At 68.2% G+C, this 88,235-nt stretch carries 96 protein-coding genes, 2 tRNA genes, 1 other RNA gene and 2 pseudogenes (1 of these 101 only partly in view); 44 read left to right on the top strand and 57 right to left on the bottom strand.

Going from position 1 to position 88,235, the window contains the following annotated elements; all coding sequences use genetic code 11:
• Together KBZ12_RS08040 and ispG are read right to left on the bottom strand one after the other, a co-directional pair.
• Nucleotides 1–551, bottom strand: the start of a protein-coding gene (locus KBZ12_RS08040; protein WP_254957401.1) for a S41 family peptidase. It extends 781 nt beyond the left edge of the window; 551 of the gene's 1,332 nt are visible here — the first part of the coding sequence; the start codon lies at nt 549–551; its stop codon lies off the left edge, out of view.
• A 70-nt stretch (nt 552–621) separates the two neighbouring features.
• A complete protein-coding gene (gene ispG, locus KBZ12_RS08045; RefSeq protein ID WP_254957402.1) occupies nt 622–1,887 on the bottom strand; it encodes a (E)-4-hydroxy-3-methylbut-2-enyl-diphosphate synthase in 1,266 nt (421 codons plus the stop codon).
• A gap of 196 nt (nt 1,888–2,083) precedes the next feature.
• Between ispG and KBZ12_RS08050 the strand changes: the two genes are divergently transcribed.
• Nucleotides 2,084–2,677, top strand: a complete 594-nt coding sequence (locus tag KBZ12_RS08050; protein ID WP_254957403.1) for a Uma2 family endonuclease — start codon at nt 2,084–2,086, stop codon at nt 2,675–2,677.
• 47 nt (nt 2,678–2,724) lie between these two features.
• Here KBZ12_RS08050 and KBZ12_RS08055 read toward each other — a convergent pair whose 3' ends face one another.
• Nucleotides 2,725–3,102, bottom strand: coding sequence for a type II toxin-antitoxin system VapC family toxin (locus KBZ12_RS08055; protein WP_254957404.1), 378 nt, complete (start codon nt 3,100–3,102; stop codon nt 2,725–2,727).
• Between the two features lie 11 nt (nt 3,103–3,113).
• Nucleotides 3,114–3,371, bottom strand: coding sequence for a type II toxin-antitoxin system Phd/YefM family antitoxin (locus KBZ12_RS08060; protein ID WP_254957405.1), 258 nt, complete (start codon nt 3,369–3,371; stop codon nt 3,114–3,116).
• A gap of 91 nt (nt 3,372–3,462) precedes the next feature.
• On the opposite strand from KBZ12_RS08060, the gene KBZ12_RS08065 reads away from it, so the two are divergent.
• The 3 genes and pseudogenes from KBZ12_RS08065 to KBZ12_RS08075 all read left to right on the top strand — a co-directional run bounded on the left by KBZ12_RS08065 (nt 3,463) and on the right by KBZ12_RS08075 (nt 5,182).
• Nucleotides 3,463–3,816 (top strand): nucleotidyltransferase domain-containing protein, encoded by a 354-nt coding sequence (locus KBZ12_RS08065; protein WP_254957406.1) that lies wholly within the window; start codon nt 3,463–3,465, stop codon nt 3,814–3,816.
• Nucleotides 3,817–3,846: 30 nt separating this feature from the next.
• Nucleotides 3,847–4,215 (top strand): annotated as a pseudogene (locus KBZ12_RS08070) (HEPN domain-containing protein); the annotation flags it as partial.
• Nucleotides 4,216–4,540: 325 nt separating this feature from the next.
• Nucleotides 4,541–5,182, top strand: coding sequence for a hypothetical protein (locus tag KBZ12_RS08075; RefSeq protein WP_254957407.1), 642 nt, complete (start codon nt 4,541–4,543; stop codon nt 5,180–5,182).
• A 223-nt stretch (nt 5,183–5,405) separates the two neighbouring features.
• Here KBZ12_RS08075 and KBZ12_RS08080 read toward each other — a convergent pair whose 3' ends face one another.
• Nucleotides 5,406–5,750 (bottom strand): hypothetical protein, encoded by a 345-nt coding sequence (locus KBZ12_RS08080; RefSeq protein ID WP_254957408.1) that lies wholly within the window; start codon nt 5,748–5,750, stop codon nt 5,406–5,408.
• 77 nt (nt 5,751–5,827) lie between these two features.
• Between KBZ12_RS08080 and KBZ12_RS08085 the strand changes: the two genes are divergently transcribed.
• From KBZ12_RS08085 to KBZ12_RS08095, 3 genes are all read left to right on the top strand, one after another.
• Nucleotides 5,828–6,145, top strand: a complete 318-nt coding sequence (locus KBZ12_RS08085) for a hypothetical protein (RefSeq protein ID WP_254957409.1) — start codon at nt 5,828–5,830, stop codon at nt 6,143–6,145.
• Nucleotides 6,146–6,384: 239 nt separating this feature from the next.
• On the top strand, nt 6,385–6,678 hold the full coding sequence (locus tag KBZ12_RS08090) for a type II toxin-antitoxin system Phd/YefM family antitoxin (RefSeq protein WP_254957410.1): 294 nt from the start codon (nt 6,385–6,387) through the stop codon (nt 6,676–6,678).
• A 26-nt stretch (nt 6,679–6,704) separates the two neighbouring features.
• A complete protein-coding gene (locus KBZ12_RS08095) occupies nt 6,705–6,968 on the top strand; it encodes a Txe/YoeB family addiction module toxin (protein ID WP_254957411.1) in 264 nt (87 codons plus the stop codon).
• A 140-nt stretch (nt 6,969–7,108) separates the two neighbouring features.
• On the opposite strand, the gene KBZ12_RS08100 is transcribed toward KBZ12_RS08095, so the two are convergent.
• Nucleotides 7,109–7,939 (bottom strand): uracil-DNA glycosylase, encoded by an 831-nt coding sequence (locus tag KBZ12_RS08100; RefSeq protein WP_254957412.1) that lies wholly within the window; start codon nt 7,937–7,939, stop codon nt 7,109–7,111.
• Nucleotides 7,940–8,171: 232 nt separating this feature from the next.
• On the opposite strand from KBZ12_RS08100, the gene KBZ12_RS08105 reads away from it, so the two are divergent.
• The 3 genes from KBZ12_RS08105 (at nt 8,172) to KBZ12_RS08115 (ending at nt 11,265) form a co-directional block, all read left to right on the top strand.
• On the top strand, nt 8,172–9,404 hold the full coding sequence (locus tag KBZ12_RS08105; protein WP_254957413.1) for a pyridoxal phosphate-dependent aminotransferase: 1,233 nt from the start codon (nt 8,172–8,174) through the stop codon (nt 9,402–9,404).
• Between the two features lie 28 nt (nt 9,405–9,432).
• A complete protein-coding gene (locus tag KBZ12_RS08110; protein WP_254957414.1) occupies nt 9,433–10,119 on the top strand; it encodes a GDSL-type esterase/lipase family protein in 687 nt (228 codons plus the stop codon).
• Nucleotides 10,120–10,272: 153 nt separating this feature from the next.
• Nucleotides 10,273–11,265, top strand: a complete 993-nt coding sequence (locus tag KBZ12_RS08115) for a sigma-70 family RNA polymerase sigma factor (RefSeq protein WP_254957415.1) — start codon at nt 10,273–10,275, stop codon at nt 11,263–11,265.
• Here KBZ12_RS08115 and KBZ12_RS08120 read toward each other — a convergent pair.
• Nucleotides 11,189–11,950: a TIGR00297 family protein gene (locus tag KBZ12_RS08120; protein ID WP_254957416.1), complete on the bottom strand. Its 762-nt coding sequence runs from the start codon at nt 11,948–11,950 to the stop codon at nt 11,189–11,191. The two genes, KBZ12_RS08115 and KBZ12_RS08120, sit on opposite strands and share 77 nt — an antisense overlap.
• Before the next feature lie 92 nt (nt 11,951–12,042).
• Between KBZ12_RS08120 and KBZ12_RS08125 the strand changes: the two genes are divergently transcribed.
• On the top strand, nt 12,043–12,423 hold the full coding sequence (locus KBZ12_RS08125; RefSeq protein ID WP_254957417.1) for a hypothetical protein: 381 nt from the start codon (nt 12,043–12,045) through the stop codon (nt 12,421–12,423).
• Here KBZ12_RS08125 and KBZ12_RS08130 read toward each other — a convergent pair.
• The gene (locus tag KBZ12_RS08130) at nt 12,389–13,192 is read right to left on the bottom strand and encodes a 16S rRNA (uracil(1498)-N(3))-methyltransferase (protein WP_254957418.1); all 804 of its coding nucleotides are present in this window, start codon (nt 13,190–13,192) and stop codon (nt 12,389–12,391) included. The two genes, KBZ12_RS08125 and KBZ12_RS08130, sit on opposite strands and share 35 nt — an antisense overlap.
• The gene (locus KBZ12_RS08135) at nt 13,192–13,638 is read right to left on the bottom strand and encodes a DUF3531 family protein (protein WP_254957419.1); all 447 of its coding nucleotides are present in this window, start codon (nt 13,636–13,638) and stop codon (nt 13,192–13,194) included. The genes KBZ12_RS08130 and KBZ12_RS08135 overlap by 1 nt, the downstream gene beginning before the upstream one ends.
• 80 nt (nt 13,639–13,718) lie before the next feature.
• Here KBZ12_RS08135 and KBZ12_RS08140 point away from each other — a divergent pair, with 80 nt between their 5' ends.
• Together KBZ12_RS08140 and hslO are read left to right on the top strand one after the other, a co-directional pair.
• Nucleotides 13,719–14,372 (top strand): ABC transporter ATP-binding protein, encoded by a 654-nt coding sequence (locus KBZ12_RS08140; RefSeq protein WP_254957420.1) that lies wholly within the window; start codon nt 13,719–13,721, stop codon nt 14,370–14,372.
• 25 nt (nt 14,373–14,397) lie between these two features.
• Complete coding sequence (hslO, locus tag KBZ12_RS08145) at nt 14,398–15,315, top strand: Hsp33 family molecular chaperone HslO (protein ID WP_254957421.1); 918 nt, start codon at nt 14,398–14,400, stop codon at nt 15,313–15,315.
• Between the two features lie 25 nt (nt 15,316–15,340).
• Here hslO and KBZ12_RS08150 read toward each other — a convergent pair whose 3' ends face one another.
• The 4 genes from KBZ12_RS08150 to KBZ12_RS08165 form a co-directional block, all read right to left on the bottom strand.
• The gene (locus KBZ12_RS08150) at nt 15,341–16,027 is read right to left on the bottom strand and encodes a CPP1-like family protein (RefSeq protein ID WP_254957422.1); all 687 of its coding nucleotides are present in this window, start codon (nt 16,025–16,027) and stop codon (nt 15,341–15,343) included.
• Nucleotides 16,028–16,051: 24 nt separating this feature from the next.
• Nucleotides 16,052–16,291: a hypothetical protein gene (locus tag KBZ12_RS08155; protein WP_254957423.1), complete on the bottom strand. Its 240-nt coding sequence runs from the start codon at nt 16,289–16,291 to the stop codon at nt 16,052–16,054.
• A 110-nt stretch (nt 16,292–16,401) separates the two neighbouring features.
• The gene (locus tag KBZ12_RS08160; protein ID WP_254957424.1) at nt 16,402–18,054 is read right to left on the bottom strand and encodes a peptide chain release factor 3; all 1,653 of its coding nucleotides are present in this window, start codon (nt 18,052–18,054) and stop codon (nt 16,402–16,404) included.
• The gene (locus KBZ12_RS08165; protein ID WP_254957425.1) at nt 18,054–18,746 is read right to left on the bottom strand and encodes a trans-aconitate 2-methyltransferase; all 693 of its coding nucleotides are present in this window, start codon (nt 18,744–18,746) and stop codon (nt 18,054–18,056) included. The genes KBZ12_RS08160 and KBZ12_RS08165 overlap by 1 nt, the downstream gene beginning before the upstream one ends.
• Before the next feature lie 144 nt (nt 18,747–18,890).
• On the opposite strand from KBZ12_RS08165, the gene nrdJ reads away from it, so the two are divergent.
• On the top strand, nt 18,891–21,248 hold the full coding sequence (nrdJ, locus tag KBZ12_RS08170; protein ID WP_254957426.1) for a ribonucleoside-triphosphate reductase, adenosylcobalamin-dependent: 2,358 nt from the start codon (nt 18,891–18,893) through the stop codon (nt 21,246–21,248).
• Between the two features lie 76 nt (nt 21,249–21,324).
• Here nrdJ and siaD read toward each other — a convergent pair whose 3' ends face one another.
• The 4 genes from siaD to KBZ12_RS08190 form a co-directional block, all read right to left on the bottom strand.
• Entirely contained in the window at nt 21,325–22,182 is an 858-nt protein-coding gene (gene siaD / locus KBZ12_RS08175) for a biofilm regulation diguanylate cyclase SiaD (protein WP_254957428.1), read from the bottom strand.
• Between the two features lies 1 nt (nt 22,183).
• Nucleotides 22,184–22,579, bottom strand: coding sequence for a biofilm regulation phosphoprotein SiaC (gene siaC, locus KBZ12_RS08180; protein ID WP_254957429.1), 396 nt, complete (start codon nt 22,577–22,579; stop codon nt 22,184–22,186).
• Nucleotides 22,580–22,583: 4 nt separating this feature from the next.
• Nucleotides 22,584–23,132: a biofilm regulation protein kinase SiaB gene (siaB, locus tag KBZ12_RS08185; RefSeq protein WP_254957430.1), complete on the bottom strand. Its 549-nt coding sequence runs from the start codon at nt 23,130–23,132 to the stop codon at nt 22,584–22,586.
• A gap of 90 nt (nt 23,133–23,222) precedes the next feature.
• A complete protein-coding gene (locus KBZ12_RS08190; RefSeq protein ID WP_254957432.1) occupies nt 23,223–24,506 on the bottom strand; it encodes a SpoIIE family protein phosphatase in 1,284 nt (427 codons plus the stop codon).
• A gap of 177 nt (nt 24,507–24,683) precedes the next feature.
• Here KBZ12_RS08190 and cax point away from each other — a divergent pair, with 177 nt between their 5' ends.
• The 3 genes from cax (at nt 24,684) to KBZ12_RS08205 (ending at nt 27,077) form a co-directional block, all read left to right on the top strand.
• A complete protein-coding gene (cax, locus tag KBZ12_RS08195; RefSeq protein WP_254957433.1) occupies nt 24,684–25,796 on the top strand; it encodes a calcium/proton exchanger in 1,113 nt (370 codons plus the stop codon).
• The gene (locus KBZ12_RS08200; protein WP_254957434.1) at nt 25,793–26,974 is read left to right on the top strand and encodes a pentapeptide repeat-containing protein; all 1,182 of its coding nucleotides are present in this window, start codon (nt 25,793–25,795) and stop codon (nt 26,972–26,974) included. The genes cax and KBZ12_RS08200 overlap by 4 nt, the downstream gene beginning before the upstream one ends.
• 18 nt (nt 26,975–26,992) lie before the next feature.
• Nucleotides 26,993–27,077, top strand: a tRNA-Ser gene (locus KBZ12_RS08205).
• 35 nt (nt 27,078–27,112) lie between these two features.
• Here the strand turns inward: KBZ12_RS08205 and KBZ12_RS08210 are convergent.
• Complete coding sequence (locus KBZ12_RS08210) at nt 27,113–29,623, bottom strand: ligase-associated DNA damage response DEXH box helicase (protein WP_254957435.1); 2,511 nt, start codon at nt 29,621–29,623, stop codon at nt 27,113–27,115.
• A 12-nt stretch (nt 29,624–29,635) separates the two neighbouring features.
• Nucleotides 29,636–29,845, bottom strand: a complete 210-nt coding sequence (locus tag KBZ12_RS08215; protein ID WP_216908808.1) for a DUF350 domain-containing protein — start codon at nt 29,843–29,845, stop codon at nt 29,636–29,638.
• A 54-nt stretch (nt 29,846–29,899) separates the two neighbouring features.
• Between KBZ12_RS08215 and KBZ12_RS08220 the strand changes: the two genes are divergently transcribed.
• The 4 genes from KBZ12_RS08220 (at nt 29,900) to KBZ12_RS08235 (ending at nt 33,387) form a co-directional block, all read left to right on the top strand.
• On the top strand, nt 29,900–30,934 hold the full coding sequence (locus tag KBZ12_RS08220; protein WP_254957437.1) for a hypothetical protein: 1,035 nt from the start codon (nt 29,900–29,902) through the stop codon (nt 30,932–30,934).
• Between the two features lies 1 nt (nt 30,935).
• Complete coding sequence (locus tag KBZ12_RS08225) at nt 30,936–31,169, top strand: hypothetical protein (protein ID WP_254957439.1); 234 nt, start codon at nt 30,936–30,938, stop codon at nt 31,167–31,169.
• On the top strand, nt 31,166–32,713 hold the full coding sequence (locus KBZ12_RS08230; protein WP_254957440.1) for a polyamine aminopropyltransferase: 1,548 nt from the start codon (nt 31,166–31,168) through the stop codon (nt 32,711–32,713). The genes KBZ12_RS08225 and KBZ12_RS08230 overlap by 4 nt, the downstream gene beginning before the upstream one ends.
• A gap of 80 nt (nt 32,714–32,793) precedes the next feature.
• Nucleotides 32,794–33,387, top strand: coding sequence for a DUF4178 domain-containing protein (locus KBZ12_RS08235; RefSeq protein ID WP_254957441.1), 594 nt, complete (start codon nt 32,794–32,796; stop codon nt 33,385–33,387).
• Between the two features lie 23 nt (nt 33,388–33,410).
• On the opposite strand, the gene KBZ12_RS08240 is transcribed toward KBZ12_RS08235, so the two are convergent.
• From KBZ12_RS08240 to KBZ12_RS08250, 4 genes are all read right to left on the bottom strand, one after another.
• A complete protein-coding gene (locus KBZ12_RS08240; RefSeq protein WP_254957442.1) occupies nt 33,411–35,075 on the bottom strand; it encodes an ATP-dependent DNA ligase in 1,665 nt (554 codons plus the stop codon).
• Between the two features lie 4 nt (nt 35,076–35,079).
• Nucleotides 35,080–35,496: a Coq4 family protein gene (locus tag KBZ12_RS08245; protein WP_315859288.1), complete on the bottom strand. Its 417-nt coding sequence runs from the start codon at nt 35,494–35,496 to the stop codon at nt 35,080–35,082.
• Nucleotides 35,460–35,687, bottom strand: coding sequence for a hypothetical protein (locus tag KBZ12_RS18495; protein WP_315859289.1), 228 nt, complete (start codon nt 35,685–35,687; stop codon nt 35,460–35,462). The genes KBZ12_RS08245 and KBZ12_RS18495 overlap by 37 nt, the downstream gene beginning before the upstream one ends.
• 66 nt (nt 35,688–35,753) lie before the next feature.
• On the bottom strand, nt 35,754–36,782 hold the full coding sequence (locus KBZ12_RS08250) for a ligase-associated DNA damage response exonuclease (protein WP_254957443.1): 1,029 nt from the start codon (nt 36,780–36,782) through the stop codon (nt 35,754–35,756).
• A gap of 118 nt (nt 36,783–36,900) precedes the next feature.
• Here KBZ12_RS08250 and KBZ12_RS08255 point away from each other — a divergent pair, with 118 nt between their 5' ends.
• Nucleotides 36,901–37,986 carry a class I fructose-bisphosphate aldolase gene (locus tag KBZ12_RS08255; protein WP_254957444.1) on the top strand — a complete coding sequence of 362 codons (1,086 nt, stop codon included), beginning with the start codon at nt 36,901–36,903 and terminating at the stop codon, nt 37,984–37,986.
• A 33-nt stretch (nt 37,987–38,019) separates the two neighbouring features.
• Here KBZ12_RS08255 and nadA read toward each other — a convergent pair whose 3' ends face one another.
• Nucleotides 38,020–38,934, bottom strand: a complete 915-nt coding sequence (gene nadA, locus KBZ12_RS08260) for a quinolinate synthase NadA (protein WP_254957505.1) — start codon at nt 38,932–38,934, stop codon at nt 38,020–38,022.
• A gap of 161 nt (nt 38,935–39,095) precedes the next feature.
• On the opposite strand from nadA, the gene KBZ12_RS08265 reads away from it, so the two are divergent.
• From KBZ12_RS08265 to KBZ12_RS08275, 3 genes are all read left to right on the top strand, one after another.
• Complete coding sequence (locus KBZ12_RS08265; protein ID WP_254957445.1) at nt 39,096–39,971, top strand: TIGR04168 family protein; 876 nt, start codon at nt 39,096–39,098, stop codon at nt 39,969–39,971.
• Nucleotides 39,965–41,065 (top strand): hypothetical protein, encoded by a 1,101-nt coding sequence (locus KBZ12_RS08270; RefSeq protein ID WP_254957446.1) that lies wholly within the window; start codon nt 39,965–39,967, stop codon nt 41,063–41,065. Before KBZ12_RS08265 ends, KBZ12_RS08270 begins: the two co-directional genes overlap by 7 nt.
• A 300-nt stretch (nt 41,066–41,365) precedes the next feature.
• A complete protein-coding gene (locus KBZ12_RS08275) occupies nt 41,366–42,121 on the top strand; it encodes a glycoside hydrolase family 104 protein (RefSeq protein WP_254957447.1) in 756 nt (251 codons plus the stop codon).
• 3 nt (nt 42,122–42,124) lie between these two features.
• Here the strand turns inward: KBZ12_RS08275 and KBZ12_RS08280 are convergent, their stop codons facing one another.
• A complete protein-coding gene (locus KBZ12_RS08280) occupies nt 42,125–42,946 on the bottom strand; it encodes a TPM domain-containing protein (protein WP_396100875.1) in 822 nt (273 codons plus the stop codon).
• Between the two features lie 119 nt (nt 42,947–43,065).
• On the opposite strand from KBZ12_RS08280, the gene KBZ12_RS08285 reads away from it, so the two are divergent.
• Nucleotides 43,066–44,256 (top strand): SAM-dependent methyltransferase, encoded by a 1,191-nt coding sequence (locus KBZ12_RS08285; protein WP_254957448.1) that lies wholly within the window; start codon nt 43,066–43,068, stop codon nt 44,254–44,256.
• 56 nt (nt 44,257–44,312) lie between these two features.
• On the opposite strand, the gene KBZ12_RS08290 is transcribed toward KBZ12_RS08285, so the two are convergent.
• The 3 genes from KBZ12_RS08290 to recQ form a co-directional block, all read right to left on the bottom strand.
• Complete coding sequence (locus tag KBZ12_RS08290) at nt 44,313–45,404, bottom strand: DUF4912 domain-containing protein (RefSeq protein WP_254957449.1); 1,092 nt, start codon at nt 45,402–45,404, stop codon at nt 44,313–44,315.
• Nucleotides 45,405–45,468: 64 nt separating this feature from the next.
• Complete coding sequence (gene aroB, locus KBZ12_RS08295; protein ID WP_254957450.1) at nt 45,469–46,611, bottom strand: 3-dehydroquinate synthase; 1,143 nt, start codon at nt 46,609–46,611, stop codon at nt 45,469–45,471.
• A 27-nt stretch (nt 46,612–46,638) separates the two neighbouring features.
• The gene (recQ, locus tag KBZ12_RS08300; protein WP_254957451.1) at nt 46,639–48,468 is read right to left on the bottom strand and encodes a DNA helicase RecQ; all 1,830 of its coding nucleotides are present in this window, start codon (nt 48,466–48,468) and stop codon (nt 46,639–46,641) included.
• Between the two features lie 82 nt (nt 48,469–48,550).
• Here recQ and KBZ12_RS08305 point away from each other — a divergent pair, with 82 nt between their 5' ends.
• The 4 genes from KBZ12_RS08305 to KBZ12_RS08320 all read left to right on the top strand — a co-directional run bounded on the left by KBZ12_RS08305 (nt 48,551) and on the right by KBZ12_RS08320 (nt 51,490).
• Complete coding sequence (locus tag KBZ12_RS08305; RefSeq protein WP_254957452.1) at nt 48,551–49,447, top strand: carbohydrate ABC transporter permease; 897 nt, start codon at nt 48,551–48,553, stop codon at nt 49,445–49,447.
• Between the two features lie 63 nt (nt 49,448–49,510).
• Entirely contained in the window at nt 49,511–50,791 is a 1,281-nt protein-coding gene (locus tag KBZ12_RS08310) for a 5-(carboxyamino)imidazole ribonucleotide synthase (RefSeq protein WP_315859286.1), read from the top strand.
• A gap of 6 nt (nt 50,792–50,797) precedes the next feature.
• Nucleotides 50,798–50,980, top strand: a non-coding RNA gene (gene ssrS, locus KBZ12_RS08315) — 6S RNA.
• Nucleotides 50,981–51,019: 39 nt separating this feature from the next.
• Nucleotides 51,020–51,490: a hypothetical protein gene (locus tag KBZ12_RS08320; protein ID WP_254957453.1), complete on the top strand. Its 471-nt coding sequence runs from the start codon at nt 51,020–51,022 to the stop codon at nt 51,488–51,490.
• Here KBZ12_RS08320 and KBZ12_RS08325 read toward each other — a convergent pair.
• The gene (locus KBZ12_RS08325) at nt 51,435–51,710 is read right to left on the bottom strand and encodes a DUF2103 domain-containing protein (RefSeq protein ID WP_254957454.1); all 276 of its coding nucleotides are present in this window, start codon (nt 51,708–51,710) and stop codon (nt 51,435–51,437) included. The genes KBZ12_RS08320 and KBZ12_RS08325 overlap by 56 nt on opposite strands.
• Before the next feature lie 9 nt (nt 51,711–51,719).
• A complete protein-coding gene (gene clpS, locus KBZ12_RS08330; RefSeq protein WP_254957455.1) occupies nt 51,720–52,013 on the bottom strand; it encodes an ATP-dependent Clp protease adapter ClpS in 294 nt (97 codons plus the stop codon).
• A 64-nt stretch (nt 52,014–52,077) separates the two neighbouring features.
• On the opposite strand from clpS, the gene petN reads away from it, so the two are divergent.
• From petN to KBZ12_RS08345, 3 genes are all read left to right on the top strand, one after another.
• Nucleotides 52,078–52,179, top strand: a complete 102-nt coding sequence (gene petN, locus KBZ12_RS08335) for a cytochrome b6-f complex subunit PetN (protein ID WP_015108283.1) — start codon at nt 52,078–52,080, stop codon at nt 52,177–52,179.
• Nucleotides 52,157–52,324 carry a hypothetical protein gene (locus KBZ12_RS08340; protein ID WP_254957456.1) on the top strand — a complete coding sequence of 56 codons (168 nt, stop codon included), beginning with the start codon at nt 52,157–52,159 and terminating at the stop codon, nt 52,322–52,324. The genes petN and KBZ12_RS08340 overlap by 23 nt, the downstream gene beginning before the upstream one ends.
• Before the next feature lie 96 nt (nt 52,325–52,420).
• Nucleotides 52,421–53,800: a hypothetical protein gene (locus KBZ12_RS08345; RefSeq protein WP_254957457.1), complete on the top strand. Its 1,380-nt coding sequence runs from the start codon at nt 52,421–52,423 to the stop codon at nt 53,798–53,800.
• Here KBZ12_RS08345 and psb29 read toward each other — a convergent pair.
• Entirely contained in the window at nt 53,763–54,458 is a 696-nt protein-coding gene (gene psb29, locus KBZ12_RS08350; RefSeq protein ID WP_254957458.1) for a photosystem II biogenesis protein Psp29, read from the bottom strand. The genes KBZ12_RS08345 and psb29 overlap by 38 nt on opposite strands.
• A gap of 95 nt (nt 54,459–54,553) precedes the next feature.
• Here psb29 and clpP point away from each other — a divergent pair, with 95 nt between their 5' ends.
• Nucleotides 54,554–55,144, top strand: coding sequence for an ATP-dependent Clp endopeptidase proteolytic subunit ClpP (clpP, locus tag KBZ12_RS08355; RefSeq protein WP_254957459.1), 591 nt, complete (start codon nt 54,554–54,556; stop codon nt 55,142–55,144).
• Between the two features lie 69 nt (nt 55,145–55,213).
• Here clpP and ftsH read toward each other — a convergent pair whose 3' ends face one another.
• The 4 genes from ftsH to pyk form a co-directional block, all read right to left on the bottom strand.
• Nucleotides 55,214–57,190 (bottom strand): ATP-dependent zinc metalloprotease FtsH, encoded by a 1,977-nt coding sequence (ftsH, locus tag KBZ12_RS08360; protein ID WP_254957460.1) that lies wholly within the window; start codon nt 57,188–57,190, stop codon nt 55,214–55,216.
• 99 nt (nt 57,191–57,289) lie between these two features.
• Complete coding sequence (locus KBZ12_RS08365; protein ID WP_254957461.1) at nt 57,290–57,613, bottom strand: DUF1830 domain-containing protein; 324 nt, start codon at nt 57,611–57,613, stop codon at nt 57,290–57,292.
• Between the two features lie 162 nt (nt 57,614–57,775).
• The gene (locus KBZ12_RS08370) at nt 57,776–59,005 is read right to left on the bottom strand and encodes an ABC transporter permease (protein ID WP_254957462.1); all 1,230 of its coding nucleotides are present in this window, start codon (nt 59,003–59,005) and stop codon (nt 57,776–57,778) included.
• A gap of 27 nt (nt 59,006–59,032) precedes the next feature.
• The gene (gene pyk, locus KBZ12_RS08375; RefSeq protein WP_254957464.1) at nt 59,033–60,817 is read right to left on the bottom strand and encodes a pyruvate kinase; all 1,785 of its coding nucleotides are present in this window, start codon (nt 60,815–60,817) and stop codon (nt 59,033–59,035) included.
• A 59-nt stretch (nt 60,818–60,876) separates the two neighbouring features.
• On the opposite strand from pyk, the gene KBZ12_RS08380 reads away from it, so the two are divergent.
• Together KBZ12_RS08380 and KBZ12_RS08385 are read left to right on the top strand one after the other, a co-directional pair.
• Nucleotides 60,877–61,206, top strand: a complete 330-nt coding sequence (locus tag KBZ12_RS08380; RefSeq protein ID WP_254957465.1) for a nucleoside triphosphate pyrophosphohydrolase family protein — start codon at nt 60,877–60,879, stop codon at nt 61,204–61,206.
• 65 nt (nt 61,207–61,271) lie between these two features.
• Nucleotides 61,272–61,721, top strand: a complete 450-nt coding sequence (locus KBZ12_RS08385) for a hypothetical protein (protein WP_254957508.1) — start codon at nt 61,272–61,274, stop codon at nt 61,719–61,721.
• Here KBZ12_RS08385 and KBZ12_RS08390 read toward each other — a convergent pair.
• The 3 genes from KBZ12_RS08390 to ilvA are packed head-to-tail and all read right to left on the bottom strand — an operon-like array spanning nt 61,715 to nt 64,217.
• On the bottom strand, nt 61,715–62,005 hold the full coding sequence (locus KBZ12_RS08390) for a YggT family protein (protein ID WP_254957466.1): 291 nt from the start codon (nt 62,003–62,005) through the stop codon (nt 61,715–61,717). The genes KBZ12_RS08385 and KBZ12_RS08390 overlap by 7 nt on opposite strands.
• A 39-nt stretch (nt 62,006–62,044) precedes the next feature.
• A complete protein-coding gene (scpB, locus tag KBZ12_RS08395; protein WP_254957467.1) occupies nt 62,045–62,611 on the bottom strand; it encodes an SMC-Scp complex subunit ScpB in 567 nt (188 codons plus the stop codon).
• Nucleotides 62,604–64,217 carry a threonine ammonia-lyase, biosynthetic gene (gene ilvA, locus KBZ12_RS08400; protein ID WP_254957468.1) on the bottom strand — a complete coding sequence of 538 codons (1,614 nt, stop codon included), beginning with the start codon at nt 64,215–64,217 and terminating at the stop codon, nt 62,604–62,606. Before ilvA ends, scpB begins: the two co-directional genes overlap by 8 nt.
• A 96-nt stretch (nt 64,218–64,313) precedes the next feature.
• Here ilvA and dxs point away from each other — a divergent pair, with 96 nt between their 5' ends.
• The gene (gene dxs, locus KBZ12_RS08405) at nt 64,314–66,233 is read left to right on the top strand and encodes a 1-deoxy-D-xylulose-5-phosphate synthase (protein ID WP_254957470.1); all 1,920 of its coding nucleotides are present in this window, start codon (nt 64,314–64,316) and stop codon (nt 66,231–66,233) included.
• Nucleotides 66,223–67,464 (top strand): NAD(P)/FAD-dependent oxidoreductase, encoded by a 1,242-nt coding sequence (locus KBZ12_RS08410; protein WP_254957472.1) that lies wholly within the window; start codon nt 66,223–66,225, stop codon nt 67,462–67,464. Before dxs ends, KBZ12_RS08410 begins: the two co-directional genes overlap by 11 nt.
• Nucleotides 67,465–67,485: 21 nt before the next feature.
• Here the strand turns inward: KBZ12_RS08410 and psaK are convergent, their stop codons facing one another.
• From psaK to KBZ12_RS08425, 3 genes are read right to left on the bottom strand one after another with little or no spacing between them, the layout of a single operon-like run.
• Nucleotides 67,486–67,743, bottom strand: a complete 258-nt coding sequence (gene psaK / locus KBZ12_RS08415) for a photosystem I reaction center subunit PsaK (RefSeq protein WP_216908757.1) — start codon at nt 67,741–67,743, stop codon at nt 67,486–67,488.
• Between the two features lie 55 nt (nt 67,744–67,798).
• Nucleotides 67,799–68,158, bottom strand: coding sequence for a DUF3593 domain-containing protein (locus KBZ12_RS08420; protein WP_254957477.1), 360 nt, complete (start codon nt 68,156–68,158; stop codon nt 67,799–67,801).
• Nucleotides 68,155–68,472 (bottom strand): DUF2499 domain-containing protein, encoded by a 318-nt coding sequence (locus KBZ12_RS08425; RefSeq protein WP_254957479.1) that lies wholly within the window; start codon nt 68,470–68,472, stop codon nt 68,155–68,157. The genes KBZ12_RS08420 and KBZ12_RS08425 overlap by 4 nt, the downstream gene beginning before the upstream one ends.
• Before the next feature lie 55 nt (nt 68,473–68,527).
• Between KBZ12_RS08425 and csaB the strand changes: the two genes are divergently transcribed.
• Entirely contained in the window at nt 68,528–69,586 is a 1,059-nt protein-coding gene (csaB, locus tag KBZ12_RS08430; RefSeq protein WP_254957481.1) for a polysaccharide pyruvyl transferase CsaB, read from the top strand.
• 12 nt (nt 69,587–69,598) lie between these two features.
• Here the strand turns inward: csaB and KBZ12_RS08435 are convergent, their stop codons facing one another.
• From KBZ12_RS08435 to KBZ12_RS08490, 12 genes are all read right to left on the bottom strand, one after another.
• Complete coding sequence (locus tag KBZ12_RS08435) at nt 69,599–70,468, bottom strand: metallophosphoesterase (protein ID WP_254957482.1); 870 nt, start codon at nt 70,466–70,468, stop codon at nt 69,599–69,601.
• A 35-nt stretch (nt 70,469–70,503) separates the two neighbouring features.
• Nucleotides 70,504–71,085 (bottom strand): peroxiredoxin, encoded by a 582-nt coding sequence (locus tag KBZ12_RS08440; RefSeq protein WP_254957484.1) that lies wholly within the window; start codon nt 71,083–71,085, stop codon nt 70,504–70,506.
• 72 nt (nt 71,086–71,157) lie between these two features.
• A complete protein-coding gene (gene rpmB, locus KBZ12_RS08445; protein WP_216903196.1) occupies nt 71,158–71,394 on the bottom strand; it encodes a 50S ribosomal protein L28 in 237 nt (78 codons plus the stop codon).
• Nucleotides 71,395–71,477: 83 nt separating this feature from the next.
• Nucleotides 71,478–72,476: an ABC transporter ATP-binding protein gene (locus KBZ12_RS08450; RefSeq protein WP_254957485.1), complete on the bottom strand. Its 999-nt coding sequence runs from the start codon at nt 72,474–72,476 to the stop codon at nt 71,478–71,480.
• The gene (locus KBZ12_RS08455) at nt 72,473–73,267 is read right to left on the bottom strand and encodes an ABC transporter permease subunit (protein ID WP_254957486.1); all 795 of its coding nucleotides are present in this window, start codon (nt 73,265–73,267) and stop codon (nt 72,473–72,475) included. The genes KBZ12_RS08450 and KBZ12_RS08455 overlap by 4 nt, the downstream gene beginning before the upstream one ends.
• Nucleotides 73,264–74,151, bottom strand: coding sequence for a carbohydrate ABC transporter permease (locus KBZ12_RS08460; protein WP_254957488.1), 888 nt, complete (start codon nt 74,149–74,151; stop codon nt 73,264–73,266). Before KBZ12_RS08460 ends, KBZ12_RS08455 begins: the two co-directional genes overlap by 4 nt.
• Complete coding sequence (locus tag KBZ12_RS08465; RefSeq protein ID WP_254957489.1) at nt 74,148–75,473, bottom strand: extracellular solute-binding protein; 1,326 nt, start codon at nt 75,471–75,473, stop codon at nt 74,148–74,150. Before KBZ12_RS08465 ends, KBZ12_RS08460 begins: the two co-directional genes overlap by 4 nt.
• Nucleotides 75,474–75,531: 58 nt before the next feature.
• Nucleotides 75,532–77,454, bottom strand: a complete 1,923-nt coding sequence (gene htpG / locus KBZ12_RS08470) for a molecular chaperone HtpG (protein WP_254957490.1) — start codon at nt 77,452–77,454, stop codon at nt 75,532–75,534.
• 88 nt (nt 77,455–77,542) lie between these two features.
• Nucleotides 77,543–77,770, bottom strand: a complete 228-nt coding sequence (locus KBZ12_RS08475; RefSeq protein ID WP_254957491.1) for a ferredoxin family protein — start codon at nt 77,768–77,770, stop codon at nt 77,543–77,545.
• 26 nt (nt 77,771–77,796) lie between these two features.
• Nucleotides 77,797–78,993, bottom strand: a complete 1,197-nt coding sequence (locus KBZ12_RS08480) for an ATP phosphoribosyltransferase regulatory subunit (RefSeq protein WP_254957492.1) — start codon at nt 78,991–78,993, stop codon at nt 77,797–77,799.
• A 41-nt stretch (nt 78,994–79,034) separates the two neighbouring features.
• Nucleotides 79,035–79,937 carry an inositol monophosphatase family protein gene (locus KBZ12_RS08485; protein ID WP_254957494.1) on the bottom strand — a complete coding sequence of 301 codons (903 nt, stop codon included), beginning with the start codon at nt 79,935–79,937 and terminating at the stop codon, nt 79,035–79,037.
• Nucleotides 79,934–80,302 (bottom strand): 2Fe-2S iron-sulfur cluster-binding protein, encoded by a 369-nt coding sequence (locus KBZ12_RS08490; protein ID WP_254957495.1) that lies wholly within the window; start codon nt 80,300–80,302, stop codon nt 79,934–79,936. Before KBZ12_RS08490 ends, KBZ12_RS08485 begins: the two co-directional genes overlap by 4 nt.
• A gap of 88 nt (nt 80,303–80,390) precedes the next feature.
• Here KBZ12_RS08490 and KBZ12_RS08495 point away from each other — a divergent pair.
• Nucleotides 80,391–80,477, top strand: a tRNA-Ser gene (locus tag KBZ12_RS08495).
• 123 nt (nt 80,478–80,600) lie between these two features.
• Here the strand turns inward: KBZ12_RS08495 and pstB are convergent.
• Genes pstB through pstC form a run of 3 tightly spaced genes read right to left on the bottom strand, consistent with a single transcriptional unit; the run spans nt 80,601 to nt 83,371 of the window.
• Nucleotides 80,601–81,410, bottom strand: coding sequence for a phosphate ABC transporter ATP-binding protein PstB (gene pstB / locus KBZ12_RS08500; RefSeq protein WP_254957496.1), 810 nt, complete (start codon nt 81,408–81,410; stop codon nt 80,601–80,603).
• A 49-nt stretch (nt 81,411–81,459) separates the two neighbouring features.
• A complete protein-coding gene (gene pstA, locus KBZ12_RS08505; protein ID WP_254957497.1) occupies nt 81,460–82,368 on the bottom strand; it encodes a phosphate ABC transporter permease PstA in 909 nt (302 codons plus the stop codon).
• A gap of 49 nt (nt 82,369–82,417) precedes the next feature.
• Nucleotides 82,418–83,371, bottom strand: coding sequence for a phosphate ABC transporter permease subunit PstC (pstC, locus tag KBZ12_RS08510; protein ID WP_254957498.1), 954 nt, complete (start codon nt 83,369–83,371; stop codon nt 82,418–82,420).
• Nucleotides 83,372–83,495: 124 nt separating this feature from the next.
• Here pstC and dnaK point away from each other — a divergent pair, with 124 nt between their 5' ends.
• From dnaK to murQ, 4 genes are read left to right on the top strand one after another with little or no spacing between them, the layout of a single operon-like run.
• A complete protein-coding gene (gene dnaK / locus KBZ12_RS08515) occupies nt 83,496–85,643 on the top strand; it encodes a molecular chaperone DnaK (RefSeq protein WP_254957499.1) in 2,148 nt (715 codons plus the stop codon).
• A 5-nt stretch (nt 85,644–85,648) separates the two neighbouring features.
• A complete protein-coding gene (locus tag KBZ12_RS08520) occupies nt 85,649–86,593 on the top strand; it encodes a DnaJ domain-containing protein (protein ID WP_254957500.1) in 945 nt (314 codons plus the stop codon).
• A gap of 56 nt (nt 86,594–86,649) precedes the next feature.
• Nucleotides 86,650–87,108: a DUF3110 domain-containing protein gene (locus KBZ12_RS08525; protein ID WP_254957501.1), complete on the top strand. Its 459-nt coding sequence runs from the start codon at nt 86,650–86,652 to the stop codon at nt 87,106–87,108.
• Complete coding sequence (murQ, locus tag KBZ12_RS08530) at nt 87,108–88,049, top strand: N-acetylmuramic acid 6-phosphate etherase (RefSeq protein ID WP_396100892.1); 942 nt, start codon at nt 87,108–87,110, stop codon at nt 88,047–88,049. Before KBZ12_RS08525 ends, murQ begins: the two co-directional genes overlap by 1 nt.
• On the opposite strand, the pseudogene KBZ12_RS08535 reads toward murQ, so the two are convergent.
• A pseudogene (locus KBZ12_RS08535) lies at nt 88,018–88,235 on the bottom strand (S-methyl-5'-thioadenosine phosphorylase); the annotation flags it as partial. The gene murQ and the pseudogene KBZ12_RS08535 overlap by 32 nt on opposite strands.

Genomic DNA, 88,235 nt, shown 5'->3' on the forward strand with positions numbered 1-88,235 from the left:
CCGGCCTTGCCCCGGATCAGCTTCACCGCGTCCTCGGTGCTCATCCCCTTGGTGCTCTTGCCGTCGATCGAGACGATCACGTCCTTGGGCTGCACGCCGGCCCTGGAGGCCGGCGAGCCCTCGATCGGCGAGATCACCACCAGTTCCTTGGTCTCCTTGTCGACGCTCAGCTGGATCCCCACCCCGGAGAGCTCCCCGGAGGTGTCGATCTGCATTTCCTTGAATTCCCGCGGATCCAGGAAGTGGGTGTAGGGATCGTCGAGGGTGCCGAGCATGCCGCGGATGCCCTCGTAGGCATCCTTGGGGGTGCTGTAGCTCTTGGACAGCACGCTGCGGCGCAGCTTGCGCCACTGTTCCGGTGTGTATTTCCCGGTGGTGTCCAGGTAGTCGCGGAAGACGATCTGCCAGGCCTGATCCATCACCTCCTTGGGGCTGTCGCTGATCGACACGGTTCCGGTGGGGGTCAGCACCATATCCCTGGCCATCACCGCCGTGGCGGCACAGGCACCGAGACCAACCAGCACCACGACAGTGGCGCGAGCTCTTCCCATGGTGGCGATCCTCAAGGGAGTCTGAAACGTGATTCCAAGGTAGCGCCGCTGCCAGGGGTGGGCTCCCCGGTCAGGGGTCGACCCAGCGACCGTCCTCCTTGATCAGGGCGATCAGCGCCTCCACCCCCTCGGCTTCCGGCACCCGGCGGATCTCCTCCCGCCCGCGGTAAAGGGAGATGGTGCCGGGCGTCTTGCCCACGTAGCCGTAGTCGGCATCCGCCATCTCGCCGGGTCCGTTGACGATGCAACCCATCACGGCGATGTCGAGCCCTGTCAGGTGGGCGGTGGCTTCGCGCACCTGATGCAGCACCTCCTCGAGGTTGAACAGGGTGCGGCCGCAGCTGGGGCAAGCCACGTACTCCACCATGGTTTTGCGGAGCCCCAGGGCCTGCAGAATCGAGTAGCAGACAGGGATCTCCTTCTCCGGCGCCTCGGTGAGGGAAACGCGAATGGTGTCGCCCAGGCCTTCGGAGAGCAGGGTGGCGATGCCGGCGGTGCTCTTGATGCGGCCGTAGTCGCCGTCGCCGGCTTCGGTGACGCCCAGATGCAGCGGGTACGGGAAGCCCTCGGCATCCATGCGGTCGGCCATCATCCGGTAGGCGGCCAGCATCACCGGCGCGCGCGACGCTTTCATCGAGACAACGATGTTGTGGAAGTCGAGCCGGTCGCAGATGCGGATGAACTCCAGGGCCGACTGCACCATGCCCAGGGGCGTGTCGCCAAAGGTAAACAGCATGCGCTCCGCCAGCGAACCGTGGTTGACCCCGATGCGCAGGGCCTTGTCCTGCTCCTTGAGCAGGCTCACCAAAGGCTCGAAGGTGGCGGCGATGCGCTCGCCGATGGCGGCGAACTCCTCCGGCGTGAACTCGCTGCGGCCCGGGTCAGGTTTATCGAAGACGAACAGGCCCGGATTGATGCGCACCTTGTCGACATGCTGGGCCACCTCCAGGGCGATCTTCATGCCGTTGTGGTGCACGTCCGCCACCAGCGGCACCGGGCCGTAGCTGTCCTGCAGGCGCTGGCGGATCTCCTTGACGGCTTTGGCGTGGGCCAGCGAGGGCACGGTGAGCCGCACGATCTCGCAGCCGGCCTCATGCAGGCGACGGATGCCGGCAGTGGCCCCTTCGATGTCGAGGGTGTCCTCGTTGATCATCGACTGCACCACCACCGGGTGCTCGCTGCCGATCCAGATGTCGCCGACGCGCACGCTGCGGGTTTTGCGGCGGCGGATGGTGGTTTCGTAGCGGGGGTCGCTCGCCCATGCCGGCAGATCTGCAGCGGCGGCCGAGGCTGAGTCGGCCGGGGCCGTGTCGGGGCGGGACGGGGCGACGGTCATCGCGGGGGGCGGGGCGCGTGGCCAAAGCCTGTCACAACGGCCGGGAAACTGGCGAGGGCAGGCGGGGCAGGGTCAGGCAACAGGAGCCAGGTCAGTTCGGGATCAACTCCGCACCGCTTTGGCCGATGGAAGCCAACCTGAGCCAGAAACAACAAACCTATGATTCATAGGTCTGGACGTTCAGGCTTCTTCCGCCATGGGCCCGATCGCCGCCATCCCTCCGGCCCAGCCAGCCAGGCGCGACGGAGGACGCCGCCATGCCCGTTTCAGCGTGGCTGAGTTCCATCGCCTATGCGAGCAGGTGCCGGAGCGAAGGCTGGAACTGATCGATGGTGAGGTGCTGGAGGTGATCGCCAAGGGGAGCCGCCACACGGCGGTGGTCCATCGGCTGGCGCGGGCCCTGACCCCGCTGCTGGAGAGCCACCAGGATGGGGAGCGTCCGTTGTCCGGCCATGAACTTCGCATCGAGGCTCCCCTGGATCTGGGGGAACATCAGGAGCCGGAGCCCGACCTGGCCGTGGTGACGGCTCGCTCCGATGCCTGGCTGGAGGCCCACCCCACCGCCGCCGACACGCTGCTGGTGATCGAGGTGGCCGATGCCAGCCTGGCCTACGACCTCGATACGAAACTGAGGCTGTATCAGCAGGCAGGGATCGCCAACTACTGGGTGGTGGATGTTCGTCAACCCACGGCCTTCTTCCTGCTTCAGGGCAAAAGCAACTCCTCCCTACTGGCGGTGTTGCGCGAGCAGGTCGAGCTCCTGGTGGCTGAGCTGCGAGCCCTGGGATAGCCGGATGCCAATGGCGCCAAGGCCGTGGCCAGCACCCATCCCGATTCTCACCCCACCCAGCGCACCCCTTCGTCGTAGCCCAGCAGGGTGCGATCGGCCGTGAGCAGGCTCAGCCGTTCCTGGGCGGCCTGGGCCACCAGAAGCCGGTCAAAGGGATCACGGTGGATTCTGGGAAGGTGCTGCACCGCCAGCACATGATTGACCTGGATCGGTAGTTCCCGGAATCCCTGCTCCAGCAGCCCCAGGCGCAGGGCCGGTGGATTCAGCTGGAAATCTTCTCGACCCAGGGAGGCCTTGATCGCCATCTCCCAGATGCTGACAACGCTGAAGCAGATCACGCATCGCCGATCCACCAGTTCGGCCGCCAGGGAACTGCCAAGCCGTTGCGGCGCGTAACCGACCCAGACCAGAAGCTGGGTGTCCAACAACAGGCCGTTCATCCCGGCTCGATGGCTGGTTCAGGCCCCAGGTCGAACATGGCGTTGATCTCGTCTTCAAAATCGCGCTTGAGATCGGCATCAATCCGGGCTGTCCCCGCCAGAAACCCCAGACGGCGGGGAGGCTGCTGATCCATCACAGGGATCAGCCGCACCAGCGGCTTGCCGGCGCGGGCGATCACCACCTCCTCGCCGGCCAGGGCCTGGTCGACGTAGCGGGAGAGGTGGGTCTTGGCGTCGTGGAGGTTGACCTGCATGAACGCACGCCATCAATGGACTTAGTTCAGGTTAGCGGCTAAGTCCGGCTGTCTGCCGCCTGCAGCCGTTGTCGGCACCTAACTTGAGTGCATGGGAAGCGACGAACTGAGCCCCCTTGAACGGTTGCGCCGCCGGCGACACGAACGTTGGCTGGAGGCGCTGCAGCAGCAGCTGGCCGAGACCCTGGCTGAGGTGCCATGCCGCGTCTGGCTGTTCGGCTCCCGGGGCCGGGGAGATTGGGATGGCTACTCGGACACCGATCTGCTGGTGGAAGCCGAGTCCGCCGAACTGGCGGAGCGGGCCGCCGATCAGTTGCGCAGCGCCCTGGTGGGCGATGACGTGCTGGCCCTGGATCGGTGCCGGTGGCAGGCCATGGCAGCTTCGCCCTCTCCCCACTGGCGCGCCGTGCATGCGCAGGCCCGTTGTGTGCACCCGCGGCCATGAGTCAGGCCCGGCACCGGTGCTTGGTGGCGCCAGGCCCACAACGATCTGGAGCTCGCAGAACTGGCACGCCGCAACGGCTTTCATGCCCAGGCCTGCTTCTTTGCCACGCAGGCGGCCGAGAAAGCGCTCAAGGGCGCGATCCTGGAACTCGGCGGCGAACCGCCCCACACCCATGTGCTGGGCCCGTTGGTCAAGCTGCTTGCGGCCGAGGGGCTTGATGTGACGGCCCTGGCTCCGCTGCCGCTGCCGGCCCTGAGCCGCATGAGCGTGACCAGCCGCTACCCCCTCGACGACACCCCACCGAGCGAGTTGTTCGATCCCCGCGACTCCGATCAGGCCCTGACCACGGCGAAGGCTCTGCTGGTCTGGGTGGAGCAGCTCGATCAGCCGCACGGCTGAAACCTCGAGTCAGGGTCGATCACCAACCTGATTCTTGATGCCCTGATCGCCGAGGCCGCGATCCGCAGCCGCTGCACCGTTCTGCTCTCCGAACACTTCGGCCACGGGCGCAACTGACCAACGGATCTGAGCGAACCCAAGGGTGTGAGCCAGCAGCCGCTGGAGACACCCTTCCTCCCGCGACGGCGCACCGACCGCTGTTGACAAGCCGGTACAAACCCAGGGGACCATCGACCCGTAGCTAGTGGGCCATTTGTTCAACTGGCACGGCATCACAAGCGCTTTCGGGGGGGGCAGCAGATTTGCTGCAAACGTGTTACTTCCAGTGGCCCCTGTTCAATCTTCGATCAAGGAGCTGCAGACCTCCGTGGTTCCCAAATCAAGCCAGTTAGCAGAAATACATTCACGGCCACACCACCTCAAGAAGTTCGTCGGCCATGCCGCCTTCGGTGCTGCCCTGCTGGTGACCGGCCTCCAAGCCGGAGCCGCCTCAGCGCTTAGCTTCAATTTTAGCTTCACTGGGACAGGTAATCCAACCTCCCCGGCAACGGTTACGGGCATCGTCGATGGCCTAGTTGACAATCAGGCCAACCAAAAAACCGGGCTTACTTTTACCATTACTTCGGCAACAAACACTCCCACTCTTGGTTGGTCTGTATTTAGCACTTATGATGGCGAAACAGGTATTGATGTGTCCGGAGGCCAGGTGACTGGCGCAGACGTGATTTACGTTAACACTTCTGATGGCACCCAAACTTTATATTTAGGGGCGTTTGGCTTCCTTGCAGAGATTAATACTTTTAGTTCCAATGATAAAAAATATTTTTCCATTTCAGATTCTTCTTCATCGCTTGTCTTCACTCCCGCCTCTCCTGCTTCGGTCCCAGGCCCTTTGCCCCTCTTCGGCGCCGGTGCTGCTTTCGGTTGGAGTCGTCGGCTGAGGCGCAGGATCAAGTCTCCGGCTTGAATCGAGGCTCGTTGAAACACCCAGCCCTTCTCTCCCGGAGAGGGGCTTTTTTTATCAGCGTTGTTGTCAGCTGAACTCTTCTGTGATGTCTCACCTGTCCTGATCCTGCCCGATGCCTGCCAGCTCAGAATCATCGCGATCGCTGCCCTCCCTCATTGCCCGCGGCGTTGGCCTGGCGGGGGTGGTGTTGATCGTGTTGTTTCTCACGATCCTCTCCACCTCGCTACTGCCGCTGCGCCTGCTTGATGCCGCCTGGCAGCTGCGGGTGGGCGGCGCCTTGATCAATGCCTCCCCCTTTCCCTTGATCGGCTTGGTGCTGCTCCATGTCGCCGCCAACCTTGATCCCCAGGATCCGCTGCTGCTGCAACGTCGTCGCCTCGCCGCCCAGCTGGCGGCGGCCGTGGCGATCGGTTATTTGCTCCTGGCCCCGCTGCTGGCCGCCGCCAACCTGCAACGCCAGCAGGGCCTGGCCCTGGCCACGAGCGGCGGGCTGCGTCGTGACTCGGAGCGGCTGCAGCAGATGCGCCAGGTGGTGAGCAGCACCAGCAGCATCCCGGAGCTGGAGCAACGCCTGGCAGCCGTGCAGGGACCCCGCCTCGATGCGGCTGATCGCAGTCTGCCCTGCCGGTGCTGCGCAGTCGGATCATGTCCGTTCTTGATCAGGCCGCCGCCCGGCTCGAGCGCGCCCGCAGCAGCGTCCCGCCCGCCAGTCCCTTCTCCCAGCTCGGCGACATCGTCCGCACCAGTGTGGCCTGCCTCGCCCTGGCCGCCGGCTTCGCCGGCCTGGCACGGCGCCCGGGAAGCAACCTTTCGTTGCTGGCGGAGTTGCAGCTGGGCTGGCAGCGTCTGTGTTATAGCAAGGCGAGCCTGCGCCGGGGTTCTGGCCCGGGTGGTGCCGATCCTGATTACTTTCGGCGTCTCAGTGAACAGGCGGAAGCGGAGGAGGCCGAGCAGCGCCGGTAGAGCCCTTGGGGTGGCTTGGCGGATGGCGAGGACAATTGAAGGGGGGTGCGGAGTCTGAGAGGGGTTGGCAGCAGAGCTGATGTTTCAGGGGTTGTTGGAGGGGATCGGTGGGGGACTGAGCAGCAAGGCTTCAGTCGCCGTTCCAACCGGCGTGCCCGGCTGGATTCGCGGCCCTTCCACAGCCCCCACCGGAGTCAGCCAACCCCGATAAGCTGTTGTACATGTAGCTGGACACCTCGATGCAGGTGGTGAGCTTTACGGAGGCACGGGAGGGCTTTCGAGCGCTGCTCGACCGGGTCGAGGCGGATGCGGACGTGACGGTGATCTCGCGGCGCAATGCCCGCAGCGCGGTGGTGATGTCGCTCGACACCTACAACAGCCTGATGGAGACGATCCATCTGCTGCACTCTCCCGCCAATGCCGCCCGTCTGCAGCTCTCCCTGGCGCAGGCTGAACGCGGCGATCTTGTGAGCCAGGAGCTGATCACCGCGGAGTCGGAACAAGAGCGTTCGGTATGTAAGGGAGAAGCGTGATCAAGAGCGAAGCGTGAACAAGACCGATGCCTGAGCGCTTGGCCTGGACTGCCACGGCCTGGGAGGACTACCTCGATTGGCAAGGGCAGGACCGCCGGCAATTGCGACGCATCAACCAGCTGGTTCAAGCCTGCCTGCGGGATCCATTCATCGGCATCGGCAAGCCGGAACCCCTACGCGCCAACCTGGCGGGCTGCTGGTCACGCCGGATCGATGACAGTCATCGTCTCGTCTATCGATTGGAGGGTGAGCTGCTGGTGATCATCGCCTGCCGTTATCACGACAGTTGAGCTCCTCGCTGAGCCATGCGAGAAGCCGGATCCTCCTCAACAGAGCGCGTCTCGGTCGGGCCCCATCAACGCCCCCATGATCACTTCTTTCATGGACAAGACTGTTAAGGACAAGATCGTCATGGGCAGGATCACCAAAGTCACCCCTGCCCAGCCGCCAGTTCATCCAGCCGGCGGCGCAGCAGCCTGAGATCCTGCAGGGTGTGCCATTTCGGGCTTCCTTCCAGGCCAGAAGGATTGCGCAGCAGATAGGAAGGATGGAGCAGGGGCATCAGGGCGATGGGCTTCAGGTTGCTGGGCTGAATAGCGATCGTCTGCCGGTTGATCGCCTCAGGATTGTTCGCTGGCTGGTTCGGCAGATGGTTCGGCAGATCCCCGATCTGATGGGGGGACCGGGGCTGGTCTTGTTGTCGTGGGACCTCGGCGAAATTGTGAGTCTCCGTCGTGGACAGGAACGAACCCTCCAGCGGCTCCAGCCACTGGCCCCGCAGCTTGGTGATGCCGCCCTTGAGGCCCAACAGCGCCTCGAGTGCCGTGGCGCCCAGGAGGCCGATCAGCTGGGGCCGCTGCAGGGCGATCTGGCGCTGCAACCAGGGCAGGCAGGCGGCGATCTCGGCGCGGCTCGGCTTGCGATTGCCCGGCGGCCGGCACTTGATCACGTTGGCGATGGACAGATCCCGTTCGCTGTCGAGGCCGGCTTCAGCCAGCAGCTGCTCCAGCAGCTTTCCCGCCCGGCCGACGAAGGGCATGCCGCTGGCGTCCTCCTCGGCGCCAGGGGCCTCGCCGATCAGCAGCAGCCGGGCATGGGGGTTGCCGCGGCCCACCACCACCTGCTGTCTGGAATCGGCCAGCCCGCAGCGGTGGCACTGGCCGCAGGCCGCCGCCAGCTGTGGCAGCGGCGCAGGGATGCCCTCGGGCAGCTGCGGAGGGGCCCCAGGGCCATCAGCGCCGGTAGTGGGATCTGGGGACATGGCAGACAGAGAAGGCAAGGCGCGTAGGCAGGGAGACGGGGCGATCGCCTTGGACAGCCTGGAGGATCTGGATCGGCAGTCGCCGAGGCCATGGGGGCGCCTGGATGGGGCCGGCTGGATGGCCGCAACCAATCAAGGCCGGCACCCTGACCGATTTGTTGCGCCTTTGAACCAATGGCGGTTGCACCGTGCGTCAGGATGAAAATGTGATCCACGCGACGAGTCCGCCACGATGCCGGCCCCGCTGACACCGGTGACGACGGCAGCTCCGTCCTCCCCCAGCACCCCAACCGAACCCCTCAGCCTGGCCGCCAGGGCTCAGCAGTTGCAGCCATCTCTCACCCTGGCGATCACCGCCAAGGCGCGGCAGCTGCGCTCCGAGGGTCGCAACGTCTGCAGCCTCAGTGCCGGCGAGCCGGATTTCGACACCCCCGCCTTCATCCGCGCCGCAGCAGCGCAGGCCCTGGAGGCCGGCCACACCCGCTACGGCCCGGTGGCCGGTGAGCCGGCCCTGCGCGAGGCCATCGCCGCCAAGCTCTGCGGCGAAAACGGCATTCCCACCCGAGCCGATGCGGTGCTGATCACCAATGGCGGCAAGCAGGCGCTCTACAACCTATTCCAGGTGTTGCTCAACCCCGGCGATGAGCTGCTGCTGCCTTCGCCCTACTGGCTGAGCTACCCGGAGATGGCGGGCCTGGCCGGCGCCACGGTGCGCCTGTTGCCCAGTGATGCCGCCACCGGCTTCCGATTGCGGGCCGAGCAGCTCGAGGCGGCGATCAGCCCGGCCAGCCGCCTTCTGGTGCTCAACACCCCCTCCAATCCCACCGGCATGGTGCTCAGCCGCGCTGAGCTGGAGGCGATTGCTGCCGTGCTGCGCCGCCATCCCCAGGTGGCGGTGGTCTGCGATGAGATTTACGAATACCTGCTGGCCCCGGGCCACAGTCATCACAGCCTGGCGGCGGTCGCCCCCGATCTGGCCGATCGGGTGTTCATCGTCAACGGCTTCGCCAAGGGCTGGGCGATGACCGGCTGGCGCATCGGCTGGCTGGCCGGCCCCCGTCACGTGATTGCCGCCGCCAGCGCCCTGCAGAGCCAGAGCACCAGCAACGTCTGCAGCTTCGCCCAGTTCGGCGCCCTGGCGGCGATCACCGGCTCCCGCGACTGCGTGCGGGAGATGGCCCAGCACTTCAACCAGCGCCGTGCCCTGCTCAGCGAAGGCCTGATGGCGATGGAGGGCATCCGCCTGCTGGCGCCCGAGGGGGCCTTCTATGCCTTCCCGGATGTGGGCGCCTGGGGGCTGGACTCGATGACCCTCTGCAACCGCTTGCTCGATGAGGTGGGCCTGGCGGTGGTGCCGGGGGTGGCCTTCGGCGACGACCGCTGCATCCGCCTGTCCTGTGCGGCCTCCCCCGCCACGATCGATGATGGTCTGGAGCGGCTGCGGCGCTTCGGCGAGAGCCTCTGAGCGGACGGCTGGTGCTGGAGGCTCGCCCATGACGGGCTCACCGATGCAGATCCCCAGGAAACTGGTGGTCCTGGGGGACAGCGGTGTCTATGGCTGGGGTGATCCGGAGCAGGGCGGTTGGTGCGAGCGCCTTCGCCGCCATTGGATGGACTTGCCCCAGGGGCCGGTGCTTTATGGACTCGGGGTGCGCGGCGACGGCCTGGAGCGGTTGGCGGCCCGCGCCGAGGTGGAAGTGAGCCACCGGGGCGAGCTGCGCCGCCAGCGCCCCCAGGGGATCCTGCTCTCGATCGGCCTCAACGACACGGCCCGGGTGGGGCGACCCGACGGCCGCTTCCAGCTGGCGCCGGAGGCCTTCCTGTTCGGCCTGCAGCAGTTGCTGCCCCGGCTGCAGGCCATTGCGCCGGTGTTCGTGCTGGGCCTCACGCCGGTGGATGAGGCCGTGATGCCCTTCGCCGAGATGCTTTGGTACGGGCTGGCCAGCGTGCGGCTCTACGAAGGCCTGCTGGAGGAAGCCTGCATGGAGGCTGATGTGCCGTTCCTGCCGCTGCTTGATGCCTTGCTGGCCGACCCCCTCTGGCTGCAATGGCTGTGCAGCGACGGCCTCCACCTCAACGGCGACGGCCATGGCCAGCTCTACCGCCGCCTGCGTGCCTGGAGCGCCCTGTTGCAGTGGGCCGAGCTGGACCCGCACAGCAGCGTGACGGCGGCGCACTGATCCCTGCGTCCGGCTCCCTGCACCCTGAGTGCTGCAGCCAGCCGGCCACGATGGCATCACCCGATCGGAGGAAGGGAACTCCCCCCATCCGGTGAACCTCCGCCGTCTGCCTGCGGCGACTCTGAAGAAACGGACCCCGCTGGATTCACCGCCATGGATCGCCCTCCGCCACTCCCTCCACCGGCACCTGCGCTGCTGGCGACCCGCCGGGCGCCGCAGCCGGATCTCTGCCAGGGCTGCCGCGACATCCCCGAGGCGATCGTGGATCGCCAAAGCCGCAACCGCCGCCGGCTCAAGGCCTTCGCCGCCGCCACCGACCCACTCAGCCGCCTCCGCTGGCGCAACCTGCTGGTGGAGGACAACCTGCCGCTGGTGTTTTCCATCGCCGGTCGCCAGGGTGCCGATGCCGGCCTGGCGTTCGAGGATCTGGCCCAGGTGGGCAGCCTCGGCCTGATCCGGGCGGTCGAGGCCTTCGATCCCGATCGCAATGTCAGCCTCAGCAGCTTTGCCGTCCCGTACATCCAGGGGGCGATCCGAAGGGAGCGGCGGGATCGCCAGCCCATGGTGCGCCCACCCCGGCCCCTGTGGGATCTGCACCAACAGGTGCTCAGCCTCCAGGAGGCCCGGCGTCGCAAGGGGCTGGAGCCCTTGCCCCCTGCCGCCCTCGCCGATCGCCTGGCCTGCGATCCGGCCCGGCTCGAGGAGGCCCTGCAGCTGCGAAGCGCCGGCAGGGTGCGCAGCCTGGATGCCCCCCTCGGCCAGGGCGGCGGTGATACCGACGCGGCCGGTTGCCTGCTGGATCTGCTGGCGTCTCCCACCGGCTTCGGTGGGGACGAGGAGCTGGTAGTCGCGGGCGAGGCCCGCAGGGCTGAGCGCCAGTGGTTGCGCCAGCAACTGGCGGAGCTCGATCCCCGGGAGCGGGAGCTGCTGGTGGGCCGGATCGATGTGGGCTGCACCTGGGTCGAGCTGGGCCGGCAGCTCGGCATGCCGGCCCGCCAGGCCCAGCGCCGCTGCGATGCCGTTCTCGATCGTCTGCGGCGCGCCGCCCTCGCCTGGCGCCAGCAGGCCCTCAGCCCTGCCCAGGCGACAGCCACGGCACCAGCGCCATCGCCAGGAGGGCCGCCAGTAGCGTCTGGAGCCCGTTGACCAGCTCATTGTTGAGCCAGCCCCACCGCTGCTGAAGGCTGGCACCCACCACGCTTTCGGCCAGGGTGGCCACCAGCCCGACGCCGCCGACAAGCAGCGCCATGGGCCCGCCACGGATGAGCCCGAGAGCGAGCATCACCAGGGTCATCAGGCCACTGCCCACCAGGCTGGCGGCGGTGCCCTCCAGGCTGATGGCCCCCTCGGTTCCAGGTGGCACCGGCCGCAGGCTGGTGATCAGCACCGTGTGGCGGCCCCAGCGTTTGCCGATTTCGCTGCCGAAGGTGTCCGCGAGCTTGGCGGCGAAGCTGGCGGCGAAGCCAGCCAGCAGCACGGGTATGGCGGCCGCCGGTGCCCGGCAGGCCAGCAGGGCCAGCACGGTGCCCACCAGGGCGGAGCCCCAGACGTTCTCCGGCCCCCGCCGGCCCTCCCGGCCCTCCGCCAGCCCCAGCTCCCGCTTGCGGCGAAAGCCCAGCTTGGTCACCAGGCTGCCCAGGGCCAGATAGGCCACCACCGCCAGCCAGCCGCGCCAGCCCAGGCTTCCCCACAGCAGGGTGCCGAGCACCCCGGCGTGCACCCAGCCGGCCCGCGTCAGAAGGGGCAGGCGCTGGGCGAGGGCGATCAGCAGGCCGTTGATCGCCAGGGCCGTCAGCCACGGTGAGGGGTCCTGGGGCGGCAGCAACACCATGACGACGGCCCGACTGTGTTGCACAGATCTAAGCGAGACCCTCCCGGGTGCCGGTCTCGGCGGATAATCCCTGCATCCGGTGCTGCCCTCCGATGGTCTTCAAACGACCCAAGTTCTTCCTCGATCTGGGTGGAGGCGAAGGCAACGACGCCCCGGCGCTGGTGGCCCCCCCCAAGGCCGAGCCCAAGGCCGAGCCCAAGCCAGAACCGAAGCTGGCCCCCCAGTCGGTTGGTGATCAGATCAGCGGGTCAGCGATGACGGAAGCGACACCTCAGCCTGTCTCGGGTCTCACCACCGCCGCGGCCATCGCCGCCGAACTGGCCGCCGCCGAGGCGCTCCGCCCCGCCCCGTCCCTGGCCACCTTCGCCCCTGATTGCGTCACAGCGGGTGGCGCCACGCCGATGAAGCGCCGCACCCCCGGAGCCAATCTGGGCGCGTTCAAGGAGATGGCGGCCGGCATGATGCGTTCCTGAACGCCCGCCAGTCGGCCAGCAGGGCCACCCCGCCCACCGCGGCGGTAGCCGTGCGCAGGATCGATGCCCCCAGGCTGACGGGGTGCCAGCCGGCCGCTTCGGCCCGCTCCTCTTCGTCCGGGCTCCAGCCCCCCTCCGGCCCGATCGCCAGCCGGATCCCGGCGGCGAGAACGCTGTCGCTGGTCCCCTCGGCCAGGTGCTGCAGCCGCTGGCTGCAGAACGGCAGGGCGTCCCGCCGGGTGGTGGCGAGCAGGGCGATGCCATGGGCCGGCCGCCCCAGCCAGGAGGCGGCCCCGCAGGGAGATTCCAACGGGGGTTGCCACAGCCGTTCGCACTGCTCGGTGGCCTCCCGCACGATCCCCCGCCAGCGTTCCAGCGGGCAGCGCTCACCGGGGGCGCCCCGTTCGGCCAGCAGCGGCTGGAGCCGGTCGGCGCCCAGTTCGGTGGCCATGCGCCAGACCAGATCCGCGTCCCGCTTGGGTATGGCCATGGCCAGCTCCAGGGGTGCCGTGGTAGGTGCCTCCCGCCGCAGGGGGCTCTCCGGGGCCTGCTCCAGCCGCAGGCGCCGTCCCGGTTCGAGCACCGCCGTCCAGAGCTGGCCGACGCCGTCCACCAACGCCAGCCGATCGCCGGTCCGATAGCGCAGCACCCGTTCCAGGTAGTGACCTTCCTGGGGCTCCAGCGCCAGCCAGGGCAGCTCCTGGCCCCCGCCCGCCAGGGCGGCGATCCGCTCCGGGGCGATCAGCAACCGGCGCAGTTCCCGCCCCATCAGTCCCCGAAGAACGGGCTTTCGGGCTCTTCCTCGATCGGCCAGTTCTCGTTGAGGCCGCCGATCACCAGCTCGGTGATTTCCAGCACGTCGTTGTCGAGCTGGCGCAGGGCGTTGATCAGCACATCGAGGGCCAGGGCATCGCTCGTGCCCAGGTCCACCCAGCAGCGCGCCCAGTCGTCCTGGTATTCCATCGGCCCCATGTTGTGCATCAGGGCCGGCAGGCAGTGCTCCGCCGCCTCGCTGTCGTAGGCGAGCCAGCCGAGATCCACTCCCCCTTCATGGGTCTGCAGATTCTCGGCGTTGAAGGCGCCCAGCTTGCCGAGGAAGAACCAGCTGTCGAGGGCCGTTTCCACGTAGCCCTGCTCGGCAGCACCCGGCTGGTCGGCGAAGTGCAGCCAGATCCAGCAGTTGAACGGATCCACCTCGCGAAATCGGACATCCATGGAGAACGGGGGCGAACGGTGCGCATCTCCCCCCATCCAACACGCTCCACCGCCGCTGCTCCGGACGGCATGCTGGGGCCATGCTCGATGTCCTCGGACTGCGGTACCACCCCGCCACGGCGCCGGCGCCGGTGCTGGCCGACGTCTCTCTGCAGTTGACGGCGGGATCCCCGGCCCTGGTGGCCGGCCGCAGCGGCAGTGGCAAGACCACCCTGCTGGAGGTGATCTGCGGTCTGGCCGAAGCCGATGCCGGTCGCTTCCTCTGGCAGGGCGAAGCTCTCAGCAGCCGTCAGCGCCGCTGGCTGTGCGGCCTGGTGTTCCAGTTCCCGGAACGCCATTTCCTCGGCCTGACGGTGGGTCAGGAGCTGAAGCTGGGCCAGCGCCGCCTCACCGCAGAGAAGGCCGAGGCCATCCTGGAGCAGGTGGGCCTCGGCAGCCTCTCCCTGCAGCAGGCGCCGGAGCGGCTCAGCGGCGGCCAGCAGCGCCGCCTGGCCCTGGCGGTCCAGCTGGTGCGCGACGCCCGGGTGCTGCTGCTGGATGAGCCCACCGCCGGCCTCGACTGGACCGTGCGGGAGGAGGTGCTCCAGCTGATTGCAGACCTCGCCAAGGATCGGGCTCTGTTGGTGGTCACCCACGAACCGGAACTGTTTCGGGGGGTGGTCGAGCGGGGCTGGCGGCTGGAGCAGGGAACCCTCAGGCCCCTGGAGGCGCTGCAATCCGGCTCCTTACGATGACCACCGGTTCGCAGGGGACGGCTTGATGGGGGATCGCATGCTGAGGGCCACCGGAGCTGGCGGCGGCATCCGGATGGTGGCGGTCACCACCACCTCTGCCATCCGCCAGGCCCGCGACCGCCACGGCCTCTCCTTCCTCACCACCGCCCTGCTGGGCCGGGCCATGACCGCGGGCCTGCTGCTGGCCAGCTCGATGAAGGTGGCCCATGGCCGGGTCAACCTCCGCATTCAGTCCGATGGACCCCTGCGGGGCCTGACGGTGGATGCGGGGCGGGATGGCACCGTGCGCGGCTACGTGGGTCGGCCGCAGCTCGAGTTGGATCTGCTGACCGATACGGCCGGCGGCCACCAGTTCGACTTTCGCCGCGCCACCGGCACCGGCTACCTGCATGTGGTGCGGGACCGGGGCCAGGGGGAACCCTTCAGCAGCACCGTCGAGCTGGTGAGTGGCGGCATCGGTGAGGACGTGGCCTCCTACCTGCTCCATTCCGAACAGACCCCCTCGGCCCTGTTCGTGGGCGAGACGATCGATAGCAGCGGCGTGCGCTGTGCCGGTGGGGTTCTGGTGCAGGTGCTGCCGAAGGCGGCGCGGGAACCGGCCCTGGTGGCGCTGCTGGAGGAGCGCTGCCGGGAAATCACCGGCTTCAGCGAGCGGCTCGCCGCCAATGCCCACCAGCTCCACGCCCTGTTCGAGGACATCTTTCCGGACCTCGATCCCCAGCCCCTCGAGGCGGGCTCGATCGAGCAGTCCGTGCAGTTCCACTGCCCCTGCAGCCGCCACCGCAGCGTCAGCGCTCTCAAGCTGCTGGGCCGCGATGAACTCACCGCCATGCTCCATGAGGATGGCCAGGCGGAGTTGACCTGCCATTTCTGCAATGAGGTGTACCGGGTGGAGGCCCCCGAGCTGCAGGAGCTGATTGACGAGTTGGCCCCCGTGGCCTGAGCCAGGGAGAGGCGAGCTGGGCCGATCAGGCGATCAGCAGGCCGCCGAGCAGCAGCAGCAGAATGGCTGGGAGGCTCTGCAGCTGCAGGGTGGTCACCGGCAGGGACTGGCTGAGGACGGGGCCCAGACCGCCCGCCAGCAGCCCGCCCAGCACCAGCCCCAGGCAGAGAAGCGCGAACGACCAGCCCACCGCCGCCAGGAACCGCCCATGGCGCCGCTGCAGGTTGAGCAGGGTGACCCCGGTGGCCAGGGCCGTCAGCAGCTCGGGGGCGGCTCCGGGCATCAGCACGAGCAGCAGCAGCAGCACGCCATCGGCCGTCAGGGGGAACCAGAGATCCCGGCCCGTGGCCAGCTGCAGCTGGGGCAGGGAGAAGCTGGGACGGGGAAGGCGGGAGGGGGGCAACTGGGGCAGGCTGGGCAGGGCGGAGAGGGCCGGCCGGCTCGGCGGTGGTGAGGCCTGTTCCCGCTGGGAGGCGGAGCGTGCAGCGCTGCTGACCCGGCCCTGCTGGCGTTCCTTCAGGCGATCCATCAGCACCGCGTCGTAGGCGGCTTCGATGCGGGATCTGACCAAGGGGTCGTCGCCGGCCTCGTCCAGCCGCGCCAGCTTCGCCTCCTGGACGGTGTCGAAGGAGGCATCGGCAGCGACGCCGAGTCGCTCGTAGGGATCGGAGGCGTCAGGGGCCTGCTGCGGCTGGTCGGATCCTTGGTTCATACAACCGAGCGTATCGAGACGAGGCTAAAAAAGCGGTTCGCTGCGGTGATATCCCGCTTCCTGTTGCAGTCGGCGTCGGCAGGCCTCCGCTTCCTCGATCGCCAGCGACCGGCGCCGTTTGAGCAGGGGCATCTGTGGGGGGAGGTGGCTGCCTTCTCGCATCTCCACGACCCCTTGCGAGGGCTGGAAACTGACGTAATCACTGCCCCCGTCGCTGCGGGGACGCACCAGCCAGAGCGGGAGTGGCGTCACGGATCGAGGCATCGCTGTGACCGTCCGTTGCGGCGTGACGAATTGTTGCTTCATTCTGCCCCCTCTGATCGTTCGGCGCGAGGGAGGGTTCCCTCCCATGGCCGGCGGCGGTGGCCCCCCGCTCAGAGGGCGATCGGCTCCACGCCGCTCACCACCGGTGCCACCCCATGCAGCTCCAGCTCGGGATGGTCCTCCTGCAGTTGATGCAGGTTCCAGTCGTTGCGGAACAGCAGCACCGGCCGGTCCCAGGCGTCGCGGACCGTCTTGCAGTTGAACAGGCGGCCGACGCTCTCCAGGGCCGGCCAGCCGCCGCTCACCCAGCGGGCGACGCTGAACTCGAGTGGTTCCAGCCGGCTGGTCACGCCGTATTCGTTCTCCAGCCGGTACTGCACCACTTCGAGCTGCAACTGGCCCACCGCTGCCAGGATCGGATCCCGCTTGCTGGGGTCCGTGTCGTAGAGCACCTGAACGGCTCCCTCTTCACGCAGCTCATTCACCCCCTTGCGGAAACTCTTGAACGCCGAGGGATTGGGGTTGCGCAGCCAGGCGAAGATTTCCGGGCTGAAGCAGGGAATGCCCTCGTATTCCACCCGGGTACCGGTGTAGAGGGTGTCGCCAATGGCGAACATGCCGGGATTGTTGAGGCCGATCACATCGCCGGGGTAGGCGTCTTCCACCACCTCCCGGTCCTGGCCGAACAGCTTCTGGGGGCGTGACAGGCGGAGGGTGCGCCCGCTGCGGGCATGGCGCACGTTCATATCCTTCTCGAAGCGGCCGCTGCAGACCCTCACGAAGGCCACCCGGTCCCGGTGGCGAGGGTCCATGTTGGCCTGCAGTTTGAAGACGAAGCCGCTGAACTCCGGCCGCAGTGGATCCACCGGTCCCTGGTCGCTCTCCCGGGCCACCGGGGGCTGGGCCAGCTCCAGAAAGGCATCGAGGAAGGGGCGGACACCGAAATTGGTCATCGCCGAACCGAAGAACACCGGGCTCAGCTCCCCGGCGTGCACCCGCTCCAGATCCAGTTCCGCTCCGGCACCCTCCACCAGCTCCAGTTCCTCCACGGCCAGCTCCAGCAACTCCGCCTCCACCAGCTTCTGACGGTCCGGATCGCCTGGGGCCAGGCGCCGCTCCAGGCTCTGACGGCCCCGTTCAGCCCGCTCAAACAGCAGCAGATCCTGCGAGCGCCGGTCGATCACGCCGCGGAACCGGTCGCCGCTGCCGATCGGCCAGTTCACCGGCCAGCAGGCCAACCCCAGCTCCTGTTCGATCTCATCGATCAGTTCCAGGGGCTCACGCCCCGGCCGGTCCATCTTGTTGATGAAGGTGAAGATCGGGATCCGCCGCATCCGGCAGACCTCGAACAGCTTGCGGGTCTGGGGCTCAAGGCCCTTGGCCGCGTCCACCAGCATCACGGCGTTGTCGGCGGCGGCCAGGGTCCGGTAAGTGTCCTCCGAGAAGTCCTGGTGGCCGGGGGTGTCGAGCAGGTTGATCGTGCTGCCGGCGTAGTCGAACTGGAGCACGGTGGAGGTGATTGAGATGCCGCGCTGCTTCTCCAGCTCCATCCAGTCGGAGGTCACCTTGCGCTGCTCCCCCTTGGCCTTCACCGCCCCGGCCTGCTGGATGGCGCCCCCGTAGAGCAGCAGTTTCTCGGTGAGGGTTGTCTTGCCGGCGTCGGGGTGGGAAATGATCGCAAAGTTGCGGCGCCGGCTCACCGCCGCCGCCAGTGCCGCGGCGTCGAAATCAGGAGCAGGGGCAGGGGAGGAGCTGGTGACCATCAGGCCAGCCTGCCAGGCTGGCTGGGGCCCTGGATCTCCAGGTACCGGTCGTCCACCTCCAGCACCTGCAGCCCGTCGAAACCGGCGGCCTCGAGTTGGGTCAGCACCTCGGAGCGGGTGAAGGCCGCCCGCAACGAATGGGCATAGTCCCTCCGCAGCACTTCCGGCGCCGAGTCGGTATGGCGGCGCACCAGGTCCTGCAGTTCCCCTTGGCTGGCCGGCCGCCTCAGATCCCTCACATAAACGTGGGTGGCCGGTCCTGAGAGCTGCCGCACGCTCCGCCAGAACACCCTCGGATCATGCAGATGGTGCAGCAGGCTGTTGCTGATCACGGCACTGCAGGGACCCTCCAGCTGCGGGCTCGGCAGCCGCCGCTGCAGGAAACGAAGGTGCCGGCTGGCGGCGGGATCGGCGCGCCGTCGCCGCTCGGCGATCCTCAGCATCGCGTCGGAGCCATCAAGGCCCAGCACGCTGGCTTCGGGCCATCGCCTGGCCAGCAGAAAGGTGATGTTGCCGGGCCCGCAGCCCAGATCCACAAAGCTGAGGCCCCCGCCATCCCCCTGCCCCCGGTCGCCCAGGAGGGCCTCGACCCTGCCAAGCACCGCCCGGTCGCTGCTGGAGAAATCCGCCGCGGCGTAGGCCTCGGTCTGCAGGACGTCCTGCATCAGCTCCGGTTCGCAGATCCGCTCCACCGGCCCGGCCTCCCTGTCCGACTTGGCGCTGTTCTACCCAGCCGAGGCCCCTCAACGGCCCAGGCACCGTGGCTGGTGGCGAGGCACCGTTGCAGACCCTACAGGTGGCGTTATGGTTTCCAGCACGCACCGGCTGTACCCACCGTGACCCTGTCTGCCGCCCGTCCAGTCACACCCGCCGAGGCGGCGACGTCATCCGCAAGCGACGACACCCTCACACCGGCGGCTGATTTCCCGGTGACCGCCCCAGCGGCCTATCCGGTCTTCTATCGCACTTACAGCCGCAAGACCCCAGCCGGCGGTCGGGAGAGCTGGCATGAGGTCGCCGAGCGCAACCTGGAAGGCCTGCGGGTCCTCGGCTCCCTCGAGGCGGACGAAGTGGAGCTGATCCGGCGCATGCAGCGCCACCAGATGGCACTCCCCTCCGGCCGCTGGCTGTGGATCGGTGGTACGGGCTGGATCGAACAACCCGAGAACTTCTCCGGGGCCTACAACTGCACCTCCACCAACCTGGTGGACTGGGAAGCCTTCGCCCTGATGATGGACCTGGCGATGATGGGCTGCGGCACTGGCGCCATCATTGAGCCCCATCTGATCAACCGACTGCCGAAGGTGCGAAACACCCTCGTCATTGATGGGGTCTCCGATATCGGTGTCACGCCGATCGGCTCTCGCCAGCAGCAGACCACCCACCGGATCGACGGCCAGCAGGTCAATGTGCGGGTGGGTGACACCCGAGCCGGCTGGGTGGAGAGCTACCGGCTGCTGCTCAACCTCTGCAGCGATGAGCGTTTCGACGGTCCGGTCCACGTGTCTGTCGACCTGTCCGATGTGCGGCCCGTGGGCGAAACCCTCAAGGGCTTCGGCGGCATGGCCAACCCCGTGAAGTTGAGAGATCTCTACGGCCGTGTCGCCCAGCTCCTCAACAGGGCCCAGGGCCGCCAGCTCACCTCGGTGGAGTGCTGCCTGCTGATCGATGAGGCAGCGGTAACGATTGTGGCCGGCAACATCCGCCGCAGCGCTGGCATGCGCCAGTTCTGCGCCGACGATGATTCCGCCCTCGGTGCCAAGGAGAACCTCTGGCAGCAGGACGCCCAAGGCAACTGGCGCATTGATCCCGAGCGTGATGCCCTGCGCATGGCCAACCACACCCGTGTGTTTCACGTTCGCCCCAGCCACGAGGTGGTGCTGGAAGCGGTCAACAAGCAGTTCCAGTCAGGCGAGGGCGCCATCCAGTTCGCTCCTGAAGCGATCGCCCGCTCCAATGCCGACCTCCTCACCACCCCCGAGCTGCGCACCGAGTTCATCGGCATCTACTGCGACCAGGGACGGGAGGAGGCCGGCCGCTGGCTGCAGCTGCACCACCCGCAGATCAGCGACGCCGAACTTGAGCACCGGCTTGGCCGCTACGGACTCAACCCCTGTGGTGAGATTCTTGGCGCCGATTTCCACTGCAACCTGGCCGAGATCCACCTCAACCGGATCGACCCGGCCGATCACCAGGCCCAGGCCGACGCCTTCAAGGCCGGTGGCCTGGCGGTGGCCTGCCTGCTGAATCATCGCTTTGAGGTTGAGCGTTACCGCCAGAGCCGGGCCTGGGATCCGATCGTGGGTGTCAGTTTCACCGGCCTGTTTGATTTCTTCGTGCATGCCTTCGGCACCCCCTGGTTGCAGTGGTGGGAGGCCGGTCGCCCGGACTCCGAAGAGGGTCGGGCGTTCCGGGCCGAAGAGGCGGCCTACCTGTCGCGCTGGAAGCAATGCGTCCATGACGCAGTGTGGGACTACTGCGATCGGCACGGCATGCGCCGTCCTAACCGTTGCACCACCGTCCAGCCGGCGGGCACCAAGAGCCTGCTCACCGGCGCCAGCCCCGGCTGGCATCCCCCCAAGGCCCAGCGCTTCATTCGACGCATCACCTTCCGCAAGAACGATCCGGTGGCGCTGGCCTGCATGGACTATGGCTATGCGATCGTTCCCTCCCAGTCGGACAAGGACGAACAGGGACGCCTGCTGAATGATCCCTTCGATCCACGCTGCACCGAGTGGCTGGTGGAGATCCCCACCGAGGTGAGCTGGGCCAATCTGCCTGGCGCCGATCAGGTGGAGATCAACAACTTCTCCGCCCTGGCCCAGTTCGACTTTTATATGCAGGTGCAACGTCACTTCACCACCCACAACACCTCGGCCACGGTGGAGTTCCGCGAGCATGAGATCGAGCCTTTGGCCGCCGCCATCCATCAGGCGATTGAGACTAGCGAAGGTTATATCTCTGCGGCCCTGCTGGCTCGCTTCGATGCCAATGCCACCTTCCCCAGATTGCCCTTCGAACCCATCGATCAAGCCACCTATCACCGAATGGTTGTTGAGGTGGAGCAACGCCGCCAGTGCGGGGATTTCTTTCTGGCTTTGCAGAAGTACGACCGAGGTGAATCGATCGAAGCCGGCCCAGCCGGCTGTGACTCCGACAAGTGCCTGCTGCCGCTGGCCATACCCGAAAACTGAGCGTCAGGAGAGGCGGAGGTGGCCGAGCCTTGCCTCGGTCGCCTGAATCTGGCCTCGGGGACTCTCGGCGCTTGGCCTATTCGACGCTCGAAACGAGCGTTCTGATCTCGCGATGACTGAGAGGATCGGTAGGATCAATAATCACCAGACGGTCGCGACCGCCACTCTTGGCCATGAGCAGGGCCTTGTCGGCACGGCGGAATGTAGCGTCATAATTCTCATCTGACCTGTGCTCAGTGAGGCCCATGCTGGCCGTCAGATTTAGTTCCCTGTCATCAATGGAAACCCGCATGTCACGGATGTTGGCCAACATTCGTTTGGCAACGATTTCAGCCGTGGAAAGATCGGCATCGATCAGAAGGGCCATGAATTCTTCCCCTCCCCAGCGGCCAATGATGTCGTAGTGACGTAAGCTGCTTAACAGGGCCTTGACGAAATCCACCAGCATCAGATCGCCGGTGGCGTGGCCATACTCGTCGTTGATCAACTTGAAGTGATCCACATCAAGGATGATCATTGAATAGGTGGAGCCATGTCGTGCGGCTCGTTGGTCTTCCTCTAGGCAGCGTTCGGCCATGAAGCGACGGTTAGAAATTCCCGTCAGCGAATCATGGGTTGAGGCCTCAAAAAGCGAAAGATTTAGTTCTTTGAGTGAGGCCTGGTAGAGGTCGGAAATCCGTACCACCCGCTTAATTTGGCGCAGTTGCTTTTCGTAGCGATTCGTCAGACTTCGATTGTTTTCTAGAACGTGCGACTGGTAGAGATCTGAGATGTCAGCCACCCTCTCCAGTCGGTCAACCTGCTCTTCAATCCGATTCCACAGGCGAGCCAATAGGTCACGCACAGGATCGTTGTCGTAGCGTTTATCGGCAAGAATTGCCATCACCTCCAGCTCCAACTGAACGTCAGCCTTTTGGATGGAGCGGTCGAACATGTTAGGCGTTAATAGAGAGAATCAAGAAGGGAAAGGTATAATCTTCTTTGAATTCAGAACCCAGCTCAGCGGAGCGTGGATTTCTATCGTCAAACATCCACTGCACCAATACTTCTTTCCCATTCTCGAAGGCTGTCTGTAGTAAATCAAAAATATCGATCATGAAACGAATGCTGCTGGTGTTGAGATAATTCAAGTGCAACTCCAGGGTCAGCGAGTGCTGGGCACTTGAAAGATAGGAGTCAATCCATTGAATCAGTTGGTCGTACAGTTCAAACGAATTCTCCGGATAGGATTCGCCGCTCATGACCACGACTCCAGCGTTCCAGTCCGCCCTGATCGAAGGGCTGGACTGCGAACCAGGCACGGAGAGATTGAGTTCTTCGGTACTGCTCATGGGATCAGATGATGGCCCGAAGGCTGAAGAAGGCACGGCCGGGCTCAAGGGGATCAAGGGAGGCCTCCATGGGTTGGCTTGAACGCCTGGCAATCTCGATCAGACCCAGACCGGCTCCCTGCCCGGGGGTCTGGCTGTGGGGTTGGCGTAACTGCTGTTTGTAGAGCCGCTTCAGTTGGGCCTTGTCGCAGTCTGCGAGTTCGTGGATCCGCTGGATCAAGGCCTGTCCGTCCTCAATCTGTACGAGGTTACCTGCGCATACGGCATAATGGCCAGCTTCCGCAGCGGCGATCACAACCGTCGCGGAGGATTCGGCGTCGCTGAAGCCGCAACAAGTTGCATAATTCCTGATATTCTGGCTCATCTCGATATAAACGCTGAACACATCCATGACCTCCAGTTCGGAGGCGTGATTGGATTCTATATGTTCTTTTAGGGCGGATCCGATCTCCCCGATCAAGGTGGTGGAGATGGGACCGTTGAAGCAGATGAGGATCTGCTGATTGCTGAAGAACTCTCGTAGCGAGATTAAGTTGGTCGTGCTGATTGTCATCGCATTGCCTCCGCTTCGGACAGCGAAATGGTTCCCGTCAGTGGAGAAAGGGGCATGATGGTAATGGAATGGAGCATCAGGCAGCTCTCCCTAGGAGAAACGGAAGGAAAGGATGGTGATGTCATCCCGCTGGGGATGACGGCCCCGAAACTGGTCAAGGGCATCGGCGAGTGCCTGGCGCTGGCGATCCAGAGGTTGACGGGCTAACTGGATCAGCCATTCCTTGAACTGCTGGGTGCCCAGGGAAAAACCGTCCTCGCCACCCGATTGGTCGAGCAGGCCGTCGGTGGTCAGGTAGTAGGTGCAGTCTGGCAATAGTGGGATGTCGTGGTCGGTATAGGCACCGATGCGCTGACTGCAGATGGCGCGAGGATCTCCTCCGAGCATGTGCATGGTTTGCCCATCACTCCAATAGAGATTGATCTTCGCTCCCGAAAATCTAAGTGTCCTGGCTTCAAAGTCAAGGCGGACCAGGCCAATATCCATGCTGGTCGCGATGGACTTGCTCATTTTAGCCCCGAGCAAAAGGGTGCGCATTGCCCTATCGGTGCAGCTTAGAATTGCGGCAGGGGAAGTGATCCCAACTTCCATGATTGAGCGATCAATCCCTGCCCGGGCCAGCATCGTCATCATGGCGCCAGAGACCCCATGGCCGGCACAGTCGGCCACCCCGGCAAGGCAGTGGCCGCCTTCGGAGTGGAAGATGTAGTAGTCACCTCCAACCGTGTCCCGAGGCAGCCAGAGGATGAAATGGTCTTCGCCGAAAGTGTCCTGGAGTTGCCGATCCGGCAGGATCGAGCGCTGCAGCAGTCCGGCGTAGTTGATAGAGGACTCGATTTGTTGATTGGCTTCCATTAACTGCTGATTGCTGGTCTCTCCCGCCACCAGAGCATCACGCATCTTGACGAGCACCATGTTGAAGGCCTGGGCCAGCTTGGCGATTTCGTCGTTTCTCCGGATTTTCAGCAGGCTGGTCATGTCATTGCCTTCGATTTCACTGGCTTCTCGCACCAATCGTGCGATCGGCAGAATGATTCGCCGAGTGATGATCTGATAGGAGATGATCGCCAGTATGGCCAGCAACAACGTGAGAATCAACGAGACATAGCTCTCCGCAGAACGGGCTCCCGGAACCATCAGCAACTGGATGGCGGCAATCACCAAATACAACAGAACCAGCCCATTGACAATGGCAATGAGTGTGAACACCTGTTGAATCGAGGCCACTTTTCTTGGCGATGGCAACGGGTGAGCTTGTCGCGAGCTCCTGTTGTCGCTGCTGGCCTCGCCCCCCCCGTCTTCCGGAGGACGGACCGGGATCTTCATCGCCTGAGGATTCTTTAGGCCCGTGGTGGCCTTCAGGGTGTCGGGCAATCAGGAGAATGCTGCTGAATCCATTCTGCGCTGAAAGTCCCTGGTGCGCCGTCAACACCGCGACCCTGAAGGTCGTCGTAGGCCCACGATCCTGCAGCGTCCACGTTGATGGAGTGCCTGGCGATGGCCCCGTTGGTCAACAATCGGTCACAATGGGTCACCGAATCGGCCCCCTCCATGCCCGCTCGCCTGCGCATCGCCATCGGCCTGCTGGTGATGCTGCCGGTGGCAGCGGCCGCCGACCGGCTCCACTGGGGCGATGGGATCGTCTTCGTCACCTCGATCCTTTCGATCATCCCCCTGGCGATCCTGCTCAGCACCGCCACAGAGGAGCTGTCCATCACCCTTGGCCCCTCGATCGGGGCCCTGCTCAATGCCCTGTTCGGCAACGCAACCGAACTGATCATTGCCCTGGCAGCCCTGAAGGCCGGTCTGGTGGACATCGTCAAGGCCAGCATCACCGGGACGGTGATGGCCAACCTGCTGCTGGCCCTGGGCCTGTCGATGCTGGTGGGGGGCATCGGCCGCACTGAGCAACGCTTCCAGCCGGTGGTGGCCCGGGTCAACGGTTCGGCCATGACCCTGGCCGTTCTGGCGATCCTGATCCCGAGCCTGCGGGGGATGGTGGCTGGCGATGGGGGGCTGGATGCCGGCGCCGCCGAATCCTTTTCGCTGTTCGTGGCCTGGGTGCTGCTGGCCGTCTATGCCCTCACGCTGCTGTTCTCCTTGAAAACCCACCGCACTCTTTATGCGGTGGCGGAGGCCGACCTGCTCGAGGACGGAGCGGATCCAGACCACCCCGGCGCCAGTAGTCACCGCCCCCCCCTGCTGCCCTGGGTCGCCGTGCTGTTGGCGGCCACCGTTGGCCTGGCCTATGCCTCCGAGCTGTTTGTGGGCGTCGTCGAGACCGTCACCGAATCCCTCGGACTCTCGGCCCTGTTCACCGGTGTGATTCTGCTCCCCCTGCTGGGTGGTGCCGCCGAGTACCTCACCGCCGTGAGCATGGCGCGTAAGGACAAGATGGACCTGGCGGTGTCGGTGGCCCTGGGCTCCACCCTGCTGGTGGGGCTGCTGGTGGTGCCGGTGCTGCTGCTGGTGGCCCCCCTGCTCGGGCATCCGCTCGACCTCAGCTTCAACGTCTATGAGGTGGTGGCGGTGGCCACGGCCGTTCTGGTGAGCAACCTGGTCAGCCTCGACGGTCGCTCCGACTGGCTCGAGGGTGTGCTGCTGCTGGCCGCCTATGCCATCCTCGCCGCCGGGTTCTTCTTCCAGAGCAGCCCCCTGACATGAGCACAAAACCGGACGATTGCTCCCTGGCCGCCGCCGCTGGTCCGCCCCTGGCCCTGCGCGCCGGCGGCCCCTGGACGCGCCTGCTTCATGGGGCGGGGATGCAGTTGCTTCTGACCCTTCTGGTCCTGCTGGCGGCCCTGCTGCTGGGCCTGGCCTGGCTGGCCCTGGCGGCGGCCCTGCTGACGCTGGCCCTGGCCCTGCGCCAGCTTCTGCCGCCGCTCTGGCAGCTTCTGGTCCGCCACCTTGAAGACCCCCCCACGGTCCGGCTGGTGGCGACCCTCGCCCTGGTCCTGGCCCTGCTCTCGATTCCGCTGGCCCTCGGCTGGCTCGACCCGCTGCTGGCGATCTACCGCAACGGTGACTGGGAGGCGATCGGTGCCTTCGGCGAGGGGGTGATCGGGGCCGTCGGCTCGATCCTGGTGGCCTTGGTGGCCCTGATGATCGCCTGGCGCCAGGTGATGGTGGATCAGCGGCTTACCACCCAGCAGAACCGCATCACCCAGGCCCAGACGATTGACAGCTTCATCCATGGCATCTCGGAGCTGATCAGCGACGAGGAGGGGCTGCTGGAGGACTGGCCCCTGGAGCGCATGCTGGCGGAGGGACGTCTGGCGGCGGTTCTGAGCAGCATCGATGGCGACGGCAAGGCAAGGATCCTTCGCTTCCTCTCCCACGCCAGGCTTCTCACCCCCCTGCGCCGCGACCAGCGGCTGGGACGCGCCATCCTCGACGGCGAGGGCAGCTACGAAGAAGACCGGCCGAAGGGGGTTCCCGTCATCCGCTTGCAGAGCATGCTGCGGGGAGCTGATCTCGCCGGCACCGACCTGCGGGCCATCGACTTCAACGGTGCCGATCTCTCCGGCGCCGACCTCTCCGGCGCTGACCTGGCCGAGGCCAACCTGGCGGCCGTCAACCTCGTCGGGGCCAATCTCCAGGGCTCCTGCCTGCAGGCCACCCGGTTCTTTTACGGGGATGCCCTGGTGGCCACCCCGCACCAGGCCCAGATCGAGCCGGATCACACCGAGGGCATTGGCACCGGTGCCCGGGTGGAGAACGTCAATCTCAGTGGGGTTCGGCAGCTGGATCCGGGCAACCGCGCCTACCTGGCGGCCTGGTGCGGGGTTCGCTCCCGCCAGACTCTGCCTGGTGGCGTCAAGGGTCTCCCCAACCGGCTGTAAGGTCGGGCGATCCATCCTGGAGGGGTGGTCGAGTGGTTGATGGCTCCGGTCTTGAAAACCGGCGAGGTGAAAGCCTCCGCGGGTTCGAATCCCGCCCCCTCCGTCTTTCTCCCCAGGCCCGTCCCTGCGTCCGGCGGCTCAGGTCCCCTCGGCCCGTTCCGCCTGCTGCCGCAGCTTCTGGAGCCGCTCCAGCAGCGATTCGTTGCTCATCCGGTTGTTGAGCCGCTCCGCCAGCAGGGGGAAGGCCATTGGGCCGGGACGGAGCAGGCGCCGCTGCAGCCATTCACTCCCGCGCAGGCGCTGCAGGGTGCTGAGCAGGCGTTCGAGGTCGAGCTGTTCCTCCAGCACTTCACCGCGGGCCTGGGCCAGCAGCAGGTTGCCGGGTTCGTGGCGCTCGAACACATCAAAGAGCAGGGCGGCACTGATCTGCAACTGGCCGCCGGAGCGGGCCTGGCCGGGGTAGCCGTTGACCACCAGTCCACTCACCTGGGCGATGGAACGGAACCGACGGCGGCACAACTCCGAGAGGTTCACGGCCCCCTCCAGATCCTGAAGCAGACCTTCCGGATCCAGCAGGGTCTGGCCATGCCGCTCGAGCAGCTCCTCGAAGGGGTAGTCCCGGGCCGCGAGCAGCTCGAAGCCGTAGTCGTTCACCGACACCGTGAAGGTGCCGGGTTGATGGCGGGCCAGCCGCCATGACCAGAGGAAGCCCAGGCCCTCATGCACGAAGCGTCCTTCGAAGGGGTAGGCGTAGAGATGGCTGCCCTCCCGGGTGTGACACACCTCCACCAGAAACTGCTGGCTCCGGGGCAGGGCGGAGAGCTGCACCTGGCGCTCCAGCAGCGGCCGCAGGGCCTGCAGTTCGGGTGTGTCCAGCATGAATCCCTTCTCCCCATCGAGGGCGCGGGCGCAGCGGTCGACCTCTGCGCGCAGATGGGCGCTGAGCAGATCGGAGAGGGCCATCTGGCCCCCGCCCCAGGCCGGCACCGTGGCGCTGCGGCGCGTCGTGGCCTTGACCATCGCCGTCATCTCCCGCAACCTGACGAACTCCAGCTGGCGCCCGGCGAAGAAGAAGACATCCCCGGGTTTGAGCCGGCCGATGAACACTTCCTCCACATGCCCCAGCACGGCCCCGCGCACGAAGCGCACGGTCACGGCCCGATCGGCGCTGATCGTGCCGATGTTGAGCCGGTGCAGGCGGGCCACGGCCGTCTCCCGCACCACGAAGCGCTGGGGGACGCCCGCGCCTGCCTCCGGCGGCTCCCGCTCCAGCTTGCGGTAGCGCGGATAGGCCCCCAGGCAGTCCCCCCCGTGCTCGAGAAAGCGCAGGCACCACTCCCAGCGGCTCCGCTCCAGCTGGCGGTAGCTCCAGGTGCGGCGCACGGCCTCAAACGTCGCCTCGGGCTCGAAGCCCGGACCGCAGGCCAGGGTCACCAGATGCTGCAGCAGCACATCGAGCGGCTCCTCTGGCGGGCGGCGGTGTTCCACCAGCCCCACCCCCAGCCCCCGGCGCATCGCGGAGACCTCCAGCAGTTCCAGGGCGTTGGTGGGCATGAACAGCACCTGGGCCGTGCCGCCCGGGGCATGGGCAGAACGTCCAGCCCGCTGCAGCAGGCGGGCCAGGTTCTTGGCACTGCCGATCTGCACCACCCGCTCCACCGGCTGGAAGTCGACCCCCAGATCGAGGGAGCTGGTGCAGACCACCCAGCGGATCGTGGCGGCCTTTACCCCCGCCTCGATGGCCTCGCGCTCGGACCGGTCGATGGCGCTGTGGTGCAGGGCCAGGGACCCTTCCATCTCGGGGCAGGCGAAGCGCAGGCACTGGTGCCAGCGCTCGGCCTGGTTGCGGGTGTTGGTGAACAGCAGCGTGGAGACCGTGGGCTCCATGGCCGCCACCAGCTCCTCATACATGCGCAGGCCCAGATGGCCGGCCCAGGGGAAGCCGTCGATCGTGTCGGGCAGCAGGCTGCGGATTTCGGTGTCCCGCCGGATCCGCGCCGTGATGATCAGCGGCTCGACGCCGGCACCCACCGCGGCCCGGGCCGCCTCCTCCAGGTTGCCGATGGTGGCGCTGATCGCCCAGGTGCGCAGGGCCGGCCGCCGGCTCCGCAGCCAGCTCAGGCACAGCTCGCTCTGGGAGCCCCGCTTGCTGCCCATCAGCTCGTGCCATTCGTCGATCACCACCGCCTCGAGGTCGGCGAACAGGGCCTCGGCCCGGGGGCTGGCCAGCAGCAGCGACAGGGACTCCGGGGTGGTGATCAGGATCTGCGGCGGCGTCTTCAGCTGCTTGCCGCGTTCGTGGCTGCTGGTGTCACCGTTGCGCAGTCCCACCCGCAGCGGCCAGCCCATGGTGTCGATCGGTTCCCGGATCGCCAGCAGCAGGTCGCGGCTCAGGGCCCGCAGGGGTGTCAGCACCACCAGGCGCAGACCACCCGCAGGCCCGGCGCCATCGTTCTCCGCCAGCATGGCCGCAATCGGCCCCATCACGGCGGCGTAGGTCTTGCCGGAGCCGGTGGGCACCTGGATCAGGCCGCTGGCCCCCTCCAGGTAGGCCCGCCAGCTCTGCCGCTGGAAGGGCATCGGCCGCCAGCCGCGGCGGTCGAACCAGGCCTCGATCGGCCGCAGCGCCGCCGCGGTGGAAGGGGTCAAGGGGGCGGCGGATCAGGTGGAAAGCACCGCCACCACCACGGCGGCGATGGCCAGGATCACGGCCCCCAGCACCACCCCGGCGGCGATGTTGCCCCGGCGGATCTCGGCGCGGTAGTCGATCGGCGAGAGGCGATCGAAGAGCAGCAGCCCGAGGTAGATGAGGATGATGCCCAGAAAGGTCCAGCCGACCATCAGCAGCATCTGGAGCAGTGGTTTGACCATCCCCTCGTTTCAACGCCGTCACCACCGTAGGGATGGACAGGGGGTCAGCTCCTGATGGCGCCGGCTTCCCTGGGCGGGCGTCGCGATCCGGCCCTGCTGCTCTGGCCCCTGGCCAGCCTGGTGCTGCCGCTGCTTCCCCTGCTGGTGCTGCTGCTGTCAGCCCTGGAAGGGCAACGCCGGCTGCTGATGGTGGTGCCGGAGGGTCAGCGGGTGCTCAGTGTCCCCTTCGTGTTGGAGGACGGTTGGTTGGGCAGCCCCCGGCTGGAACTGACGGCCGAGATCCCGCCCAACAGCTTGATCGCGCTGGAGGTGGCCCTCCTCGACGCCAGCGGCCGCACCGTGCTGGACCTCACCAAGGATGGCTGGCGTGCCAGTGGTACCTGGGCGGAGGAGGGGGAGACCGGCACCTGGCAGGAAGACGACGCGGGCCTGGCGCTGGCGCTGCGTCCCGGCCGCAGCGGCCGCTTCCAGTTGGCGGTGCAGGTGCAGGATCTGCTCGATGAGGCGGGCCAGCCGCTGCCCAGCCCGGTTGTCGTGCGCGGCAGCGTGCGCAACCACAGCGTTGAGGCCCCGCTGCTGTTGTTCACCGCCGTGCTGTCGCTGGCGGTGGTGCAGGTGCTGCTGCTGGCCTGCTACGGCATCAGCCGGGGCCGCTGGGTCCAGCGCAGCCAGGAGGCAAGCGCCGCGATCCGCTGCGAGGCCGGTGGCCCGGGGCTGGTGCGACTGGGCGTGGTGGCACGCTGGGAGCTGCCCCATGACGATCCGCCGCTGGGGGCGCCCCCGGACCCAGCGCCCCTGGAGCTACGGGTGAGCGATGCCCAGGGGCGCCCCCTCCTGCAGCATTGGGAGAGGGTCGCCGTCGCCCACCGCTCCAATGATGGCGACCACTGGTTGTCCGTGCGCCTCACCCTGCACCTGCGGCTTCCGGAACACGCCAGCTACCGCTTTCGGGTGGCGCTGCCGGAGGCGTTCCGTGTTGCTGGCGACGCCTGGGAGATCGAATGGCTGCAGCTCACGGTCGAGGACGGTCGGATGACCGCCTGGCCGGTGTCCGTTCTGCCCCTGGGAGGGGCGGTGGAGGGCCGCTGAGATGGCCGACGAACGGGGACTGCTGCTGCTGCTGGCCGTTGCGGCGGTTGCCATCGGCACCGTCACGGCCGTGACCCGCCCCGGCCTCTGGCGCCTCGGCCAGGACGGCACCCCCACCGCCGGCAGCGGTGTGCGCTACGGCGGCAGCTACCGGGCCGGGCGATGGGTGGCGGCCCCGTCCCGTCGCCAGGACTGGTCCGGCTTCCAGGGGCGCGGTCCCGGCGCGGCCAAGTGACGTCGCGGCGCTTTGCGGCCCTCACACCCCTGCAGGTGCGGGTGCTGCTGGCGGCGGCGGCCCTGTCCTCCAGCGTCAGCCTCGTGCTGGAGCTGATGCTGGCCACCCAGGCCAGTTACCTGCTGGGCAACCATGCCCTGGCCACCGGCGTGGTGATTGGCACGTTCCTCGCCGCCATGGGCCTGGGGGCCTGGCTGAGCCAGTTCCTGGCCGTTGGCCCCGAGCCCGGCTTCGCCTTGCTGCAGTGGTTTCTGGCCGTGGAACTGGCCCTGGCTCCCCTGTGCCTGCTGGCGCCCCTGGCCCTGTTCGCCCTCTTCCGGGTGGGCGGGCCGGTGTGGCTGGGCCTGGTGGTCTGCACCGTGCTGGTGGGGGTGCTCGGTGGGATGGAGGTGCCGCTGCTGACCCGGTTGCTGGAGTGCGGTCAGCAGCTCCGGGTGGCCCTGGCCCGGGTGCTGGCCCTCGATTACCTGGGGGCTCTGGTGGGGGCCCTGCTGTTCCCCCTGGTGTTGCTGCCCTGGCTGGGCCTCCTGCCCACCGCCGGCCTGCTGGCTTTGGTGCCGTTGGCCAGTTGCGTGGCCATCGCTGTTGTTTTCCCGGTGGGGGGCCGCTGGCGCCGCGCGATCGCCGTGGCTTTCCCTGTGATCGCCCTGGCCGGCTGGGGACTCGTTCCCCTCGGCGACCGGATCGAGGATGGCCTCTACGACGATCCGGTGGTGAGCCGTCTCCAGAGCCGCCACCAGCGCATCGTGCTCACCCGCCGCCGCGACGACCTGCGGCTGTTCCTTGACGGCCAGCTGCAGTTCTCGAGCCTCGACGAGTACCGCTACCACGAGGCCCTGGTGCATCCGGCGATGGCGCTGCAGGGCCGGCCGCAGCGGGTGTTGCTGCTGGGGGCCGGCGATGGCCTGGCCCTGCGGGAGGTGCTGCGCTGGCCCGCGGTGCGGCAGGTGGATGTGGTGGAGCTCGACCCGGAGATGGTGCGCCTGGCGAAGGAGCAGCCGTTTCTGCGGCGCCTCAACGGCGCCAGCCTGGAGGACGGGCGGGTGCAGCTCGTCATCGGCGATGCCTTCGAGAGGGTGCGGCAGCTGCGGGGCCGCTACGACGTGATCATTGCCGACTTCCCCGACCCGGCCACGCCGCCGCTGGCCCGCCTGTACAGCGTCACCTTCTATGGGCGCCTGCTGCGGCGTCTGGCCCCCGACGGGATGCTGGTCACCCAGGCCTCGACGCCGTTCTTCAGCCCCAAGGTGCTGGCCTCGATCCAGGCCACCCTGGGCGAGTTGAACCTGACCACCCGGCCCTACGGCGTGGACGTGCCCAGCTTCGGCCCGTGGGGATTCGTGCTGGCCCACCGGGACCGGAAGCCACCGGCACAGGCTGAGCTGCCCTTCCAGGGCCGCTGGATCGACCAGGGACAGCTGGACCGGCTCTTTCCCCTGAGCCGGGATCTGGCCCTGCCGCCGGGGGAGCGGGTGTTGCCTAACCGCCTTCACCGGCCGGTGCTGGCCGACTACCAGCGCCAGGGCCGCTGGCGGGAGAATTGATCAGCGCCTTTCGCCGAGTCGGTCCACCAGCCTCCATAAGCTGAGCCAGCCGGCCGTGATGGTCCGGCCCCTGCGCACCGATGGCTGTCTGGCTTCTTCTGCCCCTGCTGCTGCTGGCAGCCGTTGCCCTGCTGCTGCTGCGGCGCTCACGGCTGCGGCGTCAGGCACCCAAACTGCTGGGCCGCACCCTGTTCACCCTGACCACCGGCGACATCGTCCAGTACGACGGCCGTGACTGGGTGGTGGAGGACCGGCTCCTCTACGACGACGGCGGCTTCCAGTGGCTGGAATACCTGCTGCGCGACGGCGGCGATGGCCGCTGGCTCAGCGTCTGCGAGGACGATTGGCTGGAGGTGAGCTGGCTGGAGGACGCCCCGGCCTCGGAGCTGGAGGGTCTGACCGCCGACTTCCCCGATCACCTGCGCTGTCGCGGCCAGCTCTATCACCTGAAGGAAACGGGCCGGGCCTCGGTAAGCGCCGCCGCCCGGGTGATGAACCGACGCATGCAGGGCTGTCGCTTCGGGGATTACGAGGGGGAGGAGGGCCGCGTGCTCTCCCTGGAGCGCTGGGAGCAGGGAGACGATCCCGGCCCACCGGAGCTCAGCCTCGGCCGGCGCATTGACCCGGCCACCCCGGTGCTGCTGCCCGGTGATGGCCGCACGGTTTATCGCTGATCAGCCGATCGCTGAGAAGCCGATCACTGAGAAGCCAATCGCGGAGCAGCGGCTGGATCCTCCAGCAGGGCCTGGGCGCTGCTGAGACTGTCGGCCGATTCGGGGGTGCGATCACGACGCCAGCGCAGGATGCGGGGGAAGCGCACGGCCAGGCCACTGCGGTGACGGCTGGAGCGTTGCAGGCCCTCGAAGCCCAGGGTGAAGACCTGCAAGGGCTCGACGGCCCGTACCGGACCGAAGCGCTCGGTGGTGTGGCGGCGGATCCAGCGGTCCAGCTCCGTGATCTCGCTGTCGTCAAGCCCCGAATAGGCCTTGGCGAAGGTCACCAGACGGCCCTCGCCATCCCAGAGGCCGAAGGTGTAATCGGTGTACAGGTTGGCGCGGCGGCCGCTGCCGGCCTGGGCGTAGAGCAGCACCGCATCGAGCTCCATCGGCTCCAGCTTGTGCTTCCACCACAGCCCGCGGCGCCGGCCGACGCCATAGGACGAATCGAGCGCCTTCAGCATCAGCCCTTCGGCGCCCACAAAGCGGGCCTGCTGCCGCAGGGTTTCGAGCTCCTCCCAGCTCCCCAGCGGCAGCACCGGGGAGAGGCGCAGGAGCCCGGCGGCGGGGGTGGGAACCGCCTCAGGCAGCCCCCGCAGCAGATCCTCCAGGGCGGCGCGGCGCTGGAACAGGGGGGCGGGGCGCAGGTCCTGGCCTCCCCTTTCCAGCAGGTCGTAGGCGACGAAGGCCGCCGGGCACTCCCGCAGCAGGGCGGCGCCGGGCTTCTGCCGACCCAGCCGCCGCTGCAGGGGTCCGAAGCCGGCGGGCTGGCTCGCTTCTGCCGGCCAGACGGTGAGCTCCCCATCCAGCACCGTGCCCTGGGGCAGCCCCTCGGCCATCCCATCCAGATCGGGGAAGCTGGCATTGATCAGTTCCTCGCCGCGGCTCCAGAGAAAGGTCTGGCCGTTGCGCCGGATCAGCTGGGCCCGGATTCCGTCCCATTTCCACTCCACCTGCCAGCCGGCGGGGTCGGTGGCCTCCAGGCGTTCCGTCTCCAGGGGGGAGGCCAGGCAGAAGGGGTAGGGACGGCTGATCGGGGCGGCCACCCCGGCCGCCAGGGGCGCCAGCAGGGCTTCCATCGCCTCTGGGGAGGGCTCGAAACCGCCCATCAGCCGGTGGGCCAGCTCCGCCTCCTCCAGGCCGGACACCTGGGCCAGCGCCCGGATGACCAGGCCCGCGGCCACCCCCACCCGGAAGCCGCCGGTGAGCAGTTTGTTGAACAGGAAGCACTGGCCGTCGGGCAGGGCGGCCCAGATCGTCAGCACCGCCTGCGCCTGCGCCTCCCCCTCCAGAGCGGCCAGGGCCGGCAGCCGCGAATCCATCCATTCGGCCAGGGGCAGCTCCAGGGGCGTTGCCGGCGGCAGGGCCAGCTGGGGGAGCAACAGGGCGATGGTCTCCGCCGAATCCCCCACCTGGGCGTGGCAGGAATCGAACAACCACTCGGGTAGCCCCGAACGTTCCAGGCAGATCTGCCGCAGCCTTCGGCCGGTGATCAACCGCCGCCGCCGCTTGCCCAGCAGCAGGGCCAGGGCCCAGGCAGCATCGGCCGGCTCCACCGCCCCAAGATGGTCCGCCAGCGCGGCCACCCGCCCCCGGGTGCCGGCGGCGCGCTCCAGCTGCTGAATCAGGTCGGCAAAGGCCTGCATAGGCTCAGACCAGCGGCGCCTCCGGCAGTCCCAGCTCCCGTCGCCAGTCGGCCACGGGGCGCTCCCAGCCTTCCTCGAGCTTGACGCTGATCAGGCAGCGGGCCGCCAGCCCCATCTCGAAGCCGCGGGCCAGGGCGCGCAGCAGCGGTTCGAGGGGTTCGTCGTCCTGAAGGGTGCTGAGCAGGCCGCCGAAGATCAGCAGCACCGCCAGGGGGGAACGCACCTGGGCCAGGTTGAAGGCCTGCAGCCCCAGCTCCCCGGGGCCGTCGATGCCGAAGCCGGTGAGCACGTGGACGATGTCGTGGGTTTCCCGCAGCCGGTGGGTGATGGACTCCGCCGGCGTGGTGATCGGACTGGGATCGATCAGGCTCTCAGGTGTCAGATTCAGACGCTGCAGTTGTTCGGCGTAGCTGTGGCCCAGCCCTCCGCCACCAGGGCGGCCATGGCTGGGATCTCCAGCAGATGCCGCTGCATCTGGTTCGCCAGGGGGCTGCCCTGGAGGCTGCGCGCCAGACCGAAGACACTGTCGAGTTCCGTGGGGTTCTTCAGGAAGGCGGCGAGGCTGGCGACCATCCGCAGCGACTGCAGGCGTTCTTTGACGTTGAACAGCATCGAGGCAGTCCCAGCTGAACGGCCAGTCTCGGTCCTTGGCCTGCACCTGGACACAGGTCGACCGCCTCAGGACGCAGCCTCCCCCTCGTCGCTGCGTTGCCCCTCGAAGGCCCGCCCCAGGGGTTCCGCCGCCAGGCCCTGCTCCTCCCGCAGGAAGCGGGCCAGGCCGTCGCTGTTGCCGTGGGTCACGTACACCTGCCGGGCGCCAGAGTCCACCACGGTGCGCAGCAGGCCATCCCAATCGGCGTGGTCGCTGAGGGCGAAGCCGCGCTCGAAGCCCCGCCGCCGCCTCGCCCCGCGCACCGCCATCCAGCCGCTGACGAAGGCCGTCTGGGGAGTGACGAACCGCTTCATCCAGGGGGAGCGGTGGGCCGAGGGCGGTGCGATCACCAGGCGCCCCGCCAGCGATTCGCTGCGGGGGAGCTCACTCAGCGGCCGCGTCGGAGGCAGCACCACCCCTACGCTCGTGTAAGGAGCCATCAGGGCCTGCACCGCCCCGTGCAACAGCACCTCCTCCTCCACCCCCAGCGCGGCCAGTTCCGCCAGCAGCCGCTGGGCCTTGCCGAAGGCATAGGCGAACAGCAGTGAGGGGCGTTGGGGGGCCTGCCGCCACCAGGCCAGGATCTCGGCGGCCACCTGCCGGCCGGGGCGCCAGCGGTAGATCGGCAGCCCGAAGGTGGCCTCGGTGATCAGCACGTCGGCGGCCACCGCTTCGAAGGGGGCGCAGCTGGGGTCGGCATCCCGCTTGTAGTCGCCACTGATCAGCCAGGTTTCGTCGCCGGCGGTGATCCGGATCTGGGCCGAGCCCAGCACGTGTCCGGCGGAATGGAACGACACCCGCGCCCCGCCGAGGCTCCGCTCCTCCCCGTAGCCCACCGCTGTCAGGGCAATGCTGGCTCCAAGCCGCTGCCGCAGCACGCCCTCGCCCGTGGCCACCGCCCAGTATTCGCCACATCCCGGCCGGGCATGGTCGGCGTGGCCATGGGTGATCAGGGCCCGGCTCACCGGCCGCCAGGGATCGATCCAGGCATCCGCGGCTGGACAGTACAGCCCCTCAGGGGTGAGCTGGATCAGGCCGTCGCCCGGCAGGACCATGGTGTGCGCAGGCCCAGACGGCGCCGACGGCGAAAGCTGCCGGCATCCTGGCGAACCTGCCCCGTTGACGGCGAGGGCGCTTCCCCCTAGCCATGGGGCAGTGATGGTCTGCGGCTCCATGGCACTCGACACCTATCGCGAGGAACTGGAGGCCACCGCGATGGCCCTGGCCCGGCCGGGCACCGGTCTGCTGGCGGCGGATGAGTCCACCGGCACCATCGGCAAGCGCTTCGAGGCGATCGGCCTGGAGAACAGCGAGGACAACCGCCGTGCTTACCGCACCCTGCTGGCCACCGCCCCCGGCCTCGGCGAAGCCATCAGCGGCGTGATCCTCTACGAGGAGACCCTGTTTCAGGACGCCGCCGCCCTGCCGGGCCAGCCGGCCGGATCGATCCTCGATCTCTTCCAGGCCCAGGGGGTGGTGGCGGGGATCAAGCTGGATCTGGGAGTGGAACCCCTGGCGGGCGGCCTGGCCGGCGAGACCTGGTGCACCGGATTGCGGGGGCTGCGGGAGCGGGCGGCCCGCGCCTACGCCCGGGGCGCCCGCTTTGCCAAATGGCGGGCGGTGCTGCGCATCAGTGCCGAAGGCTGTCCCTCGGAGTTGTGCGTGCGCGAGAACGCCTGGGGGCTGGCCCGCTATGCCCGCACGGCCCAGGAGGAGGGGCTGGTGCCGATCGTGGAGCCGGAGATCCTGATGGACGGCGACCACGACATCCTCACCACGGCAGCGGTGCAGGAGTGGGTGCTGCGCAGCGTCTACGAGGCCCTGGGCCAGAACGGGGTGTTTCTGGAGGGCACCCTGCTCAAACCGTCGATGACCCTTCCCGGTGCCGACGGCGACGAGCGTCCCAGCCCCGAACAGGTGGCTGCCTTCACCGTTCGCACCCTGCGGCGCAGCGTGCCCCCGGCGGTGCCGGCGATCCTCTTTCTCTCGGGCGGCCTGGGGGAGGAGGACGCCAGCGTGTATCTCTCGGCCATTCACCATGCCGCCCCGGACGCGCCCTGGCACCTGGGGTTCTCCTACGGCCGGGCCCTGCAGCACTCCTGCCTCAGCCACTGGCGAGGAACCGATACCGCGGCTGGCCAGGCGGCCCTGCTGGCCCGTGCCCGTGCCAACGGCGCGGCCGCCCGCGGGGCCTATGTGGCCGGCTCCGAACCCTCGGACGATGCCGCCTCGCTGTTCGTGGCCAATTACAGCTATTGAGCCAGGGGAGTCCCCAGCGCCAGCGCTCTTGCCTCAGGCACTCATCGCCAGCATGCGCTCGATCGGCACCAGGGCCCGCCCGCGGATCTCCTCGTCGAGTTCGAGGGCCGGGGCCATGGTGTGCAGGCACTGCCACAGCTTTTCGAGCGTGTTCAGCCGCATGTAGGGGCAGGCGTTGCAGCTGCAGCCATCGGCACCCGGAACCTCATAGAGGGTCTTGCCGGGGGAGCGGCGGCGCATCTGATGCAGGATGCCCGGCTCCGTGAGCACGATGAAGGCGGGGGCCGCACTGGTCTCGGTGCGCTGCAGGAGCTTGCTGGTGGAACCGATGAAGTCGGCCAGATCCAGCAGATGCTGCTGACACTCCGGATGGGCGATCACCTCGGCTTCGGGGTGCTCCAGGCGGAGCTGCAGCAGGGCCTGCTCGCTGAAGGTTTCATGGACGATGCAGCTACCCGGCCAGAGGGTCAGCTCCCGCCCGCTTTCGCGGGCGACCCAGCGGCCCAGGTTCTGGTCGGGGGCGAACAGGATCGGTCGATCGGCCGGCAGCTGCTGGACCAGATGCACGGCATTGCTGCTGGTGCAGATCAGGTCACTCTGGGCCTTCACCGCCGCTGAACAGTTGATATAGCTCACCACGAAGTGGCCCGGGTGCCGGCGGCGGAAGTCGGCGAAGGCGTCGGCCGGACAGGCATCGGCGAGGCTGCATCCCGCCTCCAGGTCGGGCAGCAGCACGGTCTTGCCGGGGTTGAGGATCTTGGCGGTCTCGGCCATGAAGTGAACGCCGCAGAAAACGATCACCTCGGCCTCGGTGCTGGCCGCCTTGCGGGAGAGCTCGAGGGAATCACCGATGAAATCGGCGCAATCCTGGATGCTGTCGTCCTGGTAGTAGTGGGCCAGAACGATGGCGTTACGCTCCTTTTTCAGCGTCTCGATGCCGGCGATCAGCTGATGGCGGGGTGGGACCGCTCCGGGATCTGCGGGGGACCGTTCTGCAGCGTCGCCCGCTAGCCACCCATTGTGGAGCGGTGCCTGGGTCAGCGTCTGCGTGAAGACCAACCGTTGCCCCTTCCCATGCACGATGATCCGAGTCTAGGAAGCGGTTGGTATTGGCTGAGCTGAACATCGCCATCGCCGGGGATCTGCACGATCAGTGGGATCGCAGTGACCACGACGTCCTGGAACGGATCCGTCCGGACGCCCTGCTGCTGGTGGGAGATTTCAGCGACGGCAAGTCCCGCATCCCTGAGCGGCTGGCCACGTTGGAGCTGCCTGTGGCCTGCGTGCTCGGCAACCATGATGCGGGCAAGGACGGCAGTGGCCGCACCCTGCGCCATCAGCTCGAGCTGCTGGGTGACCGGCACTGCGGCTGGGGCCTCAGGGAACTGCGTCCCCCTGGGCTGGCCGTGGTGGGGGCCCGTCCCGGGACCGCCGGCGGCGGCTACCACCTCTCCAAGGCCGTCAGGGCCGTCTATGGGCCTGTGGGCCTGCAGGAGTCTGCCGAACGCATCAGCCGGGCGGCCCTGGCGGCCGATCCCCAGCTGCCCCTGGTGCTGCTGGCCCATTCCGGCCCCAGTGGCCTGGGCACCCAGGTGGACGACCTCTGCGGCCGGGACTGGAAGGCCCCCGCCTGCGACTGGGGCGACCAGGATCTGGCCCTGGCGGTGGATCAGATCCGCCGCCGCCGCCCCCTGCCCCTGGTCATCTTCGGCCACATGCACCACGCCCTTTGCCACCACCAGGGCGAGCGGCTCAGCTTCCGTCGCGACGCCCACGGCACCGCTTTCCTTAATACCGCCTCCGTTCCCCGTCACGGGGTGGATCAGCAGGGGCGGGCCCTGCGCCACTTCAGCTGGGTCGTGTTCGCCGACGGCGACCTGCGCCACATCAGCCACCGCTGGTACGGCATCGATGGCGCTCTCCACTACGAGCAGACGCTCTGGAGAGCGGCACTGCCGGCAGCGGGCGTGCTGAGCCCTTGCTGATTTACGCCTGCATCAGCAGCCATGGCTTCGGCCACGGCTCCCGCACGGCGTCGGTGCTCTGCGAACTGGCTGCCCTGAAGCCCGACTGGCGTCTGGTGCTCTCCACCGGACTGCCCGAAGCGTTCCTGACGCTCTCCCTGGGTGAGGTTCCCTTTGAGCATCGCCCCTGTCGCTGGGATGTGGGGGTGATCCAGGCGGATGCCCTGGGGGCCGACCCCGCCGCCACCCTGGCGGCGCTCCAGGCCCTGGAGGTTGACCTGCCCGAGCTGGTCGAGCGCGAAGCCCGCTGGCTGGAGGCCCAGCATCAGCCGGTGTTGGTGCTGGCGGATGTGCCCCCTTCGGCGGCCCTGCTGGCCCGACGGCTGCAGGTGCCGCTGGTGTGGCTGGCCAGCTTCGGCTGGGACACGATCCACGCCCCCATGGGCCCCCCCTTCCAGGCCTGGGCAGAACGCCACCGGCAGCTGTATGCCCAGGGGGACCTGCTGCTCCATTGCCCCCTCTCCCTGCCGATGGACTGGGGTCTGCCAGAAGTGAAGCTGGGCCTGACGAGTTCCAGGCCCCGCCAGGACGTGGAGCGGCTGGCCCGCGAACTGGCCCTGCCGCCGGATCGGGAGCGGGTGGTGCTGGTGAGCTTCGGGGGCCTTGGCATGGCCATCGACCCGGACCTGCTGGCCCGCTGGCCCGAGCATGTGTTCATCGGTCCGGAGCCGCTGCTGGCCACGGTGCCCAATGGCCGTTGTCTACCGGCGGGCGTGCGTCCCCTCGATCTGATGCCCCTGACAGGACGGCTGATCACGAAGCCCGGCTACAGCAGCTTCTGTGAGGCCTTCAGCCAGGGGGTGGGGATTCACCTGGTGCACCGCACCGGATTTGCCGAAGCGCCGGTGCTGGAGGAGGACCTGCGCAACCACGGCTGGCACCGGCTGCTGAGCCAGGAGGCCTTCCGCCGGGGCGACTGGCAGCTGGATCAGGCCCTGGAGCCCCCCAGACACGGCCCCCTGCCCGTGGATGGGGCACCCACTGCCGCGCGGGCGATTGTTTCGCTGCTGGATGGACGATCAGCACTGCCTATGGGGTCTGCCTTCAGGATTTGATCATCTGTTCATCGGAGCCGAAAAACTTCAGTGCCTGGCTGTAACTCGAATGCAAAGCGTCATTCTTGATAACAGTAGACAGTTGTTCGACCGTCACTAACACCGAATCGTTTCGAGGCATTCATCGGCAAATTACCGCCAAGTCTCGGTGCAGGATTTTTCTACCCTTGCCACGGGATCACTGGTTCTTCCTGATGTTGTTCTCCTGAAGACCCGGTCACACCAAGCACATCACGTCGGATTTGTTCCGTTATCCCTTTAACGGATTCTTCCCCCACTTGTCCTTCACGACCGTTTCTCTTGCCGAACCTTCAGCGCCGTCACCTGGTCCTCGCCTTCGCCGGCCTCAGCCTTGGCTTGGCCGGGCCCGTCAGTGCCGCCGACACTTCCAGAGCCTGGCAGCTGGGTCCCGAGGCCCGTGTGGCCCCCGCCCGGGTGGCGATGTTGACTCCCCTGCCGGCCGCTCCCCGCGTCTTCGCCATCACGCCGGAGCGCCGGGCCCTGCTCAACACCATCCGCTACGCCGAAGGCACCTGGGCCAACGGCCATGAGGTCGGTTACCGCATCCTCTTCGGGGGCAGCCTGTTCGATTCGCTTGATCGCCACCCCAACCGGGTGATGCGCACGGCCCGCTACGCCAGTGCGGCGGCTGGTGCCTACCAGTTCATGCCCTTCACCTGGGACATGGTGACCCGGGCCCTGGGCATGCCTGATTTCGGCCCCGAGTCCCAGGACCAGGCGGCCCTGTTACTGGTCCAGCGCCGGGGCGCCCTGCACCTGGCCGATCGCGGTGAGCTGACCCCCGATCTGGCGGCCCGTCTGGCCCCTGAATGGGCCTCCTTCCCCACCCTGGCCGGTCGCAGCTTCTACGGGCAGCCCGTCAAGCGTCTCAACGATCTGCGCCGCTTCTACGAGCAGAACCTGGCCCTGCTGCGCAACGAATCCGCCGCCGTCTGGGAAGACGTGGCGATTCGCCAGGTGCCTCCTGCCTGCAGCGATGCCAGCCTCTCTTGCCAGCTGGAGCGGGTGGGCGGCGGAGCCTCCAAGGCCCCCTAGCCTTCAGGCATCGCCCTCGCCCTTGCCCTGAAGGCGCACGCCTCCCAGGGTTTTCTGGGCAATCAGATAGGCCAGCACCGACGCCCCCAGGAACCCCAGCACGTTGCGCAGCAACGGCAGCACGTCGTTGGTGCGGGTGATGATCGGGCCCATGCCCAGAGCCACGAACAGGATCACCCAGAGGGGCGACAGCAGCAGCACCCAGGTCCATTCCACCCGGCGGCCCTCCTGACGTGGGAAGGCGGCGAATCCCACGATCAGGCCCCCGAGGATCGACGTGCAGAGGGTGAGAATCCACTGCTCCTGGGGCAAGCCCGGCACCACCTGGCAACCACCGATGGCCAGGCACCCCTTCACGGCATGGATGGCCGACAGGATCGAGCCGTCCTCGCCGTGGTCACGGACGTAGAACTGGTTGCCATAGCGGGTCTGGAGTTCCACCCAGAAGGTGCGAGGCATCAGGGCGAACAGGGCCTCGCCCACGTTGAAGTTGAGCAGGTTGCCGCCACGGGGATCGGCGACCAGCAGCAGGCTGCGCTCGTCCAGGTCCCAGAACCCTTTGACGGCCAGGCCGGGGGTGCGTTCGTACTGGGTCAGGACCCGCAGCTTCCAGCCACTGGTGGCCTCGAAGCTCTCCAGCTCGGCCTCCAGCTGCCCCCGTTCGCCATCGGTGAGGGCTTTGGCCAGGTCGATCACCGGGGTGGGGTGATCGGGCAGCAGCTGGGGGTTGTCTGCGGCGTAGGCGGCTGCCCCCAGGCCCGGCAACAGCCAGGTGGCCAACACCAGGGTGAGGGTGGCCAGTAAGGCCCCCAGCCGCCTTGCCAACCCACCGCGCGAGCCGCTTTCAGGGCAATCCCGCCTCGTTCCCGTGTCTGCTGCTGTCGCCAACGCCATCGCTCTTGCTCCCATCGGTCAGCATTCTCACCGAGTCACCCTGACGCCGCGTGCAGACCCCCCATTCCGGCTCCCCGGCTGTTCCTGAGTGGCTCAGCCAGCGACTGCAGGCCTCCGGTGGGTCGGTGCCGTTCCTCGACTACATGCAGTGGGTCTTGCATGATCCGGATCATGGTGCCTACGGGAGTGGCCGGCTGGCGATCGGCCCTCGGGGGGACTTCGCCACCGCCCCCTCCCTGGGGCCGGAGTTCGCCGAGTTACTTGCCCCCCAGCTGGCCCAGTGGCTGGCCCGGCTTCCGGCTGACGCCCCCCTGGCCCTGGTGGAGACCGGTCCAGGGGAGGGCCAGCTGGCCCAGCAGCTGGCCGAGGCGCTCTATGCCGGCTGGCCCGGGCTGGCCGGGCGCACCGAACTGGTGCTGGTGGAGCCGAATGCCGGCATGGCCCAGCGGCAACGGCAGCGCCTCCGTGCCTGCCCGTTGCCGGTGCGATGGATCGATTTTGAAACCTTTGCCAGGGCCCCACGGCAAGGCGTGGTGCTGGCCCACGAAGTGCTCGATGCCCTGGCCATCGAGCGCATCGAGCGCCGGGACGACCAGTGGTGTCGCCAGCGGGTCGTTCTGAGGGGAGACAGCCTGAGCCTGGAGGCCGCGGAGCCACTGCATGGGCCCGTGCTCAGCCAACTGGAGGGCCTCGGCCTCCTGCCCCTGGATGGGAGCCGCCCGCCGGGCTGGTGCACCGAGCTCCATCCCGGCCTGGAACCCTGGCTGGCCGTCTGCGGCGAAGCGCTGAGCGAAGGGTGGTTGCTGGTGATCGATTACGCCCATGAGGCCCGTCGCTATTACGCGCCCCAGCGCTCCGCCGGCACCCTGATGGCCTACCGGCACCAGCGGGCCAGCGGCGACCCGCTGCGGGAGCCGGGTTTGTGGGACCTGACGGCCCATCTCTGTCTCGAGACCCTGGAGGCGGCGGCCCGGGCCGCCGCCTGGCAGCCCCTGGGCGGCTGCCGGCAGGGAGAGGCCCTGCTGGCGCTTGGTCTGGCCCAACGCCTGCATGGGCTGCAGCAGCAACCCATGTCCCGGTTGGGGGAGCTCCTGCAACGGCGTGAAAACCTGCTTCGGCTGGTGGATCCCGCCGGTTTGGGTGACTTCCGCTGGTTGGCCTTCCACCGGGGCCCAGCGGAATCGGGACCGTCTTCGAGGCCTCAGCCAGCGCCCCTGTTTCTCAGCCAGCCATCGGTCTGATCGGCGGCCTTCCGCTTACATCTCCAGATCAAGTGCGGCAGAGCCATTGACGAGGCTCAGAACCATTCCGACTGGGCGTCCTCCTGGGGGTTGACATTGGCGTGGGGGGTCGTGCGGCGGAACTCCATGGTGATGCCGCGCTTCTGCTCCCCATCGGCGGCCAGGGCCTCGATCGGATAGAGCTGCTGACCATCCCGGAAGGGAACCTGGAGCCGGAAGGTTCCATCCGAAGACAGGGGAATCTCCTCACCGCCGATGGTCAGGCGGGCGGAGGGATCGGTGGCCCCGTAGACAATCAATTCCGCGTCGGCCACCAGCCAGAAAGAGCGTTGGCGAGCGGCCACACCGCCGATGCCGGAGCCGCTGCGGCCGGAGGCCCAGGGGCCCGCACCCGAGGCCGAGTAGTCGCCGCCGCCCTGCAGGCCGGCGCCGGAATCGATCTCATGGAAGGCCTCGGAACCGCGGCCAAGGCGGCGCCAGGGGCTGGTGGCGCTCTGGTAGAGCCGCTCGTGCAGGTCGTTGATGATCTCCCTGGTCGGCGGGGCGGACGTGCCTTCGACCGCCGGAGGCATCGAGAAGGCGACGAAGGGGTCGGGCACGCTGATGGCCGGGCTGTCCAGAACCGGAACGTGGGCCGTGGCGGAGAACGCCAAGGAAATCCAGCCCCCGCTGCCGCCCTTGCGGAAGCCCAGCTCCACCCTGTAGTCGCGGCCAGACAGGGGCACCGGCAGGTACCACTCGGTGGCCTGGCTTTCGACCACCACTTCCTGGAGGGTGTGGGGATGGCTGGAGCCACCATCGAGTCCGGTCACGTCGGCGACACGCAAGCACAGCTGGGTGGCGCCATCGGCCTGGGCCCGGCTTCTGTCGGCCGGGTTGATCGACCAGCGCACCTGGGACCACTGGGGATCACGGGGCAGGAAAGCCACCCAGGAGGACTCTCCACCGTCGCCGCTCGGCGGCGCCAAGGCGGGGCTGGCGGCGGGGGGGGCCGGCGAAGATGGCGATGGGGAGGGAGCCTGGGAGGGAGATGGCTGGGGCTCGGCCGTCTCCTGGCGGCCCCCGAGCCCGATGGTCCTGGCCAGGGCGCCGAGTCGTCGCAGGGGCTGGCTCAGAAAGGTGGTGAACCGGCTGCGACGACTGCTCATGGGCCGTGGGAAATAAAAACCTTCCGGTGATGGTCACCGATCTGGGGAGTCTGCGCCTTTCCTGTCAGCGAACAACCACGTTCGAAGCGGCGACCGCGAGGGCGGCCCTGATCGTGGCGGGATCGACATCGTCGCGGATCGTGACCGATCCCACGCCGGTGGGCAGCACGAAGCGCACCTTGCCCTGGCGCACCTTCTTGTCGGCCTGCAGGGAGGTCAGCACGGCCTCGGGATCGAGGGCCGGCCAGCCCATGGGCAGTCCGGCGGCCGCCACCAGCCGGCGCTGCCGGTCCTGATCCGCCTGGCTCCAGAGCCCCATCGCCACGGCGATAGCACCGGCGGCCACCATGCCCAGGCCCACCGCTTCCCCGTGCAGCCAGGTGCCGTAGCCGCTGAGGTTCTCCACCGCATGGCCCAGGGTGTGGCCGTAGTTGAGGATGGCCCGCAGACCCCCTTCCCGTTCGTCGGCGGCCACCACCCGGGCCTTGGCGGCGGCGGAGCGCTCGAGCAAACGTTGCAGCAGCTCGGGCCCGATGGCTTCGCGGCTGGCCAGGGCGCCCTGGGGATCCCGCACGGCGGCCTGCTCCAGGTCGTTGAAGAGTTGGTCATCACCGATGACGGCGTACTTGATCACCTCGGCCATGCCGGCGCGGAACTCCCGCTCCGGCAGGGTGGCCAGTACCTGAGGGTCGATCAGAACCAGTTTCGGTTGGTGGAAGGCGCCGATCAGGTTCTTCCCCCCCGGATGGTTCACCCCCGTCTTGCCTCCGATGGCGGCATCCACCATCGCCAGCAGGGTGGTGGGCACCTGCACCACAGCGATGCCCCGCAGCCAGGTGGCGGCGGCGAAGCCAGCCATGTCCCCCACCACGCCGCCCCCCAGGGCGACGATCAGGGAGCCCCGCTCCAGGCGATGCGCGAAGGCGGCGTCATGGATGGCGGCCACGGTGGCCGGTGTCTTGCGCTCTTCCCCGGCCTCCAGTACCAGGGTCCGCACGGCGAAGCCGCTTGACTCAAGACCTGTCAGCGCTTCAGCACCATGAAATCCCCGCACCTCCGGGTTGGTCACCACCAGCACCCGGGTGCCGCTCTGGAAGCCGCGCTCGACCAGGAAGGAACCCAGGCGGCCGAGCAGGCCCTCACCGATCAGGATCTGATAGGGATCGGCGGCCAGGGACACCGTGATGGTGCGGTGGTCCTGTGGCACGGACGGGGCGTCAAGGGTGGGCTGAGGCTAGGCCGGTGCGGTCTGGCTCCCGACCACGGCCAGCACCGCCTCGCCATAGCTGGCGAGCTTGGCCTTGCCGATGCCGGTGATGCCGGCCAGGTCTTCAAGGGCGGTGGGACGGCGCTCGGCGATGGCGATCAGGGTGCGGTCATGGAAGACCACGTAGGGCGGTAGGCCCTGCTGGCGGGCCTGCTCCAGCCGCCAGGCCTTCAGGGCCGCCACCAGTCCCGCATCGACGTTGTCCGCACCGCCAGTCGGCGCCCCTCCGGCCCCAGCCCCGGCCGCCGCACCGCGACGCTCCTTCGCCGCCGGCGGCAGTCGGATCTCCAGTCGCGTCTCGCCGCGCAGCAGGGGTCTCACCAGGGCGTCATCACCGAACTGCAGGCCCCCATGGCCATCGGCGGCGGGCACAAGGAACCCCCTGGCGCTGAGCTGGCGGAACAGGCTGCGCCACTGGCCCCGGTCCAGTTCCTTGCCGATGCCATGCACCCCCAGCTGGTCGTGGCCAAGGCTCTGGATCCGGGCCGTCTCGCCTCCCAGCAGAACGTCCACCAGGTGGGCGGCGCCGAAACGCCCCCCGGTCCGGTACACAGCCGACAGGGCCTTGCGGGCCGGCTCGGTCACGTCCACGCCCTGGTTCGGCTCCAGGCAGACGTCGCAGTTGCCGCAGTCGCTGCTGTCCGCTTCGCCCAGGTAGCTGAGCAGGATCCGGCGGCGGCAGCTGGAGGCCTCGGCAAAGCCGATCAGGGCGTCGAGGCGGCCGTGCTCGATCCGCTTCTGGGCCGGATCGGCATCGGACTCGTCGATGAAGCGACGCAACGGCGGCACATCCCCGGAGCCATGCACCATCCAGGCGATGGCCGGCAGGCCATCCCGGCCCGCCCGGCCCGTTTCCTGGTAATAGGCCTCCAGGCTCTTGGGCAGGTCCACATGGGCGACGAAGCGCACGTCCGGCTTGTCAATGCCCATGCCGAAGGCGATGGTGGCCACCACGACCACGCCGCTGCCGAGGCGAAACCGTTCCAGGGCGGCGCTGCGCCGCTCCGGCGAGAGTCCAGCGTGGTACGGGAGGGCGTCGTGGCCAGCGGCCTTGAGGGCGGCGGCGTGCTCCTCCACCCGCTTGCGGGAGCGGGCGTAGACGATGCCGGAGTGCCCCCGCTGGCTGTCGAGGAACGCGAGCAGCTGCTGCCGGGGTTCGCTTTTGTCGCGCAGCAGATAGCGGATGTTGGGCCGATCGAAGCTGGCGAGAAACACCGCCGCCTGCTCCAGGCCCAGGCGCGCCACGATCTCGGAGCGGGTGCGGGGATCGGCGGTGGCCGTCAGGGCGATGCGGGGAATGGCGGAGAAGCGCTCGGCGAGCACCGCCAGCTGCAGGTACTCGGGCCGAAAATCGTGCCCCCACTGGGAGACGCAGTGGGCTTCGTCAATGGCGAACAGGGCGAGGGGCAGATCGGCGAGCCGCTCGATCAGATCACCACCCAGGAGCCGCTCCGGCGACACGTAGAGCAGATCCAGCCGGCCGGCCTGGAGCTCCCGCCAGGTGGTCGCCGCCGCGTCGGCGCTTTCGGCCGAATGCAGGGCGGCCGCCCGCACGCCGGCCTGGCGCAGGGCGCCCACCTGGTCCTGCATCAGGGCGATCAGCGGCGAGACCACCACCGCCGTTCCCGGCCGGCAGAGGGCCGGGATCTGGTAGCAGAGCGATTTCCCGCCTCCGGTGGGCATCAGCACCAGGGCCGAGCCCCCCGCGCAGACGTGCGAGACGATGGCCGCCTGGGGGCCGCGGAAGGCGTCATAGCCGAAGACGTCCCGCAGCACCTGCTTCGGTTTCGCCGTCATCGGGATGGGGGATTGATCGGCATCGGTGGTCTCCAGCCTCCCTGCCGATTGTGCAACGCCCCACGTCCGGCAGGATGCACCGATGTCCCCACCCACCCCTACTGCGCCGGCACCCAGCCGCTCTGCCTGGGCGTTTCTGGCCCCCGCCCTGCTGCTGCTGGCGGTGTCGGTCCTGATCCCGGCGGCCATGGCCCTGGTGATCAGCTTCACCCGCACGGGGCTGGATGTGAGCGAACCGCTCACCTTCGTGGGCCTGGCCAACTTCCGCCGGCTGCTGGCCGATCCGATGCTGCTGCGGGTGACCGGCACCACCTTCCTGTATCTGGTGGGGGTGGTCCCACCGATCGTCCTCGGGGCCCTCGCCCTGGCGGTGCTGGTCAACCGCCAGATGCCGGGTATCCACTGGTTCCGCGGCGCCTTTTACACCCCGGTGCTGGTGTCCCTGGTGGTGGCGGCGATCGCCTTCCGCTGGCTCTACGCCGAGAACGGTCTGGTCAACGGCTGGCTTGGGGCCCTGCTGGCCGAACGCTTCACGCCGATCGGCTTTCTCACCTCCACCGCCCTGGCCCTGCCCTCGGTGATGCTGGTCACCCTTTGGAAAGGTCTCGGGTACTACATGGTCATCTTCGTGGCCGGCCTGCAGGGGATCTCCGCCGATCTCTACGAGGCGGCGGCCCTGGATGGCAGCGAGGGCTGGCGCCGCCACCTGGATATCACCCTGCCCCTACTGAGGCCCTACATCACCCTGGTGGCGGTGATTTCGGCCATTGGGGCCACCAAGGTGTTCGAGGAGGTGTACCTGATGACCCAGGGGGGGCCGGCCGACAGCACCCGCACGATCGTCTACTACGTCTACGACCAGGCTTTTTCGGAGCTGGAGATCAGCTACGCCTGCACCGTCGGCCTGGCCCTGTTTCTGATCGTGCTGCTGCTCAGCCTGGTCCGCTATGCCTTCGCCGCCGAGAACCCTCTGCAGTGAGGACCCGCCCGGGCCTTGACGCCCTGGTGGCAGGCTGGTCCCCGGTTCGAACGACCTTGCAGGGTGCAGACCATCCCTGACACCGATCCCCAGACGGAACCCGCTGCGATCGAGGCCATCGGCATCGTGGGGGGCGGCCAGCTGGCCTGGATGCTGGCCCAGGCCGCCCGGGACCTCGGCGTCGCCCTGCATGTGCAGACCCCCGGCGCCGACGATCCGGCCAGCCGCGAGGCGGCCAGTGTGGTTCTGGCTGCCGTCGATGACGTGGCCGCCACCCGGGAGCTGGCCAGCCGCTGCAGCGCCATCAGTTTTGAAAACGAGTGGATTCCCCTGGAGGCCCTGCAGCCGCTTGAGGGTCCTGCTCTCCAGTTCCTGCCGGGACTCGAGGCGCTGCGTCCCCTGGTGAGCAAGGCGGGGCAGCGGCGACTGCTGGGCGACCTGCACCTGCCGGCCCCGCGCTGGTTTCCCCTGGCCGATGTGTTCCAGCCCGCTGCCCCCGGTCCAGCGCACGGGGGGCAGGCCACCGTGCCAGTGAGCCAGCCACGCCCCACTCTGTCCCCAGCGGCTCCCCGCCTTCCCGAGGGCTTCGATTTTCCGATGATGGCCAAGGCCAGCCGCGGGGGCTACGACGGCCGGGGCACGGTGCCCCTGGCCGACCTGGCCGCGCTCGAGGAGCTGCTTGCCAGGGTCGACGCCGACGACTGGATTCTCGAGGAGCTGGTGCGTTTCGAGCAGGAGCTGGCGTTGGTGGCCTGCCGCGACCGGCACGGCACGGTGGCTTGCTACCCCCTGGTGCAGACGCACCAGCACCGACGCGTCTGCGACTGGGTGCTCTTCCCCGCGCCGGTGGATCACCGGGTCGAGGTGTTCGCCCGCAACGTGGCCGTCTCCCTGCTTACTGCCCTCGATTACGTGGGCGTGTTGTCGATCGAGTTCTTCTACGGGCCCTCGGGTCTGCAGGTCAACGAGCTGGCCCCCCGCACCCACAACTCCGGCCACCTGACGATCGAGGCCTGCCGCACCAGCCAGTTCTCCCAGCAGGTGCGCATCGTCGCCGGACTGCCGATGGGCGCCACCGACGCCGTGGTGCCCGGTGCCTTGATGGTCAACCTGCTCGCTCCCGAGGGTGGCGATGCCGACCAGCTGGAGCGGCGCCAGGCCCTGGAGGCGCTCCCAGGCGCCCACCTGCACTGGTACGGCAAGCAGGGGGGCGGGGCCGGCCGCAAGCTGGGCCACCTCACCCTGCTGCTCGAGGGCCGCACGGACGCCGAGCGTGAGCTGGACAAACAACGCAGGCTGGCGCAGGTGCGCGCCATCTGGCCGCTGCCCGGTTCTGCCACTTAGAGTTCTTGCGGACTGCTGTGTTGGTGACTGCCTTTCACAGTTTTCTGATCTGACTCCCTTTCGACGCGGGGAGTCTTCAGCGACGGCAACGTATACCGGCCTCACGGCCGGAAACGAAGCCCCGCCCCTGACTCCCCACCTGGTTCATCCAGGTCGAACACTGGGGCAAGACGGCACGGCGGTCCACCCCTTTCTTCACCTTCCGATGGCGCCCGGCCCGGCATGCTGGTGGAACGTCCATCCGCCGCCGTGATCAGCGAGCTTCCGAGCTTCCAGTCGTCGTTCGAGCGCCTGCTGGCCCGCGCCCCGGGCCCCGTCTTCCCCCGTGCCCGGGCGCTGTATCTGCAGAAGTACCCCCTGGAAGGGGAGAGCCACGGCGACTTCCGCACCTTTCTGCTGGAGGAGGACATCCAGGAGAGTCCGGCCGGTGCAGTGCGGGTTCGGGCCCTGGCCCTGGCGGTTGTGGCCTGGGGCCAACCCCGCTTCGATGCGGATGCTGCGGCCGCCTACCTCGAGCGACGCTGGGGGTTGCGTCCCAACGATCTGAAAGAGGTGGAAGGGGTGAGTTGGTTCCGGGAGGCCGGCGCCTATGGCCGCTTCTGCACCCCGGCGGTCTACGAGCGGGTCGCTCCCACCAGCTTGCTCAGTTCGTCAGCTGATCCAGCGCCTCCTGCAGCTGGTCCCGGCTCAGGCGCGTGACCACAAAGACCTCCTGAGCCGTGCTGCCCCTGCGGGCCAGCAGCTTGTGGCCTCCGGTGATCGGGCTCGACACCCGCAGCCGCAAACCGATGCTGCGGCCCCTCACCCGTGAGATCACCGCCGGCGTGATCGTGTCGATGCCCGGCAGGGTGGCCAGCCGGCGCAACAGCGGGATGAGCCCCTCCACGTAGGTGCTGTGGGTGATCACGAGCCGAGCCATGGCCGTTCCTCAGCCCTGGCCCAGCGGTGCCATGGTCAGACCCTCGGCGGTGAGCAACTGGTGGTAAAGCTCCCCCTGCTCCAGCGGACCGCTCCAGACCACCGCCGAGCCCTCCCCATCGATCCGGTGGGCCAGGGTCCAGGCCTGATCGGGCTGCATGCCGGGGAGGTGCCGCACCAGGGCCTCCACAACGTGCTGGAACGTGTTGACGTCATCGTCGAGAACGATGACGTTCACGTTGGGATAGCGCTCCTGGAGGCGCTGCCCTGCCTGGGCGGGACTTCTCGATGGAGCAACGACCATGGGGCCTTCAGCGCCTGCCGGTCACCAGCGTAGGTAACATGCGATCATCCTTGAATCGGGCTCGATGCTGATCACCCTTGGTTGGTCCGCCCTGGCGGCCATCTTCACCTTCTCGATCGCCATGGTGGTGTGGGGCCGCAACGGTGACAACAGCATCGGTTTCTGATCTGGCCTTCCCCACCACCACCCTGCTGGCGGGTCTGGCCTCCGCCCTGCTCCTGTTCGTGAGCGCGGGCGTCATCTACTTGTCCACCGTCGAATGGCGTGACCGCCGCCGCCGTCGCTCCACCGAAGGACGCTCCCGCTCCTGAGGCCCATGGCTGGTCCCGGTTCAGCCATGGCGGTTTGACCCGGCGATCACCGGGGCAGCCCATGACCCACCGAGGCCGAACCCTGTCGGCGTTTGCATGAGCCGTCCGTTCGATCGTCTGCGACGTTCTCTGGTGGCACCGGCCCTACCACGGCTGCCGCTGCCACGGCTGCCGCTGCCGGCCACCGCGGCCACGCTCCTGGTGCTGCTGCTGCTGCCCGGCCTGGCCCTGTGGCGCTGGCCCAGGCCCAGGGCCCAGGGGCTCGAGCAGCTCATGGCGGCGAGCAGCCTGCTGCAGAGCTTTGCCGCCAGTCCGGATCGGCCCGTGCCGGCCCTCTGGCGTGAGCGCTTCGGCGTCGCCCCGGCCAACCGGCTGTGGCGGGAGCAGCGCCGCACCTGGTGGCAGTTCTGGGGCCCCCATGCCGAAGCAGGGGCCTACCTGGCCGTCCAGGACAACACCGGCTCCCAGCGCCCCCTGCCCGCCAATGGCCTGCGGGTGGGGAATCTGCTGGTGGTGGCGCCGGATCCCCTCTCACGGCGCCTGCTCCAGGATCAGTTGCGGCCCGATCAGCGGGCCGGGCGCGGGCTGTACAGCGCCTGCCTCCCCAGGCTGGAGAGCGGTCAGGGGGTGTTCTGGAACGCTTCCGGTCTTGGCGCCCTGGTGGGGCCGCTGGCCCCGCTGCTGGAGGCCTACCAGGAGGGATGCCTCTCCCTCTCCCTCTCGCTGGAGTCCTCCGAGCTGCGCTGGCGGGGCGAAGCCACCGACCGTGCCGCGGCGGCGGGTACGGCCCGATCCGTCCGTGCCACCGACGGTGCGGCCTCCAGCCTGCCGCCCCTTCCGAGCGACCTGCTGCTGGAACTCCAGGGATCCTCCCTGGAGCAGCTGTTCCGCGGGTTGCTGTCGCGGCAGCTGATCCGGGATCCCCTTGCCGCGCGCTACGGCATCGACACCAAGGGCCTGGCCCTGCTGCGCCGTTCCCCGTTCCGTCTGCGGCTCCAGCCCCAGGCCAGTGGCCCCTTCCAGGCTTCGCTCGAGCTCCAGGTGGCGGTCGGGCCCGACCACCAGGCCTGGCGAGAGCTGTTGCTCGGCCTGGCCCGTTCCCTGCAGGCCCAGGCCCTGCAGGACGTGCCTGGCGCCAGTCCGCCGTCCCAGGCACTGGCGGCCACCTGGCGCCGGGAGGATGGGGTGGTTCTGGGGGGGTGGCGCTGGATCGGGGAGAGCGGGCCCCAAGCCCAGCTTCTGTTGTTTCTCGGTCCGGTGCCGTCCCGTTGGCAGACCATGACCACCACTGGTGTACAGGCGCCCGGCTCAGGCTCGCTGTGGCTGCGGGTGCGCCCCCAGGGCCTGGATCAGCTGGGCCTGCTGCCCGAACCGCTGCCCGATCTGGTGCGTCGCGCCGACCAGCTGGCGATGGAGGCCGCCCCTGGCGCCGGTGGGGTCAGCTGGCTGAGGGGACGCCTTCGGGTGATCCCGTAATCTCCTGCCGCTCGCGCCGGCGCCGCTCGGCGGCCACCGTTTCCTCCATCAGCTCGACGGCCATGGACATCTTCTCGAGGTTGCTGGCGTAGAGAGAGAGGTCCTTGTCGAGACGGTCCCGCAGCAGGCCGATCGAGAAGCCGATGTCGTGGGCGAGCTGGCGCAGGGCCTGGGGTTCCATGGCGTCGTCGGCGAGGGCTTGCTCCAGCAAAGCGAGCAGGCCGACGGCCATCAGGCGTGAGTAGTGGAAATCCGGCCGGCGGATGCTGGCCATGGCCGTGGCCACCGGCGCCGGTGCCCCTTCCCCCTGGGCTTCGATCCACTGACGCACCTCCTGCTGGCTGTGGCGCCCCATGGCGGCCAGGGCCTCGACGCATTGGCGGCGCAGATCAGGGCCGTCATACCCGGAGGAGGCGCACAGGGCCTCAAACAGGGGGGCCTTCTGGTCCTCGGGCCGGTAGCCGCGGGCGAAGCCGTCGAACACCTGAACGAGACCAACGGCGAAGAGGGGATCACTCTGGAAGCCTTTCTGGCGGCTCAGCAGGTGGAGCTCCACCAGTAATTCGTCGACCATGCGCCGGTAGAGGGGACCGATGACGTGGGGGAAGGCGCCATGGAAGGCCCGCTTGCTGTCGGCGACGGTGAGAGCAGCGCTCACGCTGTTGGATTCTTCGGTGCTGCGACCATAGCGCTGCAGGCACTCGACCCGATCGGCGGCTGGGTAGGATTGTTTCAATCGTCTGTCTGGAGCCCATGATCCCGATCGTCATCGAGGAGTCGGGTCGCGGTGAAAGAGCCTTTGACATCTATTCCCGCCTGCTGCGGGAGAGGATCATCTTCCTCGGGGAACCGGTGACTGCGGAATCCGCCAACCGTGTGGTGGCCCAGCTGCTGTTTCTGGAGGCGGAAGATCCTGAGAAGGATATTTTCCTCTACGTCAATTCTCCGGGCGGTTCGGTCTACGACGGCCTCGGCATCTTCGACACCATGCAGCACATCAAACCCGATGTGCAGACCGTCTGTGTGGGCCTCGCGGCCAGCATGGGGGCCTTTCTTCTCTGCGCCGGAGCCAAGGGCAAGCGCAGCAGCCTGGCCCATTCCCGGATCATGATCCACCAGCCCCTGGGTGGGGCCCGTGGCCAGGCCAGCGACATCCGCATCCAGGCCGATGAGATCCTCTACCTCAAGAACAAGCTCAACCGGGAGCTGGCCAGCCGCACCGGACGGGATCTCGAGCAGATCCAGATCGACACCGATCGCGACTTCTTCATGTCTCCGGCCGAAGCGATGGCCTACGGCCTCATCGACAAGGTGATCGAAAAGCGTCCCATCCGCCCGGTCTGAAGCTGAGAGGCTGGCGAGGCCTGCATTGGCAGGCCTTTTCCATGACTGAGCTGAGGATGCCTCCCGGCTTCAGGTGGCCTCTGCTGGATCAGCGACGACCACGTCCTGGTGGTTGGCGGAGGCCAGATCCGCAGCCGTGAGCAGGGGGGAGAAACGGTCCTTGTCAGGGATCGTGGCGAATTCCGAGACGATCAGGCGGAATTCATCGCCATCGAGGCTTTCCTTCTCGATCAGCAATTCCACAAGACGATCCATGCAGGCGCGATGCTCGGCCACCAACTTGACGGTGTCGGTGTAGCAACTCTGAACGATGTGACGCACAGCCCCATCAATCTTGTGGGCGATGGCATCGGACACATCGCTGCGTGTCATCAGGTCGCGGCCGAGGAACACCTCCTGGTTGCCCGCCTCCAGTGACATCGGGCCCAGATCACTCATGCCGAAGCGGGTGACCATCTGCCGGGCCATTGAGGCCACCTGCTGGATGTCACCGCCGGCGCCGGTGGTGACCTCCGAATGGCCGAACACCACATCCTCGGCCGCGCGGCCGCCCAGGGCCCCCATGATGCGAGCCCGCAGCTGGGCCCGGCTCACCAGCATCTGCTCCTCGTCGGGGGCAAACCAGGTGAGGCCCTGGGCCTGGCCCCTGGGAATCAGGGTGACCTTCTGGACGGGATCGTGCTGCCTCACCAGGGTGCCCACCAGGGCATGGCCCACCTCGTGATAGGCGATCAAACGTTTGCTGCGGCCATCGGTGAGGGGCTTGCCCTCCATGCCGGCGATGATCCGGTCGACGGCGTCGTCGATCTCCGCCAGGCCGGTGGCCTCCTTGCGACGCCGGGCCGTGAGGATCGCCGCCTCATTGAGCAGGTTGGCCAGGTCGGCGCCGGTGAAGCCCGGTGTGCGGCGGGCAATCATCTCCAGGGAGACATCCTCGGCCAGCTTCTTGTTGCGGCTGTGCACCTTCAGGATCGACAGGCGACCCTTGATGTCGGGGGCATCCACCTGGACCTGGCGATCGAAACGGCCGGGACGCATCAGGGCCGAATCCAGAACATCAGGACGGTTGGTGGCCGCAATGATGATGATGCCGCTGTTGCCCTCGAACCCATCCATCTCGGTGAGCAGCTGGTTGAGGGTCTGCTCCCGCTCGTCGTTGCCGCCACCGATTCCGGCGCCGCGCTGCCGTCCGACGGCGTCGATCTCATCGATGAAGATCAGGCAGGGGCTGTTCTCCTTGGCTCGCTTGAACAGATCCCGGACGCGGCTGGCGCCAACACCCACGAACATCTCGACGAACTCGGAACCCGACAGGGAGAAAAAGGGCACCCCGGCCTCACCGGCGATGGCCTTGGCCAGCAGGGTCTTGCCGGTGCCTGGGGGACCGACCAGCAGCACGCCGCGGGGAATCTTGGCCCCCACGGAGGTAAAGCGCTCCGGGGTTTTAAGGAAGGTGACCACTTCCTGCAGGTCCTGCTTGGCTTCCTCGACGCCGGCCACGTCATCGAACTTGACACCGGTTTCGGCTTCCATGGCGAAGCGGGCCTTGGACTTACCGAACTGCATCGCCTGGCCAGGCCCGCCGGGCATGCCCGAGGAACGCCGGGCCAGGAAAATGAGCGAACCGATCAGCAGCAGCGGGAACAGGAGGTTGCCCAGCAGGCCCAGGGCCGGCGGCGTGGCCTTGGGGGGGTGGACATCGAAGCTGATGCCCTGGTCCTTGAGCTTGTTGATCAGTTCGGGGGCGATGCCGGGCAGATCCACCCGCAGGCGCTGCACCCGGTTGTCGAGGTCGGGATCCACCGCCTCGATCACCGCGGTGCGGCCGCCGTCGTAGATGTCGACCGCCGTGACCCTGCCTGCTTCGACGTAATCAAGGAAGCGGCCATAACTCATGCGGGCCACGGCGGCATTGCGGGGCGCGGTGGTGTCTCCCGATGGCCCGGGCGCCAGCCGCCCCCCTGAACTCAGCAACTGCCAGCCCAGGAACAGGGCCACGGCGATCGGCAACAGCCACAGGGCAAGGACACGCCAGCGCTGATTCATGGTTGTGAAGCTTTTGAACAACCTTAAGAGCGGGCGGCCCGGCTGCGGGAGGGTTCCGGCCTCAAGCTTGACGTCTTCGGCGGTTGGCTTCCCCTCGGCTCAGCCCGCCTGGAGCCAGGGGTTGGCTTCGATGCCGCCCACGGCAAGCTCCGCGCCGCCCGCGACGGCCTCGGGGACGGGGGCTGATTCCATGACCAGCTCACAGGCCTCGATCGATTCGAGCAGTTCGGGGCCGCCGAGACCATGGGTCCAGATCTCCACTTCGCTACGGGCTGGACACTGAAAGGTCAGGAGTTCAAAGGGAAAGACCACCCGTTCCAGAAAGAACTGATCTGGCCCGATGCAGCGCAGGATGATCATGCGATCGGAGCCATTCCGGTAACCGCAATCCACCTGTTCAGACCTGGCCAGCTGATCCAACACCGTCTTGCGGCAACGTCCCCACCATCAAGACATTGCGGCTGTGGGGATTCGGTGACGAAGACGACGGATTGCGACTCTTAAGGTTTTCTTCTCTTCCCGTCGGCGCCACGGCTGGCTAGGGCCGCTGGCAACCGCGCTGCATCCTTGCTGAGAGGGTGGGGATCAGAGGCTTCGCAGGGCCGCAATCGGATCGAGCCGTGCCGCCCGCCGCGCCGGCACCACGCCGAAGAACAGGCCGATCGAGCCGGACAGACCCACCGTCAGCAGCACGGTGCCGGCCTCGATCGTGGCCGGCAGCGGGGTGAGGGCCCCAACCAGGGCCACCGTTCCCAGCCCCAGGGCACTGCCGATGACGCCACCGAGGCTGGCGAGCACCAGCGACTCCACCAGGAACTGCAGCAGTACGTCACTGCTGCGGGCGCCGAGGGCCTTGCGCAGGCCGATCTCCTCGGTGCGTTCACTCACCGACACCAGCATGATGTTCATGATTCCGATCCCTCCCACCAGCAGCGACACCGCACCGATGGCCCCCAGCATCAGGGTGAGGCCGCCGGTGATCGTGCCGACGATGGTGAGGGCATCCTTCTGGGAGCGCACGGCGAAGTCGTCCTCCCGAAGCAGCCGGTGGCGCTGGCGCAGCAGGTTGGTGATCTGGAACGCCGCCGCTCCGGTGCTGGCTTCGTCGCGGGCCTCCACACTGATGAACGTGAGGCTGATGCCGAAGGTGGGATCACGCCCACTCAGCTGGCTCACCATGGTGGTGAGGGGGATGTAGGCGTTCTCGTCCTGGTTGGAGCCGAACACGGCCCCCTTCGGTGCCAGCACACCGATCACCTCGAAGGACTTGTCGCGAATGCGCAGCTGGCGGCCCAGGGCTTCGCCGGTGGGCATCAGCTTCTCCTGCAGATCAGGGCCGATCACCACCACGTTGCGGGCCCCCTGCACATCACGCTTGTCGATGAAGCGCCCCCTGGCCACCTCAAAGCTGCGCACCGGCAGGAACTCGGGCGTCACCCCCGACACCGAGACCGAGGAGCTGAAGCCGCCGGCCTGGGCCACGGCATTCAGGGTGATCTGGGGGGCGACCCGGCGCACGCTGGGCACTTGCTCGGCGATGGCCTTGGCGTCCTCCAGCACCAGGGTGCGGGGCATCTCGATCCCCTGGCGCCGCGTGTCGTTGTTGCCGGGCACCACGAACAGCACGTTGGCTCCCAGGGTGCTGAGCTGGCTCTCGGCCAGGTTCTGGGCGCCCCGTCCCACCCCTACCAGGGTGATCACCGAGGCGTTGCCGATGACGATGCCCAGCATGGTGAGCAGGCTGCGCAGGCGATTCGAGCGCAGCGTCAGCAACGCCATGGCCACCGTTTCGCTCAGGGGCAGCTTGGAGGCCATGGCGGCGCAGCCGGAGGGATTTCGGTTCTAGAGGAACGACGGCACCGCCGAGGGGTGGGTGCTCTGGGCACCCCGATGCACAACCCCATCCTGAACGTCAAGGGTGACCACTTCCCCCATCCGCAGTTCAAACGTGGCATTGGCCACGCCCACGATCACGGGCACGCCCAGCCGCTCGCCGATCACGGCCGCATGGCTCTGGCGACCTTCCTCCTCGGCGATCACCCCCCGGGCCTTGCGGATCGCCTCCAGGTAGGCGGCGCTCGTTTCGCGCACCACCAGGATTTCACCGGGCTCAAGGCGAGCCGCCTCCTCCGGGGTGCTGGCCAGGCGCACCTTGCCGCTGATCGTGCCGCTGCCGATGCCCACGCCGCGCCCCATCACGGCCGAGACGATGCCCACCTTGACCAGATCGGTGGAGCCACTCACCCCCTCCAGGGTGCCGGCGGTCTGAACCACCAGATCGCCGGCGCTCAGCAGACCCAGCTCCTTGGCAGCGGCCATGGCCACGCTGAAGGTGCGGCTGCTGCTGGGCTCATCGTGGATCAGCAGCGGGTTGACCCCCCAGACCAGCTGCAGTTGGCGGGCCACGCTGACGTCGGAGGTGATCGCCAGGATGGGCGTGCTGGGGCGGAACTTGCTGACACTGCGCGCCGTGGATCCGGTCTTGGTGAGGGGCAGGATCGCGGCGGCGTTGAGCTGGCGGGCGATGCTGCTGACCGCCTGACAGATGGCGTTGGGGATGGTGGTGGCCATGTGGCTGTCTAGCACCCGCTGGGGGTAGTCGCGCTCGATGCGGCGGGCGATCTGATCCATGGTGGCCACGGCCTCCACGGGGTAGTCGCCCACGGCGGTTTCGTTGGAGAGCATCACCGCATCGGTGCCGTCGAGGATGGCGTTGGCCACATCGCTCACCTCGGCCCGGGTGGGCCGCGGGCAGGAGGCCATCGAATCCAGCATCTGGGTGGCCGTGATGATCGGAATGCCGAGGCTGTTGGCCTTGCGGATCAGCTCCTTCTGCAGCAGGGGCACCTCCTCGGCGGGCATCTCCACCCCGAGGTCCCCGCGGGCCACCATCACCCCGTCACAGAGGGGAAGGATGGCGTCGATGGCATCGATCGCCTCGAACTTCTCGATCTTGGCCACCACCGGGGTGTTGTGGCCCTGGCTGCGGATCAGCTCGCGGATCTCCAGCATGTCGGAGGGATTGCGCACGAAGCTGAGCGCGACCCAGTCGACGCCCTGCTGCAGTCCGAAGGTCAGATCGCGGCGGTCCTTGGGGGTCAGGGCCCGGATCGACAGCTGCACGTCAGGGAAGTTGACCCCCTTGTTATTGGAGAGCACCCCGCCCACGGTGACCCTGCACTTCAGGGTCTGCCCGGGGCCGTCGACCTCCACCACCACCATTTCGACCCGGCCGTCGTCGAGCAGGATCCGACTGCCGTTGGTCACCTCATCCGCCAGCCGGTCGTAGGTGACGGTGGCGATCGTGTTGTCGCAGTTGACGGCGCAGGAGGTGAGCGCGAAGGGGTCCCCCTTGGCCAGGGTGATCGGACCGGCCTGGAAGCGTCCCAGGCGGATCTTGGGGCCCTGGAGATCCTGAAGAATGCCGATGTGCACCCCCAGCTCGTGGGCCACCTGGCGGATGGTGGCGATCCGATCGGCGTGGTCGCTGTGGTCGCCGTGGGAGAAGTTGAGACGGAAGGTGGTGGCTCCGGCGGCGATCAGTTGCCGCAGCACCTCAGGCGACTCGGTGGCCGGGCCGATCGTGGCCACGATCTTTGTGCGACGCATGAGATCGTGAGGGGCCATTGGACGACCTTGTACAAGGGCGGAAACTACCATCCGGACTTGCCCAGAGCGCGCTTGAAATGGACTTTCAGGACTACCAGCAACGCTCCCGTGAGACGGCGCGCTACCCGGACGTGGGCGCCAACATCCTCTATCCCACGCTGGGGCTGTGCGGCGAGGCCGGCGAGGTGGCCGACAAGGTGAAGAAGGTGTTGCGGGACCGGGGCGGCGTGTTCGGCCCCGAGGTCCGCGACGACCTGCGGCTGGAGCTGGGCGATGTGCTCTGGTATGTAGCCCAGCTGGCCACGGAGCTGGGACTGGATCTTGAAGACGTGGCCGGCGCCAATCTGGCCAAGCTGGTCAGCCGCGCGGACCGTAACGTGATCGGAGGCAGCGGCGATCGGCGGTGAAGCAGCGAGGAATCGCCTGGGCCACCCTGGCCCGACGGGTGGCAGGTCTGCTCCTGGGACTGCTGATGCTGCTCAGCGTGCCAGCCCTGGCGGCCGCCACCGATCTGAAGGTGTCTGAAGTGGTGGTCGAGCCCTGTCCCGCCGACGACCCCGGCACCCAGCCTGAGCTGGCCCGCCCCAGTGGGGCCAGCTGCTGGGCCCTGCGGGGTGTGGTGGTCAACCCCGGTGGCAAGCCCGTCATGGACACCGATGTCTTCGGCCTGATCCTCGATGCCAGCGGTGAGCCGGTGCTGCCGAACCGCACCCGGGTGGGTTCGATCGGCGATGTGCCGCCCGGCCGCTCCAGCTTCGCCCTGCGCCTGGCCGTGCCGGCCGGCACCCCGGGCCCCCTCGGCACCCGCAGCGTCAAGGCGAGGGGCTTCAGCGCCCCGGTGCGCACCCGGGCCGGGGCGGACGATGAACTCCTGCCCCTGGAAGAGGCCCTGGGGACCTCCGACGATCCGTCCGCTCAGTAGGGCAGGCCGCCGGAAAGGGTGGCGATCGAAGCCCCCAGGAGGCTCTGGGCCAGCTGCAGGGCGATGAAGGCCACCAGCGCCGAAAGGTCGATGCCGCCCAGCGGGGGAATCAGGCCGCGAAAGGCGTTGAGGTAGGGGTCGGTGATGGCGCTGACGCTGGAGAGCACCGGGTTGCTCCAGTCGAGGTTGGGGAACCAGCTCAGCAGCACCCGGACCAGCAGCACCAGGAGGTAGATGCTGAGGGTCTGGGCCAGCACCTGGAGCAGGAAGACGAGGATGTTCATGGAAAGGGTCGAGGGGTGGGCTGCAACCGCCAGCCAACTCTATGGATCCGCCTCTTCGTCGGGTGACGGCGGGCTCGCGTCTGTCTCGGCGGCCGCCAGGCGCGAGCCCAGGGCCGCCAGGTCGTCGGCCTTCAGGGAGAAGGTGCGATGGAACTTCTCACTCAGGCTGAGCCAGTAGGAGCGTCCGTCGCTCTGGCGGCGGCGCTCGATGAAGTCCTGGGCCAGCAGTTCCTTGATGTGCTCGTAGGCCCCCGAGCCGCGCAGCTCCACCAGCTCCGACTGCAGCAGCCGTTTCTTGAGGGCGATCGTGGCCAGGGTGCGCAGGGCGGCGATGGAGAGATCCACCGGCAGCAGGTTCTGCACCAGATCCCCCAGGCCCGCCCGCAGCTGCAACGCGTAGCGCTGCCCGTCCTGATGAATCTCCAGGGCCGTGTCCCGGTGGGCGTAGTCGGCCATCAGGGTGATCAGGGCCAGCTCGGCCGCGTCCCGCTCGATGCCGGCGATGGTGGCCAGCTCCCCCAGCTCCAGCGGCCGCCCCTTGAGGTAAAGGATGGCCTCCAGCCGAGCCGGCAGGGACAGGCCGCAGAAGGGTTCGGGTTCAGCCATGGGGAAGGGCGGCAGGGCGTGGCGGCAGGCTGTGGCCCACTTCCCCCAGGAACAGGCGGTAGGCCGGGTTGTGGGTCTCCTCCCAGTGCTGGTAGGGGAGATCGGCGAGGAAGGCCTGCCAGGCCTCCAGCTCCCCAGGCGGCACCTGCACCCCCACCACGATGCGGCCAACGTCGGCGCCGTGGTTGCGGTAGTGAAAGATGCTGATGTTCCAGTTGGGATGCAGGGCGTTCACGAACGCCATCAGGGCCCCGGGCCGTTCTGGGAACATGAAGCGGTAGAGCCGCTCCTCTCCCTGGTTCAGGGCCGCCCCGGCGCTCGCCGGCAGCCGTCCCCCCACCATGTGGCAGAGATGGAGCTTGGCCAGCTCGTCGCCGCTGAGGTCGAGGCAGGGAAACCCGTGCTCCTCCAGGGCCTCCATGAGCTGGCGGGTGTCCTGGTGGCCGCTGATCTGCACCCCCACGAAGATGTGGGCCAGCCGGGGGTCGGCCAGGCGGTAGCTGAACTCGGTGAGGCTGCGCTGGCCGAGGACGGCGCAGAACCGCGCCAGGCTGCCGGGTTGCTCGGGGATCTCCACCGCCAGCAGGGCTTCCCGCTCCTCGCCGAGCTCGGCCCGTTCCGCCACGAAGGCCAGCCGGTCGAAGTTCATGTTGGCGCCGCAGGCCACCGCCACCAGGGTCCGGTCCCGCAGCTGACGCTGCGCCACGTCCTTCTTCATGCCAGCCACCGAGAGGGCGCCCGCCGGCTCCAGGATCGAGCGGGTGTCCTCGAAGACATCTTTGATAGCGGCGCAGATCTCATCGGTGTCCACCGTGACCATGCGATCGACACAACGCTGGGCCAGGGCGAAGGTGTGGACGCCCACCTGGCGCACGGCCACGCCGTCAGCGAACAGGCCCACTTGGTCGAGCCGCACCCGCTCCCCCGCCGCCAGGGAACGGGTCATGGCGTCGGCATCGCTCGGCTCGACCCCGATCACCTCCACCTGGGGCCAGAGGCTCTTGACGTAGGCGCCGATGCCGGCGATCAGCCCGCCACCGCCCACCGCCACGTAGATGGCGTCGGGGGGATCGGAGCACTGGCGCAGGATCTCCAGGCCGATCGTGCCCTGGCCGGCGATCACATCCGGGTCGTCGAAGGGATGGATGAAGGTGAGTCCCCGCTGCCGCTGCAGCCGGTGGGCCTCCTCGCAGGCCTCGTCGTAGGTGTCGCCATGCAGCACCACTTCGGCTCCCCTGGCCGCCACCGAGCGCACCTTCATGTCCGGTGTGGTGATTGGCATCACGATCACGGCCGTGCAGCCCAGCCGCTGGGCGGCCAGGGCCACCCCCTGGGCATGGTTGCCGGCGCTGGCGGCGATCACTCCCCGGTCGAGTTCGGCCCGATCAAGGCCCGCCATCTTGTTGTAAGCGCCGCGCAGCTTGAAGCTGAACACGGGCTGGAGATCCTCCCGCTTGAGCAGCACCTGGTTGAGGAGCCGGCGGGACAGGTTGGGGGCGGGGTCGAGGGGGGATTCGATCGCCACGTCATAGACCCGGGCCCGCAGGATCCGCTGCAGGTAGGCGGTGGTCTCGAGAAAGGCGTCGTCGTGGGCGGCCAAAGTCATGGCCCCAGTGTCGCAACCCGACCCTGCAACGGTGGCGTTCGCCGCCGTGGGTCGGAGCGAACCCCGTAGATTGGCCACCTGGAAGCAAGGAAGGGCATGCATCTGAGCGAGCTGAGCCATCCGAATCAGCTGCACGGCCTGAGCACCGCAGAACTCGAGGCCATGGCTCGCCAGATCCGCGAGAAGCATCTGGAGGTGGTCTCCACCAGTGGTGGGCACCTGGGTCCGGGGCTGGGGGTCGTGGAACTCACCCTGGCCTTGTACCAAACCCTCGACCTCGATCACGACCGGGTGGTGTGGGATGTGGGCCACCAGGCCTATCCCCACAAGCTGGTCACGGGGCGCTACAAGGATTTCCACACCCTTCGCCAGAAGGGCGGTGTGGCTGGTTATCTCAAACGCAGCGAGAGCCGCTTCGATCACTTCGGTGCCGGCCACGCCTCCACCAGCATCTCGGCGGCCCTGGGCATGGCCCTGGCCCGCGACCGCCGTGGCGACGATTTCAAATGTGTCGCCGTGATCGGCGATGGGGCCCTCACCGGCGGCATGGCCCTGGAGGCCATCAACCATGCGGGCCACCTGCCGCGCACGAAGCTGCTCGTGGTGCTGAACGACAACGACATGTCGATCTCAGCGCCGGTGGGGGCCCTCTCCACCCACCTCAACCGCATGCGGCTCAGCAAGCCGGTCCAGTTCCTCTCCGGCAGCGCCGAGGAGGCGGTGAAGCACCTCCCCTTCCTGCACGGCGAACTGCCCACCGAGCTCAAGACGCTCAAGGAGAGCATGAAACGGCTGGCGGTGCCCAAGGTGGGGGCCGTGTTCGAGGAGCTGGGCTTCACCTACGTGGGCCCGATCGACGGCCACGACATCCCCGAGATGGTGCGGACCTTTCAGGCGGCGCACCGCTGCGAGGGTCCGGTGCTGGTGCACGTGGCCACCACCAAGGGCAAGGGCTACCCCTACGCCGAGGCCGACCAGGTGGGTTACCACGCCCAGTCGGCCTTCGATCTGGCCACCGGTAAGGCCTACCCCTCCAGCAAGCCCAAGCCCCCCAGCTGGAGCAAGGTCTTCGGCCAGACGCTGGTCAAGATCTGCGAGCAGGATCCCAGGGTGGTGGGCATCACCGCCGCCATGGCCACCGGCACCGGGCTGGATCTGCTGGAGAAGGCGTTGCCCCAGCAGTATTTCGATGTGGGCATCGCCGAGCAGCACGCCGTGACGATGGCGGCGGGCATGGCCTGCGAAGGTCTGCGGCCGGTGGTGGCCATCTACAGCACCTTTCTGCAGCGCGCCTACGACCAGCTCATCCATGACGTCGGCATCCAGAAGCTGCCGGTCACCTTCGTGCTGGATCGGGCCGGCATCGTCGGCGCCGACGGCCCCACCCACCAGGGCCAGTACGACATCAGCTACCTGCGGGCCGTGCCGAACTTCACGGTGATGGCCCCGAAGGACGAGGCCGAACTGCAACGCATGCTGGTCACCGCGATCGCCCACGACGGCCCCTGTGCCATCCGCATCCCCCGGGGGGAAGGGGAAGGGGTGCCCCTGATGGACGAGGGCTGGCAGCCCCTGGAGATCGGCCGCGGTGAGCTGCTCACCGACGGCGATGACGTGCTGATCGTGGCCTACGGCGCCATGGTGGCGCCGGCCATGGCCACCGCCGGCCTCCTGCAGGAGAAGGGTCTGCGGGCGGCGGTGGTCAATGCCCGCTTCCTGCGCCCCCTCGATGAGGCCCTGATCCTGCCGTTGGCGCGGCGGATCGGCCGGGTCGTGACGATGGAGGAAGGCGCCCTGGCCGGTGGCTTCGGTGCGGCGGTTGTGGAAACCCTCAACGACCACGAGTTGACCGTCCCGGTGCTGCGCATCGGCATCCCGGACGTCCTTGTCGATCACGCCAGTCCCGACCAGAGCAAGGAAAGCCTCGGCCTCACCCCCGCCCAGATGGCCGATCGCATCCACGAGCGTTTCGGTCCTGTGTTCCGCGCCTCCGTCCCCACCGCCCTTGCCGTCTGAGTCGTCCCTCTGCTGCCAGGTGCTGGTGGTGGGGGCCGGTCCGGCCGGTGGAGACCTGGCTCGGCGTCTTGCTCTTCAAGGCGTGGATGTCGTCCTGGTGGATCGCCTGTCCGACCTGAGCCGTTCCGCCTTCAGCAGCGCCGCCCTGCCGGTCGCGTCCATGGAGGACTTCGGCCTGCCGGCGGAGGTGGTGGGCAGCCGCTGGCGGCAGTGGCAGCTGATCGGTCCCGCCAGGGCCACCCGCACCTGGGCCTCGCCCCATCCCCTTGGTGTGGTGCTCGATTTCGGTGCTCTGCGCCGCTGGCAGGCCGACCAGTGCCTGCGTTGGGGCGGCCGGGTGCAGCTGGGGCTCCAGGCCTGCTCCAGCCACCAGCAGGGCGAGCGGATGGTCACCGTGCTGCGCCGCCCCGATGGCACCATGCTGCGCGTCAGCAGCGACTGGACCGTGGATGCCACTGGCCAGGCCAGGGCCCTGCTGGGGGATCCGCCGCCGGCCCGGCGCCCGCGTGAAGGGCTGGTGCGGGCCGCCGGCCTGGAGTGGCTGCTGCGGGTGTCTCCCTCCGGCTGGGAGCGCTGGGGTGATCGGCTCAGTTTCTGCCTCGGCAGCGACTGGGTGCCCCAGGGCTACGGCTGGATCTTTCCGATGCAGCCGGGGGTGCTGAAGCTCGGGGTATGCCGGCTGGTGGATGCCCAGCGCCAGCAGCCGCCCCTGGGGGGATTGATCACGGAGGTGGGCCGGCGCTTGCTGGCTGACGAAATGGCTGGCGAGGCCTTCAAGGTCCTGGACCGCCACGGCGGGCTGGTGCGCAGCACGATCCGCCGCCGGGAACCCCATCAGCGGGGACGGCTGGTGGGCCTGGGCGATGCGGTCAGCACCGCCAACCTGCTGGGCGGCGAAGGCATTCGCCACGCCCTGACCAGCAGCGCGGTGCTGGCTCCCCTGCTGCAGGACGCTCTGGGAGCCTCAGGCGGTTCAGCTTCGGCGCAGCAGGCCATGCGGGACTATGCGCCCCAACTGAGGCGAGCCCTGGGCTGGCGCTGGTCGCTGAGCGGCCGGCTGGCGCGACGCACTTGGCTGAGCCTGCACGAACCGAAGGCCGATGGCCGTCTCGACCAGGTGCTGCGGGGCCTGGAAGGTTGCAGGGCCGAGGATCTATCGGCCCTGCTGTTCGGCTATCGCTTCGAGCGCTACGGCCTCAGGGCCATGCCGTACCTGCTGGGCTGGCGCTGAAGTCCAGCCGGCGCCGGAACCTCAGAGAACGCCGCGGGACGCCAGGCCCAGGATCGCGCCCATGCCGAGGATGTGGCCCAGGCTGGTGGTGCCGAGCATGGCGCCGTGGCTGAAACCGCCGAAGAAGGAATTGTTGGGCAGCTGCAGACCCACGTTCTGCTGCTGGATGGTGGCCTTGCCGATGGCGATGGCGATGACGTTGCACACGATCATGACCAGGGCCACCTTGGGAGACCAGCTGATCGACGCGGGAGCCATGGCCAGGAGGGGAGCGATCATGATGCACTTGCTGACGCCCCATCTTCCGGGTCAGGGGGAGCTGCGCCCCGCGCCCTTAAGACTTGTTGACCTGGGTTCCGGCTGAACCCGCCGCCGGTGGTTCCGAGGGGAGCAGCCGGAACCCCAGCAGCACCACCAGGTTGCTGAGGGTCAGGAAGGCCTCGGCGCCGCCGTGCAGGGGATCGACGTCCGCCAGCTGCCGCCCGTAGACCTGCTGGGCCACCACGGCGGCGGCGATGGTGACCGCCACGAACAGCAACGTCAGCTGGAAGCCCCGTATCGCCAGGCGCGGAAAGGCCCGCACCTTCTGCGCCCACCACAGGAAGGCCAGGTAGGGCAGGAGCGAGAGCACGAAGAACGGTGCCGGATCCACCCCACCCAGGTGCTGAAACCAGTTGGCCAGGGGCAGGCTCACGGGGTTCCGTCCTCCGGGGCGAGCCGCTGCTGCCGCAGCAGGTTCAAGGCGGCCAGGGCCAGGGCCCCGTTGCCCAGGGCCGTGAGGCCGGCCTGCAGCACCACCAACCCCTTGAGGGCCTCGCTGTTGTCGAACAGATGCCAGGTGCAGGCCGCCATGGCGCTCACCAGGGCCGGCACCATGGCCAGGGCCAGCCAGCGCCAGCCCCCTTCCCGCCGCAGCCGCCCATAGGCCTGCACGGCGAGGATCGCCAGCATCCACTCGAGCACCGACGTGATGTGGATCCACCAGGTGGGCAGCGACAGCGCGTGCATGGGCGGGGCCTGGTGGGATCCGTAATGTACGGAGCCGGAACCACCGCTGCGTCGGATGCGTGCTCTGATCTGCGGCTACTACGGCGAGCACAACCTCGGCGACGACGCCCTGCTGGAGGTGCTGCTCGGCCAGCTCCCAGCTGGTTGCCAGCCGTTGGTGACCGCCCACGATCAGGAGCAGGTGCGCGCCCGGTTCGGCGTGGAGACCACCGACCGCCGCCGGCTGGGGGCGGTGCTCGTCGCCCTCGGCCGCTGCCAGGCCCTGGTGCTTGGCGGCGGCAGCCTGCTCCAGGACAGCACCAGCTTCAAGAGTCTTCTCTATTACGGTGCCCTGATGCTGGCGGCCCGGGCCCAGGGCAAGCCCGTGATCCTCTGGGGCCAGGGGTTGGGGCCCCTGCACCGCCAGCGCAGCCGTCTGTTGGCGCGCCTGCTGCTGAGCCAGGCCAGCGGCATCACCTGGCGCGACCAGGCCTCCGCCCGGCTTGCCGCCAGTTGGGGGATCAACGCCGGCCAGGGCAGTGATCCTGTCTGGGCACTGCCGCCGCAGGAGTGGCAAGGCCAGGGCGGCCCGATCATCCTCTGCTGGCGGCCCGTAGCCAGTCTCGATGGTCGCGGCTGGCGCCTGCTGCTGGAGGCCTTAGGCACCGTGGCCGAGCGCTGCGACCGACCGCTGCACTGGTTGCCTTTCCACCAGGACCAGGACAGCGATCTGCTTTCAGAACTCGACCGGCGCGGCCTGCTCAGCGCTTCCCTGCGGCGCCGCAGCGTGGTGGTGCAGGCCAGCACCCCGGAGCAGGCGATGCAGCAGTTCCGGGCTGCCTCGCTGGTGTTGGCGATGCGCCTGCACGGCCTTATCCTCGCTGCCCTGGCCGGCAGCCCCTGCGCTGCCCTCAGCTACGACCCGAAGGTCACCGCCGCCGCAGAGTCCCTCGGCTGCCCCTGTCTCGATCTGGGTCGTCTGCCGCACGGCGAGCCCGGCGCGGATGCTGTGGCGCTGACGGCCACCTGGCAGGCGCTGGTCGATCAGCCTCCCGATCAGAATCGGCGCGAGCAGCTCCGCGCCGAGACCCGCATCCACGCCGAACTGCTGCAGAGGCTTCAGGCGATCGCCTGAGCAGCGCCGTGGCTAGATCAGGGCACCGCTGCGGTTGAGCCTGGCCTTGTCGAGTCGCTTGCTGCTGCTGCTCCACGCCTCAATCGTCAGGCTGTCAGGGTCGGCCTGCAGCGAGGCGAACCCATAGGTGCTCACCGCCTTGGCGCTGTTGGGGCCGGGCACGACCGGTCTGAGCGCGGCCCCTCCATTGCCGACGGTGAGGTATGTGGTGCCGCCGATCGGGACGCTGCGCTCATAGTTGTGATCGTGGCCGTTGATGTAGAGCTGCACGCCATGGCGGCGCAGCAGCGGGGTGAGCCGGCCGATCGCTTCCCGGTCGTCGCCATAGAGCCCTGATGAATAGATCGGATGGTGCCCCACCAGCACCTTCCAGGGTGCACGGCTGGCAGCAAGGGCGGACCTCAGCCAGCTCATCTGCTGAGGCCAGTCGACATTGCTGTCGTGCATGAAGAATTCAACCGGGCCCTTCCGCAGGGTGTACCAACGCCCCTTCATGCCGAAGCCCGGGTAGGCGATCTGCCCGGCACCGTTGTTGGAGCGGATGTCGTGATTGCCGAGCACGGCGTGAAACGGGACACCGGCCTTGAGCAGCTCTCTGTAGGGCCTCTCGAACTTGGCGCCCACTTCGCGCATATCGCCATTGTCATAGATGTTGTCCCCAGCCATGACCACCAGATCCACAGGATCGCGGCGATGCAGGGCCGCCATGGCACTGCCGTTGGCGAATTGGTGGCGGTCGCCGCTGCCGCTGTCGGCCGTCGCCAGCCAGTGCAGCCGATCGGCAGGGGCGTCGCTTCCGGCCAGGACGCGGCGGTTGCCGGCGAGCAAGGCTGTGGCCGAGCCCAGGGCCAGATGCAGCAGTTGGCGGCGGCTGACGGTCATCGGAGCGGGCAACGGGGTACTGGGTCGGTGGAAGGTCAGGCAGCGATCGTGGCATCGCCGCTGTTCTGGATCCGTTGCAGTTCTGTCAGCACCTCCTGGGCATGGCCGGCGGGCCGTACCGCTGTCCAGAGGCTGCGCAGCACTCCGTCCGGGTCGATCAGGAAGGTGTGGCGGGCTGAGAAGGGGGCCAGCCAGGAGCCGTAGCGACGGCTGACGAGCCCGCCGGGATCGGAGAGCAGCGGGTAGGCCAGCCCCTCGCTGCCGCAGAACGACAGGTGGGCCTCGGCGTCATCGGCACTGACGCCCACCACCTCGGCGTTGAGGGAGTGAAAGCTGGCCAGGTCACGCTGAAAACCCCGGGCCTCCAGGGTGCAACCGCTGGTGAAATCCTTTGGGTAGAAGTAGAGGATCAGCCAGCGTCCCCGGAACCCATCGGTGGCCAGGTGGGCCTGCCTCACGGTCCCATCCACCCCCGGGGCCACACCGTCGAGATCGAAGGCTGGGGCTGGTTGGTCGATCGCCGGCAGGGTGCCCCCCAAGGCCCCAGCTCGGGCTGGACGGACCAGCAGGCCGACCCCGGCCAAGGCGGCACCAACGAGAAACCCACGACGCTCCATGAGCTTGGTCCTATCAGGCGCTGACCCTAGCGATGCTGCTTGCCCAGCCAGGGTCAGGGGATCAGCGGTGGCTCAGATCTTGGCCAGGTTGACACCCAACTCCTTGGCGTAGGCGCCGAGACCCTTTTTCTGGATGGTTTTCAGGGCCTTGGTGGACACCCGCAGCTTGATGAAACGCTTACCCTCGGCCCACCACAGGCGCCGCTCCTGCAGATTCACCTGCTGCAGCTTCTTGGTGCGCACGTGGGAATGGCTGACGGCCATGCCGTTGTTGGCGCGCTTGCCGGTGAGCTGACAGACCCGGGACATGACGTTGTGACGACGGTGAACAATTCAGGCCTGAGCCAGTTTGAGACTTTACCAAACAGGGCCAGGCCACGGCCCCGAGCCCATCAGGGGGGAGGGAGTCTGGCGCCGCTCTGGGCATCGAACCAGAGTTCGTGCTGCCGCTCCCAGCTCAGGCGGGGCTCCGGGTGCATCGGCGCCTCCGCTGTGGTGAGCACCCGCAGAGCGCCCCACTGGGTCTGGAGCCAGAGGAGTTGCTGGTGGCCCCACCACTCCCGGCGCAGCAGCCGGGCCGCGACACCACCGTCGTCGGCCAGGTGAATGTGCTCGGGCCGCAGGCCCAGCTGACGCCCGGGCTCGATCGCCAGCAGGTTGATCGCCGGCCGCCCCAGGAAGGAGGCGACGAATCGGTTGGCGGGGTTGGTGTAGAGCTCCCTGGGGCTGCCCACCTGCTGCAGCCGGCCAGCGTCAAGCAGGGCGATGCGGTCGGCCATGCCCACGGCCTCCTGCTGGTCATGGGTGACGTAGATCACCGGCTGCTCGCGGCCACAAAGCAGCCGCCGCAGCTCCGGCCGCAGGTCCTCCCGCAGCTGGGCATCGAGATTGCTCATCGGCTCATCGAGCAGCACGATCCGCGGTTGGCGCAGCAAGGCCCGGGCCAGGGCCACCCGCTGGCGCTGGCCGCCGGAGAGCTGGGCGGGTCGGCGCTGGCGCAGCTCACCCAGCTGGAGCAGCTCGAGGGTGGCGTCGATGCGCTGCTGGCGCTCGCGGGGGGCCATGCCACGCACCTTCAGGCCCAGGTCCAGGTTGCCCTCCACGCTCAGGTGGGGGTAGAGGGCGTAGCTCTGGAAGACCATGGCCACCTGCCGTTCACCCGGGCTTCGTCCGGTGAGATCCACGCCGTCCAGCAGCACCTGTCCCCCGCTGGCCGGATCGAGCCCTGCCACCAGGCGCAGGGTGGTGGATTTGCCGCAGCCGCTGGGTCCGAGCAGGGCGACACACTCGCCCGGGGCGACCTGCAGATCGAGCCGATCCAGCAGGCGCCGATCCCCCACCTGGCGGCACAGCTGACGCAGTTCCAGACCGGCAGCGGAGCTGGGGCTCATCCCTTCACCGCCCCGCGGGTCAGTCCCGAGACGATCGACCTCTGGGCCACCAGCACCAGCAGCAGCAGGGGCAGGCTGCCCAGCACGGTGGCTGCGGCGAAGGCTCCGTAGGGGATGGTGAACACCGAACCGCCCCCGATCCGGGCGATGGCGATCGGCAGGGTGAGCAGATCACTGCGGCTGATCCAGGTGAGGGCGATGGCGTACTCGTTCCAGCTGGCCAGGAACACCAGGATGGCCGTGCTAGCCAGGGCCGGCCCCAGCAAGGGCAGAAGCACGAATCGGAGTCGCTGCCCCAGCCCCAGCCCCTCGAGTCGTGCCGCATCCTCCAGCTCCCCGGGAAGGTCGGCGAAGGCGGCCCGCAGCAGCAGCACCGCCAGGGGCAGGGACAGGGCCGCGTAGGGCAGGCTGAGGGCGAGCAGGTTGTTGGCCAGGCCGAAGCTTCTGGCGATCTCCAGCAGGGCCAGGAACAGCAGCACGGTGGGGAACATGGCCGCCGCCGCCAGAGCCAGCCCCACCCCCCAGCGCATCGGACCCCGCAGCTTCTGCAGGCCATAGGCGCAGGGCACCGCCAGCAGCAGGGTGAGCAGGGTGGTGGCCAGCCCCACCAGGGTGCTGTTGGTCAGGTACTGCCAGAAGGGGGGATCTCCGCAGAGCACCAGCTGGTAATTGGCCAGCGTCCAGGGATTGCCTTCGCGCAGGGGCGCCACCAGGGCCTCCGGGCGCAGCAGGGAGGTGCGCAGCTGCCAGAGCAGGGGCCCCAGGCTCCAGAGCAGCACGAGCAGCCTCATGCCGCCCGCTCCGTGGCGTGCCCCTGGCCGTGGCGGCGCAGCAGCAGCCAGCCGCCGCCCAGGGACACCAGCAGCAGCAGGAAGGTGGCGAGCATGACGGTGCTGGCGTAGCCGAAGTCGAGGAACCGCATGGCGTTCAGGTAGGCATAGAGGGCCAGGCTCTCGGTGCTGCCGGCCGGCCCGCCACCCGTGAGCACCTGGATCAGGTCGAACACCCCCAGGGCCTGGGCGAGCCGGAACAGCAGGGCCAGGGTGAGGTAGGGCACCAACAGGGGCAGGGTGAGGCGCCGCAGGATCTGCAGGCGGCTGGCCCCCTCCAGGCGCAGGGCCTCCTCCAGATCCACCGGAATGGTCTGCAACCCCGCCAGCAGCAGCAGGGCCACGAACGGCATGGTTTTCCAGACATCCGCCAGCACCACGAAGAACCAGGTGGTGGCTGGGGTGGAGAGGAAGCCGTAGCTGCTGCCGCCCAGGGAGCGGATGGCGGCGTTGATCGGGCCATGGGGATCGTTGAGGATCCAGCGCCAGCCCAGGGCCATCACCGTGGTGGGCAGGGCCCAGGGCAGCAGGGTCAGGGCCCGCAGGGGGCCCCGACCCCGCAGGGGACGATGCAGCAGCAGGGCCAGGGCGAGGCCACCCAGCAGTTCCAGGCTCACCGAGCAGAGGGCGAAGCGCAGGGTCTGGCCCGCATCCGTCCAGAAACGGGCGTCGTCGAGCAGCCGCCCCCAGTTGGCGCCGCCATTCGGCACGGGCACGAGGCCGGTGAGCACCGAGCTGGCCTGCAGGCTCAGCCAGCCGTAGCGCAGCAGGGGGTAGAGAAACACCGAAGCCAGCAGCAGCAAGGCCGGCAACATCAACAGCAGGGAGACCGTGGGAGCGCTCATGGGTCTGCTGGTCCGCTCCCCGGGGGACCGGCCAGGGAGCGCAGCACCTGCAGACTCTGCCGCTGGGCGGTGCCCATGGTCTGCTCAGGCCCCCCCTGGCCGGTGAGCATGCCGTTCACCTGACGGGCCAGCAGGTCGCTGAGCTGGGCGTAGGCCGGCGTGGGCGGCCGCAGCTGGGGATGTTGCAGGGCCTGCCGCTGCACCGCCAGCATCGGGGCGCGGCGCTGCAGGTCCGGGTCGTCATAGAGCGCGCTCCAGGTGGGGGCGTAGCCCTGCTCGAGGGCGAGCTGGCGCTGCACCACCGGGCCGGTGAGCCAGCGGATCACCGCCACCGCCTCCTCGGGATGGGGGCTGCCCTTGATCAGGGACAGGCCCCAGGTGCCCAGGGTGCCCCCTCCCTGCTCCCCCGGGGCGCCGACCATCGCGGTGACGCCCACCTTGCCCTTCACCGGCCCATCGCCCTTCTCGATCTCCCGCCAGGCGTAGGGCCAGTTGCGCAGAAAGGCGGCCTCACCGGCGGCAAAGGACTGCAGGGCATCGTTCTCGGCGTAGTTGGCCACCGCCCTGGGGCTCACCCCATCGCGCAGCAGGCCATCCAGCCAGGCGGCCGCCGCCACGGCCTGCGGACTGTCCAGCTGTGTGCGTGCGGTGGCGTCATCCCACCAGCGGGCGCCGAAGCCCTGAAGCATCTCCACCATCACGCAGCTCAGCCCCTCGTACTGGCGGCCCTGCCAGAGGTAGCCCCAGCGCACCCTGCCATGGCGCTGCAGGTCGCGGGAGATGGCCACCAGCTCCGAGGTGTCCCGGGGCGGGCGTGGCATCAGATCGGTTCGCCAGTAGAGCAGGCCCGTGTCGCCGGTGAGGGGCATGCGCCAGAGGTGCTCGCCCAGGCCGTTGCCCAGCCGGGCACCGGGCTCCATCGCCTCCAGCACCTCCGGGCCGAACCAGCGCTCCAACGGCACAAACCAGCCGGCGGCCACGTACTTCGGCAGCCAGCTGACATCCACCAGCAGCAGATCGAAGGGGGCTTCCCCCAGCAGCAGGCTGCTGATGGCCAGGTCGGAAATGGTCTCGGTGTCCAGGGGGCCTCGGATCACCTCCACCGCCACCCCGGAGCCGCTGGCGTTGAAGCGTGCCACCGGCCCGGCCACCGCATCGGCCAGGGGGGCGGGCATCAGCACCCGGATCGGCACCGGCTCCGCCGCGACCGCCTGCAACGCCTTCTGCCCGGTGGCGGAGAGCAGCAGCAGCAGCAGGACCGCCAGCAGACCCACAACGGCGGGCTGCCGCCGCAGGCTGGAGAAGGGGGGGCGGGCCGCCATGGGCCAACGTTACGCGGCCCGTTCCGATCCCCAGGCGACCGCCCCGTTGCCGCTGGGCTCAGAGGCCCCGCTGCATCAGTTGCCCCATCAGGTCGGAGCTGCGCTGCTGGAAGCCGGCCAGCTGGTTGGGTTCCAGGCCCCCGACGGCCAGGCGGGCCACCTCATAGATGTGGCGGCTGAGATCCTCCGCCAGCTGGCGGCTGGGGGAGGTGGTGTCGGAGCCGGTGATGACGGCGCCGGCAGAGAGCTTGAGCAGACCCTCCACCAGGGGATGGCGGCGGTTCACCAGCAGCACGTGGTGGTCAGGCAGGCCCGGCAGCCGTTGCTCCATCAGGGCTCCCATGTCGTTGAGGCGGCGCATCTGCTCCGGCAGCAGGATCAGGGCCGCCGGTGAGCCGTCCCCCTTCAGCGACTGCACCTGGATGGTGATCTTGTTGTTGTCGAGGGCGGCCTTGAACAGGTCACGGAGCTTCTCACCATTGTCCTTGCCTTCGGCGTCGGCCAGCTCGCTCTCGGGCTCATGCAGGCTGGCGTCGAGCTCGGCGTCGACCCGCTGGAAACGCAGGTCGCCATGGCGGGCCTCCAGCCAGGGGATGAACTGGGAGTCGATCAGGGTGTCGGCGAGCAGTACCTCCGCCCCCTGTCCTTTCCACAGGGCCAGGGCCCCGGCCTGCCCGGCCTCATCGGTGCAGTACAGGATCCGATCGGCGTTATCGCCGGCCAGGCGGCCCCGGTAGCCGGCCAGGGTGGTGTAGGTGCGGCCATCGGTGGCAACCGGGTCGAGGCCGGTGCTCTCCTCGCCGTCCTCGGCCGGCTGGGCGGCCGCCGCGGTGGTGCCGTACAGGATGAGGTCGGCCACCTGCTCGGCGAACTTCTCGTCCTCCATGGCGCCGATCTTGATGAACGGGGCCAGCGAATCCCAGATCGCGGCGTAGCGGGCCGGTTCGTCGCGGTGCAGCTCCTTGAGACGGTCGCCCACCTTCTTGGCCACGAAGCCGCCGATCGAGCGCACCCGGCGGTCGGTCTGCAGGGCGCTGCGGCTGACGTTCAGCGGGATATCGGGCGAATCGATCACGCCCCGCAGGGGCAGCAGGTAGCGGGGCACCACCTCCTTGATCGAATCACTGACGAACACCTGGTTGCAGTAGAGGCGGATCTCCCCCTTTTCCCAGTCGGCGCGGCCGGTGATCCTGGGGAAATAGAGGATGCCCTGCAGGTTGTAGGGGTAGTCGGTGTTGAGGTGCACCCAGAGCAGGGGATCGCCCTGGAAGGGGTACAGATAGCGGTAAAGGTTGATGTAATCCTCGTCGCTGAGGTCGCGGGGACTCTTGCGCCAGGGGGCCTCCCGCTTGTTGACGGTTTCACCGTCCAGCTGCACCGCCACCGGCAGGAAGTCGCAGTAGGTGGTGATCAGGGTGCGGATTCTGGAGGGCTCGATATACTCCACCTCCTCCACCATCAGGTGCAGGATCACATCGGTGCCGGGTTCGGAGCGCTCGGCCCCCTCGAGGCTGAAGTTGGGAGAGCCGTCGCAGCTCCAGCGCACCGCCTCGGCGCCGGGTCTGGCACTCAGGCTGACCAGCTCCACCCGGGAGGCCACCATGAAACTGGAGTAGAAGCCCAGGCCGAAGTGGCCGATGATGGCATCACTCTCGCTCTTGTACTTCTCGAGGAAGTCCTCGGCGCTGGAGAAGGCCACCTGGTTGATGTAGCGCTTCACCTCATCGGCGGTCATGCCGATGCCGTTGTCGCTGATGGTGAGGGTCTTGGCCTCCCGGTCGATGCGGATGGAGATCGTTCCTTCATCTCCCTCGCTGCAGTCGCCGGCCATGGCGGCCATGCGGCGCTTGCTGATGGCATCGACGCCGTTGCTGACCAGCTCCCGCAGGAACACTTCATGGCCGGAATAGACGGCCTTCTTGATGATCGGGAAGATGTTCTCGGTGTGGATCTGAATCTGGCCCTGTTCCAGCACCGTCATGGCGAATGAGAAGAATCGCTCTGAACCTAGGTGGGGCGTGCGCGGCGGCTCAAGCCCGGCGAGGGTGGGGTCCCCGAACCAGCGGAACTCAGGCGCCGGGCTTCTGCAGGTCGGGCCGCTCCTCCGGCAGGATCGCCCCCGCCACCGGACACACCTGCAGGCAGATGCCGCAGTCGATGCAGGTGTCGAAATCAATCCAGAAGAAGGCGGTTCCCTTGCTGTTCGCCCCCGCTCCGGGGTGGATGCAGGCCACCGGACAGGCGTCGACGCAGTCGGCCACGCCCTCGCAGACGTTGGTGACGATCGAGTGGGCCATCGATGGGAAGACGCAGCGGCGGGATCCTAGGCAGCCAGCCAGACCGCCCCACGGCAGCCCCGCTCCGCCGCCAGCTGCTCGGCTGACGCCTGGTCGGCGCAGGGGTGGGTGCACAGCTCGGCGGCCTCCCCCCCCCGATGCAGGTCTGCCATGCGGCTGAGGGCCTGAGCCAGGCCAGCGGCGGTGGCGCTGGCCACCAGCCAGGGCCCCGGGGCCTGGGCCTCAGCCGCAGCAGCAGCAGCAGCTCCCTCCGATTCGAGCAGGTCGCGGATGGCTTCCACGTCGAAACCGAAGCCGGTGCCGGCCGCCACGGAGCTGCCGGCGCAGAAGCGTCCCACCAGGGCGTCGTACCGCCCACCGCTGGCGATGGCCACCGGCGCATCGGCCCCCTGGCAGACGAGCTTGAACACCAGGCCGTCATAGAGGTCGAAGTGGGGCTGGAAGGTGGGGTCCAGCTGCACCCGCACGCCAAGGCCAGCGGCCGGCTGGTTCACGCTGGCCAGGGTGGCGGCCAGGGACTCCAGCAACGGCACCGGTCCGAGCCACTGCTCCAGCTGATAGAGCACCCGCACCGGTTCGCCCCGAAGCCCGATCAGGGCCATCAGCCGCTGCCGCTGGCTGTCGGGCAGGGCAAGGGCCCCGAGGGCGAGGGGATCGAAGTCGGTGAGGGCATGGCGCGCCGCTGAGCGCTGCTCCTGTGGCACCTGGCTCAACAGGGCGCTGAGCAGGCCATGGTGCCCCACCAGCAGGGTGGGCTGGTGCTGGGACGGCAGCCCCAGGCTGGCCACGGCCGCCAGCAGCAGGTGCAGCAGCTCGGTGTCGGCGGCGGGGGAGGGCTCACCGAGCAGCTCCACACCGCTTTGCAGCTGTTCGCTGATGCGCTGGCCGCCGCCATCGCCGGTGAAAGTCCGGAAGGTGGTGCCACTGGCCCAGAGCCGCAGGGGCCGGGGCCTGCCCAGCATCCGGGTGCTGGCGGCCCGGGCGATCGGAGCGGTGAGTTCCGGCCGCAGCCCGAGGGGCTCATCGGCCACCAGCCGCACCAGCTCCCGTTCGGCGATGGCCCCGCCGGCCTCCAGGGTGTCGAGCCGCTCGATGGTGGGGGGCGACACCTCCTGGTAGCCCCAGAGGCGGTACACGTTGGCCAGCAGGTCGCACAGGCGCCGGTTGCTGTCCACCTGACCCGGGTTCAGGTCCCGCGCACCGGCGGCAGGTTGGAGGGCCATGGAGGGGAGTGTTCGGGCGGTGGGGTGGGGTGGGGCGGATCCTATGGAGCGTCGGACGCGCCGCCGGCGAGGGCATCCAGCTCCGGGGCGCCGAAGCTGGCACCGCTGAGCGGCCGGCAGAGGGCCAGCCCTTCGATCAGGGGCTGGCGCAGGGCGGGCGTGCAGGCGATCACCCGACCATCGGCCAGGTCGAGGCGGCTGCCGTCGTAGGCGCAGACCTGCCCGCCGGCCTCTTCCACCAGCACAACGCCGGCCACCAGATCCCAGGGCGAAAGGCCCCGTTCCCAGTAGCCATCGATCCGGCCAGCGGCAACGAAGGCCAGATCAACGGCGGCAGCCCCGGCACGGCGCACGCCATGGCTGCGGTGGGTGAACCAGGCGAACTCGGCGTAGTTGTTGTCGAGGCGCCGGACCCGGTCGTAGGAGAAGCCGGTAACGAGCAGGGAATCGGCCAGGGCGCCGCAGTCGCTGACCTGCAGCCGGCGTTCGTTGCACCAGGCGCCCCGGCCCGGGGCGGCCCAGTAATGCTCCTCCAGCACCGGCACCTCCAGGGCTCCGAGCAGGGGCAGGCCCTGCCAGCTGAGCCCCACGGAGGTGCCGAAGAATGGATAACCATGGGCGTAGTTGGTGGTGCCGTCGAGGGGGTCGACGCACCAGAGCAGGTCTCCCTGGCCGGCGAGTTGGCCGCTTTCCTCGGCCAGCACCGCGACGGTGGGGGTGCCGGCCGCCAGGACCGCCAGCACGGCGGCTTCGGCCGCCAGGTCGGCTTCGGTGACCAGATTGCCCGCCATGCCCTTCTCCCTCACCTGCTCCAGCCGGCCGAAATGGCGCCGAAGCTCGCGGCCCCCGGCTTCGGCGGCCTCGCGGGCCACCTGCAGCAGCCGCTCCAGTTCGGCGGCATCGAGGCCGGAGCCCGCCAGGGCTTGTTGACAGAGGGAGCTCATTCGTCGTCCAGGGGCAGGCCGGGACGCACCAGACCGCGGCCGAAGTAACGGCCGAACTGGCGGTCGTAGACCTCGTCCTCGTCCTGGGTCTCCACCTCGAGCGGACCGATGGCCCGGGCGACGCAGAGCAGGCCGTAGCCCTCCTTGCGCAGGTCCTTCGAGAGCCCGAGGGCCTCCCGCTGGTCGATGCTTCCGTCCAGCACCCGCACGGCGCAGGCGGTGCAACAGCCGTTGCGGCAGCTGAAGGGAAGCGGTTCGCCCTGGGCCTCGAAGCTGCGCAGGATGTACTCCCCTTCCGGAACGTCGAGTCGTATGACACGGTTGGCCTGTCGCCAGTGGACCGTGATCGGGTGGGTGCGGGTCATCGGGACATGGGCGGAGGGGATGGTGCCGTTGGGGTGCGGAGGCCAGGAGCTGCCCCTGCTACATTGCCATCTGCCCCATTTCGCCGCTGGAGAGGTGGCCGAGTGGTCGAAGGCGCAGCACTGGAAATGCTGTATAGGGGCAACTCTATCGAGGGTTCGAATCCCTCCCTCTCCGCTTTTGAAGTCGGTCCTCCGGGCCGGCTTTTTTTTCGTTTGCCGGCGCTTGAAAACCCTCCCAGCGCAGGCACTGAAAGGGTTCTGGTTGGCACGTTTGTTTTGACGACCCGAAGGCTCGGTGTCAGCCGAAGCGTCCGCTGACGTAGTCGAGTGTTGACTGCTGGCTGGGGGAGTTGAAGATGTTTTCGGTCTCGTTGAATTCCACCAGATAGCCCACTTTCCCTGAACCCCCTTCGACGGCCTCGGCATTGAAGAAGGCGGTCATGTCGGCGACGCGCACAGCCTGCTGCATGTTGTGGGTCACGATCATGATCGTGTAGCTGCGCTTCAGCTCGTGCATGGTCTCCTCGATCTTGAGGGTCGAGATCGGATCGAGGGCCGAGCAGGGTTCGTCCATCAGGATCACCTCGGGTTCGGTGGCGATGGCCCGGGCGATGCAGAGCCGTTGCTGCTGGCCGCCGGAGAGGGAGAAGCCGCTCTCCTTGAGCTTGTCCTTGCACTCATCCCACACGGCCGCCTTGCGCAGGGACCGCTCGACCAGCTCATCCATGTCTCCCTTGTAGCCGTTGATCCGGGCACCGAAGGCGATGTTCTCGTAGATCGATTTGGGGAAGGGATTGGGCTTCTGGAACACCATGCCGATGCGGCGCCTGACCTCCACCGGGTCGACCCGTTTGTCGTAAAGGTCGTGCTGATCGAAGATGACCCGGCCCTTGAGGCTGCAGCCGGGAATCAGGTCGTTCATGCGGTTGAGGGCCCGCAGCACCGTGCTCTTGCCGCAGCCCGAGGGGCCGATGAAGGCGGTGACCTTGCCCTTGGGCAGATCCATGTAGACGTTCTTGACCGCTTCGAAGCTGCCGTAGGAGATCGTCACGTCCTGAAGGGACATGCAGACGTCGCTGGCCACGGTGGAGGGAGAAGAAGCAGTCATGTCAGGGATGGGGTGAATCGAAGCCGGTGGGAATGGACGGGGACAGGGGTCAGGACCGGGACGCGCTGCTGATCCAGCGGGCCAGCAGGTTGGCTCCGAGAATCATGATCACGAGCACAAAGGAGGCGGCCCAGGCCAACTCGTTCTGCGCCTCGTAGGGCATGATCGCGAAGTTGAAGATCAGCACCGACATGGTGGCGATCGGGTTGAACAGTCCTTCCGGCCAGAAGGGGGAGAACAGGGCCGTGAAGATCAATGGCGCCGTTTCACCGGCGGCCCTGGCAATCCCCAGCACCACGCCGGTGGCGATCGGGGTAAAGGCGGCGGGCAGGGTGATCTGGGTGATGGTGACGAAGCGGGAGGCCCCGACGCCGTAGGCCCCCATGCGCATCTCCTGGGGGACCAGCAGCAGGCCCTCGTAGGTGGTCTTGATGACGGTGGGCAGCATCAGCACCGAGAGGGCGATGCCGCCGGCCATGGCGCTGAAGCTCTGGTCGAAGAAGATCCGCGTGGCGACGATCAGGGAATAGATGAAAACCCCGCAGATGATCGATGGAACCCCGGCGAGCACATCGTTGCCGAAGCGCACGAACTTCGAAAACCAGCCGTCCTGGGCGTATTCAGAGAGGTAGACGCCACCGCCCACACCCACCGGGATGGCGATCAGGGAGGCGATCAGGGTCACGACGATGGTGCCGAGGATCGCGTTGCCGATACCGCCGCCTTCGAGGCCGGGGGCCGGGGGCAGTTCGGTGAGCAGCCGCAGACTGAGCAGCCGGCCCCCCTGCACGAGGACATAGATCAGCACCAGAAACAGGGGGACCACCGCCATGGCCGCAAAAAAGGCGGCAATGGCGTTGGCCACCTGGTTGAAGCGATTGCGCTTCAGGGCCGGGTCGTAGTGAAGGGTGAGCCTCTCGGTGAATTGATTGGTGGTGGGTGGTGTCGAGAAGGACATGGCCAGGGAACGGCGTGGGCAGTGAATGGAGGGGGACGCGTGGTCGGGGTCAGTAGCGCAGGCTGAGACGCCGCACGATCCACTGGGCCAGCACGTTGACGACGAAGGTGAGGATCATCAGCACGACGGCGGCGTACATCAGAGCTGACACCTGGATGCCATCGGCCTCACCGAACTGGTTGGCGAGCATCGAGGCGATGGTGTTGCCCGGTGCCAGAAGGGACACATTGAAGTTGAGCGAGTTGCCGATGATCATGGTGACGGCCATGGTTTCGCCCATCGCCCGGCCCAGGGAGAGCATCACTCCCCCCATGATCGAGGACACCGCCGCCGGCAGGATGACGTTGAAAATGGCCCCCCAGCGGGTGGTGCCCACGCCATAGGCCCCCTGGCGCAACTCGATCGGCACCTGGTTGAGGGCATCCCGGGAGATGGCGGTGATGATCGGCAGCACCATCACGACAAGAATGAGGATCGCCGGTGCCGTGCCGGGGCCCTGGGGTGCGGTGGCGAAAAACGGGGTCCAGCCCAGGGTGGTGTGCAACAGCGACAGAAAGGGGCGGATGGCCGGCTCCATCACGAAGATCGCCCAGAGTCCGAGCACCACAGAAGGAATGGCGGCCAGGAGCTCCACCAGCAGGCCGATCAGATCCCTCAGGCGCCGCGGCAGCAGATCCTCGGTGATGAAGATCGCCGTGCCCAGGCCGATGGGAATGGCGATGGCCAGGGAGAGAAAGGATGTGACGAGGGTGCCGTAGATGGCGATCAGGGCGCCGTAGTCCTCGTTGACCGGATCCCAGGCCGAGGTGGTCAGGAACTTGAGGCCGAAGGTGGCCATGGCCTCCCTGGCGCCACTGAAAACCGTGACAAAGATCGCCAGCAGCACGATCCCCACGGAGGCCGCCAGCACCAGGGTCAGTTGGCGAAAGCCGATGTCGACCAGTTTTTCCTGGGGCGGGCGTCGTCTGAGGGTGAACGCATCGACGGGTGGGGCGCTCCTCATGCAGGGATGGTGCCGTTCGGCATGGACGTTCCACCTGATCTGAGCACGAGTTTCAGCCCTCGCGTTTAAGCTCGGTTTAACGGCCGTCAGGCTCCGGTAGCGTTGAGCCGCCATCAGGACTTCCATGGGGCGCATCGTCGGCATCGATCTGGGCACCACCAACTCGGTGGTGGCCGTGCTCGAAGGCGGCAGGCCCCAGGTCATTGCCAATGCCGAGGGGGGTCGCACCACCCCTTCGGTGGTCGGTTTCAGCCGGGATCAGGAGCTGCTGGTGGGCCAGCTGGCCCGGCGCCAGCTGGTGCTCAATCCCCGCAATACCTTCGCCAACCTGAAGCGGTTCGTCGGACGCAGCTGGGACGAACTGGACGAGGGCAGCCTGGGGGTGCCCTACAGCGTGCGCGCCAACGACCAGGGCAACGTGCGCGTCATCGCGCCGGCCACCGAGCGGGAGTACGCCCCTGAGGAACTGGTGGCTTCCATCCTGCGCAAGCTGGTGGATGACGCCACCACCTACCTCGGCGAGGAGGTCGAGGCGGCCGTGATCACGGTGCCGGCCTATTTCAACGACGCCCAGCGCCAGGCCACCCGCGATGCGGGACGGTTGGCGGGGATCACCGTGGAGCGGATCCTCAACGAGCCCACAGCGGCTGCTCTGGCCTACGGCTTCGATCGCAGCACGGTCAAGCGGGTGCTGGTGTTCGACCTCGGCGGCGGCACCTTCGACGTCTCGGTGCTGCGCATCGCCAATGGCGTCTTCGACGTGATGGCCACCAGTGGCGACACCCAGCTGGGGGGCAACGACTGGGACCACCGCATCGTCGATTGGGTGGCTGAAGCCTTCCTGCAGCAGAACGGTCTCGACCTGCGCCGCGACCGCCAGGCCCTGCAGCGACTCACCGAGGCGGCCGAGAAGGCCAAGGAGGAGCTGTCCGGGGTCCAGAGCACCCCGTTGTCGCTGCCCTTCATCGCCACGGGACCCGACGGCCCCCTGCACATCGAAACGACCCTGGAGCGGGGCACCTTCGAGGGCCTCTGTCCCGACCTGCTCGACCGGCTGCTCCGCCCCGTTCAGCGCGCTTTGCGGGATTCGGGCCTGACGGCCGATGCCATCGATGACCTGGTGCTGGTGGGCGGCTCCACCCGCATGCCGATGGTGCAGGAGATGGTGCGCACCCTCATTCCGCGCGAGCCCTGCCAGTCGGTCAACCCCGACGAAGTGGTCGCCATCGGGGCGGCCGTGCAGGCCGGCATCCTCACCGGCGAGCTGCGCGACCTGATGCTCAACGACGTCACCCCCCTATCCCTCGGCCTGGAGACGATCGGCGGACTGATGAAGGTGCTGATCCCGCGCAACACCTCCATTCCCGTGCGCAAGTCGGATCTGTTCAGTACCTCGGAGGCCAACCAGTCGTCGGTGGAGATCCACGTGCTGCAGGGTGAGCGCCAGATGGCCGAAGGCAACAAGTCACTCGGTCGCTTCCGGCTCTCCGGGATTCCACCGGCGCCACGCGGGGTGCCCCAGGTGCAGGTGTCCTTCGACATCGATGCCAACGGACTGCTGCAGGTGTCCGCCACCGACCGCACCACCGGACGCCAGCAGAGCGTCTCGATCCAGGGCGGATCGAACCTCAGCGAGGAGGAGATCAACCGCTTGCTGGAGGAGGCGGAGCGCAAGTCGGTGGAGGATCGCCGCAAGCGGGCCGTCATCGACCGCCGCAACCGCGCCCTGACCCTGGTGGCCCAGGCCGAGCGGCGCCTGCGGGATGCCGCCCTGGAGCTGGGGCCGGCCGGGGCCGAACGCCAGCAGCGCGCCGTGGAGCTGGCCCTGCGGGATGTGCAGGATGTGCTGGCCCAGGACGACCCTGCCGACCTCGACCTGACCGTCAGCCAGCTTCAGGAGGCTCTGTTCGGTCTCAACCGGCGCCTGCTGGGGGAACGGCGCTCGGAGAGCGGCCCGCTCCAGGGCCTCAAGAACACCCTGGGCTCCCTCAAGGACGAACTCTTCGCCGACGACGACTGGGACGACTGGGGCGGATCTGGCCGCTCCGATCCCTGGTCCACCCCGCCGCGGTTGCCCCAGCGGGATCCCTACCCCCTCGGCCGCTTCGCTGAGCGGGAGGGGGGCTACGACGACGACCTTCCTTCCCGCCGCTGGGAGAATGGCCGTTCCTGGGATCGGCAGGAGTCCTTCGATCGGGACCCGGCCCCCGACCGTCACCGGCCGCGTCGTGGTGGCCGGGCCGATCAGGATGATCCCTGGGCCGACGGCTGAGGGTCGTGAGCCAATCCACCCGCTCGGATTCGGTGGCGACGGCCGCCCGCGACCACTGGGAGGTGCTCGGTCTGGCTCCGGGTGCCGACGCGGCGAGCATCAAGCGGGCCTTCCGCCAGCAGGCCCGCCTCTGGCATCCCGACCTCAACGGCAACGATCCGGTGGCCGAGGCCCGCTTCAAGCGGGTCAACGAGGCCTATGCGGTGCTCTCGGATCCGATCCGGCGGCGCGCCTGGGAGGCCGGTGAGGGCCAGGACAGCGCCGGTCTCGACAACGATCCCTTTGCCAGTGGCTTTCCCCATTTCGAGGACTACCTGGCCCAGCTCTTCGGTCAGGAGCGCCGCAGCCCCCAGAGCTGGGACGATGAGCCCGAGCCGGAGGACCCCCCTGAGGCCGGCAGCGTCACCACCGCACCGGCATCGCCGCCACCGGTGATGGCCGCCACCGACGAGGAAACCCTGGTCAGCCTCACCCCGGAGCAGGCGCTCGTCGGTCAGCGTCTGGAACTGGAGTTGCGTGACGGCACCGTGGTGGAGGTCTGGTCGCCCCCCCTGGCGGGGGATGGCTGGCGCCTGCGGCTGGCCGGTGTGGCCGCCGGCGGCGCCGACCACTTCCTGCAGCTGCGGGTGCGCACCGAGGAGGGCCTGCGCATCGATGGCCTGCGGGTGCTTTACCAACTCGATCTCCATCCCGCCGATGCGGCCCTTGGCTGCCAGGCGGTGGTGCCCACCCTGGAGGGACCCGTGCGGCTGCGGGTGCCACCAGGGTCCTCCAGCGGCCGGCTGCTGCGGCTGCGCCAACGGGGCCAGAGCCAGGGGGAGCAGCGGGGCGATCAGCTGGTGGAGGTGAGGATCGTGGTCCCGGCCTCGCCCACGGAAGCCGAGGAGGCCCTGTTCCGCCGCCTGCGGGAGCTCGATCGGGAGCAGAACAGCGCCAGCTCGGAGGCCTGATCGTCACAGCGGCCGCCAACGGATGAGACACTGGCCTGCGCCCCATCCATGACGATGTGACTGCCAGCGGTCCCCCCCACAAGCCGGTGCATGTCCTGCTGTTCGATCCTGGCAGTGACCAGGAGGGCATCCATTCCCTTGAACTCGGGGGCCGCACGGTGGTGCTGCTGTTCGAGGACCCCGACGATGCCGAGCGCTACGCCGGCCTGCTCGAGGCCCAGGATTTTCCCGTGCCCTGTGTTGAGGTGCTGGATCGCGAAGAGATCGAGATGTTCTGTGCCGAAGCGGGCTACGAGGCCCGCTTCGTTCCGGCCGGTTTCCTGCCCAAGAGCGAGGAGGAGCGGCTGCTGATCGCGCCGCCCGAACGCAACATGGACGTGACCAACTGGAAGGAGGAGCAGGAGGCGGCGGGACAAGCCGCCGCTGGGGATCCTGACGGCGGCGGCAGCGGCAGCAGCGGCAGCGGCGATCCGGAGCTGGAGGCTTTCCGTCGCCGCCTGGAAGGGCTGCTGTGATCGATTCCGGCGGCGACAGGGGCCACCTGCTCACCGAGCGGCCCAACCCGGCCAGCGAAGACCTCGACCGGCTGCCGACGGCGTCCCTGGTGGAACTGTTCTGCGCCAACGACCTGCTGCCCCAGCAGGCGGTGGCGGCCGCCGCGCCCGAGCTGACGGCGGCCGTCGACGCCATCGCGGCGCGGCTGTCGGGCGGCGGCCGCTTGTTTTACCTGGGGGCCGGCACCTCCGGCCGGCTCGGGGTGCTGGATGCGGCGGAATGTCCACCGACCTTCTGCAGCCCACCTGAGCTGGTGCAGGGGGTGCTGGCGGGCGGAGCGGCGGCCCTGCTGCGCAGCTCCGAGGGCCTGGAGGACCTGCGCGAGGCGGGTCGCGACGACCTCAACGAGCGGGGCTTCGGCCCTGCCGATGCCCTGGTGGGCATCGCCGCCGGCGGCACCACCCCCTATGTGCTGGGTGGCCTCAGCCATGCCGTCGACATCGGAGCCCTGGCGATCGCCATGGCCTGTGTGCCCGCCGAACAGGTGCCGATGCCCTGCGACATCGACATCCGCCTGCTGACCGGCCCCGAGCTGCTGACCGGCTCCACCCGGCTCAAGGCGGGCACGGCCACCAAGATGGCGCTCAACATCCTGTCCACCGGCGTGATGGTCCGGCTCGGGAAGGTCTTCGGCAACCGCATGGTGGATGTGGCGGTCACCAACAGCAAGCTGGAGGACCGGGCCCTGCGCATCCTGCGGGACCTGGCCGGGGTTCCCCGGGAGGGGGCCCTCGACCTGCTGCAGCAGGCCGGCGGATCGGTGCGGCTGGCCCTGCTGATGGCGGCCTCTGGCCTCGGGGCCGAGGCGGCGCGCGCGGCCCTGGACCGCCACGGCCCCGGCCTGCGCCGGTGCCTGGAGTCCCTGGGGATCAGCTTGCCGCCGTCGTCGCCCCCGTCGTGACCGCGCTCTCGCTGAACGGTCCCCAGTAAGGGGCGGTGAACAGGTCGGTGCGGTGGCGGGTGGCCGGCGGCACCTGGGCGGCTGGGGTCATCAGGGCGTCCTTCAGGGCCTGGTGGGCCTGGCTGGGGGGCCGCAGGGCCTGCACCCGCTCGGCGGCCAGGCGCACGATCTGCTGGGCCAGCTCCG

The organism is Cyanobium sp. Cruz CV13-4-11 (genome assembly GCF_024346055.1).
Taxonomy (GTDB): Bacteria; Cyanobacteriota; Cyanobacteriia; order PCC-6307; family Cyanobiaceae; genus Cyanobium.

What these genes read in the sequence shown, in the direction of transcription:
- ispG (WP_254957402.1), bottom strand. Translation starts at nt 1,887, where the DNA reads ATGACCGTCGCCCCGTCCCGCCCCGACACGGCCCCGGCCGACTCAGCC.
- KBZ12_RS08050 (WP_254957403.1), top strand. Translation starts at nt 2,084, where the DNA reads ATGGGCCCGATCGCCGCCATCCCTCCGGCCCAGCCAGCCAGGCGCGAC.
- KBZ12_RS08060 (WP_254957405.1), bottom strand. Translation starts at nt 3,371, where the DNA reads ATGCAGGTCAACCTCCACGACGCCAAGACCCACCTCTCCCGCTACGTC.
- KBZ12_RS08065 (WP_254957406.1), top strand. Translation starts at nt 3,463, where the DNA reads ATGGGAAGCGACGAACTGAGCCCCCTTGAACGGTTGCGCCGCCGGCGA.
- KBZ12_RS08085 (WP_254957409.1), top strand. Translation starts at nt 5,828, where the DNA reads ATGTCCGTTCTTGATCAGGCCGCCGCCCGGCTCGAGCGCGCCCGCAGC.
- KBZ12_RS08090 (WP_254957410.1), top strand. Translation starts at nt 6,385, where the DNA reads ATGCAGGTGGTGAGCTTTACGGAGGCACGGGAGGGCTTTCGAGCGCTG.
- KBZ12_RS08095 (WP_254957411.1), top strand. Translation starts at nt 6,705, where the DNA reads ATGCCTGAGCGCTTGGCCTGGACTGCCACGGCCTGGGAGGACTACCTC.
- KBZ12_RS08100 (WP_254957412.1), bottom strand. Translation starts at nt 7,939, where the DNA reads ATGTCCCCAGATCCCACTACCGGCGCTGATGGCCCTGGGGCCCCTCCG.
- KBZ12_RS08105 (WP_254957413.1), top strand. Translation starts at nt 8,172, where the DNA reads ATGCCGGCCCCGCTGACACCGGTGACGACGGCAGCTCCGTCCTCCCCC.
- KBZ12_RS08110 (WP_254957414.1), top strand. Translation starts at nt 9,433, where the DNA reads ATGACGGGCTCACCGATGCAGATCCCCAGGAAACTGGTGGTCCTGGGG.
- KBZ12_RS08115 (WP_254957415.1), top strand. Translation starts at nt 10,273, where the DNA reads ATGGATCGCCCTCCGCCACTCCCTCCACCGGCACCTGCGCTGCTGGCG.
- KBZ12_RS08120 (WP_254957416.1), bottom strand. Translation starts at nt 11,950, where the DNA reads ATGGTGTTGCTGCCGCCCCAGGACCCCTCACCGTGGCTGACGGCCCTG.
- KBZ12_RS08125 (WP_254957417.1), top strand. Translation starts at nt 12,043, where the DNA reads ATGGTCTTCAAACGACCCAAGTTCTTCCTCGATCTGGGTGGAGGCGAA.
- KBZ12_RS08130 (WP_254957418.1), bottom strand. Translation starts at nt 13,192, where the DNA reads ATGGGGCGGGAACTGCGCCGGTTGCTGATCGCCCCGGAGCGGATCGCC.
- KBZ12_RS08135 (WP_254957419.1), bottom strand. Translation starts at nt 13,638, where the DNA reads ATGGATGTCCGATTTCGCGAGGTGGATCCGTTCAACTGCTGGATCTGG.
- KBZ12_RS08140 (WP_254957420.1), top strand. Translation starts at nt 13,719, where the DNA reads ATGCTCGATGTCCTCGGACTGCGGTACCACCCCGCCACGGCGCCGGCG.
- hslO (WP_254957421.1), top strand. Translation starts at nt 14,398, where the DNA reads ATGGGGGATCGCATGCTGAGGGCCACCGGAGCTGGCGGCGGCATCCGG.
- KBZ12_RS08150 (WP_254957422.1), bottom strand. Translation starts at nt 16,027, where the DNA reads ATGAACCAAGGATCCGACCAGCCGCAGCAGGCCCCTGACGCCTCCGAT.
- KBZ12_RS08155 (WP_254957423.1), bottom strand. Translation starts at nt 16,291, where the DNA reads ATGCCTCGATCCGTGACGCCACTCCCGCTCTGGCTGGTGCGTCCCCGC.
- KBZ12_RS08160 (WP_254957424.1), bottom strand. Translation starts at nt 18,054, where the DNA reads ATGGTCACCAGCTCCTCCCCTGCCCCTGCTCCTGATTTCGACGCCGCG.
- siaD (WP_254957428.1), bottom strand. Translation starts at nt 22,182, where the DNA reads ATGTTCGACCGCTCCATCCAAAAGGCTGACGTTCAGTTGGAGCTGGAG.
- siaC (WP_254957429.1), bottom strand. Translation starts at nt 22,579, where the DNA reads ATGAGCAGTACCGAAGAACTCAATCTCTCCGTGCCTGGTTCGCAGTCC.
- siaB (WP_254957430.1), bottom strand. Translation starts at nt 23,132, where the DNA reads ATGACAATCAGCACGACCAACTTAATCTCGCTACGAGAGTTCTTCAGC.
- cax (WP_254957433.1), top strand. Translation starts at nt 24,684, where the DNA reads ATGCCCGCTCGCCTGCGCATCGCCATCGGCCTGCTGGTGATGCTGCCG.
- KBZ12_RS08200 (WP_254957434.1), top strand. Translation starts at nt 25,793, where the DNA reads ATGAGCACAAAACCGGACGATTGCTCCCTGGCCGCCGCCGCTGGTCCG.
- KBZ12_RS08215 (WP_216908808.1), bottom strand. Translation starts at nt 29,845, where the DNA reads ATGGTCAAACCACTGCTCCAGATGCTGCTGATGGTCGGCTGGACCTTT.
- KBZ12_RS08220 (WP_254957437.1), top strand. Translation starts at nt 29,900, where the DNA reads ATGGCGCCGGCTTCCCTGGGCGGGCGTCGCGATCCGGCCCTGCTGCTC.
- KBZ12_RS08225 (WP_254957439.1), top strand. Translation starts at nt 30,936, where the DNA reads ATGGCCGACGAACGGGGACTGCTGCTGCTGCTGGCCGTTGCGGCGGTT.
- KBZ12_RS08235 (WP_254957441.1), top strand. Translation starts at nt 32,794, where the DNA reads ATGGCTGTCTGGCTTCTTCTGCCCCTGCTGCTGCTGGCAGCCGTTGCC.
- KBZ12_RS08240 (WP_254957442.1), bottom strand. Translation starts at nt 35,075, where the DNA reads ATGCAGGCCTTTGCCGACCTGATTCAGCAGCTGGAGCGCGCCGCCGGC.
- KBZ12_RS18495 (WP_315859289.1), bottom strand. Translation starts at nt 35,687, where the DNA reads ATGCTGTTCAACGTCAAAGAACGCCTGCAGTCGCTGCGGATGGTCGCC.
- KBZ12_RS08250 (WP_254957443.1), bottom strand. Translation starts at nt 36,782, where the DNA reads ATGGTCCTGCCGGGCGACGGCCTGATCCAGCTCACCCCTGAGGGGCTG.
- KBZ12_RS08255 (WP_254957444.1), top strand. Translation starts at nt 36,901, where the DNA reads ATGGCACTCGACACCTATCGCGAGGAACTGGAGGCCACCGCGATGGCC.
- KBZ12_RS08290 (WP_254957449.1), bottom strand. Translation starts at nt 45,404, where the DNA reads ATGAGCAGTCGTCGCAGCCGGTTCACCACCTTTCTGAGCCAGCCCCTG.
- recQ (WP_254957451.1), bottom strand. Translation starts at nt 48,468, where the DNA reads ATGACGGCGAAACCGAAGCAGGTGCTGCGGGACGTCTTCGGCTATGAC.
- KBZ12_RS08305 (WP_254957452.1), top strand. Translation starts at nt 48,551, where the DNA reads ATGTCCCCACCCACCCCTACTGCGCCGGCACCCAGCCGCTCTGCCTGG.
- KBZ12_RS08325 (WP_254957454.1), bottom strand. Translation starts at nt 51,710, where the DNA reads ATGGCTCGGCTCGTGATCACCCACAGCACCTACGTGGAGGGGCTCATC.
- clpS (WP_254957455.1), bottom strand. Translation starts at nt 52,013, where the DNA reads ATGGTCGTTGCTCCATCGAGAAGTCCCGCCCAGGCAGGGCAGCGCCTC.
- petN (WP_015108283.1), top strand. Translation starts at nt 52,078, where the DNA reads ATGCTGATCACCCTTGGTTGGTCCGCCCTGGCGGCCATCTTCACCTTC.
- KBZ12_RS08345 (WP_254957457.1), top strand. Translation starts at nt 52,421, where the DNA reads ATGAGCCGTCCGTTCGATCGTCTGCGACGTTCTCTGGTGGCACCGGCC.
- clpP (WP_254957459.1), top strand. Translation starts at nt 54,554, where the DNA reads ATGATCCCGATCGTCATCGAGGAGTCGGGTCGCGGTGAAAGAGCCTTT.
- ftsH (WP_254957460.1), bottom strand. Translation starts at nt 57,190, where the DNA reads ATGAATCAGCGCTGGCGTGTCCTTGCCCTGTGGCTGTTGCCGATCGCC.
- KBZ12_RS08370 (WP_254957462.1), bottom strand. Translation starts at nt 59,005, where the DNA reads ATGGCCTCCAAGCTGCCCCTGAGCGAAACGGTGGCCATGGCGTTGCTG.
- pyk (WP_254957464.1), bottom strand. Translation starts at nt 60,817, where the DNA reads ATGGCCCCTCACGATCTCATGCGTCGCACAAAGATCGTGGCCACGATC.
- KBZ12_RS08380 (WP_254957465.1), top strand. Translation starts at nt 60,877, where the DNA reads ATGGACTTTCAGGACTACCAGCAACGCTCCCGTGAGACGGCGCGCTAC.
- KBZ12_RS08385 (WP_254957508.1), top strand. Translation starts at nt 61,272, where the DNA reads ATGCTGCTCAGCGTGCCAGCCCTGGCGGCCGCCACCGATCTGAAGGTG.
- KBZ12_RS08390 (WP_254957466.1), bottom strand. Translation starts at nt 62,005, where the DNA reads ATGAACATCCTCGTCTTCCTGCTCCAGGTGCTGGCCCAGACCCTCAGC.
- scpB (WP_254957467.1), bottom strand. Translation starts at nt 62,611, where the DNA reads ATGGCTGAACCCGAACCCTTCTGCGGCCTGTCCCTGCCGGCTCGGCTG.
- ilvA (WP_254957468.1), bottom strand. Translation starts at nt 64,217, where the DNA reads ATGACTTTGGCCGCCCACGACGACGCCTTTCTCGAGACCACCGCCTAC.
- dxs (WP_254957470.1), top strand. Translation starts at nt 64,314, where the DNA reads ATGCATCTGAGCGAGCTGAGCCATCCGAATCAGCTGCACGGCCTGAGC.
- psaK (WP_216908757.1), bottom strand. Translation starts at nt 67,743, where the DNA reads ATGATCGCTCCCCTCCTGGCCATGGCTCCCGCGTCGATCAGCTGGTCT.
- KBZ12_RS08425 (WP_254957479.1), bottom strand. Translation starts at nt 68,472, where the DNA reads ATGCACGCGCTGTCGCTGCCCACCTGGTGGATCCACATCACGTCGGTG.
- csaB (WP_254957481.1), top strand. Translation starts at nt 68,528, where the DNA reads ATGCGTGCTCTGATCTGCGGCTACTACGGCGAGCACAACCTCGGCGAC.
- KBZ12_RS08435 (WP_254957482.1), bottom strand. Translation starts at nt 70,468, where the DNA reads ATGACCGTCAGCCGCCGCCAACTGCTGCATCTGGCCCTGGGCTCGGCC.
- KBZ12_RS08440 (WP_254957484.1), bottom strand. Translation starts at nt 71,085, where the DNA reads ATGGAGCGTCGTGGGTTTCTCGTTGGTGCCGCCTTGGCCGGGGTCGGC.
- rpmB (WP_216903196.1), bottom strand. Translation starts at nt 71,394, where the DNA reads ATGTCCCGGGTCTGTCAGCTCACCGGCAAGCGCGCCAACAACGGCATG.
- KBZ12_RS08450 (WP_254957485.1), bottom strand. Translation starts at nt 72,476, where the DNA reads ATGAGCCCCAGCTCCGCTGCCGGTCTGGAACTGCGTCAGCTGTGCCGC.
- KBZ12_RS08455 (WP_254957486.1), bottom strand. Translation starts at nt 73,267, where the DNA reads ATGAGGCTGCTCGTGCTGCTCTGGAGCCTGGGGCCCCTGCTCTGGCAG.
- KBZ12_RS08460 (WP_254957488.1), bottom strand. Translation starts at nt 74,151, where the DNA reads ATGAGCGCTCCCACGGTCTCCCTGCTGTTGATGTTGCCGGCCTTGCTG.
- KBZ12_RS08465 (WP_254957489.1), bottom strand. Translation starts at nt 75,473, where the DNA reads ATGGCGGCCCGCCCCCCCTTCTCCAGCCTGCGGCGGCAGCCCGCCGTT.
- htpG (WP_254957490.1), bottom strand. Translation starts at nt 77,454, where the DNA reads ATGACGGTGCTGGAACAGGGCCAGATTCAGATCCACACCGAGAACATC.
- KBZ12_RS08475 (WP_254957491.1), bottom strand. Translation starts at nt 77,770, where the DNA reads ATGGCCCACTCGATCGTCACCAACGTCTGCGAGGGCGTGGCCGACTGC.
- KBZ12_RS08480 (WP_254957492.1), bottom strand. Translation starts at nt 78,993, where the DNA reads ATGGCCCTCCAACCTGCCGCCGGTGCGCGGGACCTGAACCCGGGTCAG.
- KBZ12_RS08485 (WP_254957494.1), bottom strand. Translation starts at nt 79,937, where the DNA reads ATGAGCTCCCTCTGTCAACAAGCCCTGGCGGGCTCCGGCCTCGATGCC.
- KBZ12_RS08490 (WP_254957495.1), bottom strand. Translation starts at nt 80,302, where the DNA reads ATGACCCGCACCCACCCGATCACGGTCCACTGGCGACAGGCCAACCGT.
- pstB (WP_254957496.1), bottom strand. Translation starts at nt 81,410, where the DNA reads ATGACTGCTTCTTCTCCCTCCACCGTGGCCAGCGACGTCTGCATGTCC.
- pstA (WP_254957497.1), bottom strand. Translation starts at nt 82,368, where the DNA reads ATGTCCTTCTCGACACCACCCACCACCAATCAATTCACCGAGAGGCTC.
- pstC (WP_254957498.1), bottom strand. Translation starts at nt 83,371, where the DNA reads ATGAGGAGCGCCCCACCCGTCGATGCGTTCACCCTCAGACGACGCCCG.
- dnaK (WP_254957499.1), top strand. Translation starts at nt 83,496, where the DNA reads ATGGGGCGCATCGTCGGCATCGATCTGGGCACCACCAACTCGGTGGTG.